Annotated in this window: 126 protein-coding genes, 1 tRNA gene and 1 pseudogene (2 of these 128 cut by a window edge); 23 read left to right on the plus strand and 105 right to left on the minus strand. The window is 69.1% G+C overall.

Translation table 11 applies throughout. The features are described 5' to 3' along the window. The 38 genes from ACBY01_RS01865 to ACBY01_RS02050 form a co-directional block, all read right to left on the minus strand. Positions 1-953: the 5' end (the start) of a prolyl oligopeptidase family serine peptidase gene (locus tag ACBY01_RS01865; RefSeq protein WP_416459068.1), read on the minus strand. 1105 nt of this gene lie to the left of the window's left edge; the window shows 953 of its 2058 coding nt (coding positions 1-953); it begins with the start codon at positions 951-953; the stop codon falls past the left edge of the window. 214 nt (positions 954-1167) lie between these two features. Beyond that, positions 1168-1590, minus strand: coding sequence for a 50S ribosomal protein L17 (gene rplQ / locus ACBY01_RS01870; RefSeq protein ID WP_416459069.1), 423 nt, complete (start codon positions 1588-1590; stop codon positions 1168-1170). A gap of 213 nt (positions 1591-1803) precedes the next feature. Then, the gene (locus tag ACBY01_RS01875) at positions 1804-2868 is read right to left on the minus strand and encodes a DNA-directed RNA polymerase subunit alpha (protein ID WP_416459070.1); all 1065 of its coding nucleotides are present in this window, start codon (positions 2866-2868) and stop codon (positions 1804-1806) included. Between the two features lie 98 nt (positions 2869-2966). Continuing rightward, positions 2967-3356, minus strand: coding sequence for a 30S ribosomal protein S11 (gene rpsK / locus ACBY01_RS01880; RefSeq protein WP_125961390.1), 390 nt, complete (start codon positions 3354-3356; stop codon positions 2967-2969). Positions 3357-3449: 93 nt separating this feature from the next. After that, entirely contained in the window at positions 3450-3818 is a 369-nt protein-coding gene (gene rpsM, locus ACBY01_RS01885; RefSeq protein WP_125961391.1) for a 30S ribosomal protein S13, read from the minus strand. A 403-nt stretch (positions 3819-4221) separates the two neighbouring features. Further along, the gene (locus ACBY01_RS01890; protein ID WP_416459071.1) at positions 4222-4869 is read right to left on the minus strand and encodes an adenylate kinase; all 648 of its coding nucleotides are present in this window, start codon (positions 4867-4869) and stop codon (positions 4222-4224) included. 36 nt (positions 4870-4905) lie between these two features. Continuing rightward, positions 4906-6273, minus strand: a complete 1368-nt coding sequence (gene secY, locus ACBY01_RS01895; RefSeq protein ID WP_416459072.1) for a preprotein translocase subunit SecY — start codon at positions 6271-6273, stop codon at positions 4906-4908. Between the two features lie 210 nt (positions 6274-6483). Beyond that, entirely contained in the window at positions 6484-7011 is a 528-nt protein-coding gene (gene rplO, locus ACBY01_RS01900) for a 50S ribosomal protein L15 (protein WP_416459073.1), read from the minus strand. Positions 7012-7107: 96 nt separating this feature from the next. Next, complete coding sequence (gene rpmD, locus ACBY01_RS01905) at positions 7108-7284, minus strand: 50S ribosomal protein L30 (protein WP_132883264.1); 177 nt, start codon at positions 7282-7284, stop codon at positions 7108-7110. A gap of 4 nt (positions 7285-7288) precedes the next feature. Beyond that, on the minus strand, positions 7289-8008 hold the full coding sequence (gene rpsE, locus ACBY01_RS01910; protein ID WP_416459074.1) for a 30S ribosomal protein S5: 720 nt from the start codon (positions 8006-8008) through the stop codon (positions 7289-7291). Between the two features lies 1 nt (position 8009). Continuing rightward, a complete protein-coding gene (rplR, locus tag ACBY01_RS01915) occupies positions 8010-8369 on the minus strand; it encodes a 50S ribosomal protein L18 (protein ID WP_416459075.1) in 360 nt (119 codons plus the stop codon). Continuing rightward, entirely contained in the window at positions 8369-8902 is a 534-nt protein-coding gene (gene rplF / locus ACBY01_RS01920) for a 50S ribosomal protein L6 (RefSeq protein ID WP_416459076.1), read from the minus strand. Before rplF ends, rplR begins: the two co-directional genes overlap by 1 nt. Continuing rightward, positions 8902-9297: a 30S ribosomal protein S8 gene (gene rpsH, locus ACBY01_RS01925; protein ID WP_416459077.1), complete on the minus strand. Its 396-nt coding sequence runs from the start codon at positions 9295-9297 to the stop codon at positions 8902-8904. The genes rplF and rpsH overlap by 1 nt, the downstream gene beginning before the upstream one ends. Before the next feature lie 11 nt (positions 9298-9308). Then, positions 9309-9614, minus strand: a complete 306-nt coding sequence (rpsN, locus tag ACBY01_RS01930) for a 30S ribosomal protein S14 (RefSeq protein ID WP_416459078.1) — start codon at positions 9612-9614, stop codon at positions 9309-9311. Between the two features lie 94 nt (positions 9615-9708). After that, the gene (gene rplE / locus ACBY01_RS01935) at positions 9709-10293 is read right to left on the minus strand and encodes a 50S ribosomal protein L5 (protein WP_125961401.1); all 585 of its coding nucleotides are present in this window, start codon (positions 10291-10293) and stop codon (positions 9709-9711) included. Continuing rightward, on the minus strand, positions 10286-10600 hold the full coding sequence (rplX, locus tag ACBY01_RS01940) for a 50S ribosomal protein L24 (RefSeq protein ID WP_416459079.1): 315 nt from the start codon (positions 10598-10600) through the stop codon (positions 10286-10288). The genes rplE and rplX overlap by 8 nt, the downstream gene beginning before the upstream one ends. Then, positions 10600-10968: a 50S ribosomal protein L14 gene (gene rplN, locus ACBY01_RS01945; RefSeq protein ID WP_110152893.1), complete on the minus strand. Its 369-nt coding sequence runs from the start codon at positions 10966-10968 to the stop codon at positions 10600-10602. Before rplN ends, rplX begins: the two co-directional genes overlap by 1 nt. Before the next feature lie 291 nt (positions 10969-11259). Beyond that, entirely contained in the window at positions 11260-11532 is a 273-nt protein-coding gene (gene rpsQ, locus ACBY01_RS01950) for a 30S ribosomal protein S17 (RefSeq protein WP_416459080.1), read from the minus strand. A 12-nt stretch (positions 11533-11544) separates the two neighbouring features. Next, positions 11545-11748, minus strand: coding sequence for a 50S ribosomal protein L29 (gene rpmC, locus ACBY01_RS01955; RefSeq protein ID WP_416459081.1), 204 nt, complete (start codon positions 11746-11748; stop codon positions 11545-11547). 2 nt (positions 11749-11750) lie between these two features. After that, positions 11751-12182 carry a 50S ribosomal protein L16 gene (rplP, locus tag ACBY01_RS01960; protein ID WP_125961406.1) on the minus strand — a complete coding sequence of 144 codons (432 nt, stop codon included), beginning with the start codon at positions 12180-12182 and terminating at the stop codon, positions 11751-11753. Positions 12183-12193: 11 nt separating this feature from the next. After that, positions 12194-12901 (minus strand): 30S ribosomal protein S3, encoded by a 708-nt coding sequence (gene rpsC / locus ACBY01_RS01965; RefSeq protein WP_416459082.1) that lies wholly within the window; start codon positions 12899-12901, stop codon positions 12194-12196. Continuing rightward, entirely contained in the window at positions 12901-13278 is a 378-nt protein-coding gene (rplV, locus tag ACBY01_RS01970; RefSeq protein ID WP_416459083.1) for a 50S ribosomal protein L22, read from the minus strand. The genes rpsC and rplV overlap by 1 nt, the downstream gene beginning before the upstream one ends. Then, on the minus strand, positions 13278-13556 hold the full coding sequence (gene rpsS / locus ACBY01_RS01975; protein WP_125961409.1) for a 30S ribosomal protein S19: 279 nt from the start codon (positions 13554-13556) through the stop codon (positions 13278-13280). Before rpsS ends, rplV begins: the two co-directional genes overlap by 1 nt. A gap of 4 nt (positions 13557-13560) precedes the next feature. Then, a complete protein-coding gene (rplB, locus tag ACBY01_RS01980) occupies positions 13561-14397 on the minus strand; it encodes a 50S ribosomal protein L2 (RefSeq protein ID WP_416459084.1) in 837 nt (278 codons plus the stop codon). Further along, positions 14397-14717 carry a 50S ribosomal protein L23 gene (locus ACBY01_RS01985; protein ID WP_416459085.1) on the minus strand — a complete coding sequence of 107 codons (321 nt, stop codon included), beginning with the start codon at positions 14715-14717 and terminating at the stop codon, positions 14397-14399. Before ACBY01_RS01985 ends, rplB begins: the two co-directional genes overlap by 1 nt. Beyond that, the gene (gene rplD, locus ACBY01_RS01990) at positions 14710-15336 is read right to left on the minus strand and encodes a 50S ribosomal protein L4 (RefSeq protein WP_416459086.1); all 627 of its coding nucleotides are present in this window, start codon (positions 15334-15336) and stop codon (positions 14710-14712) included. Before rplD ends, ACBY01_RS01985 begins: the two co-directional genes overlap by 8 nt. A gap of 2 nt (positions 15337-15338) precedes the next feature. Next, entirely contained in the window at positions 15339-16088 is a 750-nt protein-coding gene (gene rplC / locus ACBY01_RS01995) for a 50S ribosomal protein L3 (RefSeq protein ID WP_416459087.1), read from the minus strand. Between the two features lie 306 nt (positions 16089-16394). Beyond that, positions 16395-16703: a 30S ribosomal protein S10 gene (gene rpsJ, locus ACBY01_RS02000; protein ID WP_033921125.1), complete on the minus strand. Its 309-nt coding sequence runs from the start codon at positions 16701-16703 to the stop codon at positions 16395-16397. A 232-nt stretch (positions 16704-16935) separates the two neighbouring features. Further along, positions 16936-18132, minus strand: a complete 1197-nt coding sequence (gene tuf / locus ACBY01_RS02005) for an elongation factor Tu (protein ID WP_416459088.1) — start codon at positions 18130-18132, stop codon at positions 16936-16938. A 76-nt stretch (positions 18133-18208) separates the two neighbouring features. Beyond that, complete coding sequence (gene fusA / locus ACBY01_RS02010) at positions 18209-20302, minus strand: elongation factor G (RefSeq protein WP_416459089.1); 2094 nt, start codon at positions 20300-20302, stop codon at positions 18209-18211. Between the two features lie 95 nt (positions 20303-20397). Continuing rightward, a complete protein-coding gene (gene rpsG, locus ACBY01_RS02015) occupies positions 20398-20868 on the minus strand; it encodes a 30S ribosomal protein S7 (protein WP_416459090.1) in 471 nt (156 codons plus the stop codon). A gap of 50 nt (positions 20869-20918) precedes the next feature. Continuing rightward, complete coding sequence (rpsL, locus tag ACBY01_RS02020; protein ID WP_086129340.1) at positions 20919-21290, minus strand: 30S ribosomal protein S12; 372 nt, start codon at positions 21288-21290, stop codon at positions 20919-20921. A gap of 413 nt (positions 21291-21703) precedes the next feature. Next, positions 21704-22306, minus strand: a complete 603-nt coding sequence (locus ACBY01_RS02025; protein ID WP_416459091.1) for a DUF4142 domain-containing protein — start codon at positions 22304-22306, stop codon at positions 21704-21706. Between the two features lie 88 nt (positions 22307-22394). Beyond that, positions 22395-22673 carry a hypothetical protein gene (locus tag ACBY01_RS02030; protein ID WP_416459092.1) on the minus strand — a complete coding sequence of 93 codons (279 nt, stop codon included), beginning with the start codon at positions 22671-22673 and terminating at the stop codon, positions 22395-22397. 115 nt (positions 22674-22788) lie between these two features. Then, positions 22789-24189 (minus strand): dihydrolipoyl dehydrogenase, encoded by a 1401-nt coding sequence (lpdA, locus tag ACBY01_RS02035; RefSeq protein ID WP_416459093.1) that lies wholly within the window; start codon positions 24187-24189, stop codon positions 22789-22791. Between the two features lie 33 nt (positions 24190-24222). After that, positions 24223-24612 (minus strand): acyl-CoA thioesterase, encoded by a 390-nt coding sequence (locus ACBY01_RS02040; protein WP_416459094.1) that lies wholly within the window; start codon positions 24610-24612, stop codon positions 24223-24225. Beyond that, positions 24605-24823, minus strand: coding sequence for a hypothetical protein (locus ACBY01_RS02045; RefSeq protein WP_416459095.1), 219 nt, complete (start codon positions 24821-24823; stop codon positions 24605-24607). The genes ACBY01_RS02040 and ACBY01_RS02045 overlap by 8 nt, the downstream gene beginning before the upstream one ends. A 31-nt stretch (positions 24824-24854) precedes the next feature. Next, positions 24855-26174: a pyruvate dehydrogenase complex dihydrolipoamide acetyltransferase gene (locus ACBY01_RS02050; RefSeq protein ID WP_416459096.1), complete on the minus strand. Its 1320-nt coding sequence runs from the start codon at positions 26172-26174 to the stop codon at positions 24855-24857. Positions 26175-26299: 125 nt separating this feature from the next. On the opposite strand from ACBY01_RS02050, the gene ACBY01_RS02055 reads away from it, so the two are divergent. Continuing rightward, entirely contained in the window at positions 26300-26755 is a 456-nt protein-coding gene (locus tag ACBY01_RS02055; RefSeq protein ID WP_416459097.1) for a universal stress protein, read from the plus strand. Between the two features lie 45 nt (positions 26756-26800). On the opposite strand, the gene ACBY01_RS02060 is transcribed toward ACBY01_RS02055, so the two are convergent. Then, entirely contained in the window at positions 26801-27793 is a 993-nt protein-coding gene (locus ACBY01_RS02060) for a ferritin-like domain-containing protein (protein WP_416459098.1), read from the minus strand. A gap of 29 nt (positions 27794-27822) precedes the next feature. Next, the gene (locus tag ACBY01_RS02065; protein WP_416459099.1) at positions 27823-28782 is read right to left on the minus strand and encodes a ferritin-like domain-containing protein; all 960 of its coding nucleotides are present in this window, start codon (positions 28780-28782) and stop codon (positions 27823-27825) included. A 306-nt stretch (positions 28783-29088) separates the two neighbouring features. Between ACBY01_RS02065 and ACBY01_RS02070 the strand changes: the two genes are divergently transcribed. From ACBY01_RS02070 to ACBY01_RS02080, 3 genes are read left to right on the plus strand one after another with little or no spacing between them, the layout of a single operon-like run. Then, complete coding sequence (locus ACBY01_RS02070) at positions 29089-30381, plus strand: M28 family metallopeptidase (protein WP_416459100.1); 1293 nt, start codon at positions 29089-29091, stop codon at positions 30379-30381. Positions 30382-30441: 60 nt separating this feature from the next. After that, positions 30442-31293, plus strand: a complete 852-nt coding sequence (locus ACBY01_RS02075) for a PAS domain-containing protein (RefSeq protein ID WP_416459101.1) — start codon at positions 30442-30444, stop codon at positions 31291-31293. A gap of 18 nt (positions 31294-31311) precedes the next feature. After that, positions 31312-32097: a GGDEF domain-containing protein gene (locus ACBY01_RS02080; protein WP_416459102.1), complete on the plus strand. Its 786-nt coding sequence runs from the start codon at positions 31312-31314 to the stop codon at positions 32095-32097. A gap of 127 nt (positions 32098-32224) precedes the next feature. Here the strand turns inward: ACBY01_RS02080 and ACBY01_RS02085 are convergent, their stop codons facing one another. The 8 genes from ACBY01_RS02085 to ACBY01_RS02120 all read right to left on the minus strand — a co-directional run bounded on the left by ACBY01_RS02085 (position 32225) and on the right by ACBY01_RS02120 (position 37301). Next, positions 32225-32584 carry a hypothetical protein gene (locus ACBY01_RS02085; RefSeq protein ID WP_416459103.1) on the minus strand — a complete coding sequence of 120 codons (360 nt, stop codon included), beginning with the start codon at positions 32582-32584 and terminating at the stop codon, positions 32225-32227. Between the two features lie 83 nt (positions 32585-32667). Continuing rightward, on the minus strand, positions 32668-33126 hold the full coding sequence (locus tag ACBY01_RS02090) for a hypothetical protein (RefSeq protein WP_416459104.1): 459 nt from the start codon (positions 33124-33126) through the stop codon (positions 32668-32670). An 18-nt stretch (positions 33127-33144) separates the two neighbouring features. Beyond that, positions 33145-33498 carry a hypothetical protein gene (locus ACBY01_RS02095; RefSeq protein ID WP_416459105.1) on the minus strand — a complete coding sequence of 118 codons (354 nt, stop codon included), beginning with the start codon at positions 33496-33498 and terminating at the stop codon, positions 33145-33147. A gap of 25 nt (positions 33499-33523) precedes the next feature. Next, on the minus strand, positions 33524-34093 hold the full coding sequence (locus tag ACBY01_RS02100) for a sigma factor-like helix-turn-helix DNA-binding protein (protein WP_416459106.1): 570 nt from the start codon (positions 34091-34093) through the stop codon (positions 33524-33526). 36 nt (positions 34094-34129) lie between these two features. After that, a complete protein-coding gene (locus ACBY01_RS02105; RefSeq protein WP_416459107.1) occupies positions 34130-34378 on the minus strand; it encodes a hypothetical protein in 249 nt (82 codons plus the stop codon). Positions 34379-34738: 360 nt separating this feature from the next. Continuing rightward, positions 34739-34815 (minus strand) — tRNA-Met (locus ACBY01_RS02110). Positions 34816-34869: 54 nt separating this feature from the next. Next, a complete protein-coding gene (locus ACBY01_RS02115; protein ID WP_416459108.1) occupies positions 34870-35406 on the minus strand; it encodes a 2'-5' RNA ligase family protein in 537 nt (178 codons plus the stop codon). After that, the gene (locus ACBY01_RS02120; RefSeq protein ID WP_416459206.1) at positions 35403-37301 is read right to left on the minus strand and encodes a potassium transporter Kup; all 1899 of its coding nucleotides are present in this window, start codon (positions 37299-37301) and stop codon (positions 35403-35405) included. Before ACBY01_RS02120 ends, ACBY01_RS02115 begins: the two co-directional genes overlap by 4 nt. A 198-nt stretch (positions 37302-37499) precedes the next feature. On the opposite strand from ACBY01_RS02120, the gene ald reads away from it, so the two are divergent. Together ald and ACBY01_RS02130 are read left to right on the plus strand one after the other, a co-directional pair. Further along, positions 37500-38612 (plus strand): alanine dehydrogenase, encoded by a 1113-nt coding sequence (ald, locus tag ACBY01_RS02125; RefSeq protein ID WP_416459109.1) that lies wholly within the window; start codon positions 37500-37502, stop codon positions 38610-38612. A gap of 34 nt (positions 38613-38646) precedes the next feature. Beyond that, complete coding sequence (locus ACBY01_RS02130) at positions 38647-38868, plus strand: DUF3072 domain-containing protein (protein WP_416459110.1); 222 nt, start codon at positions 38647-38649, stop codon at positions 38866-38868. A gap of 142 nt (positions 38869-39010) precedes the next feature. Here ACBY01_RS02130 and ACBY01_RS02135 read toward each other — a convergent pair whose 3' ends face one another. The 4 genes from ACBY01_RS02135 to petA are packed head-to-tail and all read right to left on the minus strand — an operon-like array spanning position 39011 to position 42337. Then, entirely contained in the window at positions 39011-39559 is a 549-nt protein-coding gene (locus ACBY01_RS02135; protein ID WP_416459111.1) for an adenine phosphoribosyltransferase, read from the minus strand. Next, entirely contained in the window at positions 39556-40422 is an 867-nt protein-coding gene (locus tag ACBY01_RS02140; RefSeq protein WP_416459112.1) for a cytochrome c1, read from the minus strand. The genes ACBY01_RS02135 and ACBY01_RS02140 overlap by 4 nt, the downstream gene beginning before the upstream one ends. A gap of 15 nt (positions 40423-40437) precedes the next feature. Then, entirely contained in the window at positions 40438-41742 is a 1305-nt protein-coding gene (locus ACBY01_RS02145) for a cytochrome b (protein WP_416459113.1), read from the minus strand. A gap of 13 nt (positions 41743-41755) precedes the next feature. Next, a complete protein-coding gene (gene petA / locus ACBY01_RS02150) occupies positions 41756-42337 on the minus strand; it encodes a ubiquinol-cytochrome c reductase iron-sulfur subunit (RefSeq protein ID WP_416459114.1) in 582 nt (193 codons plus the stop codon). A gap of 224 nt (positions 42338-42561) precedes the next feature. Here petA and ACBY01_RS02155 point away from each other — a divergent pair, with 224 nt between their 5' ends. From ACBY01_RS02155 to ACBY01_RS02165, 3 genes are read left to right on the plus strand one after another with little or no spacing between them, the layout of a single operon-like run. Further along, positions 42562-43014: a tRNA (cytidine(34)-2'-O)-methyltransferase gene (locus ACBY01_RS02155; protein WP_416459115.1), complete on the plus strand. Its 453-nt coding sequence runs from the start codon at positions 42562-42564 to the stop codon at positions 43012-43014. A gap of 41 nt (positions 43015-43055) precedes the next feature. Further along, on the plus strand, positions 43056-43898 hold the full coding sequence (gene hemF / locus ACBY01_RS02160; RefSeq protein WP_416459116.1) for an oxygen-dependent coproporphyrinogen oxidase: 843 nt from the start codon (positions 43056-43058) through the stop codon (positions 43896-43898). 4 nt (positions 43899-43902) lie between these two features. Next, a complete protein-coding gene (locus ACBY01_RS02165) occupies positions 43903-44493 on the plus strand; it encodes a GNAT family N-acetyltransferase (RefSeq protein WP_416459117.1) in 591 nt (196 codons plus the stop codon). Here ACBY01_RS02165 and ACBY01_RS02170 read toward each other — a convergent pair. Both ACBY01_RS02170 and ACBY01_RS02175 read right to left on the minus strand, forming a co-directional pair. After that, positions 44469-45197, minus strand: coding sequence for a hypothetical protein (locus ACBY01_RS02170; protein ID WP_416459118.1), 729 nt, complete (start codon positions 45195-45197; stop codon positions 44469-44471). The genes ACBY01_RS02165 and ACBY01_RS02170 overlap by 25 nt on opposite strands. Further along, complete coding sequence (locus ACBY01_RS02175; RefSeq protein ID WP_416459119.1) at positions 45194-46054, minus strand: hypothetical protein; 861 nt, start codon at positions 46052-46054, stop codon at positions 45194-45196. Before ACBY01_RS02175 ends, ACBY01_RS02170 begins: the two co-directional genes overlap by 4 nt. A 37-nt stretch (positions 46055-46091) precedes the next feature. On the opposite strand from ACBY01_RS02175, the gene lipB reads away from it, so the two are divergent. The 3 genes from lipB (at position 46092) to ACBY01_RS02190 (ending at position 48079) form a co-directional block, all read left to right on the plus strand. After that, the gene (gene lipB, locus ACBY01_RS02180; RefSeq protein WP_416459120.1) at positions 46092-46805 is read left to right on the plus strand and encodes a lipoyl(octanoyl) transferase LipB; all 714 of its coding nucleotides are present in this window, start codon (positions 46092-46094) and stop codon (positions 46803-46805) included. Positions 46806-46871: 66 nt separating this feature from the next. Then, entirely contained in the window at positions 46872-47141 is a 270-nt protein-coding gene (locus ACBY01_RS02185; RefSeq protein ID WP_416459121.1) for a hypothetical protein, read from the plus strand. Positions 47142-47401: 260 nt separating this feature from the next. After that, positions 47402-48079, plus strand: a complete 678-nt coding sequence (locus ACBY01_RS02190; protein WP_416459122.1) for a hypothetical protein — start codon at positions 47402-47404, stop codon at positions 48077-48079. Between the two features lie 55 nt (positions 48080-48134). On the opposite strand, the gene queE is transcribed toward ACBY01_RS02190, so the two are convergent. From queE to ACBY01_RS02225, 7 genes are all read right to left on the minus strand, one after another. After that, entirely contained in the window at positions 48135-48767 is a 633-nt protein-coding gene (gene queE / locus ACBY01_RS02195) for a 7-carboxy-7-deazaguanine synthase (protein ID WP_416459123.1), read from the minus strand. A gap of 10 nt (positions 48768-48777) precedes the next feature. Further along, complete coding sequence (gene queC, locus ACBY01_RS02200; RefSeq protein ID WP_416459124.1) at positions 48778-49461, minus strand: 7-cyano-7-deazaguanine synthase QueC; 684 nt, start codon at positions 49459-49461, stop codon at positions 48778-48780. Positions 49462-49648: 187 nt separating this feature from the next. After that, positions 49649-50077 carry a DUF3617 domain-containing protein gene (locus ACBY01_RS02205; RefSeq protein WP_416459125.1) on the minus strand — a complete coding sequence of 143 codons (429 nt, stop codon included), beginning with the start codon at positions 50075-50077 and terminating at the stop codon, positions 49649-49651. A 77-nt stretch (positions 50078-50154) separates the two neighbouring features. After that, positions 50155-51066, minus strand: a complete 912-nt coding sequence (locus ACBY01_RS02210; protein WP_416459126.1) for an Hsp33 family molecular chaperone HslO — start codon at positions 51064-51066, stop codon at positions 50155-50157. A gap of 173 nt (positions 51067-51239) precedes the next feature. After that, entirely contained in the window at positions 51240-52166 is a 927-nt protein-coding gene (gene argF / locus ACBY01_RS02215) for an ornithine carbamoyltransferase (RefSeq protein ID WP_416459127.1), read from the minus strand. A 99-nt stretch (positions 52167-52265) separates the two neighbouring features. Next, on the minus strand, positions 52266-53456 hold the full coding sequence (locus ACBY01_RS02220; RefSeq protein ID WP_416459128.1) for an aspartate aminotransferase family protein: 1191 nt from the start codon (positions 53454-53456) through the stop codon (positions 52266-52268). Between the two features lie 126 nt (positions 53457-53582). Then, entirely contained in the window at positions 53583-54425 is an 843-nt protein-coding gene (locus ACBY01_RS02225; RefSeq protein WP_416459129.1) for an ABC transporter permease, read from the minus strand. Between the two features lie 70 nt (positions 54426-54495). Between ACBY01_RS02225 and ACBY01_RS02230 the strand changes: the two genes are divergently transcribed. Both ACBY01_RS02230 and ACBY01_RS02235 read left to right on the plus strand, forming a co-directional pair. Next, the gene (locus ACBY01_RS02230) at positions 54496-55212 is read left to right on the plus strand and encodes a GcrA family cell cycle regulator (protein ID WP_416459130.1); all 717 of its coding nucleotides are present in this window, start codon (positions 54496-54498) and stop codon (positions 55210-55212) included. Between the two features lie 92 nt (positions 55213-55304). Beyond that, complete coding sequence (locus ACBY01_RS02235) at positions 55305-56300, plus strand: alpha/beta fold hydrolase (RefSeq protein WP_416459131.1); 996 nt, start codon at positions 55305-55307, stop codon at positions 56298-56300. A gap of 62 nt (positions 56301-56362) precedes the next feature. On the opposite strand, the gene ACBY01_RS02240 is transcribed toward ACBY01_RS02235, so the two are convergent. Together ACBY01_RS02240 and ACBY01_RS02245 are read right to left on the minus strand one after the other, a co-directional pair. Beyond that, positions 56363-57190 (minus strand): outer membrane protein, encoded by an 828-nt coding sequence (locus ACBY01_RS02240; protein WP_416459132.1) that lies wholly within the window; start codon positions 57188-57190, stop codon positions 56363-56365. A gap of 134 nt (positions 57191-57324) precedes the next feature. Further along, complete coding sequence (locus ACBY01_RS02245) at positions 57325-57705, minus strand: hypothetical protein (protein WP_416459133.1); 381 nt, start codon at positions 57703-57705, stop codon at positions 57325-57327. A 74-nt stretch (positions 57706-57779) separates the two neighbouring features. Between ACBY01_RS02245 and parE the strand changes: the two genes are divergently transcribed. Both parE and ACBY01_RS02255 read left to right on the plus strand, forming a co-directional pair. Then, positions 57780-59762: a DNA topoisomerase IV subunit B gene (gene parE, locus ACBY01_RS02250; RefSeq protein WP_416459134.1), complete on the plus strand. Its 1983-nt coding sequence runs from the start codon at positions 57780-57782 to the stop codon at positions 59760-59762. Between the two features lie 183 nt (positions 59763-59945). Next, positions 59946-61193: a serine hydrolase gene (locus ACBY01_RS02255; RefSeq protein WP_416459135.1), complete on the plus strand. Its 1248-nt coding sequence runs from the start codon at positions 59946-59948 to the stop codon at positions 61191-61193. 4 nt (positions 61194-61197) lie between these two features. On the opposite strand, the gene tatC is transcribed toward ACBY01_RS02255, so the two are convergent. From tatC to epsC, 31 genes and pseudogenes are all read right to left on the minus strand, one after another. Further along, on the minus strand, positions 61198-61974 hold the full coding sequence (tatC, locus tag ACBY01_RS02260) for a twin-arginine translocase subunit TatC (RefSeq protein WP_416459136.1): 777 nt from the start codon (positions 61972-61974) through the stop codon (positions 61198-61200). Next, positions 61971-62396: a Sec-independent protein translocase protein TatB gene (gene tatB, locus ACBY01_RS02265; RefSeq protein ID WP_416459137.1), complete on the minus strand. Its 426-nt coding sequence runs from the start codon at positions 62394-62396 to the stop codon at positions 61971-61973. Before tatB ends, tatC begins: the two co-directional genes overlap by 4 nt. A 214-nt stretch (positions 62397-62610) precedes the next feature. Next, a pseudogene (locus ACBY01_RS02270) lies at positions 62611-62791 on the minus strand (twin-arginine translocase TatA/TatE family subunit); the annotation flags it as partial. A gap of 28 nt (positions 62792-62819) precedes the next feature. After that, positions 62820-63398: an SMC-Scp complex subunit ScpB gene (scpB, locus tag ACBY01_RS02275; RefSeq protein WP_416459138.1), complete on the minus strand. Its 579-nt coding sequence runs from the start codon at positions 63396-63398 to the stop codon at positions 62820-62822. Further along, on the minus strand, positions 63395-64132 hold the full coding sequence (locus ACBY01_RS02280; protein ID WP_416459139.1) for a segregation and condensation protein A: 738 nt from the start codon (positions 64130-64132) through the stop codon (positions 63395-63397). Before ACBY01_RS02280 ends, scpB begins: the two co-directional genes overlap by 4 nt. Positions 64133-64224: 92 nt before the next feature. Next, entirely contained in the window at positions 64225-65232 is a 1008-nt protein-coding gene (gene nagZ / locus ACBY01_RS02285) for a beta-N-acetylhexosaminidase (protein ID WP_416459140.1), read from the minus strand. A gap of 49 nt (positions 65233-65281) precedes the next feature. Further along, positions 65282-66025 carry an SPOR domain-containing protein gene (locus tag ACBY01_RS02290; RefSeq protein ID WP_416459141.1) on the minus strand — a complete coding sequence of 248 codons (744 nt, stop codon included), beginning with the start codon at positions 66023-66025 and terminating at the stop codon, positions 65282-65284. Continuing rightward, the gene (gene argS / locus ACBY01_RS02295) at positions 66025-67749 is read right to left on the minus strand and encodes an arginine--tRNA ligase (RefSeq protein WP_416459142.1); all 1725 of its coding nucleotides are present in this window, start codon (positions 67747-67749) and stop codon (positions 66025-66027) included. The genes ACBY01_RS02290 and argS overlap by 1 nt, the downstream gene beginning before the upstream one ends. Positions 67750-67960: 211 nt before the next feature. Beyond that, entirely contained in the window at positions 67961-69130 is a 1170-nt protein-coding gene (locus tag ACBY01_RS02300) for a deoxyguanosinetriphosphate triphosphohydrolase (protein ID WP_416459143.1), read from the minus strand. Then, positions 69127-71046: an SPOR domain-containing protein gene (locus ACBY01_RS02305; RefSeq protein ID WP_416459144.1), complete on the minus strand. Its 1920-nt coding sequence runs from the start codon at positions 71044-71046 to the stop codon at positions 69127-69129. The genes ACBY01_RS02300 and ACBY01_RS02305 overlap by 4 nt, the downstream gene beginning before the upstream one ends. A 135-nt stretch (positions 71047-71181) precedes the next feature. Beyond that, positions 71182-72666, minus strand: a complete 1485-nt coding sequence (gene ftsZ / locus ACBY01_RS02310) for a cell division protein FtsZ (protein ID WP_416459145.1) — start codon at positions 72664-72666, stop codon at positions 71182-71184. Positions 72667-72778: 112 nt separating this feature from the next. After that, a complete protein-coding gene (gene ftsA / locus ACBY01_RS02315; protein ID WP_416459146.1) occupies positions 72779-74038 on the minus strand; it encodes a cell division protein FtsA in 1260 nt (419 codons plus the stop codon). 12 nt (positions 74039-74050) lie between these two features. Next, positions 74051-75010, minus strand: a complete 960-nt coding sequence (locus ACBY01_RS02320; protein ID WP_416459147.1) for a cell division protein FtsQ/DivIB — start codon at positions 75008-75010, stop codon at positions 74051-74053. Then, positions 75007-75948, minus strand: a complete 942-nt coding sequence (locus ACBY01_RS02325) for a D-alanine--D-alanine ligase (protein ID WP_416459148.1) — start codon at positions 75946-75948, stop codon at positions 75007-75009. Before ACBY01_RS02325 ends, ACBY01_RS02320 begins: the two co-directional genes overlap by 4 nt. Positions 75949-75979: 31 nt before the next feature. Continuing rightward, the gene (murB, locus tag ACBY01_RS02330) at positions 75980-76903 is read right to left on the minus strand and encodes a UDP-N-acetylmuramate dehydrogenase (RefSeq protein WP_416459149.1); all 924 of its coding nucleotides are present in this window, start codon (positions 76901-76903) and stop codon (positions 75980-75982) included. Next, positions 76900-77097 (minus strand): hypothetical protein, encoded by a 198-nt coding sequence (locus ACBY01_RS02335; protein WP_416459150.1) that lies wholly within the window; start codon positions 77095-77097, stop codon positions 76900-76902. The genes murB and ACBY01_RS02335 overlap by 4 nt, the downstream gene beginning before the upstream one ends. Next, positions 77094-78521, minus strand: a complete 1428-nt coding sequence (gene murC, locus ACBY01_RS02340; RefSeq protein ID WP_416459151.1) for a UDP-N-acetylmuramate--L-alanine ligase — start codon at positions 78519-78521, stop codon at positions 77094-77096. The genes ACBY01_RS02335 and murC overlap by 4 nt, the downstream gene beginning before the upstream one ends. Then, on the minus strand, positions 78518-79672 hold the full coding sequence (murG, locus tag ACBY01_RS02345; protein WP_416459152.1) for an undecaprenyldiphospho-muramoylpentapeptide beta-N-acetylglucosaminyltransferase: 1155 nt from the start codon (positions 79670-79672) through the stop codon (positions 78518-78520). Before murG ends, murC begins: the two co-directional genes overlap by 4 nt. After that, entirely contained in the window at positions 79672-80889 is a 1218-nt protein-coding gene (locus ACBY01_RS02350) for an FtsW/RodA/SpoVE family cell cycle protein (protein WP_416459153.1), read from the minus strand. The genes murG and ACBY01_RS02350 overlap by 1 nt, the downstream gene beginning before the upstream one ends. After that, positions 80886-82175 carry a UDP-N-acetylmuramoyl-L-alanine--D-glutamate ligase gene (murD, locus tag ACBY01_RS02355; protein WP_416459154.1) on the minus strand — a complete coding sequence of 430 codons (1290 nt, stop codon included), beginning with the start codon at positions 82173-82175 and terminating at the stop codon, positions 80886-80888. The genes ACBY01_RS02350 and murD overlap by 4 nt, the downstream gene beginning before the upstream one ends. Further along, positions 82172-83242, minus strand: coding sequence for a phospho-N-acetylmuramoyl-pentapeptide-transferase (mraY, locus tag ACBY01_RS02360; RefSeq protein ID WP_416459155.1), 1071 nt, complete (start codon positions 83240-83242; stop codon positions 82172-82174). The genes murD and mraY overlap by 4 nt, the downstream gene beginning before the upstream one ends. Continuing rightward, positions 83242-84612, minus strand: a complete 1371-nt coding sequence (locus ACBY01_RS02365; RefSeq protein WP_416459156.1) for a UDP-N-acetylmuramoyl-tripeptide--D-alanyl-D-alanine ligase — start codon at positions 84610-84612, stop codon at positions 83242-83244. Before ACBY01_RS02365 ends, mraY begins: the two co-directional genes overlap by 1 nt. Continuing rightward, positions 84609-86030 carry a UDP-N-acetylmuramoyl-L-alanyl-D-glutamate--2,6-diaminopimelate ligase gene (locus tag ACBY01_RS02370; RefSeq protein WP_416459157.1) on the minus strand — a complete coding sequence of 474 codons (1422 nt, stop codon included), beginning with the start codon at positions 86028-86030 and terminating at the stop codon, positions 84609-84611. The genes ACBY01_RS02365 and ACBY01_RS02370 overlap by 4 nt, the downstream gene beginning before the upstream one ends. Beyond that, on the minus strand, positions 86027-87742 hold the full coding sequence (locus tag ACBY01_RS02375) for a peptidoglycan D,D-transpeptidase FtsI family protein (RefSeq protein ID WP_416459158.1): 1716 nt from the start codon (positions 87740-87742) through the stop codon (positions 86027-86029). The genes ACBY01_RS02370 and ACBY01_RS02375 overlap by 4 nt, the downstream gene beginning before the upstream one ends. After that, on the minus strand, positions 87739-88467 hold the full coding sequence (locus ACBY01_RS02380; RefSeq protein WP_416459159.1) for a hypothetical protein: 729 nt from the start codon (positions 88465-88467) through the stop codon (positions 87739-87741). Before ACBY01_RS02380 ends, ACBY01_RS02375 begins: the two co-directional genes overlap by 4 nt. Continuing rightward, positions 88467-89414 (minus strand): 16S rRNA (cytosine(1402)-N(4))-methyltransferase RsmH, encoded by a 948-nt coding sequence (rsmH, locus tag ACBY01_RS02385; protein ID WP_416459160.1) that lies wholly within the window; start codon positions 89412-89414, stop codon positions 88467-88469. The genes ACBY01_RS02380 and rsmH overlap by 1 nt, the downstream gene beginning before the upstream one ends. Next, the gene (locus ACBY01_RS02390) at positions 89411-89893 is read right to left on the minus strand and encodes a division/cell wall cluster transcriptional repressor MraZ (protein WP_416459161.1); all 483 of its coding nucleotides are present in this window, start codon (positions 89891-89893) and stop codon (positions 89411-89413) included. The genes rsmH and ACBY01_RS02390 overlap by 4 nt, the downstream gene beginning before the upstream one ends. 413 nt (positions 89894-90306) lie before the next feature. Continuing rightward, entirely contained in the window at positions 90307-90624 is a 318-nt protein-coding gene (locus ACBY01_RS02395; RefSeq protein WP_416459162.1) for a hypothetical protein, read from the minus strand. Between the two features lie 47 nt (positions 90625-90671). Then, a complete protein-coding gene (locus ACBY01_RS02400) occupies positions 90672-91673 on the minus strand; it encodes a cysteine synthase A (RefSeq protein ID WP_416459163.1) in 1002 nt (333 codons plus the stop codon). A gap of 76 nt (positions 91674-91749) precedes the next feature. Further along, positions 91750-92094 (minus strand): DUF2794 domain-containing protein, encoded by a 345-nt coding sequence (locus ACBY01_RS02405; protein ID WP_416459164.1) that lies wholly within the window; start codon positions 92092-92094, stop codon positions 91750-91752. Further along, entirely contained in the window at positions 92094-92774 is a 681-nt protein-coding gene (gene epsC / locus ACBY01_RS02410; RefSeq protein ID WP_416459165.1) for a serine O-acetyltransferase EpsC, read from the minus strand. Before epsC ends, ACBY01_RS02405 begins: the two co-directional genes overlap by 1 nt. A 150-nt stretch (positions 92775-92924) precedes the next feature. Between epsC and ACBY01_RS02415 the strand changes: the two genes are divergently transcribed. Together ACBY01_RS02415 and ACBY01_RS02420 are read left to right on the plus strand one after the other, a co-directional pair. Next, positions 92925-93824, plus strand: coding sequence for a hydrogen peroxide-inducible genes activator (locus ACBY01_RS02415; RefSeq protein ID WP_416459166.1), 900 nt, complete (start codon positions 92925-92927; stop codon positions 93822-93824). 109 nt (positions 93825-93933) lie between these two features. Then, positions 93934-94698 carry a fasciclin domain-containing protein gene (locus tag ACBY01_RS02420; RefSeq protein ID WP_416459167.1) on the plus strand — a complete coding sequence of 255 codons (765 nt, stop codon included), beginning with the start codon at positions 93934-93936 and terminating at the stop codon, positions 94696-94698. A gap of 184 nt (positions 94699-94882) precedes the next feature. On the opposite strand, the gene ACBY01_RS02425 is transcribed toward ACBY01_RS02420, so the two are convergent. From ACBY01_RS02425 to pgsA, 3 genes are read right to left on the minus strand one after another with little or no spacing between them, the layout of a single operon-like run. Next, positions 94883-95320, minus strand: a complete 438-nt coding sequence (locus ACBY01_RS02425) for a molybdenum cofactor biosynthesis protein MoaE (RefSeq protein ID WP_416459168.1) — start codon at positions 95318-95320, stop codon at positions 94883-94885. Next, entirely contained in the window at positions 95317-95574 is a 258-nt protein-coding gene (gene moaD, locus ACBY01_RS02430) for a molybdopterin converting factor subunit 1 (protein WP_416459169.1), read from the minus strand. The genes ACBY01_RS02425 and moaD overlap by 4 nt, the downstream gene beginning before the upstream one ends. Next, positions 95574-96140, minus strand: a complete 567-nt coding sequence (pgsA, locus tag ACBY01_RS02435) for a CDP-diacylglycerol--glycerol-3-phosphate 3-phosphatidyltransferase (protein WP_416459170.1) — start codon at positions 96138-96140, stop codon at positions 95574-95576. The genes moaD and pgsA overlap by 1 nt, the downstream gene beginning before the upstream one ends. Before the next feature lie 128 nt (positions 96141-96268). Here pgsA and ACBY01_RS02440 point away from each other — a divergent pair, with 128 nt between their 5' ends. Further along, complete coding sequence (locus ACBY01_RS02440) at positions 96269-97558, plus strand: MFS transporter (protein ID WP_416459171.1); 1290 nt, start codon at positions 96269-96271, stop codon at positions 97556-97558. 28 nt (positions 97559-97586) lie between these two features. Here ACBY01_RS02440 and ACBY01_RS02445 read toward each other — a convergent pair whose 3' ends face one another. The 8 genes from ACBY01_RS02445 to ACBY01_RS02480 all read right to left on the minus strand — a co-directional run bounded on the left by ACBY01_RS02445 (position 97587) and on the right by ACBY01_RS02480 (position 105518). After that, positions 97587-97760: a hypothetical protein gene (locus ACBY01_RS02445; protein ID WP_416459172.1), complete on the minus strand. Its 174-nt coding sequence runs from the start codon at positions 97758-97760 to the stop codon at positions 97587-97589. Positions 97761-97881: 121 nt separating this feature from the next. Next, positions 97882-98895, minus strand: a complete 1014-nt coding sequence (locus ACBY01_RS02450; protein ID WP_416459173.1) for a UDP-glucuronic acid decarboxylase family protein — start codon at positions 98893-98895, stop codon at positions 97882-97884. Between the two features lie 34 nt (positions 98896-98929). After that, positions 98930-100015 carry a CgeB family protein gene (locus ACBY01_RS02455; protein ID WP_416459174.1) on the minus strand — a complete coding sequence of 362 codons (1086 nt, stop codon included), beginning with the start codon at positions 100013-100015 and terminating at the stop codon, positions 98930-98932. After that, positions 100012-101100 (minus strand): CgeB family protein, encoded by a 1089-nt coding sequence (locus ACBY01_RS02460; RefSeq protein WP_416459175.1) that lies wholly within the window; start codon positions 101098-101100, stop codon positions 100012-100014. Before ACBY01_RS02460 ends, ACBY01_RS02455 begins: the two co-directional genes overlap by 4 nt. Continuing rightward, positions 101097-102209, minus strand: a complete 1113-nt coding sequence (locus ACBY01_RS02465) for a CgeB family protein (RefSeq protein ID WP_416459176.1) — start codon at positions 102207-102209, stop codon at positions 101097-101099. Before ACBY01_RS02465 ends, ACBY01_RS02460 begins: the two co-directional genes overlap by 4 nt. After that, positions 102206-103309 carry a glycosyltransferase family 4 protein gene (locus ACBY01_RS02470; RefSeq protein WP_416459177.1) on the minus strand — a complete coding sequence of 368 codons (1104 nt, stop codon included), beginning with the start codon at positions 103307-103309 and terminating at the stop codon, positions 102206-102208. Before ACBY01_RS02470 ends, ACBY01_RS02465 begins: the two co-directional genes overlap by 4 nt. Next, complete coding sequence (locus ACBY01_RS02475) at positions 103309-104409, minus strand: SDR family NAD(P)-dependent oxidoreductase (protein ID WP_416459178.1); 1101 nt, start codon at positions 104407-104409, stop codon at positions 103309-103311. The genes ACBY01_RS02470 and ACBY01_RS02475 overlap by 1 nt, the downstream gene beginning before the upstream one ends. After that, positions 104406-105518 (minus strand): NAD-dependent epimerase/dehydratase family protein, encoded by a 1113-nt coding sequence (locus ACBY01_RS02480; RefSeq protein WP_416459179.1) that lies wholly within the window; start codon positions 105516-105518, stop codon positions 104406-104408. The genes ACBY01_RS02475 and ACBY01_RS02480 overlap by 4 nt, the downstream gene beginning before the upstream one ends. 226 nt (positions 105519-105744) lie before the next feature. Between ACBY01_RS02480 and ACBY01_RS02485 the strand changes: the two genes are divergently transcribed. The 4 genes in view from ACBY01_RS02485 to ACBY01_RS02500 are tightly spaced (each overlapping or abutting the next) and all read left to right on the plus strand, a layout consistent with a single transcriptional unit that may run on beyond the window. After that, positions 105745-106332, plus strand: coding sequence for a histidine phosphatase family protein (locus ACBY01_RS02485; protein WP_416459180.1), 588 nt, complete (start codon positions 105745-105747; stop codon positions 106330-106332). Then, the gene (locus tag ACBY01_RS02490; RefSeq protein WP_416459181.1) at positions 106329-107135 is read left to right on the plus strand and encodes a TIGR04290 family methyltransferase; all 807 of its coding nucleotides are present in this window, start codon (positions 106329-106331) and stop codon (positions 107133-107135) included. Before ACBY01_RS02485 ends, ACBY01_RS02490 begins: the two co-directional genes overlap by 4 nt. Continuing rightward, positions 107132-108067, plus strand: coding sequence for a glycosyl hydrolase (locus tag ACBY01_RS02495; RefSeq protein ID WP_416459182.1), 936 nt, complete (start codon positions 107132-107134; stop codon positions 108065-108067). Before ACBY01_RS02490 ends, ACBY01_RS02495 begins: the two co-directional genes overlap by 4 nt. Next, positions 108064-108209: the 5' portion of an inositol-3-phosphate synthase gene (locus tag ACBY01_RS02500; protein WP_416459183.1), read on the plus strand. 964 nt of this gene lie beyond the right edge of the window; the window shows 146 of its 1110 coding nt (coding positions 1-146); its start codon is at positions 108064-108066; its stop codon lies off the right edge, out of view. Before ACBY01_RS02495 ends, ACBY01_RS02500 begins: the two co-directional genes overlap by 4 nt.

Consider the following 108209-nt stretch of genomic DNA (forward strand, 5'->3'; position numbering starts at 1 on the left):
ATCTCGCGCAGCCGCCCGGTCGAGGCGGCGGCGTCGATCGCGACGATGCGGCCGCGCGGCGCGTCCTTGTTGGTCGTGAAGTAGAAGGTGCTGCCGGTGTTCCCCGCCAGCTCCCAGCTGTGCTCGAGCCCGCGCACCAGCGTCCGCGGCCGCATCGCGCTGTCGGTCAGGTCGACCAGCGTGATCTCGTAGCGGTTATCGGTCCCTTCGGAGGTGGTGATCACCAGCCACTTGCCGTCGTCGGTCACCTGCCCGACATGGCCCTGCTTGGGCTTGTCGGGGGTCGCATAGACCTTGATGTCGGCCGACTGCGGCGTGCCCAGCTTGTGGAAATAGAGCGCGTGGTTGAGGTTGAGCGCCTGGAAGGCCGCCCCCTGCTCGGGTTCGGGGAAACGCGAGTAGAAGAAGCCCGAGCCGTTGCGGGCCCAGGCGATGGCGGTGAACTTCGCCCACTTCACCTCGTCCTCGAGCGGCTTGCCGGACGCGACGTCGAGCACGCGCAGCGTGCGCCAGTCGGTGCCGCCGTCCTGGATGCCGTAGGCGACGTAGCGCCCATTCTCGGACGGCACCCACTCCGACAGCGCCGTGGCGCCGTCGGCAGCCCAGCCGTTGGGGTCGATCAGCACCCGGCCGGCGCCGTCGAGCGTGTCGCGGACATAGAGCACCGACTGGTTCTGCACGCCGCTGTTGCGGGTGTAGAAATAGCGGCCGCCCTTCTTCACCGGCAGGCCGAAGCGCTCATAGTCGATCAGCGTGCGCAGCCGCTCCTTGAAGATGCCGCGTCCAGGCAACGTCGCCAGATAGGCGTCGGTGACGCGGTTCTCGGCCGCCACCCATTCGGCGACCTCGCGGTCGGTGCGGACGTCGTTCTCCAGCCAGCGGTACGGATCTTCGATCTTCTCGCCGAACAGCGTGTCGACCTGATCGACGCGGCGAGTTTCGGGGTAGGACATCGTAACCTCGGCTTTATGGGACTTCGACTGCGACATGCCGGGCATGCCCGCGCGGAAGCCGGGGTCGGACTTTCCGCAGCCGGCAAGCGCCAGCGAAACCAATACCATCGCGGTCGCGCAAACGCGTCGTGCCACCAGAGTGTCTCCGGAAAAAAGAAAAGGGCCGGTGCCAAACTGGCCCGGCCCTTCTTATCTTGCAACCGCTTAGAGGCGATTAGGCGGCTTCGTCGAAGTCCTCGTCGCTCGCCACCGGACCCGAGTCCTGGCCCTTGGCCGAGACGTCGCGGTCGACGAACTCGATGATCGCCATCGGCGAGGCGTCCGACGCGCGGATGCCGGCCTTGATGATGCGGGTGTAGCCGCCGTTGCGGTCGGCGTAGCGCGACGCCAGCACGTCGAACAGCTTCACCAGCTGCGCATCGTCCAGAAGACGGGCGTGGGCGAGACGACGGTTCGAGAGACCGCCCTTCTTCGCCAGCGTCACCAGCTTCTCGACGTAGGGACGCAGTTCCTTCGCCTTGGCGACGGTGGTGGTGATCTGCTCGTGCTTGATGAGCGCGGCCGACATGTTGCGGAACAGGGCCAGACGATGGGCCGAGGTACGCTGCAGCTTACGGCCGCCGACGCGATGACGCATGGGTATTTCCTTCGTTCGTTAAGGGGCCGTGTCACGGTACCCCAGACCAGGCGAGGACGGGGAGCTCGCCACGATTCCGTCATGCCAGCGAAGGCTGGCATCTCTGAGCTTGGCCCATCGCGGCGGATCCGCGACGTCGGTCGGGCCGGTTCGCACCGGCCCGCCGACCGCGCTGTCGGCGTCTCCGGATCAGCGAGGCTGACCCGGTGCGCCTCAGCCCATGATTTCCTGCTCGAGCTTCTTGGCCATTTCCTCGATGTTCTCGGGCGGCCAGCCCGGGATCTCCATGCCGAGGCGCAGGCCCATCGACGAGAGCACTTCCTTGATCTCGTTGAGCGACTTGCGGCCGAAGTTCGGGGTGCGCAGCATCTCTGCCTCGGTCTTCTGAACCAGATCGCCGATGTAGATGATGTTGTCGTTCTTCAGGCAGTTCGCCGAACGCACCGACAGCTCCAGCTCGTCCACCTTCTTGAGGAGGAAGCGGTTGATCTGCGCGGTGTCGCCCGCCGCCTCGGCGACCTGCGCCGGGGCCGCCGCGCCGGTCGGCGCAACGCGGGTGACCGACGAGTCGTCGAAGTGGACGAACAGCGACAGCTGGTCCTGCAGGATGCGGCCCGCATAGGCGATCGCGTCCTCCGGGGTCACCGTGCCGTCGGTCTCGACGGTCAGCGTCAGCTTGTCGTAATCGAGCTCCTGCCCGACGCGGGTGTTCTCGACCTTGTACGACACCTGCCGCACCGGCGAGTAGAGCGCGTCGACCGGGATCAGGCCGATCGGCGCGTCCGCCGGACGGTTGCCGGCCGCCGGAACATAGCCCTTCCCGCTCTCGGCGGTCAGTTCCATGTTGAGCGTCGCGCCCTCGTCCAGGTGGCACAGCACCAGTTCGGGGTTCATCACCTCGATGTCGCCCGACACCGCGATGTCGCCGGCCTTCACCTCGGCGGGACCGGTCATCGACAGCTGCAGGCGCTTGGCGCCCTCGCCCTGCATCTTCAGCGCGATCTGCTTCACGTTGAGGACGATGTCGGTCACGTCCTCGCGCACGCCGGCGAGGCTCGAGAACTCGTGCAGCACGTTCTCGATCTTGACGGAGGTGACCGCGGCGCCCTGCAGCGAGGACAGCAGCACCCGGCGCAGCGCGTTGCCGAGCGTCAGGCCGAAGCCACGCTCCAGCGGCTCGGCAACGAAGGTCGCCTTGCGCTTGGAATCGCCACCAGCCTTCTTCTCGAGGCCGCTGGGCTTCTTGAGTTCCTGCCAGTTCTTAGCGTTGACAGACACGGGCTTCCCCTAGTTGTGGGCGCAGGCGAGGGCTGCCCGCGCCGAATGGCGATCCGGCCGCGCAGCCTTCGATGGGCAGAGCGGCCGGAGAGGATCGATCAGACGCGGCGGCGCTTCGAGGGGCGGACGCCGTTGTGCGGGATCGAGGTCACGTCGCGGATCGACGTGATCTGGAAGCCAACCGCCTGCAGCGCGCGCAGCGCCGACTCGCGGCCCGAACCCGGGCCCTTCACTTCGACCTCGAGCGTACGGACGCCGTGGTCCGCCGCCTTGCGGCCGGCGTCCTCGGCAGCGACCTGCGCCGCATACGGGGTCGACTTGCGCGAGCCCTTGAAGCCCATCATGCCGGCCGAGGACCAGCTGATCGCGTTGCCCTGCGCGTCGGTGATGGTGATCATGGTGTTGTTGAAGCTGGCGTTCACGTGAGCGACGCCTGCGGTAATGTTCTTGCGTTCGCGCCGACGAAGGCGCTGTGCTGCCTGAGCCATGAGGTAATCCTGACCTTAAGTACGTGGTCCGGAAGCGGCGAGGCGAGTAGCCTCGAACCGGCCTCCGGCGGAGTAATTCGTCCCCCGGACGAATTACTTCTTCTTGCCGGCGATCGGCTTGGCCTTGCCCTTGCGGGTGCGCGCGTTGGTGTGCGTGCGCTGGCCGCGGACCGGCAGACCCTTGCGATGACGCAGACCACGGTAGCAGGCGAGGTCCATCAGGCGCTTGATGTTCATCGCGGTCTCGCGACGAAGATCACCCTCGACGGTGTGGCTCGCGTCGATCGTCTCGCGGATCTGCAGGACTTCCTGATCGCTCAGGTCCTGGACGCGACGCTCGGCAGCGATGCCCAGCGCGTCGGTGATCTGCTTGGCCTTGGCCGGGCCGATGCCGTGGATGTACTGCAGCGCGATGATGACGCGCTTGTTGGTCGGGATGTTAACACCCGCGATACGTGCCATGAAACTACTTCTCCCAGCTCCACGAGGCACCGCATGGCTAGACGCGCGCCTCATCTCGTAGCGTTGACCCGATACGCACGATTGCGGCGGACACGCGTGCGCGCCGCCGGGACCGGTGTATCGGGGTAAAGCGCAGGTAAGCGCGGACTCGGAAGCTGTCAACCGCCCGGCGGAACCTATTTCGCGGCGGAGCGTGCGGCGGGTCCGGAGCGGCGCCGGAAGACGCGCGGCGACAGAGTCGCGATAGGTCGGAGAGCCGCGCCCTCCAGCCCTCTTCGTCATGCTGACGGAAGTCAGCATCCATTCGCGCACCGCTGGAGCCGCTAGCGGAGCGGCAATGGATCCTGACTTTCGTCAGGATGACGAGCGGGGGAGCAGGCGAAGGCCCGCTCCCCAAGAGCCGTCACCGGTCGAGGATCGCCACGATCTGCGCGGCGACTTCGCCCATCTCGGCCATGCCGTCGACGCGCTCGACCAAACCGCGGGCTTCGTAGCCCGGCAGGATCGGTGCGGTCTTGGCGCGATACTCGGCCATGCGCGTGCGCACGGTCTCTTCGTTGTCGTCGGGGCGGCGCTTGAACTCGGTCGAGCCGCACGCGTCGCAGGTGCCCGCGACCTTGGGCTGCTTGAAACGGTCGTGATAGCCCGCACCGCACACCGCGCAGGTGAAGCGGCCGACGATGCGCTCGACCAGCGCATCCTCGTCCACCACCAGCTCGATGACATAGGCGAGGCGACGGCCGCGGTGCTCAAGCAGCAGGTCGAGCGCATCGGCCTGGGCGGCCGTGCGCGGATAGCCGTCGAAGATCGCCCCCTGCCCCTCGTCGAGCTGGTCGAGGCGCTCGCCGATCAGCGCCGAGACGATCGCGTCCGAGACGAGCTCGCCCGCTTCCATCACCGCCTTGGCCTTGAGCCCCACCGGGGTCCCGGCCTTCACCGCGGCGCGCAGCATGTCGCCGGTCGACAGCTGCACCATCCCGCGATCGTGCTCCAGACGGCTCGCCTGCGTACCCTTGCCGGCGCCCGGCGGTCCGAGCAGGATGATGTCCACGGTACTTCCCCTCCCGATAACGTCGACGGCGCGCCCTTACTGGCGGACGCGGCCGCCCTTGAGCTTGGCCTTCTTGATCAGGTCGCCATACTGGTGCGCCAGCAGGTGCGATTGGATCTGGGTGACCGTATCCATGGTTACGTTGACCACGATGAGAAGGCTAGTCCCACCAAGGTAGAAGGGAATGGCCAGCGCCGAGACGAGATATTCCGGCAACAGGCACAGCACCGTCAGATAGGCGGCGCCGATGACAGTGATGCGGGTCAGCACGTAATCGAAATACGCCTCGGTGTTCTTGCCCGGACGGATGCCGGGGATGAAGCCGCCGTAGCGCTTGAGGTTGTCCGCCGTCTCTTCCGGATTGAACACCACCGCGGTGTAGAAGAACGAGAAGAAGACGATGCCCGCGCCGTAGAGCAGCATGTACACCGGGCTGCCGTGCTGGAGATACTGGTTGAGGCTGATGACGAAGTCGCCCCACCAGCTCTCGCCCTCGGTCGCCTGGCCGGCGAACTGGGTGATCGTCACCGGCATCAGCAGCAGCGAGGACGCGAAGATCGGCGGGATGACGCCGGCGGTGTTGATCTTGAGCGGCAGATGGCTGCGATCGGCCTGCACCCCGCGCGCGGTCTGGCGCTTGGGATACTGGATCAGGATGCGGCGCTGCGCGCGCTCCATGAAGCAGATGAACAGCACCAGGCCGATGACCGCGACGGTGATGCCGACGAGCTTCAGCGGATCGAGCGTGCCCGAACGGCTGCCCTCGAACAGCTGCACCAGCGTGGTCGGCAGGTGGGCGACGATGCCCGCCATGATGATCAGCGAGATGCCGTTGCCGATGCCGCGGCTGGTGATCTGCTCACCCAGCCACATCAGGAACATCGTGCCGCCAATCAGCGAGATCACCGCGGCGATGCGGAAGGTGAGCCCCGGCTCGATCACCGCCTGCGCGCCGGCTTGGGCGCCGAACGCCTCGAGCCCGACGGCGATGAAATAGCCCTGCACCGCGGTCAGCGCGACGGTGCCGTAGCGGGTGTACTGGTTGAGCTTCTTGCGGCCCGACTCGCCTTCCTTCTTGATCGCGGCGAGCTGCGGCGACAGCGAACTGGCGAGCTGCACGACGATCGAGGCGGTGATGTACGGCATGACGCCCAACGCCACGACCGACATGCGCGTCAGCGCGCCGCCCGAGAAGGTGTTGAAGAAGTCGAGCACGCCGCCCTGGGTCTGGTTGGCGAGCAGGCCGAGCTGGGTCGGATCGATCCCCGGCAGCGGCACGTAGCTGAGCATGCGGAAGACGATCAGCGCGCCCAGCGTGAACCACAGGCGCTTCTTGAGCTCGGTCGCCTGGCCGAACTTGGCCAGGTTCAGGTTGGTTGCAAGGCCGTCGGATGCCGCTGCCATGAATGTGTCCCGATGATGCTGGCGGGCGCTGATGCCCCACCCCCGCGGCCCATATAGGGCTTGCTTCGGGGATGTCTAACGGGTCGCGGCGAAACGCCGACCCGCCCGTGCTTCAAACGATCGGACCCGCCCCCTTCCGACCTACCCCGCCGAAGCGGAACACAGAGCGGAAGCAGGCGGGCCCGACGTGTACGACCCTCGCGAACGCCTTTAGGCGCGCGCGGCCTTTTTGGCGGCCAGGGCGGTGCCCTTCTTGGCCTTCGCCTTGTCAGCGGCCGGAACCACCTCGATCACGTTGACGCTGCCGCCGGCCTTCTCGACCGCCTCGCGGGCGGTCTTGGACGCGCCGGCGACGGTGAAGTTCAGCTTCGCAGTCAGTTCGCCCTTGGCGAGCAGACGGACGCCGTCCTTGCCGCCACGGGCAAGGCCGACCGCCTTGAGCGCGGCGTGGTCGATGTCGGTCGCGGTCAGCTTGCCGGCGTCGACCAGCTTCTGGATCGCGCCCAGGTTCACCTCGGCATAGTCCTTGGCGAAGATGTTGTTGAAGCCGCGCTTCGGCAGACGCATGTGGAGCGGCATCTGACCGCCCTCGAAGCCCTTGATCGAGACGCCTTCGCGGCTCTTCTGACCCTTCTGGCCGCGGCCAGCGGTCTTGCCCTTGCCGGAACCGATACCGCGGCCGACGCGCATCTTGCGGTGACGGGCGCCCTGGTTGTCGGTGAGTTCGTTGAGCTTCATGATGTGCACTCGCTTTCGCTTTGGTCGCGCTGATGAAATGAGGAAGGGGGCCGCTTAGCCCCCTTCCCCGCGTTTGTCACTGGTGGAGACGAAGGCTCAGCCTTCGACCGACACCATGTGCTGCACCTTGCGGATCATGCCGCGCACCTCGGGGGTGTCGTTCAGCTCGACCGTCTTGTGCATCTTGTTGAGGCCCAGGCCGACGAGCGTCGCGCGCTGATCCTTGGTGCGCCGGATCGGCGACCCGGTCTGCGTGATCTTCACGGTAGCCATGAGATTACTCCACCACCGCCGCGGCGTCCGCCTCGGCCGTCTGCGATCCGCCACGGCCCAGCAGGTCGGCGACCTTCTTGCCACGGCGCTGCGCGACCGACTTCGGGCTGGTCTGGTCGACCAGCGCCTCAAAGGTCGCACGGATCATGTTGTACGGGTTCGACGTGCCGACCGACTTGGTCACGACGTCGGCCACGCCCAGGCTCTCGAAGATGGCGCGCATCGGGCCACCCGCGATGATGCCGGTACCGGCCGGAGCCGAGCGCACCGTCACGCGACCGGCACCGAAGTGGCCGTTGCCGTCGTGATGCAGCGTGCGGCCGTCCTTGAGCGGCACGCGGACCATCGCCTTCTTCGCCGAAGCGGTCGCCTTGGAGATGGCTTCCGGCACTTCGCGTGCCTTGCCATGTCCGAAGCCGACGCGGCCCTTGCCGTCGCCCACGACGACCAGCGCCGCGAAGCCGAAGCGCTTGCCGCCCTTCACCGTCTTCGAGACGCGGTTGATGTGGACGAGCTTCTCGATCAGCTCCTCGCCGCCGTCGTCGTTGCCGCGACGGTCGTCGCGACGCCCGCGGTTGCCGTCCCGGCCGCCGCGACCCCGGTCGTTGCCGCCACGGCCGCCACGGCCGCCGCGGGGACCGCGGTTCTGCGGCGCGCCGGCGCCCGCGTCCGCGCCCGCCGTCTGCTCGACGGGGGTTTCGGCCTGGTTGTTCTCGTCGGCCATATTAGAACTCCAATCCGCTCTCGCGCGCGGCTTCCGCCAGCGCCTTGACGCGTCCGTGGAAGAGGAACCCGCCACGATCGAACACCACCTGCGTCACGCCGGCGGCCTTGGCGGCCTCCGCGACGCGCTGGCCCACCGCCTTGGCGGCGTCGACGGTCGCGCCGGTCTGGCCGCGAACGTCCTTCTCCAGCGTCGAGGCCGAAGCGACCGTCCGGCCCTCGGCGTCGTCGATGACCTGGGCATAGATGTGCTTGCCCGAACGGTGAACCGAGAGGCGCGGACGCGAACCCGAACGCGCACGGAGCGCGGTGCGGTTGCGGCGGCGGCGCTTCTGGAACAGCGACATACCCTTGGTAGACATCACTTCTTCTTCCCTTCCTTGCGGAAGATGAACTCGCCTTCGTACTTGATGCCCTTGCCCTTGTAGGGCTCCGGCTTGCGCCAGCGGCGAATCTCAGCGGCGAGCTGGCCGACCTTCTGCTTGTCGATGCCCGAGATCTCGACCGTGGTCTGGTCGGGAGTCTTGATCTCGATGCCCTCGGGCACGTCGAAGTCGACGTCGTGGCTGTAGCCGAGCTGAAGCTTGAGCTTCTTGCCCTGCACGGCCGCGCGGTAGCCGACGCCGGTGATCAGCAGCTTCTTGGAGAAGCCCTGCGTCACGCCGGTGACGAGGTTCTGCACCAGGGTGCGCTGCATGCCCCAGAACGCGCGAGCGCGCTTGGTCTCGTTGGCCGGCTGCACCGAGATGCCGTCGTCGACGATCTCGTAGCGGATCTCGTCCGCGAGCGGCAGCGTCAGGGTGCCCTTGGGGCCCTTCACGCTCAGCTCGCGACCGGCGATGTTCGCGGTGACGCCGGCCGGAATCGGGACCGCCTTCTTGCCGATGCGGCTCATCAGAACACCTCCGCCAGCACTTCGCCGCCGACGTTCTGCTCGCGCGCTTCCGCGTCGGACAGAACACCCTTCGGCGTCGAGACGATTGTGATGCCCAGGCCGTTGCGGACCCGCGGCAGCTCCTGGCTGCCCGAGTAGACGCGGCGCCCCGGCTTCGAGACGCGCGCGACGTGCTTGATCGCCGGCTGGCCCTCGAAATACTTCAGCTCGATGCGGATGCCGGCCGCGGGGCCCATCTGCTCTTCGCTGTAGCCACGGATATAGCCCTCGCGCTGAAGCACGTCGAGGACGCGAGCCCGCAGCTTGGACGCCGGCGAAAGGACGCTGTCCTTGCGCGCGCGCTGGCCGTTGCGGATGCGGGTGAGCATATCACCCAGGGGATCGGTCAATGCCATCGTAACGGTCCTTACCAGCTCGACTTGACGACGCCGGGGATCATGCCGCGGTTGGCGAGATCACGCAGCATCACGCGGGCAAGCCGGAACTTGCGGTAATAGGCGCGCGGGCGGCCGGTGATCTCGCAACGGTTGCGGACCCGGGTCGGATTGCCGTTGCGGGGGATCTCGGCCATCTTCAGGCGCGCGATCAGGCGCTCGGTCTCGCCGAGGGACTCGTCGTTGGCCTGCGCCTTCAGCTTCGCATACTTGCCGGCGTACTTCTTCACCAGCTGCTTGCGACGCTCGTTCTTGTTGATCGAACTCAGTTTCGCCATGGACTTAAGCTCTTCCTAGTCGTTGCCCCGGCGGCGTGCCGGAGCCTTGTTGCGGCACCGCCCCGGACGAGCCGGGGCGACACCTTCAAGAGGGTTAGGCCGCCTTCTGCTGCTCGCCGTCCTGCGCCTGCGGGAACGGGAAGCCGAACAGACGCAGAAGCTCGCGAGCCTCGTCGTCGGTCTTGGCGGTGGTGGTGACGATCACGTCCATGCCGCGCACCTTGTCGACGCGGTCATAGCTGATCTCGGGGAACACGATCTGCTCCTTGATGCCGCAGGCGTAGTTGCCGCGACCGTCGAAGGACTTCGGGTTCAGGCCGCGGAAGTCGCGGACGCGGGGAAGCGCGATCGTGATGAAGCGGTCGAGGAACTCGTACATCCGCTCGCGGCGCAGCGTGACCTTGCAGCCGATCGCCATGCCTTCACGCAGCTTGAACTGCGCGATCGACTTCTTCGCCTTGGTGACGACGGGCTTCTGGCCGGCGATCAGCTCCATTTCGGAAGCCGCCTGCTCGACCTTCTTCTTGTCCTGCGTCGCCTCGCCCACGCCCATGTTGAGCACGATCTTCTCGATCCGGGGCACTTCGAGCGCGTTCTTGTAGCCGAACTTCTCCGTCATCGCCTTGACGATGCGGTCGTCGTAGATCGACTTCATCCGCGGCGTGTACTTGTCAGCCATTGATGACATCTCCCGTCTTCACGGCCACGCGGACCTTCTTGCCGTCGCGCTCCTCGAAGCGGACGCGGGTCGGCTTGCCGTCAACGACGTGCGCGACCTTCGAGATGTGGAGCGGCGCTTCCGAGCGCTCGAGACCACCCTGCGGATTGACCTGGGTCGGCTTCTTGTGACGCACGGCGATGTTCACGCCCGAGACGACGACCTTGCCGTCCTTGGGCATCGCGCGGACGACTTCGCCGGTCTTGCCCTTGTCCTTGCCGGACAGGACGATGACCTGGTCACCCTTCTTGATCTTGGCGGCGGCCATTACAGCACCTCCGGCGCGAGCGAGATGATCTTCATGAAGCCCTTCGAGCGCAGCTCGCGGACCACCGGGCCAAAGATACGGGTGCCGATCGGCTCCTCGTTCTTGTTGACCAGCACCGCGGCGTTGCCGTCGAAGCGGATCACCGAACCGTCGTTGCGACGGATGTCCTTGGCGGTGCGAACGATGACAGCGCGATGCACGTCACCCTTCTTTACGCGGCCGCGCGGCGCGGCCTCCTTGATGGAGACGACGATGACGTCGCCAACCCCTGCCGTGCGGCGCTTAGAGCCGCCCAGCACCTTGATGCACTGCACCCGCTTCGCGCCGCTGTTGTCTGCGACGTCGAGATTGGACTGCATCTGGATCATCGATGCGCTTCCTTCTCAATGGGCCCGATCCCGACCGGCGCCCGCCTTCAAAAACGAACCCCCGGCGCGGACGATCCGCACCAGGGGGAGCGGCCCTGTAGCCGCCCCTGCGACGGAACGCAAGCGCGCCGTCGGCTTGTTCACTCTGCCGCTGCCTCCAGCCCTCCTCCCCTGCCCGTCACCCCAGCGGAGGCTGGGGTCTCCCGGCGGGAGAGGCGCTCCGCTTCCACGAGACCCCAGCCTTCGCTGGGGTGACGCAGGGCGGAGAAGCCGTCCGCAGCGTCCGGAGGCTTACGCCTCCGCCGCGACCTCGGCCGGGGTCGCGTGGGTGTTCACGCGGTCCACGACCTTCCAGGTCTTGAGCTTGGAGATCGGCGCGGTCTCTTCGATGCGCACGGTCTCGCCCTCGCGGTACTCGTTGCCCTCGTCGTGGGCGTGGTACTTCTTCGAACGGCGGATGATCTTGCCGTAGAGCGCGTGCTTGACCTTGCGCTCCACCTTAACCACCACCGTCTTGTCGGTCTTGTCCGAGACGACCGTCCCGGTCAGCACGCGCTTCGGCATGTGTGTCGTCCCTTACTTGGCCTGCGAGCGCGTACGCTCGCTCTGCAGCGTCTTGATCCGCGCGATGTCGCGACGGACTTCCTTGACGCGGCTCGGCTTTTCCATCTGGCTGGTCGCCGCCTGGAAGCGGAGGTTGAACGCCTCGCGCTTCAGGTTGCCCAGCTCGTCGGTCAGCTGATCGTCGCTCTTGGCGCGCAGATCGGTTGCCTTGGTCATCTTCAACCCTCCAGGTGCGAGGTGTCGCCCAGACGGGCAACGACCTTGACCGCGATCGGCAGCTTCATCGCTGCACGCTCGAACGCCTCGGCCGCGAGCGGGCCGGGAACGCCGTCGAGCTCGAACAGGATCCGGCCCGGCTTGACGCGGGCGACCCAGAACTCCGGCGAACCCTTGCCCGAGCCCATGCGGACTTCGGCCGGCTTCGACGAAACCGGAACGTCGGGGAACACGCGGATCCAGAGACGGCCCTGGCGCTTGATGTGACGCGTGATCGCGCGGCGAGCCGCCTCGATCTGGCGAGCGGTGATCCGCTCCGGCTCCATCGCCTTCAGCCCGTACGAGCCGAAGTTGAGCGCCGTGCCACCCTTGGCGTCGCCGTGGATGCGGCCCTTGAAGGCCTTGCGGAACTTGGTGCGCTTTGGTTGCAGCATTTTCCTAGTCCTTAGCGACGGTCATCGCGGGCCGGACGCACGCCGGAGGTCTGAGCCTCCAGCATCAGCCGGTCCTGCGCCATCGGATCGTGGCCGAGGATCTCGCCCTTGAAGATCCAGACCTTGACGCCGCACACGCCATAGGCGGTGTGGGCCTCGGCCTCGGCATAGTCGACGTTCGCGCGCAGCGTGTGCAGCGGAACGCGGCCCTCGCGGTACCATTCGGTACGTGCGATCTCGGCGCCGCCCAGACGGCCGCCGCAGGTGATGCGGATGCCCTCGGCGCCCAGACGCAGCGCCGACTGCACCGCACGCTTCATCGCGCGACGGAAGGCGATGCGGCGCTCGAGCTGGTCGGCGACGCCCTGTGCGACGAGCTTGGCGTCGACCTCGGGCTTGCGGATCTCGACGATGTTCAGCGACACGTCGGACGAGGTCATCGAGCCGAGCTTCTTGCGAAGCTTCTCGATGTCGGCGCCCTTCTTGCCGATGATGACGCCCGGACGGGCCGCGTAGATCGAGATACGGCACAGTTTGGCCGGACGCTCGATCACCACCTTCGAGATCGCGGCCTGCGGCAGCGTCTCGACGATGTACTTGCGGATCTTGAGATCCTCCAGCAGCAGCCGGCCATAGTCATGGCCTTCCGCGAACCAGCGGCTGTCCCAGGTGCGGTTGATCTGCAGGCGCAGACCGATCGGGTTGCTCTTCTGACCCATTACGCTTCCTCCACCTCGGCAACGACGATGCGCACGCGGCTGAACGGCTTCAGGATGCGGGTCGACTTGCCGCGGCCGCGCGTGGCGAACCGCTTCATGGTGATCGACTTGCCGACCGAAGCTTCCTTCACGACGAGCGCGTCGACGTCGAGGTTGTGGTTGTTCTCCGCATTGGCGATCGCCGAGGCGAGGCACTTGCGGACGTCGACCGCCATCGCCTTCTTGGAGAAGGCGAGGATGTTCATCGCTTCACCGGCGGTGCGGTTGCGGATGAGGCCGGCGACCAGGTTCAGCTTCTGAGCCGAACCACGCACCTGCGTGGCGACGGCCAGAGCTTCCTTCTCGCCGACGCGGCGGGGGGCTGCAGGCTTGCTCATCAGCGCTTACCCTTCTTGTCGGCGGCGTGGCCCGGGAAGAAGCGCGTGGGCGCGAACTCGCCGAGCTTCATGCCCACCATTTCCTCGTTGACCGACACCGGCACGAACTTGCGGCCGTTGTACACGTTGAACGTCAGGCCGACGAACTGCGGCAGGATCGTCGAACGACGCGACCAGGTCTTGATCGGACCGGCGCGCGTACCGGCTTCCTGCGCGGCCTCCGCCTTCTTCAGCAGGCTCAGTTCGACGAACGGGCCCTTCCAAACAGAACGAGCCATTCTATCAGCCCTTCTTCTTCGCGTGACGCGACCGGATGATCATCTTGTCGGTCGCCTTGTTGTGGCGCGTGCGCGCCCCCTTCGTCGGCTTGCCCCACGGGGTGACCGGGTGACGGCCGCCCGAGGTCCGGCCTTCACCACCGCCGTGCGGGTGGTCGACCGGGTTCTTGGCGACGCCGCGGGTCAGCGGGCGCTTGCCCAGCCAGCGGGTGCGGCCGGCCTTGCCGAGGTTCTGGTTCTGGTTGTCCGGGTTGGACACCGCACCGACCGTCGCCATGCAATCCGCACGGATGTAGCGCTGCTCGCCCGAGTTCAGGCGAACGATGACCATGCCCTTGTCGCGGCCCACGACCTGCACGTAGGTGCCGGCCGAACGTGCGATCTGACCGCCCTTGCCGGGCTTCATCTCGACGTTGTGGACGATGGTGCCGACGGGCACCTGGCCCAGCTCCATCGCGTTGCCCGGCTTCACGTCGGTCTTCTTGCCGGCGATCACCTTGTCGCCGACGCCGAGGCGCTGCGGCGCGATGATGTAGGCCTGCTGGCCTTCGCCGTAGGTCACCAGGGCGATGAAGGCGGTACGGTTGGGATCATATTCGATCCGCTCCACGGTGCCCTCGACGTCCCACAGGCGACGCTTGAAGTCGATGATGCGGTAGCGCTGCTTGTGGCCGCCCGCGATGCCGCGGCTGGTCACATGGCCCTTGTTGTTGCGGCCGCCGGTCTTGGTCTTGCCCTCGGTGAGCGCCTTGACCGGGCGCCCCTTGAACAGACCCGAGCGGTCGACGAGGATCAGGCCACGACGCGCCGGCGAGGTCGGGTTGTAATGCTTGAGTGCCATTACGCCATAATCCCCTGGGTGACGTCGATCGACTGACCTTCGGCCAGCGTGACGATCGCCTTCTTCATGTCCGTGCGCTTGTAGGGCTCACCCTTCCAGCGCTTGGTCTTGCCCTTGGCGACGATCGTGTTCACGCCGACGACCTTGACGTCGAACAGCGCTTCGACCGCTGCCTTGATCTCGGGCTTGGAGGCGGTCTTCGCCACCTTGAACACGACTGCGTTCTGCTCCGACACCAGGGTCGACTTCTCGGTGATGTGGGGCGCGAGCACCACGTCGTAGTGGCGGATGTCCACCGCCTTGGTCGGCTGCTTAGCCATGGAAGCGCGCCTCCAGCTTCTCGACCGCGGCGCGGGTGAGCACCAGCGTGTCATGCTTCAGGATGTCGTAGACGTTGGCGCCCCCTGCCGGCAGCACGTTCACCGCCTTCAGGTTGCGGGCGGCGAGCGCGAAGCTCGTCTCGACGGCGTCGCCGTCGATCACCAGCGCGGTCTTGCCGAAGCCCAGCTTCGACAGGTTGCCGGTCAGCGCCTTGGTCTTGCCGTCCTCGACCGTGAGGCCGTCGACGACGATCAGCGAACCCGCCTTGGCATGGCTCGACAGCGCCATCTTGAGGCCCAGCGCGCGGATCTTCTTGTTCAGCGACGGATTGAAGTCGCGAACGCGGGCGCCGTGCGCCTTACCACCGCCGATGAACACCGGAGCGCGGCGATCGCCGTGACGGGCGACACCGCCGCCCTTCTGGCGACCGAGCTTCTTGCCCGAACGCGCGACGTCCGCACGCTCGCGGGTGCCGCGAACGGTGCCGCGACGCTTCTCCAGCTGCCACGTCACGACGCGGTGCAGGATGTCGGCGCGCGGATCGAGGCCGAACACCTCGTCCTTCAGCTCGATGTCGCCGCTCTCGGCGGCGTCGAGGGTCTGTACCTTGACCTTCACGTTCAGCCCTCCTGGCCTTCGGTCGCCTCGGGAGCCGCCTCAACGGGCGCCTCGGCCGGGGTTTCGTTGCTGTTGGCGACGGCCTTCAGGCCGGCGGGATAGGGAGCCTCGGCGTGGCGCGAGACCTTCACCGCGTCCTTGACGATCAGCCAGCTGCCCTTGTGGCCCGGGACCGAACCCTTGACGAAGATCAGCCCACGCTCGGCGTCGGTCGAGACGATCTCGAGGTTCTGCTGGGTGCGGTTGCGGTCGCCCATGTGGCCGGCCATCTTCTTGTTCTTGAAGACGCGGCCCGGATCCTGGCGGTTACCGGTCGAACCGTGCGAGCGGTGCGAGACCGACACGCCGTGGGTCGCACGCAGACCACCGAAGTTCCAGCGCTTCATCGCGCCGGCGAAGCCCTTGCCCTGCGTCTTGCCCGACACGTCGACCAGCTGACCGGCGACGAAGTGGTCGGCCGAGATCGTCGCACCGACATCGAGCAGCGCGTCGTCGGCGACGCGGAACTCGCAGAGCTCCAGCTTCGGCTCGACCGACGCCTTGCCGAAATGGCCGCGCTGCGGCTTGGCAACGCTCTTCGCCTTGGCGGTGCCGGCACCGATCTGGACGGCAACATAGCCGTCGCGCTCGGCGGTGCGCTGCGCGACCACCTGAACCTCGTCCAGCGCCAGGACGGTCACGGGCACGTGGCGCCCGTCATCCTGGAACAACCGAGTCATTCCCATTTTCTTTGCGATCACGCCAGTGCGCATGACCCACTCCTCCAACAGAGGCTCGCCATCCCGGCGAGCTTGCCAACGAAAAAGGCCCCGGCCGCTTGCACGTCCCGGAGCCCCAGCCCTCTCGACAACGCCCCCGCCAGGGCCGGTCATCCAGGATCGCCGCGGACGAACCGCCAGCAATCCTCGATAGCGGGGACGCGGACAACGGCGTTCGATCCGAGGATCAGCTGCCGTTCGGTATCCCGTAGGTGCTTTCCCAGCCTCTACCGCGTCCAGGACGCGGGAAGCGAAAGCGCGACGCCTGTGGAATCACCCAAGCGTCGCGGTGCCGGCGCATTACGCCAGCTTGATCTCGACGTCAACGCCGGCGGCCAGGTCGAGCTTCATCAGCGCGTCCACGGTCTGCGGGGTCGGCTGCACGATGTCGAGGAGACGCTTGTAGGTGCGGGTCTCGAACTGCTCGCGCGACTTCTTGTCGATGTGCGGGCCGCGGTTGACGGTGAACTTGTCGATGTGCGTGGGCAGCGGAATCGGGCCACGGATCAGCGCGCCGGTGCGACGGGCAGTGTCGGCGATGTCGCCGGCGGCCTGGTCGAGCACGCGATGGTCGAACGCCTTGAGGCGAATGCGGATGTTGTTGTCCATATCCCTACCGATGCGAATGGAGGACGACCCCGGCCGTCACCCCGGCCTGAACCGAGGGCTCGTGCCGCTGGCGTGACACCGGCGGGTTGAGATCCCGGCGGAGCCGGGATGACGGAGAAAGAGCCGAAACTCAAAAAATTGAAGGGCGCCCTTACAGGTGCCTCTATAAAAAGGCAACCGCCCGACACCCCTTTTTGGGGTGCCGGGCGGCAGCTTGTCGCTGGAAGGCGACTTACTTGTTGATTTCGCTCACGACGCCCGCGCCGACGGTACGACCGCCCTCACGGATGGTGAAGCGCTGGCCGACGTCCATCGCGATCGGCGCGATGAGCTTGACGCCCAGTGCGACTTCGTCGCCCGGCATGACCATCTCGGTGCCTTCCGGCAGCTCGATCGTGCCGGTCACGTCCGTGGTGCGGAAGTAGAACTGCGGGCGATAGTTGGCGAAGAACGGCGTGTGACGGCCACCCTCGTCCTTCGACAGGACGTACACCGACGACTGGAACTCGGTGTGCGGCTTGATCGAACCCGGCTTGGCCAGAACCTGGCCGCGCTCGACTTCGTCACGGCCGACGCCGCGGATCAGCGCGCCGATGTTGTCGCCCGCCTCGCCCTGGTCGAGCAGCTTGCGGAACATCTCGACACCGGTGACGGTGGTCTTGCGGACGTTCTCCTGGATGCCGACGATCTCGACTTCCTCGCCGACCTTGACGACGCCGGTCTCGACGCGGCCGGTGACGACGGTGCCGCGACCCGAGATCGAGAACACGTCTTCGATCGGCATCATGAACGGCTTGTCGAGCGGACGCTCCGGCTGCGGGATCGACTCGTCGACCGCCGCCATGAGGGCCAGGATCGCGTCCTTGCCGAGCTTGTCGTCGGAGCCGTTGAGGGCTGCCGTCGCCGAGCCGCGGATGATCGGAATGTTGTCGCCGTCGAACTCACGCTTGGAGAGCTCTTCGCGGATTTCCATCTCGACGAGCTCGAGGATTTCCTCGTCCTCGACCAGGTCGACCTTGTTGAGGAAGACGACCATCGTCGGCACGCCGACCTGACGCGCGAGCAGGATGTGCTCCTTGGTCTGCGGCATCGGGCCGTCGGTCGCGGCGACCACCAGGATCGCGCCGTCCATCTGGGCGGCACCGGTGATCATGTTCTTCACATAGTCGGCGTGGCCCGGGCAGTCGACGTGCGCGTAGTGACGGCCTTCGGTCTCATACTCGACGTGCGCGGTCGAGATGGTGATGCCGCGCTCACGCTCTTCCGGCGCCTTGTCGATGTTGGCGAAGTCGACGGCGGCGTTGCCCGCGACGTTCTCCGACAGGATCTTGGTGATCGCCGCGGTCAGCGACGTCTTGCCGTGGTCGACGTGGCCGATGGTGCCGATGTTCAGGTGCGGCTTGTTCCGCTCGAATTTCGCTTTTGCCATTTTCCTACCTTCTGAGTCGATTCCGCTGCCGCATCAGGGGCCACGCGAACGCGGCCCCATAGCGGCTGTTTTCGGGTTACGCCAGCTTCGCCTTCACTTCGTCGGCCACGTTCTGCGGCACTTCGTCGTAATGCGAGAACTGCATCGAGTATTGCGCCCGGCCTTGGGTGAACGAGCGGAGCTGGTTCACATAGCCGAACATGTTGGCCAGCGGCACCATCGCCTCGACGACCTGCGCGTTGCCGCGGCTGTCGGTGCCCTGGATCTGGCCACGACGGCTGTTCATGTCGCCGATGACATCGCCCAGATAGTCCTCCGGGGTGGTGACCTCGACCTTCATGACCGGCTCGAGCAGCTTGATGCCGGCCTTCTGAGCGGCCTCACGCATCGCGCCGCGGGCGCAAATTTCGAACGCGAGCGCCGACGAGTCGACGTCGTGGTACTTACCGTCGATCAGGTGCACCTCGAAGTCGATGATCGGGAAGCCGATCAGCGAGCCGGTCTGCGCGGTCTCGCGGAAACCCTTCTCCACCGACGGGATATACTCGCGCGGGATGTTGCCGCCCTTGATCTCGTCGAAGAACTGGTAGCCCGAGCCACGCTCGCCCGGCTTCACCTGGACCTTCACTTCACCGAACTGGCCCGAACCGCCCGACTGCTTCTTGTGGGTGTAGGTCAGCTCGACCGGCTTGGCGAGATACTCGCGATACGCCACCTGCGGCGCACCGACGTTCGCCTCGACCTTGAACTCGCGCTTCATGCGGTCGACCAGGATCTCGAGGTGGAGCTCACCCATCCCCTTGATGATGGTCTGGCCCGACTCATGGTCGGTCGAAACGCGGAACGAGGGATCCTCGGCAGCCAGGCGGTTGAGCGCGAGGCCCATCTTTTCCTGGTCGGCCTTGGTCTTCGGCTCCACCGACAGCTCGATCACGGGCTCGGGGAACTCCATCCGCTCCAGGATGATCGGCTTGGCCGAGTCGCACAGCGTGTCGCCGGTCGTGGTCTCCTTGAGGCCCGCGATCGCAACGATGTCGCCGGCGCGCGCTTCCTCGATGTCCTCACGCGAGTTCGCGTGCATCAGGAGCATACGGCCGATCTTTTCCTTCTTGTCCTTCACCGAGTTCAGGTAGCTGCCCTTGGTCAGCGTGCCCGAATAGACGCGGGTGAAGGTGAGCGAGCCGACGAACGGGTCGTTCATGATCTTGAACGCCAGTGCCGAGAACGGCGCATCGTCTTCCGGCGGACGCGAGTCCTTGGTCTCGCCGTCCAGCTTGACGCCTTCGACGTCCGGAATGTCGAGCGGGCTCGGCAGATAGTCGACCACGGCGTCGAGCAGCGGCTGCACGCCCTTGTTCTTGAACGCCGAACCGCACAGGATCGGAACGAACGCCATCTCGAGCGTACCCTTGCGGATCAGCTTCTTGAGGTCGGCGACCGACGGCTCGTTGCCTTCCAGATACGCTTCCATCAGCGCATCGTCCTGCTCGACGGCCATCTCGATCAGGTCGCTGCGATACTTGGCAGCCTTGTCGGCCAGCTCCGCAGGGATTTCCTGATATTCGAACTTCGCGCCCAGGCTCTCTTCGAGCCACACGATCGCGCGGTTCTCGACCAGGTCGACCAGACCCTTGAACCCGCCCTCTTCGCCGATCGGGAGATACAGCACGGCCGGACGCGCACCGAGACGCTCGATGATCGTGTCGACGCAGTAGTAGAAGTTCGCACCGGTGCGATCGAGCTTGTTGACGAAGCACATGCGCGGCACGCCGTACTTGTCGGCCTGACGCCACACGGTTTCCGACTGCGGCTCCACGCCCGCAACGCCGTCGAAGCACGCAACCGCACCGTCGAGCACGCGCAGCGAACGCTCGACTTCGATGGTGAAGTCGACGTGGCCGGGGGTGTCGATGATGTTGATCAGGTGCTCTTCGCCCTTGCCCTCTTCAGCGCGCCACTTGCAGGTGGTTGCCGCCGAGGTGATCGTGATCCCGCGCTCCTGCTCCTGCTCCATCCAGTCCATCGTCGCGGTGCCTTCGTGCACTTCGCCGATCTTGTAGGACTTGCCGGTGTAATAGAGGATGCGTTCGGTCGTGGTCGTCTTGCCGGCGTCGATGTGCGCCATGATGCCGATGTTGCGATAGCGCTCGAGCGGATGGCTGCGGGCCATGATCGTTCTTCCTTAGCGATGTGGGGAGCCGATTTGGCCGGCTCCCCATCATATAGGTCGGTTGTGTTGCCAGCGGAAGACCGCCGGACCCGCTGTTACCAGCGGTAGTGCGAGAAGGCGCGGTTCGCTTCCGCCATGCGGTGCGTGTCTTCGCGCTTCTTCACCGCGTTGCCGCGGTTGTTGGCGGCGTCCATCAGCTCGCCCGACAGGCGGGCGGCCATGGTGTTCTCGCTGCGGTTGCGGGCCGAGGCGATCAGCCAGCGGATCGCGAGCGCCTGCGCACGCTCCGGACGGACTTCGACCGGGACCTGGTAGGTCGCACCGCCGACGCGGCGGCTGCGGACTTCGATGCCCGGCTTCACGTTGCCCAGCGCGTCGTGGAAGACGCCGATCGGGTCACGCTTGGCGCGCGCCTCGATGGTCTCGAACGCACCATAGACGATGGATTCGGCGACGGACTTCTTACCGTCCAGCATCACCGAGTTCATGAACTTCGAAAGAACCTGATCGCCATAGACGGGATCGGGCAGGATTTCCCGCTTTTCGGGACGACGACGACGAGCCATCTGTATTTCCTTCTAAACTTCAGCCTGGGGTGACCGCAAAGGCGGCCGGCTTACTTCGGACGCTTGGCGCCGTACTTGGAGCGGGACTGACGGCGGTCCTTGACACCCTGGGTGTCGAGCACGCCGCGCAGCACGTGATAGCGCACGCCCGGAAGGTCGCGCACACGGCCGCCGCGGATGAGCACCACCGAGTGCTCCTGCAGGTTGTGGCCTTCGCCGGGGATGTAGCTGATGACTTCGCGCTGGTTGGTCAGGCGGACCTTGGCCACCTTGCGCAGCGCCGAGTTCGGCTTCTTCGGGGTCGTCGTATAGACGCGGGTGCAAACGCCGCGCTTCTGCGGGTTCTGCTCCATCGCAGGGACCTTGGACTTGGTCTTCTGCAGTTCGCGGCCCTTGCGGACCAGCTGGTTGATCGTCGGCATGAAGCCCTTCACCTTTCAAACGGTTACTTTGCCGGAGTCGTGACAGGAATGCGCAAAGGCCACGCGGCGAGACGCCCCGGGGCCTTCGGTCTCCAACAACGTTCAGCTCTGTTCAGCAGGTCGGGGCCGGCGGGCCGGAACCATCCCATTGAACGGGCGCGGCTATACGCGTTCGCCCGGGGACGGTCAATGGCGGGGCCGCGGGCGCAGCGGGGCCGCAGACGCGGTCTGAAGGGCTCCCTCGATCCGGCGAATGCACGGATGTGTGCCGCAAGGGTCGACGTTCGCCTGCCGCGGAGCGCGTAGAGATGCCGGCCTTGGCCCGCATGGTGAGAAGGCGGGGGTTCGAACGCCCCCTGCCCCCTCGCAAAGCGACGGACGCGCGGACCCGGCCGACGCGCCCGCCCCGGTCCTTACATGGCCTGGATCTTCTGGAGATGACCCTGGACCACCTTCGCGGTGTCGCCGGCGAAGGTCTTGAGCGAGGCGGCGTCGCCGCTCGCCGCATAGCCCTGCAGCGCGTCGAGCGCCTGCTGGTGCGCGGCGACCTGCTGGCTCTTGTAGGTCGTGTCGAACGCAGCGCCGTCGGCCGCGCGCAGCGCCTCGAGGTCGGCCTTCTGCGCCGCGGTCAGCTCGGGCGAGGGTGTGACGTTGGCGGTGGCGGCCGCGGTCTTGAGCTTGGCGGTCGACTCGGTGTGGTCGTTGACCATCTGCGAGGCGAACGCCTTGAGCGCCGGCGTGGTCGCCTTGCCCTGCGCGATCTTGGCCGATTCGATCTCGAACGTGTCGCTGGCCGCCATCGTGTTGGCGAAGGACTGCGCCGTCAGCGCGGTCGAATCCATATCGTTGGCCATGCCGTCGTTGCCGATGACGGTCTCATCGTTCAGCAGCGTGTCGTTGGCCATGCCGTCGTCGGTGATCACCGTGTCGGTGTTGTTGGTGGTGGTGCGATCTCCGCAGGCACCCAGCCCCGCAAGCGCGGGCAGCACGGCACCGATCAGCAAAAGTTTCTTCATCTAGTCTCTCCTTCCGGGGAATTGCAACGCAGGCAGCAGACGGCCGTTCCCCGGCAGCGGGGTCTCGACCGTCCGGATCGGAGTCGCGTCAGCGCACCGGTGCCGAGTCGTTGGCGATCGGCAGCGCCTCGTTCGTCATCGGCATGGCGCCGCCGGCGGCGGTGCCGTTCGCGTCGGTCGCGTTGCCCATCATGCCGTCGACCCCGCCCATGTTGGTCGGGTCTTCGCCGTCGTTCGAAAAGGCCATGTTGTCGTAGCTGTCGTTGAGCACGACGTTGTTGTCGTTGGTGACGCGGACGTCTTCGCCGCCGCCGCAGGCCCCGAGCAGGGCGACGAGCGGAAGCGCGAGCAGCAAGGGCTTGGTCATGGACGGTCTCCTGTTCCGAAGGAGAACAACGTACCCCCGCGGGCGCCGTTCCCGCCCCGCTCCGATGCCGCCAAGGAGAACGGGCGGACGGCGCTTTCGCCGCCCGCCCGCCGGATCAGATGTGGAGGGCGCGGCCGTAGGCGGCGAGCACGCTCTCGTGCATCGCCTCCGAGATGGTCGGGTGCGGGAACACCGTCTCCATCAGCTCCGCCTCGGTGGTCTCCAGCGTCTTGCCGACGGTGTAGCCCTGGATCATCTCGGTCACCTCGGCGCCGACCATGTGCGCGCCGAGCAGTTCGCCGGTCTTGGCGTCGAACACCGTCTTGATGAAGCCCTCGGCCTCCCCGAGCGCGATCGCCTTGCCGTTGCCGACGAACGGGAAGCTGCCGACCTTCACCTGGTAACCCGCTTCCTTGGCCTTCGCCTCGGTCAGGCCGACGCTGGCGATCTGCGGGTGACAATAGGTGCAGCCCGGAATGTTCTTCGGGTCCATCGCATGCGGGTGCTTGCCGGCGATCGCCTCGACCGCGATCACGCCCTCGTGGCTGGCCTTGTGCGCGAGCCAGGGCGGCGCGGTGATGTCGCCGATCGCCCACAGGCCGTCGACGTTGGTCTTGCAGGTCGCGTCGGTCTTGAGGAAGCCGCGGTCGTCGATCGCGACGCCCAGTTCCTTCAGGCCGATGTCGGCGGTGTTCGGCACGATACCGATCGCGACGATGACGTGGCTGTAGTCGCCGTCGACCGCCTTGCCGTCCTTGCCAGTGATCGTCGCCTTCACGCCGTTGGCATCGGCCGCGATCTTGTCGACCTTGGCGCCGGTCAGGATCTTCATGCCCTGCTTGGTGAGCGCCTTCTCCAGGAACGCGGAAACATCGGCGTCCTCGACGGGGACGATGCGGTCCATCATCTCGACGACGGTGACGTCGGCGCCCATGTCGTTGTAGAAGCTCGCGAATTCGATGCCGATCGCGCCCGAGCCGATCACCAGCAGCTTCTTGGGCATTTCGGACGGCGTCATCGCGTGGCGGTAGGTCCACACGCGCTTGCCGTCGGCGGGCAGGTTCGGCAGGTCGCGGGCGCGCGCGCCGGTCGCGACGATGATGTTCTTGGCCGAGAGCTCGGTCGTCTTGCCGTCCTGGCCGGTGACGCTGAGCTTGCCTTTGCCGGTCAGCTTGCCGGTGCCCATGTGCACGGCGATCTTGTTCTTCTTCATCAGGTGCGTGACGCCCTGATTGAGCTGCTTGGCGACGCCGCGCGAGCGCTTCACCACCGCATCCAGATCGGCGCTGATCTTGTCGGCAGCCAGGCCATAGTCCTTGGCGTGCTGCATATAGTGGAAGATCTCGGCCGAGCGCAGCAGCGCCTTGGTCGGGATGCAGCCCCAGTTGAGGCAGATGCCGCCCAGGTTCTCGCGCTCGACGATCGCCGTCTTGAGCCCCAGCTGCGCCGCGCGGATCGCCGCGACATAGCCGCCCGGCCCGGAGCCGAGGACGATGAGGTCGTAGGTTTCAGCCATGACTAGATGTTTCCGTCCTGCGATTCTGTGAAGTTACGATTCTTGGGTGTCGACCGGCCGCGGGCGCCGGTTCTCGTCGATCGCGACGAAGACGAAGCGCGCCTGGGTCACCCGGCACTGTTCCTCGACGTGACGGCCGCGGCGCCAGGCCTCGACCTCGATCGTCATCGAGGTGCGGCCGGTCTTCACCAGTTCGGCATAGACCGACACCTCGTCGCCGACCGCGACCGGCGCGTGGAACTGCATGCCGTCGACCGCGATGGTGACGGCGCGCCCGCGCGAATGCCGCGCCGCGACCAGCCCCGCCGCCATGTCCATCTGGCTCATCAGCCAGCCGCCGAAGATGTCGCCGTACGGGTTGGTGTCGGCGGGCATGGTGGTGACGCGCAGCGCCGGCGTGCCTGCCGGAGGAGTCTCAGCCATGTCGCACCTCCCCCGCGCGGCGATGGTCGGCGACGGCGCGCTGCATCTGGCGGACGCCCAGCACGACGACGACGAACACCGCGGCCATCGTCACCAGCCGGATGTCGCCGGTGGCGGGGCGATAGGACCAGGCGGAGAGCATCCCCACCCCGACGACCGCAGCCACGCTCAGCACGATCTGTGCCGCCTCGATCGCCACGCGCGTCTTCATCGCCACGCTCCCACCGCCGACCGGCTCCGCGTCAAGCAAGCAGGCCCATCGGCTGCTCGACCAGCGCCTTGAACAGCTTGAGCATCTCCGCACCGTCCGCGCCGTCGATCGCGCGATGGTCGAAGCTGCCGGTCGCCGTCATCACCGTCGCCACGCCGAGCGCGTCGTCGATGACGTAGGGGCGCTTCTCGCCCGCGCCGACCGCCAGGATCATGCCCTGCGGCGGGTTGATCACCGCCTCGAACTGCTTGATCCCGAACATGCCCATGTTGGAGAGGCTGGCGGTGCCGCCCTGATATTCCTCGGGCTTCAGCTTGTTCTCCTTGGCGCGGCCGGCGAGCTCCTTCATCTCGCTCGAGATCTTGGCCACGCCCTTGGCGGCCGCGTCGCGGATGATCGGGGTGATGAGGCCGGTCGGGGTCGACACCGCCACCGACACGTCGGCGCGGCTGTAGCTGACCAGCTGGTCGCCCAGGAAGGTGACGTTGCACTTCGGGCTCTGCTCGAGCGCGATGCCCAGCGCCTTGATCAGCAGGTCGTTGACCGACAGCTTCACGCCGCGCACGTCGAGCGTCTTGTTGAGGTCGCTGCGCAGCTTGAGCAGCGCGTCGAGCCGAACGTCGACGGTCAGGTAGATGTGCGGGATCGTCTGCTTCGCCTCGGTGAGGCGACGTGCGATCGTCTTGCGGATGTTCGAGAGCTTGGCGACCTCGTGCGGGATCGACTCGTCGTACCACACCGCCTTCGTCTCCGACGTCGGCGCGGCGCCGCCGCTGGGGACGCTCGCTGCGGCAGACGTGGCCGCCGGAGCCTCCGCCTTCGGCGCGGCGCCGGGCTTGGCGCCCTCGACGTCGGTCTTGACGATGCGGCCGTTGGGGCCGGAGCCTGCCACGGCGGAAAGATCGACGCCCTTTTCGGCGGCGATGCGGCGGGCGAGCGGGCTCGCCTTGACGCGGCCGCCGCTGCTCGGGGCAGCCGGCGCTGCTGCGGGGGCCGGCTTAGCCTCGGCCTTGGACGCTTCCTTGGGCGCTTCGGCCTTGGGCGCTTCCGCCTTTTCGGCCGGCGCATCGGCCTTGGCCGCGGGCGCCTCGATCGCGCTCGCATCCTCGCCCTCGGCGGCGAGGATCGCGATCACGGTGCCGACCTTCACATTGTCCGAACCCTCGGTGACGAGGATCTTCGCGATCGTGCCCTCGTCGACGGCTTCGAACTCCATCGTCGCCTTGTCGGTCTCGATCTCCGCCATCAGGTCGCCGGAGCGGACGGTGTCGCCCTCTTTCACCAGCCACTTGGCGAGGGTTCCCTCCTCCATGGTGGGGGAAAGCGCGGGCATCTTGATTTCGATCGACATGGGTACAGCTGGATCCTCTCGGGGCTCTGGCCTTCCTTCGCCGTCACAGCCCCACCGGTCAACCCCGCGGGGTTGCGCGACGGGCGCAGCACGGCCACGCTTGAAACCGAAGGGGAGCGTTTTCGATGCGGACATATCTGGTGGTGATCGACGAAAGCGACGAATCGCAGATCGCGCTGCGCTTCGCCGCACGCCGTGCAGTGAAGACCGGCGGATCGGTCGAGATCCTCGCGCTGACCGAGCCGACGGAGTTCGTGCAATGGGGCGGCGTCATGGCGACGATGGAGGAGGAGACGCGCCAGCGTGCGGAGGGGTTGATCGCCGCCGCGGCGGGCACGCTGATCGAGGAATCGGGGCTGAAGCCCAAGCTGACGCTGCGCGAAGGCGACGGCCCCGCGATCGTGCGCGAGATGATCGCCGCCAATCCGGAGATCGCCGCACTGGTGCTGGGGGCGGCGGCGAGCGGCGCGCCGGGCCCGCTGGTCAGCCATTTCGCGGGAACCGATGCCGGCACGCTGCCGGTACCGGTGATGATCGTGCCCGGCAGCCTCGACCGCGAAGCGATCGACCGGCTGAGCTGAAAAAGCGACGGGCGCCCGCGCGACGCGGCCGCCCGTGCCGTTGCGTCAGTTCGCGCCGCTGGTCACGAACGCGCCGTTGACGCCCACGGGGAAGAACCCGCCGGCACCGGTCGCCGCCGCGTTCAGGTAGACGATGTTGAGGACCTGCGCGGTCGACCGGCTGAACGCGATGCCGTTCGCATCCGCCGGCACGATGTTCGCGGCACCGTCCATCGTGATCCCCTGGTCGAGATCGCTGCTGCCATCGAGCGAATCGCGGGCATCGCTGATCTGGTTGGCGGAGGTGATCAGGCTCGGCGTCTCGATGCCCTTGGCATAGAGCGTCGTGCGGATCAGGCCCGCGTGATAGGCCTCTGCCGCCAGGATTCCTGCCGATGCATCGATATAGGTCGTGCTGGTGATCAGCGGCGCCGCGCCCTTGTAGGCGGACACGCCGACGTCCTCGAAGATATAGGCCGCGAGCAGGAAATTCTCGTCGCTGGCATAGGGATCGAACGTCTCGTTGCCGCCGATCACGCCGGCCGCGCGCGCCGCCGCGGTGAACGGCCCGTTCGCACCGCCGCCGATATCGATCGCCGGCTGCGCCACGGCCGCACTGCCGAGCGCCTTGCGCAGGAACGCGACGTGCGCCTGCTCGTCCGCCGCGATCTCGCGGGCATATTGCGCAACCACCGGATCGGTGAAGGTCACCGCGCGGCCGCCCTGGATCGCCCCCGGCTTGCCCACACCGCTGAGCAGGCTGCCCGGGATGCTCGCCCCGGTCGTGGCAAAGGAATAGAACTGCGCCTCAAGATATTCGAGGTTCAGCGCGAAGTTGAGGATGTTGACGTCCGAAGAGCCGGAGCTCGCACTCGGAGTGGGGGTCGGCGTCGGCGAGGGGGCCGGCGCGAAGTCGTCGTCATTGTCGTCGCACGCGGCGAGCAGCGACAGCCCGCCCGCCATTGCCGTGGCGGTGCCTGCGTAGCGCAGGAACTGACGCCGTTCGGCACGGCGCTGCTCGATCGCCTGGACGACCTGGCGCTTGGATTCGATGTTCATCGTGGATCTCCCTGATCGAACCCGCGGGCTCAGTTCGCCGCGCTGCTGCGGATGGTGCCGTTGACGCCGGCAGGGAAGAACCCGCCCATGGTGGCTGCGGCGTTGTTGAGGTAGACGATGTTGAGCACCTGCCCGGTGCTCCGCCCGAACGCGAGACCGTCCGCATCGAGCGGTGCGATGTTCGACACCGGCCGGTCGCCACTGGTCGGGGAGATCCCCTGGTCGCGATCGTCGGCGCCGTCGAGCGAATCGCGCGCGTTCGAGATCGCATCGGCCGAGCTGCGCAGCATCGGCGTCTCGACGCCCTTGCTGTAGAGCGTCGTGCGCAGGATCGCGGCGTGGTACGCCTCGACCGCCAGGATGCCCGCGGCCGCCTCAAGATACGCCTTGTTGGTGATCAGCGCCGCCGCACCCTTGTACGCAGACACGCCGACGTCCTCGAAGATGAAGGCGCCGAGCAGGAAGTTCTCGTCGTTGGCATAGGGGTCGAAGGTCTCCCCCGTGCCGATCAGCCCCGCTGCGCGTGCGGCATTGGAGAAGGCGCTGGTCGGCGTCGCGCTGACGTCGACCGCCGGCTGCGCCACGGCGGAAGTGCCGAGCTGGTTGCGCAGAAACGCGACGTGTGCGCGCTCGTCCACCGCGATCTCGCGCGCATATTGCGCAACGACCGGGTCCTGGAACGCGACGCGGCGACCGCCGCGAACCTCGCCCTGGGTGCCGGTACCGCCGAGCATCGCCTGCGGAAGCCCCTCGCCGGTCGCGGCGTAGCTGTAGAACTGCGCCTCGAGATATTCGAGGTTCAGCGCGAAGTTGAGAATGTCGGCGTCGGTGACCGCCTGCGCACGCGCCGGCTCGGACCGCGACAAGGCCGCGACGCCCGCAGTGGTCAGTGCCGTCGCGCCCAACGCGCGCGAGAAAAATTCCCGTCGGTCGTTCCGACGCTGCACGCGCGCGTCCAGTGCTTCGAGGATCGTATCGGATTCAGTCATTGGGTCCTCCCTGTCGAGGTTACCTTCGTGCGGCACCGGACAGTATCGCCCCGCCCGCCGGGGAGCGTGCGCGGCGGGACGGCCGACCAAGTTCCCAGCGCATTAACTCTCCTGACGCGCTTCGGTCGCATCTATTTGGAAATATTTGTTTTCAACATAGATCAGCCTCTTGATGTTTCGCCTTTGTACTTTGAATATTGCTGCAGCGCGCAACCGGGCTTCGCCCCGCTACGGGAGTTTGCTGCGTCAGCAAGGGACCGCGGATTTGGCTTGAGCCTGGCGGCAGGGCGCGTCACCATCCCGCACATGCGAACCCGTCTCCTGCTTCCGCTCCTCGCCCTCGCCACCCCCGCCGCGGCGCGCGAGGCACCCCGCCCCGAACGGCTGCGCGCCGACGTCGAGAAGCTGGTGTCGTTCGGCACCCGCCACACCCTCTCCTCTCCCGACGACCCGGCGCGCGGCATCGGTGCGGCGCGCCGCTGGTTCGCGAACGAGATGGACCGCATCGGCCAGGCGTGCGGCGGCTGCATCACCGTCGCCAACGTCGCGCGCGGGTTCACCGGCCCGCGCGCACCGAACGGCGTGCAGATCGTCGACGTGCTCGGCTTTCAGCAGGGGCGCGACCCCAAGCGCGTGGTGATCGTGATGGGCCATATCGACAGCCGCGTGACCGACGTGATGGACGTGACCAGCGACGCGCCTGGCGCCAACGACGATGCTTCGGGTGTCGCGCTGGTGCTGGAGGCGGCACGCATCCTGTCCAAGGAGACGTTCGACGCCACCATCGTCTACGCCGCGCTGTCGGGCGAGGAACAGGGGCTGTGGGGCGGCGAGCTGCTCGCCGACACCGCGCGCGAGCGCGGCTGGACGGTGAGCGCGGTGCTCAACAACGACATCGTCGGCAACACCGTCGGACTCGACGGCCGACGGGTCGCCGACCGGGTGCGCGTCTTCTCCGAAGGCATCCGCAGCTCCGAATCGATCGAGCAGCAGTTCGCCCGCCGCGCCGCCGGTGGCGAGGACGATGGCCCCAGCCGCGCGCTCGCCAAGGCGATCGACGGGCTCGCCGGAACGCTGCCGGGCGGCGTCGACGCGGTGCTCGAACGCCGTCCCGACCGTTTCGGCCGCGGCGGCGACCACGAACCGTTCCTCAAGCTCGGCTATCCCGCGGTGCGCTTCTCGGTCGGCGTCGAGAACTACGATGCGCAACACCAGGACCTGCGCACCGAGAACGGCCGAGTCTATGGCGACACGGTCGACCGCATGGACTTCCCCTATCTGGCCAAGGTGACCGCGCTCAACGTCGCGACGCTCGCCCGGCTCGCGACCGCGCCGGCCGCCCCGGAAGGCGTGACCATCTCGGGCGCGCTCGGCGTCGACACCACCGTGCGCTGGCAGCCGGTACCGGGTGCCGCGGGCTATCGCATTCGCTGGCGCCGCAACGACGCGCAGGACTGGACCGAGCAGGTCGACGCGAAGGGGGACAGCCATGTCCTCAAGGGCGTGATCGTCGACGATCATTTCGTCGGCGTGTCCGCGCTGGCGAAGGACGGTAGCGAGAGCCTGGTCAGCTTCGCGGGGCGCGCACCGCGGGGCTGAGGGCACCGGGGCGCCGCGGCAGGGAACAAAGCGTTAACCGATCGTCGGTATCGACCGGGCATGGACGCGAAACCGCGCGCTATTCAAGGTCTTACCCGAGAGGCTCCGCTCGCTCCGGCGTTCGGGCGGATGCTCGATCTGCTGCCGGGTCTGGTCGCCTATTTCGGCGTGGACCTGCGATACCGCTACGCCAACGCGACCTATTCGCGATGGCGCGGCCTGTCCCCCGCCGACATGCTCGGCCGCCACGTCCGCGAGGTGGTGGGCGAACGCAACTATCCGCGCATCGCCGCGAAGCTCTGCGAGGCGGCGACCGGCGTGCCCGTGGTGTACGAGTACGACATCTTCGACGGGGAGCTCGGCCGGCGCGTACAGGGCAGCTACATGCCCGACATCGCCGAAGACGGCAGCGTGCTGGGCATCCTCGCGCTGGTCACCGACATCAGCCGGCGCGACGACCTCCAGCAGCGGATCGCGCGGAGCGAGGCGATGTTCCACGAGGCGTTCGAGAACGCCCCGATCGGCAATGCGGTGGTCGGCCTCGACGGGCGACTGCTCCGCGTCAACCGCGCCTTCGCGGCGATGCTCGACCGCACGCCGGAGGAGATGGCGCGGCTCACCATCGCCGACATCACCCACCCCGACGACCTCGACGCCGACATGGAGCTGCTCCAGAGCGTGCTCGACCGCCGGCGCGACGGCTATTGCATGGAGAAGCGCTACGTCCGGCGCGACGGCAGCTCCCTGCACGGGAAACTCGTCGCGTCCGTCGTGCGCGATGACTCCGGCGACGCGATCCGCTTCCTGGCACACGTCGAGGACGTCTCGCAGCAGCGCGAAGCCGAACGCCGGCTGATCGAAACGAACGCGCGGCTTTCGCTGGTGACCGAGGCGGTGCGCGGCGGCTCCTGACATCTCGACGTCGCCTCGATGCATTTCGAGACGTCGCGCGCGCTGGCGCAGTTCGTCGCCGGCCCCGAAGCATGCACGATGGGGTTGCTCGACTATTCCGCGCGCATCCACGCGGAGGATCGCGCGGCGGCGGACCTGGCGCCGCTGATCCTGGGGGAAAGCGACCGCTCCTCCGTCCAATATCGGCTCGAGACCAGCACCGGCATCCGCTGGATGCGCTGCGACCGCCGGCTGCTGCGCGATGCGAAGGGCGCCCCCGAACAGATCGTCGGCGTCGCGATCGACTTCACCGACGAGCACGATCGCCGCACCCTCGCCGAAACCCAGGCGAGCACCGATCCGTTGACCGGCCTGCTCAACCGCCGCGGGCTCGACCAGCGGCTGCGCGCGCTGCCGCCCGGCTGTGCGTGCGGCGTGCTGGCGATCGATCTCGACGGGTTCAAGCCGGTCAACGACCAGTTGGGCCACGACGCCGGCGACGCCGTGCTCGTCGAGACGGCAGCCCGGCTGCGCGCGATGACCCGCAGCACCGACCTGGTCGCGCGCCTGGGCGGCGACGAGTTCGCGGTCGTGCTCGTCGGCCTCGACGCCGCCGTGCTGCGCACCCTCGCCGAGCGTGCGACGGCGCGCTTGCAGGAACCGTTCGAAACGGTCGCGGAGCACGGGCTCCCGGTAGGCGCGAGCGTCGGCGCCAGCTGGTCGCCCGAACCGCCCGACGCGATCGGCGGCACCCTCTCCCGCGCCGACGCGGCGCTCTACGAAGCCAAGGCCGCAGGCCGCGGCACCCTGCGCGTGGCGCCGTGACGCGAAACGCCGACCGCGCCGTCGCGCTGGAGCCGCTGACCGACATTCGGTCGCGACGGGCTGCCGCCGTTCTCTAGGGATTTTCCTTTCTCGATGCCCTCCGCGGGTGATCGATCGAGAACGGAATTCAGGCCGTTCCCGCGGGCGCATCCGACAATATGGCCGTCAGCTTCAGCCTGGCGTCCTCGGTAAGGGTGACACGGTCCGGCCAGCTTCCATCTGCAAGGTTCGTCGAGGCGAACACCCCCGTACTCAGCAACGCCTTGATGCACCGCAACGCGGTGGAATGCGGGACCAGCGAGGCGCCGCATACGTCGCCGACCTTCTGCCCCTCCTCGCCGGCCAGGAACAGGTAGAGCATCATGTTCCACGCCGGGTCTGAAAACAGCGCCGGGTTAAAATGCTCCCGCCGCTTCAAGGCCAGCGAATACGCGTCTCGCGCGACAGCACGAGGAGTCTTGGATGACGCCATGATCAGCACGTCCACAATGATTTGGCGGCCGCTGTGCGTGCGAGCCGCAAGAGATGAACAATCCGGTGCCGCGCACCGCGCAGACGCGGTGCAGCACTTCAGGATGCCGCTGCGCCCGGCCTGCTCCAATCCGGATCGCTTCCGGCGCGCCGCAGCCGTTGCTGGTGGCGTACCGTCCCGCTCACCAGCAGGATCAGGATCGGATAGCTCCACACGGCGCTCAGCGTCGCATAGGCGGTTCGCAGCACCTCCAGGTCGAGGAGCTTCACGAAGTGCGAGCAGGTCCCCAGCCCATGCAGCGCGGTCACCCACAGCGGCCAGAAGCGGTCGGCGAAAAGGGCGATGACCAGAAGCGCCACGAGCAGGACGAGATCGACCCCGAACACCCCCCACTCCACGCTGGCGAACCGCGCCGGGAACTGTCGCTGCGCGACGCGCGTGGCGAGCGTGGCGAGGAGCAGCGCCATGCCGGCGAATCGCTCCGGCGCCCCGCCCCGACCGACCGCATAGGCGGTAGCGAGCAGATGAAGCAGGTTGAAGAGGATGACCCGTTCCATCCGCCGCCCCGTCGCGCTTCAGGCCACGACCGCGAGCTTGGCAGGGGCCATCGCACCGGTGAACTCCACCTCGGGGCATTCGGACTGGTCGCCGTAGCCGATGGTGCGCAGGCCGATCGCGTCCCGCGCCTCGACCAGGGCGAGATGCGCCTCCACCAGCCGATGGCGCGCGCGGACCAGATCCCCCGCCGCGTCGCTGACGAGGCGCAGCGCCTCCAGCCCGGTTCCCACCGGCAGCTTCGCCTTCGAGCGCTGGTCGATCATCGTCGTCATGCAGCTCGCGGCGAGCAGCGCGGCCTGATCCGCCGCCGCCTCGGCCTTCAGAAATTCCGCAGCGACCAGATCCGCCGCCCGGCGTCGTTCGTTCAGCATCGATGTTCCTGCCATGCCGCAGCGTTCAGCGGGAGCTTGCGGCGCGGTGATCCTTCAGCAGCTTGGAAAGCGTCTGCCCCATGTTGAGCAGCGCCATCGACGCGAACGCGATCGTGACGACCAGTCCGGCGATGACGCCAAGCCTTCCGAGCTTGCCGAGCGGATTGCGCGTCTGCCCCCGAAAACCGGCGTCGGGCGACACTCCGAACAGCCGGCGGACCAGCCACAGCGGCTCGTCCCGGGGCGTTTCTTGCTGTCGGGTGGGGCCGTCGGGAACGTCGATCGGATCGGATGGGAGCCGTTCGTATGCCGCCTCGTCGCTGGCGGACGGGAGGGCACCGGTTTCGATCGCGTTATCGGCAGCCGGCGGCTGCCCGCCCGCAACCTCCCTGCCCTCGTGTTCGGCGAGGAGACGCGCGGCGGCGAAGCGTGTGGGCACCCCGAGTTGCTGGACGGCGCGTTCGATCCGCTTGTCGACCGCGGAGGGAGAGACGCCCACCAGCGCGGCGATCTCCTTGGAATTGTGCCGTGTGAACACGAGGCGGAGGCACTCTCGCTGGGCCTCGGTTAGCTGCTCGACGGGATTGGACGACATGGGACCTACGCCGCCCACGTCCGGCGGCACGAACCGCTAACGCGCGGCATCGGCTTCGGGCGCGCCGTCGCCGCGATTGTCGGCGGGCGGCGGCGCTGCCTTGGACCAGCGTTCGAGGAAGGCATCGATTTCGGACGGCGTGGGCGCGCGGCACGCGGCGCGGCGAAGCGTATCGATCGCCAGCTGCAGATGGACCGCCGTCGTGTGACTTTCCGCGCGATCGAGCAGCGCAAGCGCCATGTTCATCAGGCTGAGCGCGACCGCTTCATCCCGCCCGGTCAGCATAGCGGCACCAGATCCATCAAGCCGTCGGTGAGGTTTCAAACTGGTCATGCACCATCAAGAGGCAGGCTGGAGCCCGCCACTATCGCGGAAGCCAATGGGTGCCAAGCCCCTCGGCACCGGCGTATTACTGTACGCCACGTTGGACATAATGTCGCGGCGTGCCCACCAGCGAGCGCAGCCGCGCCCCCAGTCTCAAGAGCGACGACGACGTATAAAGCCCCAGATGCACGACCTGATCAAAGGCGCGCATCTTCCCGAACACGGTAGGCGGGTCGGAGATCGAGGGCCGTCGTCGCCTGGCGGCGTGATGCGATCGGCAACGAAAATGGCGATTGGAAGAGGGCAGAAGGTCTGCCGTGTTGGTAGCGGAGGAGGGACTTGAACCCCCGACACGCGGATTATGATTCCGCTGCTCTAACCAGCTGAGCTACTCCGCCCCAATGGGCCTCGCCGTGGCGAGGGCGCGCCTATACGAAGGCGTTTCGCCTCGGTCAAGCGAAGTTGTGACGCGAAATCGCCTCCCACGGACCGCCGCGATACCACCAGCTTGCAAGCCCCGCGATCGCGATCGGACGCGGGCGGAAATCGGGCTCCAGCTCGGCGAGCAGCGCACGCACCCGCGCGGGCTCGACCTTGTTCTGGATGGTGACGTGCGGGCGCCAGCCGGCGCGGTCCTGCGGGGTCAGCAACCCGGCGAAGGCCTCCGCCAGCCGGCCGCGAATCGTCTCGAGCTCGAGCGATTCGATGCGGAGTGCCACCCCGCGGCCGAGGTTCAGCAGCCCAGCGATGCGCGCGCGCGGGGCGGGCACGCCGCGGGTCTCGGCCGCCAGCCGCTGACGCAGCTCGGGCGCGAGGTCGGGCGGCAGGTGGTGGAACAGCGTCAGATGCGCGGCCAGCTGGTTGCGCTCCGGCGGGAAGTGCCGCCGCCGCAGCCCGTCGAGCAGCGCATGGTCCGCCGCGCCGAACAGCGCCGAGACGATGATCGGCGCACCGGCGGGTGCCGGATCGGGACCGGCGCCGCCGCTCAAATCTCGACCTGGCTGCCCAGCTCGACCACGCGGTTGGTGGGCAGGCTGAAGAACTCCATCGCGCTTTCGGCGTTGCGCAGCATCCAGGCGAACAGCTTCTCGCGCCAGATCATCATCCCCGGCCGCGACGACGGCAGCAGCGTCTGGCGCGCGAGGAAGAAGCTGGTCTCCATCATCCGGAACTCGCCGCCCGCGATCTGCACCTGGCGCAGCGCCGCGGGGACGTCGGCGTCCTGCATGAAGCCATAGCGCAGGATCAGCCGGTGGAATCCCTGCCCCAGATCCTCGGCCTTCACGCGCCCTTCCTCGGCCACGAACGGCTCGTCGCTGATCTTCACCGTCAGCAGCACGACGCGCTCGTGCAGCACCTTGTTGTGCTTGAGGTTGTGGAGCAGCGCGTGCGGCACGCCGTCGGGCGTCGAGGTCATGAACACCGCGGTGCCCGGCACCCGGCTGGCGGAGTTCGCCGCCGACTGGATGAAGATCCGGATCGGCATCGCCGCCTCGCGCAGCCGCTCGATCATCAGCTTGCGCCCCTTGGCCCAGGTGGTGAGCAGCACGAAGACGATGATGCCGATCATCAGCGGGAACCAGCCGCCGTCGGGCACCTTGGTGAGGTTGGCCGCGAAATAGGCGCCATCGACCAGGAAGAACACCGCCAGCAGCGGCAGCGCGTAATAGACCGGCCAGCGCCACAGCGCGAACAGCAGCACCGCCAGCAGGCAGGTGTCGATCAGCATCGCCCCCGTCACCGCGATGCCGTACGCGGCGGTGAGGTTGGACGAGGTGCGGAAGGTGAGCACCAGCAGGATCACCATCACCATCAGCGCCCAGTTGATGAGCGGGATGTAGATCTGCCCCGCGGTGGCGGCGCTGGTGTGGTCGATGCGCAGCCGCGGGATGAAGCCCAGCTGGATCGCCTGCTGCGTGACCGAGAAGGCACCCGAGATCACCGCCTGGCTGGCGATGATCGCGGCCATCGTCGCCAGGAACACCATTGGCAGCTGCAGCCCCTCCGGCGCCAGCATGTAGAAGGGGCTCTGCAACGCCGTCGCGCCCTCACGCATCAGCAGCGCACCCTGCCCCATATAGTTGGCCATCAGCGCGGGAAGTACGATCCACAGCCAGGAGAAGGCGATCGGCCGCCGCCCGAAATGGCCCATGTCGGCATAGAGCGCCTCGGCGCCCGTCACCGCGAGCACAACCGAGCCCAGCGCCAGGAAGGCGGGAAGCGGGTCCTGCACGAAGAAATTGATCGCATAGCTCGGCAGCAGCGCGTGGAGGATCGTCGGCGTATGGACGATGCTGACGATGCCCAGGACCGCGATGACGGCGAAGTAGCAGACCATGATCGGGCCGAAGAAGGCGCCAACCCGCGCCGTGCCGCCGCGCTGGATCGAGAACAATCCGACCAGAATCAGAACCGCGATCGGCAGCACCAGCCCGCCGAACGCCGGGGCGGCGATCGCCACTCCCTCGACCGCCGAGAGCACCGACACCGCCGGCGTGATCATGCTGTCGCCGTAGAAGAGCGCCGTCGCGAACACGCCGAGCAGCACGATGCCGCTGGTCCAACGCTTGCCCTGGGTGCGGCCGGAGACGAGCGCGAGCAGCGCCAGGCTGCCGCCCTCCCCCTTATTGTCGGCGCGCATGATGATCGAGACGTACTTCAGCGTCACGACGATCATCATCGACCAGAACATCAGGCTGATGACGCCCATGATGTGCAGGGTGTCGAGCGCCAGCTTGTGATGGCCGTCGAAGGTTTCGCGAAACGCGTAGAGCGGACTGGTGCCGATGTCGCCGAAGACGATGCCGACGGCGCCGAGCATGAGCTTCCACGTCGCCTGCTCGCGGGCATGCGCATGACCGTCCTCGACGCGTTCCGATGGCAGGAGGGCGGCGCCTCCCAGCACGTTTTCAGGCGGATTCACAGATGCGGCAATCGCTGGATCTGGTGGGACATGACCATCGCCTGAACCGCTACTCGTTGCCGTGAAAGCGCCGGCGGGTAGCACGGGCGCTCTGCGCTCGCAATGTTACTCACCGCCGCAAACCGGTCTATAGCAGCAACATACAAGCCGGAGAGAGCCATGCGCGTCGGAGTTCCCAAGGAGATCAAGAACCACGAGTATCGGGTGGGTCTCACCCCGCCTTCGGTAGCGGAACTGACCGCCGCCGGCCACGAAGTCGTCGTCGAGACTTCTGCGGGAGACGGAATCGACTTCACCGACTCGGACTATGTCGACGCCGGGGCGCGAATCGTCGCCGATGCCGCCGCCGTGTTCGCCCAGAGCGACATGATCGTGAAGGTGAAGGAGCCGCAGCCCTCGGAGATCGCGCTGCTCGAGCCGCGCCACACGCTGTTCACCTACCTCCACCTCGCCGCGGACAAGCCGCAGGCGGAAGGGCTGATGCGGTCTGGCGCGACCTGCATCGCCTATGAGACCGTAACGTCGAACAGCGGCTCGCTGCCGCTGCTCAAGCCCATGTCGGAAGTGGCGGGGCGCATGTCGGTGCAGGTCGGCGCGCATTATCTGGAGAAGGAACAGGGCGGCCGCGGCGTGCTGCTGGGCGGCGTGCCCGGCGTGGCGCCGGCGCGAGTCGCGATCCTGGGCGGCGGCGTGGCCGGCGTGAATGCCGCGCAGATGGCGGTGGGCCAGCGTGCCGACGTCACCATCTACGACATCAGCAATGAGCGGTTGGCCGAGCTCGACCTCCACTTCGGCAGCCAGATCAAGACGGCCTATGCCTCGCGCGCGGCGATCGCCTCGGCGGTTGCGCGGGCGCATCTGGTGATCGGCGCGGTGCTGGTGCCGGGCGCCGCCGCCCCCAAGCTGGTGACGCGCGAGATGCTCAAGACGATGAAGCGCGGCAGCGTGCTGGTCGACATCGCGATCGACCAGGGCGGCTGCTTCGAGACGTCGCGCGCCACCACCCACGACGATCCCGTGTTCGTCGAGGAGGATGTGATCCATTACTGCGTCGCCAACATGCCCGGCGCGGTCGCGCGTACTTCTGCCTTCGCACTCAACAACGCGACGCTGCCGTTCGTGATGCGGCTGGCGAAGCTGGGCGCCGAGGCGGCGATGCGCGCCGACCGCCACCTGGCGGCCGGGCTCAACGTCTCCGGTGGCCACATCCGCCACGCCGCGGTGGCCGAAGCGCTGTCGCTGCCGATGGAGGCGTGGACCGGAACGGATTGAGAACAGCGACGTTGTCGCGGGGAAGGAGATCCCCATGACGACCGAGCAGAACCCCAAGAGCGAGCCCTTCTCCAACGCCGAGAAGGACCCGGACGACTGGACCACCGGCGACGAGCCGATGACCGGCGCGCAGGCCTCTTACCTCAAGACGCTGAGCGAAGAGGCCGGCGAGCCGTTCGACGACACGCTCACCAAGGCCGACGCCTCCAAGCGCATCGATTCGCTGCAGGAAAAGACCGGCCGCGGCACGAACTGAGCCGACGATCAAGCCGACGCCGCCATCCACGGGCGGCGGTGTCGCGTTCGAAAGCACCGGCGCCGATGCGCCGGTGCTTTTCTTTTAAGTCAGAAGCGCGTGGCAGGTGCAGCAGCCTGCCGACCAGCAGCGCTGGCGGACGTCAGTGTCCCGCGTAGTCGACGAGCGCATGGACGGCGATGCCGTCGCCGCGCAGCGCATCGGCCCCGCCCAGATCGGGCAGATCGACCACGAACGCCGCCTGGGTGATGGTGGCCCCCGCCTTGCGCAGCAGCCGTACCGCCGCCCGCGCGGTGCCACCGGTGGCGATCAGGTCGTCGACCAGCAGCACGCGCGCACCGGGCGCGCAGGCGTCGGCGTGGATGGTGATGCGGTCGGTGCCATATTCGAGGGCATAGTCCTCGGCAATCGTCGCGCCGGGCAGCTTGCCGTCCTTGCGGACCAGCAGCACCCCCGCCCCGAGCGCAAGGGCCACGGCAGGCGCGAAGACGAAGCCGCGCGCCTCGATCCCCGCGACCAGATCGACCGGCCCCTCGACCGAAGCGACCATCTGCTCGACCGCGAGGCGCAGGCCTTCGGCATCGAGCAGCAGCGTGGTGATGTCGCGGAACTGGATGCCGGGCTTGGGAAAGTCCGGGATGGTCCGGATGCGCCGCCGAATGGCATCGGCGGCGCGCTCCGTCTCGGTCAATGCTTCACGCCCCGCCAGATGTTGCGATAGGCCGCGAAGGTCAGCAGCGTGAAGATCAGCAGGAAGGCGAGAGTCGCCAGGCCCGCCTGGTGCCGCGTCTCCAGGTTGGGCTCCGCGGTCCAGACGAGGAACGCCGAGACGTCCTTGGCCATCTGGTCGATCGTCGCGCGGGTGCCGTCCGAATAGGTCACCTGATCGTTGCTGGTGATCGGCGGCGGCATCGCGATGTTGAGGTTCGCGAAATACGGGTTGTAGTGCAGCCCCTCCGGCGTCTTGGCGCCCGGGAACTCGTGCACCAGCTCGGCCGGCTGGTTCCGATAGCCGGTCAGCAGCGAGTAGATGTACGCCGCCCCGCCCTCGCGCGCCTTGGTCATCAGCGACAGGTCCGGCGGAATCGCGTTGTTGTTCGCGGCGCGCGCGGCGACGTCGTTGGCGAAGGCGAGCGGGAAGCGATCCGACGGGATGTTGGCGCGGGTGGCGACCTCGCCCGTCTCCGGATTGATGCTCGGCTGCTGGATCGCCCACTGGGTGGCGATCGCCTTCACCTCGGCGTCGTTGTAGCCGAGGTCGCCCAGGTTGCGGAACGCGACCAGGCGGAGCGAGTGACAGGCGGCACAGACCTCCTTGTACACCTGGAAGCCACGCTGGAGCTGCTGCCGGTCGAAGTGGCCGAAGGGGCCGTCCGACGCCAGCTTGAGCGGCTTGTGCTCGCGGTGGAACTCATGCTCGGCGGTGGGCGCCGCCGGCTCGGTCACCAGCCCGTAGATGGTGGTGCCGAGCGCGAGCAGCAGGACGCCTGCGAACGCCAACCCGACCAGGATGTTCAGGTTGCGCAGCGCGACCCGGAAAAGGGAAGAAATCATGGAAATGCTGTCCCTTTATTCGGCGGAAACCGGCGAGCCGGTCACTGCGGTTTCGCGCATGCGGGCGCCACTCTTGCCTTCCAGAACCGCCTCGGTGATCGAGTTCGGCAGCGGGCGCGGGCGCTCCATCGCGGAGACGATCGGCACCAGCACCAGGAAGTGCAGGAAGTAGTAGGCCGCCGCGATCTGGCTGGCGATGATGTAGGCGGGCTCCGCCGGCGCGCCGCCGCAGAAGCCGAGCACCAGCACGTCGAGCACCAGCACCCAGAACAGCGTGCGGTACACGGGGCGGAAGTTCGCCGAGCGCACCGGCGAGCGATCGAGCCACGGCAGGAAGAACAGCAGCAGGATCGAGCCGAACATCGCCAGCACGCCCCACAGCTTCGCCGGGATGATGAAGTCGACGGTGAAGGCGCGCAGGATCGCGTAGAACGGCCAGAAATACCATTCGGGGACGATGTGCGCGGGGGTCGAGAGCGGGTTCGCCGGGATGTAGTTGTCCGCATGGCCCAGATAGTTGGGCGCAAAGAACAGCAGGGCGGCGAACACGATCAGGAACACGCCGACGCCGAAGCCGTCCTTGGCGGTGTAATAGGGGTGGAACGGCAGCGTATCCTGCGGTGCCTTCACCTCGACGCCGGTCGGGTTCGACGAGCCCGGAATGTGCAGCGCCCAGATGTGGAGGATGATCGCCCCCAGGATCACGAACGGCAGCAGATAGTGCAGCGAGAAGAAGCGGTTGAGGGCGGCATTGTCCGGCGCATAGCCGCCGAGCAGCCAGATGCGGATCGTCTCGCCGATCCCCGGGATCGCGGAGAAGAAGCCGGTGATGACCTGCGCGCCCCAGAAGCTCATCTGCCCCCAGGGGAGCACATAGCCCATGAACGCAGTCGCCATCATCAGGAGGAAGATGACGACGCCGAGCAGCCACACCATCTCGCGCGGCGCCTTGTACGAGCCGTAGTAGAGCCCGCGGAAGATGTGGATGTAGACCACCGCTAGGAACATCGAGGCGCCGTTGGCGTGCGCGTAGCGCAGGAACCAGCCGGCGTTGACGTCGCGCATGATCGATTCGACCGAGTCGAACGCGACCGCGCCGTTGGCGGCATAGTGCATGGCGAGCACGACGCCTGTCACGATCTGGATCATCAGCGCGGCACCCGCGAGAATGCCGAAGTTCCAGAAATAGTTGAGGTTGCGGGGGACGGGATAGCCGCCGCCGATTGCGTTGTAGACGAAGCGCGGCAGCGGCAGGCGGCTGTCCACCCACTGCATCAGCGGGTGCTTCGGCTCGTAATGCTGGGCCCAGGGGAAGCTCATTGCGCGCCTTTCCTCAACCCACCACGATCGTGGTGTCGGACGTGAACGAATATTCGGGAACCGCGAGGTTGAGGGGCGCTGGCCCCTGCCGGATGCGGCCGGCGGTGTCGTAGGCGGAGCCGTGGCACGGGCAGAAATAGCCGCCGAACGGCCCCTTGTTCTCGCCCTCGCCCGCGCCCAGCGGCACGCAGCCCAGGTGGGTGCACACGCCCAGCGTCACCAGCCAGTTCGCCTTGCCCTCCTTGGTGCGCTCGGCGAGCGTCTGCGGGTCGCGCAGCGTATCCACCGGGACCTTGTCGGCCTCCGCGATCTCCTGCGGGGTGAGGTTGCGCACGAACAGCGGCTGCTTGCGGAACGACGCCTTGATCGCCTGACCCGGCTCGATCGCCGACAGGTCGATCTCGGTGGTCGACTGCGCCAGCACGTCGGCCGACGGGCTCATCTGGTGGATCAGCGGCAGCGCGATCACGCCGGCACCGACGCCCGCGAACGACACCGCCGCGATCGACAGATAATCGCGGCGTCGCGGGTTCTCGATCCCATCCTCGTGCACTCCGGGCGCTCCGCCGGGAGGAACCTCGTCTATCGTCGCCATGCGCTACTGCCCCTGCAACCAAACCATCGGCGCGAACGCGCCCAAACCAACTACAGGCAGCCTTGCCATCTATTCGGCTGCGTCAAGTCGCCACGAACGGGGCGCCTCGGCAACGTGATAGACGTGGGGGTACGACTTTGCCAACAGCCCCCGGGTACCGCCTGCGGGCCGCCCCCTACATCAGGTCGTTGCGCAAGAGTTTGAGGCAGGGCAAACCCGTGCGGGTGCGGATCGCAATGTTTCAGCCCGACATCGCCGGCAACGTCGGCACCGTGCTTCGGCTCGGCGCCTGCCTGGGCGTGGGCGTCGACCTGATCGAGCCGATGGGCTTCCCCTGGAGCGACCGGGCGCTGGCGCGCGCGGGCATGGACTATGCCGCGCAGGCCGCGGTGGTGCGCCACGTCGACTGGGACGCGTTCCGCGCGCAGCTGCCCGGACGGCTGGTGCTGCTCACCACCCGCGGTGCGACGCCGCTCCCAGCCGCGCGATTCGAACCCTACGACACGCTGCTGCTCGGCTCCGAAGGCGCGGGCGTGCCGGAGGCGGTGCACGCCGCCGCCGACCTGGCCGTCGCCATCCCGATGCAGGCCGGCATGCGCTCGCTCAACGTCGCGGTCTCCGGCGCGATCGTGTTGGGCGAGGCGCTGCGCCAGACCGCCGGCTGGCCGGCACCCTGACGCCCTCGACTTCGCGCAATCCCCACCGCTAAGGCTCGCAGATGATTTCGCTCGATTCCGAACAGCTTGCCGCGCGTACCTGGTTCGAGCAGCTGCGCGACCGCATCTGCGCCGAGTTCGAGGCGATCGAGCGCGAGGCGGGATCCGATGCGGCGTTCGACTACAGTGCCTGGGACCGGGTCGACCCGGAGGGCGGCCCCGGCGGCGGCGGCGTCCGCGGCGTGATGAAGGGCCGCGTGTTCGAAAAGGTCGGCGTCAACGTCTCCACGGTCGCCGGCACGCTGGAGGGAGGCTTCGCCCAGTCGATCCACGGCGCGGCGGAAAACCCCGCCTTCTTCGCTACCGGCATCAGCCTGGTCGCGCACATGGCGAATCCGCACGTCCCCGCCGTGCACATGAACACGCGGTTCCTGGTGACGACGCGGCGCTGGTTCGGCGGCGGCGCCGACCTCAACCCGCCGATCCCCTACGAGCACGACACCGCCGACTTCCATGCGACGCTGCAGGCGGCGTGCGAGCGCCACGATCCGACCTACTACCCCCGCTTCAAGCAATGGGCGGACGATTATTTCTTCATCCCCCACCGCAACGTCCACCGCGGTGTCGGCGGCATCTTCTACGACCACCTGGAAGGCGACTTCGACGCGAACTTCGCCTTCACCCGCGACGTGGGCGAGGCATTCCTGGCGATCTATCCGGCCCTGGTGCGACGCCGGATGCGCCACGATTTCGACGAGGCGGATCGCCTGCGCCAGCTCGAATGGCGCGGCCGCTACGCCGAGTTCAACCTGGTCTACGATCGCGGCACGCTGTTCGGGCTGAAGACCGGCGGCAACATCGACGCGATCCTGATGAGCCTGCCACCGATGGCCGCCTGGAGCTGAGCGCATGGGGCTGATCCCGGTCCGCGCGGACGAGGTCGCCACGGTCGTCACCTCGCTGGAGATGCGCACGCGACCGCCGCTGCGCCCGCTGCCCGACGCGCCGCTGCGGCTGGTGCCTTGGCCGATGCCGGATCTCGGCAAGTACCGCGCGCTGTTTCGCCGAGTGGGCGAGCCGTGGCTGTGGTTCTCGCGCCTGGTGATGGACGACGATCGGCTTGCGGCGATCGTCCACGATCCCGGCATTGCGGTCTATGCCGCGGTCGACCGGCAGGGAATCGAGGTCGGCATGCTCGAGCTCGACTACCGGCGGGCGGGCGAGTGCGAGCTGTCCTATTTCGCGCTGGTGCCCGAGCTGGTCGGGCGCGGGTTCGGCCGCTGGCTGATGGCGCAGGCGCTGGCGCTCGCCTGGCGCAAGGACGTCGCGCGGCTGTGGGTGCACACCTGCACGCTCGACCACCCCCGCGCGCTCGGCTTTTATCGCGCGAGCGGCTTCGTCCCGTTCAAGCGGACGGTGGAGACCTTCGCCGATCCGCGCACGTCGGGCATCCTCTCGCCCAACGCGGCGCCGCATTACCCGCGCGTGTCGGCCAGCTGACGATAGGCGGTGACGCGCAGCAGCGCGAAGGCGAGTGCCATGCCGCCGTTGCCGATCCCGGCGATCAGCGCCCCGACCATCATCGCGACCGGATTGCCGATGCCGGCGCCGGTGAAGCCGCTCGCCAGCGCGATCAGCAGTTGCGAGGCGAAGTAGATCGGCACCTGTAGCCCGAGCAGCGCAAAACCGGCGCCGGCGGTGAGCTGGATGCCGCGCGCGATCCCGTCGATCGCCCCGCGCCGCGGCTCGGCGACGAGGGCGGCGGGAATCAGGAAGATACGGCCGAGGACGTAGAGCCCAGGCAGCAGCAGTGCCATCAGCCCCAGCACCACCGCGAACTGGCAGGCGATCTGCGCGAGCAGCAGCGCGGGGAAGCGACGCAGGGCGATTCGCATCGCCCCGGCGACGGTCGGCCGCTCCGAATCGAGGAACAGCGCCAGGATCACGGCCATGCCGAACACGCCGACCAGCGCCTCCAGCAGCAGCCAATGGAGGTTCGCCGCCATGTAGCGCTGCATGCCGTCGACGAGCGTGGCGAGGTCCGCCGGCGCATTGGGGTCGGCCACCTCGGGCGGGACCATCCACACCGTTCCCGCAACCGTGGGGAGGACCAGGAACACGCCGGCGATCGGCAGCAGCAGCGCGCGCTCGCCGCGCCAAAGTGCCCAGGCGCCGCGGAGCACCGCGGCCAGATCAAGCTTCATCGATGCGCCGCCGTTCCGTCCAGTTGTTCGCGCGCCGCCCCATAGAGCGTCGCGGTGAACGCCCACAACAGCACCGTCATCGCACCGCGCACCGTCGCGACCAGCAGCAGCGTCAGCACCGATGCCGCGCCCAGCCCCGCGTCGCCGCCGAAGATCAGCGCGAACACGCTGCCGCCGGCGAACCGCGCCGCCATCGTGAGGACGCCCGACACGACGGCGTAGAGGAGCACCATGCCGAGGATCCTGGCGGCGAGGCCGCGCGTCAGCGCCCAGGAGCGCGAGACGGCATTCAGTCCGCGCCGCTCCATCACCGCCACCGGCACCACCAGGCTGAGCCGGGCGCCGATCCACAGCAGCACTGGCAGCAGCAGCAAGCCGTAGAGAGCGATCCAGGCAGCGGCGACCGGTCTCGGCGCGATCACCTCCCCCGCCAACGCCGCCGCGAAATCGAAACCGTACGCCGCGAGGATCGCGACCCCGGGGATGGACACGAGCAGCAGCACCAGGCTGAGCAGCAGCACGAAGCCGATCACCACCGGCAGCCGCAGCGTCGCCTGCCGTCGTGCGGCACGCGCGCTCGCCGGGCCCGCCGCCATCGCGACCACCACCAGTTCGCCCCATAGCACCAGCACCGCCACGACATAGCCGAGCAGCCGCACCGCGGCTCCGGTCGCACCGCCCTCCTGCCCCCAGCCGGCGGCGACGATCGCGACGATCACCTCCGGCAGCACGATCGTCAGTGCGGCGAGCGGGATCAGCGTGCGGCGCTGCGCGTGGACGAACGCGACGGTGCGATCCCACACCTGCTCCATCCAGACCGAAGCGCCCCCCGGAGTCGCGGTTCCCACTGCTTGCATGACGGCGATGCTCTACCCATGCTACCGGGGCTTGCCAATGCTTACTCCCGATCCTTCCGCCCCGCCGCCGGCCGTCGCCGCCGACCCCGAGTGGCGCATCGAACCCGGCCTCACCGACTATCCCGCCGCGCTCGCCGCGATGGAGGCGCGCGCCGCCGCCGTCGCCGACGGCATGGCGAGCGAACTGGTGTGGCTGGTCGAACACCCGCCGCTCTACACCGCCGGCACCAGCGCCGATCCCGTCGAACTGCTCGACCCGCGCTTCCCGGTCTACCCGGCCGGTCGCGGCGGTCGCTACACCTACCACGGCCCCGGCCAGCGCGTCGGCTATCTGATGCTCAACCTGGCGAAGCGCGGCCGCGACGTGCGCCGCTTCGTTCACGGCGTCGAGCAATGGGTGATCCGCGCGCTCGCCCGGCTCGACGTGGAGGCGTTCGCGGTGCCCGAGCGGATCGGCATCTGGACGCGCGACGGCGGCCAGGAAGCGAAGATCGGCGCGATCGGCGTGCGGGTGCGACGATGGGTCACCTTCCACGGCTTTTCGGTGAACCTGTCGCCCGACCTTTCCCACTTCGGCGGGATCGTGCCGTGCGGGCTTCCCGAATTCCCAGTCACCAGCCTGCAGGCGCTCGGTCGCGACTGCCGGACGGAGACCTTCGACTCCGCGCTGCTGCTCGAATTTCCGGGGCTGCTCGCGTCACTTACCGCATCCGGCGAAAACCCGCTTGAGGGGCGAACGGGAAGCGACTAATGTCCATCCCCGGTTGGGTATTAAACGGCAGCCAAGCCGCCAATCCATATGTTTAGGGAGCTCTACATGCGCGCAGTCATTTCCAAGGTCGTTCTCAGCTCGATGGTCGCCGGTGCGGCGCTGATGGTCGCGGCTTGCGGCGACAAGACCGAGACCACCAACGAGAACACGATCGTCACCGATCTGAACTCGACCGACACCACGCTCGACGGCACGATGACCGACAACATGACCGCGGTCGACGGCGCGATGGGCAACGACGCCATGATGGCGAACGACACCATGATGTCGAACGACACCATGATGACCAACGACACCATGACCAACGCGATGTAATCTGACGTCGCGACGTCTGTGTTGCAAAGGCCGTCCGGGCAACCGGGCGGCCTTTGTTTTTGGGGCGATCCGGGCTCCGGCAGCCCTCCCGCGCGGCATGCCCCGTCCGCCGAGGACGCCGGCGAAGATTCGCTGCAATCCCAAACAGCTGGCCGGCGACGCTGCGACCGGCACGCAAACGAAAAAAGCCTCTTGGCGAGGCGTGCCAAAAACCCGTACCCCCTCCGCATGGCGCCGCATCGGGCGCTCGAGAGGATCCCATGAAGTCAGTGCGAACCCTGATCGCCGGCGCCGCCTTTGCGGTGGCAGCCCACGCGGCCCCCGCCTCCGCGCAGTTCTTCTTCAAGTCCCCCGACCTCGCCGGGCCGGCGGTGACCGGCACCGAGCCCGGCATCGTGGTACAGGCGCTGCCCGGCGCGACCGGCGACGAGCTGCGCGCGGCGCTGGCGTGGAACCTGCGCGCCGGCCTCAACGTCGCCGCCCTCCAGTGCCAGTTCGAACCGACGCTGCTGACGCTCAACAACTACAACGACCTGCTCGACACCCATGCCGACGAGCTCAAGCGCAGCTACGACGTGCTGGCGAAATATTTCGAACGATCGGCCAAGACCAAGAAGGAAGGCCAGACCGCGCTCGACCAGTTCGGCACGCGCGTCTATTCGAGCTTCTCGACGGTGTCGGCGCAGCTCAACTTCTGCCAGGCGGCGGGCGAAATCGGCCAGGAAGCGGTGTTCACGCCCAAGGGGCATTTCGGCGAGCTGGCGCAGGAGCGCATGCGCAAGCTGCGCAACAGCCTGGTCCCGGCCGGCGAGCGGCAGTTCCCGCGCAGCATCTATCAGCGCCCGCTGGCGAGCACCGAGCCGTTCACCCGCCCCAAGTGCTGGCGCAAGGGCGAGTGGCAGCTCAAGCGCTGCGGCGCCTACCCGCTCGGCGCCTGACCGCCGTACAACCAAATGATCCCGGCCTCTCGATGAGGCCGGGCCCCGTAGCGGCTCAGCGCAATCCCAGCAGCTTGTGGGTCTGGAGCGACAGCCGCCACTTCGGCCGGGCGAGCACCAGATCCACCGCCGCCTGCCGATTGGCGTCCGCCTGCGGATCGTCGAGCGGCTGGGCGAGGAAGTTGGCGAAGTCCCAACGCTCGACCTCGTCGAGGTCGATGCCTGCCTGCGGCCAGACCAGCTTCAGTTCGTCGCCGCGCCGCTGCACCACCGTGCTGCCGGCCTTGGGGCTGATGCACACCCAGTCGATGCCCGGATGCGCGGCGAGCGTGCCGTTGCTCTCGATCGCGATGGTGAAGCCTGCGGCATGAATCGCGTCGACCAGCGCGTCGTCGATCTGCAGCATCGGCTCGCCCCCGGTCAGGACGACGAAGCGCTGCGCGCGGTCCGCGCCCCAGAAGCCCTCCACCGCCGCCGCCAGCGCCGCGGCATCGGCGAACTTGCCGCCGCCCTCCCCGTCGGTGCCGACGAAGTCGGTGTCGCAGAAGCGGCACACCGCCGTCGCCCGATCGACCTCACGCCCGCTCCACAGGTTGCAGCCGGCGAAGCGCACGAACACCGCACGGCGGCCGGCGTGCACACCCTCCCCCTGCAGCGTCAGGAACATCTCCTTGACGGCGTAGCTCATCGCGCGGTGCTCAGGCTGCGGTGGCGTAGCGCGTGGGATCGGGCACGCCGGCTTCCTCGAAGCCCTTCGAGCGCAGCCGGCAGCTGTCGCACAACCCGCAATGCAGATCGCCCTGCGGATCGTAGCACGACCAGCTGATCCCCATGTCTAGGCCCAGCCGCGCGCCTTCGCGGACGATGTCGGCCTTTGTCATGTGCTGGAGCGGCGCGTGAATCTGGAAGCGCTCGCCCTCCACCCCGGCCTTGGTCGCCAGCTCGGCGAGGTGCTCGAAGCCGGCGATGAACTCGGGCCGGCAGTCGGGGTAGCCCGAATAGTCAAGCGCGTTGACGCCGATGAACAGGTCGCGCGCGCCCGCCGCCTCCGCCCAGCCAAGCGACAGGCTGAGGAAGATGGTGTTGCGCGCCGGCACATAGGTGACGGGGATGCCCGGCTGCACGCCATCCTTCGGCACGGCGATGTCGGCGGTGAGCGCCGATCCGCCGAACGCCGACAGGTCGAGCGGCAGCGTGACGTGGCGCTCGGCGCCCACCGCCGCGGCGACGCGGGCGGCGGCGGCAAGCTCGATGCGATGGCGCTGGTTGTAGTCCACCGACAGGGCGAGCAGGCGGTATCCGGCCTCGCGCGCGAGTGCCGCGGAAACCATCGAATCGAGGCCGCCCGAGACGAGGGCGACGGCATAGGGCTGTTCGGTCATGATGACGGTCCGCTAGGCGCTGGCGGGCGGCGTCGCAACCTCGGGGCGCCGAGTCCCCCAGGAAACGCTGCGTCGCGCACAAAGAACGGGCCGCTGGAAAGCGGCCCGAGGGAACATGTCGTTAGGGGCAAACATGCGCCGGAGAACCGGCTGACGACGGTTGTAGACCCCTTCCATAAACCCAGCCTTAACGGCTCCGGCCGGGGGTGCAGCCGCCTACGCGGCGGATCTGATACTCGTCCTGGAACGGCATGCCGCTCGCGATCCCCTGCGTCTCGACCGTGATCGAGTGCGGCGTCTCCACCGTCAGCGTCGTGCGGCCGTGGCCCGCGCCGGGGCAGGTATAATGCACCGTCGCGCGGGTCGCCTCGTTCGCCACCACGAAGCGAGAGCATTGCGCGCCGGGGTGCCGCATCTGGAAGAAGCCGGAAGCGTCGCGCAGGCACAGGCTGCGCCCGCCGGTCTTCGCGCCGCGCTCGCGCACCAGCCACTGCCCCGGCTCGATCGCCGTCGTCGCCTTCACCGCCGAGCCCGGCGCCACCGCGACGGCCGAAGCCGAACACAGCGACAGCGCCGCCCCGATCACCAGCGCGCGACCCACGTCCCTGCGCCCCATAGTCCACCCTCCGTTCGCCGCCCCGCCGGGGCGCCCCGGCGCGGATGTGGGGACCGGGGGGCGTGCTTACAACTCGTTCAGGAAACGACCGTCTCGACCGGCACCGGGAACTTGGTCGCGCAAAAGGCGCAGTCGACGGTGATCATGCCGTCCTCGTCCGCCATCTCCCGCCGTTCCTCCACGGGGAAGCGGCCGAGAACCTGCTGGATGTAGGTCGCGTCGCAGCGGCAGCCGCGGCGCAACGCGGTGCTTCCCTGCACCAACACCTGACGCTCTTCGTTGAACAACCGCCAGACCAGCGTCTCGAGCGAGAGGGCCGGATCGGTCAGTTCGTCCGCACCCATCGTGGCGCCGAGCGCCTCGACATGCTGCCACTCCGGATGGTCGAGCCGGGTGTGGAGGCGATCGCGCCCTTCCTCGCCATCCGGCAGGTGCTGGAGGAACAGCCCGCCCGCGACCGGCCGCCCGGCGGCATCCCGGCCGACGCCCAGCCGCACGAGGCTCGGGATCTGCTCGGACTGGAGGAAATAGCTCTGGGCTGCGTCCGCCAGCGACTCGCCGTCCAGCGGCACGATGCCCTGGTAGCGTTCGCCGGTCACTGCCTGGTCGAAGGTGATCGCGAGATAGCCGTTGCCGAACAGCGCGAACAGCGACGGTGCCTCCGGCAACTCGGCCAGCCGCTCGGCATCATAGTCGACATAGCCGCGCAGTTCGCCGGCCTTGAAATCGCACACCATCAGCCGGACGACGCCGTTCTGGGTCTGCGCCTGGAGCGTCAGCTGCCCCTCCTCGCCCTTCAGCGTCGAGCCGAGCAGCGCGGTCAGCGCCAGCGCCTCGGCCAGCAGCGTCTCGATCGCCGGCGGATAGGCGTGCGCCGACAGGATCGAGTCGAGCACCGGCCCGAGCCGCGTGATGCGGCCGCGGGCATCGCGGTCGGGGATGGTGAAGCCGATCGCGCGGTCGAGATCGGTGGCGGTGGGTTCCTGCATGCTGTCTACCGTTCGGGCTGAGCCTGTCCGAGCCCTGCCCTTCCCCTTCCGCCCGCTTGGGAGAAGAAGAGCGGCCCCGTGTGATGGGGCAAACGGCACTCGTGGATGTGGCCTAGAGATAGGAAGCCGCCCGCGTTCGGCAACGTCGGCGGGCGGCGTTCCTCAGCTGGCGCTCAGCCGAGCTGGCCGAAGCACCAGCGCAGCACCGACTTCTGCGCGTGGAGGCGGTTCGCGGCTTCCGGCCAGATCAGCGACTGCGGCCCGTCGATCACCGCCGGCACCACTTCCTCGCCGCGGTGCGCGGGCAGGCAGTGAAGGAAGCGGGCATCGGGCTTGGCGCGCGCCATCAGCGCCTCGGTCACCTGGAACGGGGCCATCGCCGCGAGCTTCGCGTCGGCATGCGCCTGGCCCATCGAGATCCAGGTGTCGGTGACGATCACGTCGGCATCGGCGACCGCCTCGGCCGGATCGCGGCAGACGCGCGCGCGGGCGCCGGCCGCCTCCAGCACCTCAGGTGCCGGGTCGAACCCCTCGGGACAGGCGGCGACGACGTCGAAGTGCAGCAGCGCGCCCGCTTCGATGATCGAATGGAGCACGTTGTTGCCGTCGCCCAGCCACGCCCATTTCGTGCCGGGCAGCGCCATGCCCGCCTCGATTACGGTCAGCAGGTCGGCCATGATCTGGCACGGGTGCGACGCGTCGGTCAGCCCGTTGATGACGGGGACGCTGGCATAGGCCGCCATTTCCTCCAGCTTCGTATGGTCGTCGGTGCGCACCATGATCGCGTCGCAATAGCCCGACAGCACGCGGGCGGTATCGGCGACGGTCTCGCCGCGGCCGAGCTGGGTGGTCGCGCTGTCGAGCACGATCGCGCTGCCGCCGAGCTGGCGCATCGCCATGTCGAACGACACGCGTGTCCGGGTCGAGGATTTCTCGAACACCATCGCCAGCGTGTGGCCGGCGAGCGGGGCGTCGGCGTCGGCCTTGCCCTTGGGAAAGCCGCTGCGCGCCTTCTTGCGGTCGAGCGCGTCGGCGAGCATCGCCGCGACGCCGTCGGCACCGGCGGAGGAAAGATCGAGGAAATGGCGGAGCTGGGTCATGACAATACCCCTTCGCCCCGGCCCCACCGTTCCGATCCCGCACGGGAGGCGCGGAGTCGGGAGGGCGGCGCCAGGGCCGGTCGGTTCAGCGGTTGCGGATCAATTGTCGGCGGCGGGCGCGAAGCTGCGCGCCCCGGCGGAAAGCTTCTCCACCGCCTCGGCGATGTGGCTTTCCTCGATCACCAGCGGCGGCAGCACGCGCACCACGTTGCCCCCGGCCGAAACCGTCAGCAGCTGATGGTTGTCGCGCAGGTGCGCCACGAACTCGCGCGCATCCGCCTTGAGCTTGACGCCCAGCATCAGCCCCTTGCCGCGGATCTCCTCGAACAGGTGATCGTGGTTCGGGATCATCTGTTCGAGCGCCGACCGCAGCCGCTCGCCCATCGCCTTCACGTGCTCGAAGAAACCGGGCTCGAGCATCACGTCGAGCACCGCCTCGCCCGCCGCCATCGCCAGCGGGTTGCCGCCGTAGGTGGAGCCGTGGGTGCCGAACACCATGCCCTTGGCCGCTTCCTCGGTGGCGAGGCAGGCGCCGAGCGGGAAGCCGCCGCCGATGCCCTTCGCCACCGCCATGATGTCGGGGACGATGCCATATTGTTCGTGCGCGAAGAAGGTGCCGGTCCGGCCGTAGCCGCACTGCACCTCGTCGAGCACCAGCAGCAGGCCGTGCTCGTCGCAGGCCTTGCGCAGCCCCTGGAGGAACTCGGGGGTGGCGGCCATCAGCCCGCCCTCGCCCTGCACCGTCTCGACCAGGAAGCCCGCGGTCTCGTCGTCGATCTTGGCGAGCGCACCCTCCAGATCGTTGAACGCGACATAGTCGAAGCCCGGCAGCAGCGGCTCGAACCCGTCGCGCATCTTGGGCTGGTCGGTCGCCGAGATCGCGCCGAGCGTGCGCCCGTGAAACGCGTTCTGGAAGGTGATGAGCTTGTGCCGCTGCGGATTGCCGTTGGCGTGGTGGTAGCGGCGCGCGGTCTTGATCGCGCACTCGACCGCCTCGGCGCCCGAGTTGGTGAAGAACACCGTGTCGGCGAAGCTGTGGTCGACGATCCGCTGTGCCAGCGCCTCGCCCTGCGGGCTGCCGTAGAGGTTGGAGACGTGCATCAGCGTCGCCGCCTGATCGGCGATCGTCTTCACCAGGTGCGGATGGCCGTGGCCGAGCGCGTTGACGGCGATGCCGGCGGCGAAGTCGAGATATTTGGTGCCGTCCTCGCTGTAGAGATAGCAGCCCTCGCCTCGCACCGGGCGCACGCCACACCGTGGGTAAACGGGCATGAGCGCGGTGATGGTCATCGAACTGCCTCCTTCAGGCTGAGGAAAAGCTCCAGAAACGCGAAAGGGCGGCCAAGCCCGGCCGCCCTTTCAACGATGTACGCGCACCGGCCGGAGCCGGTCAACACCATGCGGAGGTTCGCGCGCTCAGCTCTTCGTCTTCCAGCCCGTGGCGAGCAGACGATAGGCGATCAGCGCCAGCACCACGTCCACGGCCAGGATCACCAGGCTGCCGAGCAGCACGGGCGAATCGGCGGTGCCGATGAAGCCGTAGCGGAAACCCGAGATGATGTAGAAGAACGGGTTCGCGTGGCTGATCGCCTGGAACGTCGGGGAGAGACGATCGACCGAATAGAAGGTGCCCGACAGCAGCGTCAGCGGCCCGACGATGAAGTTCTGCACCGCCGCGGCATGATCGAACTTCTCCGCCCAGATCGAGGTCAGCACGCCGATCAGCGCGAGGAACATCGCGCCCAGCAGCCCGAACCACAGGATGGCGCCCAGGTGCCGCGGGGTGACGTGGACGCCCGGCCACAGCGCCATCGCCAGCCACACCGCGCCGCCGACCAGAAAGGCGCGGGTGACGGCGCCGCCGACCAGCGCCGCCAGCAGCTCGCCGGTCGACAGCGGCGGCATCAGATAGTCGACGATCGTACCCTGCATCTTGCCGACCAGCAGCGAGAAGCTGGCATTGGCATAGGCGTTAGTGAGCATGCCCATGACGATCAGGCCCGGGGCCAGGAAATCGGCGAAGGCGACGGTGCCGCCGCCGACCGGCACCGCCCCGCGGGCGCCGAGTGCGGTGGTGAACACCACCAGGTAGAGCAGCGTCTGTACCGCCGGCGCCCAGATCGTCTGGAGCTGCACCTTGAAGAAACGGTGCACCTCCTTGATATAGAGCGCGCGCAAGCCGCCCCAGTTGACGTTCCGGATGACCGGGACGCCCGGGTCGGAAATCCTGTTTTCGGGTGCGAGGGGCTGATCGGCCATAGGGTGCCGCGTAGTCGCTGGCGCTGCGGGCCGCAACCCGCGCCGGACCATGAGTGGGGAACGACGACGAATGAGTTGGACCGAGGAACGCATCGCCACGCTGGCCAAGATGTGGGAGGCCGGACAGACGGCCAGCCAGATCGCGGAAGAGCTGGGCGGTATCAGCCGCAATGCGGTCATCGGCAAGGCGCACCGGCTGGGGCTCCAGTCGCGCCCGTCGCCCGTGCGCGCCAACGATCCCGAAGCCAAGAAGGCTGCGGCGGCCGCGGCCACCGAGGCACCGGCTCCGGCGCCGGCACCGGCCGCTCCTGCCCCGACGCCTGCCGCGGCGCCCAAGCCCGCACCGGCGCGCGCGCCCGAGCCGGCGCGTGCCGCACCGCCCCCGCCTCCGCCGCCGCCCGCCCGCGCTCCGGCTGCCGAGCCGGCCGAGCCCGAAGCGCCTACGCCCCGCCCCGAGCTGCGCTCGGTCGGCCCCGGCGGCTTCCTGCGCCAGAACCCCGGCGAGAACAGTGCGCCGATCGCCCCCGCCCCGCCCCGCCGGCTGGTGCCCGCGCGCCCCAGCGAGGCGATCGCCGGCAAGACCTCGCTGCTCGACCTGAACGACCGCATCTGCAAATGGCCGATCGGCCATCCGGGCGAGCCGGACTTCCACTTCTGCGGCGACAAGGTGAACCCGGGCTTCCCGTACTGCGTCGAGCATTGCGGCCACGCCTATCAGGCGCAGCTGCCGCGCCGCGACCGGCGCCCGCCGCCGCCGCTGCCCTATGGCGGCCCGCGCGTCCGCTAAGCGACTTTCGAGATTGGCATCGCCCCGGAACCCGCTTCCGGAGCGATCGCTTTTGGGGAGGACGCGAAGACGGGAGAATGCGGATGCGATCGATGGGCTGGACACTGGCGCTGGCGATGCTGGCCGCGCCGCTTCCCGCGCTGGCGCAAGCGACGCCGGATTACGGCGCCGACCTCGAACGGTTCGACTATCCCTATCCCCTCAACTGGTTCGCAACGCAGGCGCAGGGCGATGCCGTGCGCATGGCTTATCTCGACGTGGCGCCGACGGCGAAGGCGAACGGCACCACCGTGGTGCTGTTCCACGGCAAGAACTTCTGCGCGGCGACCTGGGGCGAGACGATCCGCGATCTCGCCGTCCGCGGCTATCGCGTGATCGCGCCGGACCAGATCGGCTTCTGCAAATCCTCCAAGCCTGCGGGCTTCCAGTACAGCTTCCACGCGCTGGCGCAGCTGACGGCAGGGCTGCTCGATCAGGCCGGCGTCCAGCGGATCGCGCTGGTCGGCCATTCGACCGGCGGCGTGCTCGCGACCCGCTTCGCCCTGCTCTATCCGGAGCGTGTGTCGCAGCTGGTGCTGGTGAACCCGCTGGGGCTGAACGACACGCTGGCCGAGGGCGTGCCCTACACCCCGCTCGACGCGTTGCGCGCCGAAGAGACGAAGACCGATCGCGAGTCGATCAAACGCTACCAGCAGCGCGTCTATTATCACGGCACCTGGCGACCGGCGTACGACCGCTGGGTGGACATGCTCGCCGGGCAATATGCCGGCGCGGACGGCGCCAAGGTGCGTGAGGCGCAGGCGCGGCTGTCCGACATGATCGAGACGCAGCCAATCGCCGCCGAGCTGCCGCAGGTGAAGCCCCCCGTCACCCTCCTCATCGGGCAGAAGGACAAGACCGCCTTCCGCGCCAACACCGCACCCGAGGCGGTGCGCGACCAGGTTCGCACCGTGCCCGAAGCCGCGGAAACCGCCGTGAAGGCGTTGCCGCGCGGTCGGCTGGTGCGGCTGCCGACGCTTGGCCATTCGCCGATGGTGGAGGATCCGACCGCGTTCCACACCGCACTCGCCGACGCGCTCCAGCGGTAATCGCGGGCATGGAAAAGGGGCCGCAGGCATGTGCCGGCGGCCCCTTTCTCGTCTGCGCCGGCTTAGAAGCGGAAGGCGGCGGTCACGCGCGCGCTGTGCCAGTCGAAGCGGTCGTCGCCGCGGCGCATGTCGGTGCCCGCGCTGTTGACCAGCAGGAACGGGTTGGTCGCGGGTGCCGTACCCGGGCCGACCGCGACCGTCGGGCTCTGATCGTCCACACTGGTGTAGGTGTAGAGCACGCCGATCGAGAAATTGTCGGCGACGCGCTGCTCCAGGCCGCCGCCCACGGTGTAGCCCCAGGCGTTGCGCTTCTGGCGATCGAGCGTGAAGCTGTTCGCCGCATTGCTCGTCTCGAACCCGCGATCGACGCGCGCCAGCGCCGCACCGCCGGTGATGTAGGGCAGCGTGTTGCCGAGGGCATAGCCGGCGCGCAGGCGGCCCGCGGCGTTCCAGTCGATGTCGCGCGTGAAGGCGTAACGCGCGGGCGTCGTGCTGTACGCGCTCGACGAGTCGCGGATGTTCGACTTGCCGAACTCGCCGACCGCGCCGACGACGATGTTGCCGAACTGCATGTCGTAGCCGGCCTGTGCCGAGTAGCCGACGCGGTCGCTGTCCTTGTTGCAGCCCGTCGGCGTCGCCGCGAGCGCGCGGCCACCGCAGAAGCCCGGCGAGAAGGCGTCGGCGCCGGCACCGGTGCGCACCGTGTCGCCGTAGGTGCCGTCCAGGTTGGTATCGAACTGGATCGGGTCGCCGCCGTCGCTCCCCTGCAGGTCCAGGCCGGCGCTTACCCCGACATAGGGGCCGGTCCAGTCGGCCTGCTCCTGCGCGAGCGCCGGGCCGGCGAGGACGAGCGTGGAGGCGCCGAAAAGCACGGCGGAAAGGGTTCGCATCGGATGGGGTCCAGTTCTGGTCACTTCGGTTAGGCTGGGAGAACGCCGGCACCGCGCGTGCTTTCCCCCGGACACACAATGAAACATCGTCCGTCCGTGCGTCCCCGCCCCTCACCGCGTCCGCGGCGGCACGATCAGTCCGGGGTGAACAGCCCCTGCAACCCCACCACGATGGCGAGGATGCCCAGGATCGCGAGCAGCAGCCCGGCACCGCTTCCCGAGGACGCCGGTGCCCGATCGGTCGTGCGCCCGTGCAGTCGGTCCCACAGCAGCGCCACGCCGACCGCGATCGCCACCACCTCGAAGTGGAACACGTGCGGGCCGGAGGTCATGTGGACCAGCAGGTAGTAGCCGCCGGTTACCAGCGCGACGACGCCGACGATCCAGCCGAACGGCCCGAGCTTGGCAGCGCCGGCGCGCAGATCGTCACCCACGCGCGGCAGCCGCGCCAGCAGAGCGATCGCCAGCAGGAAGCCGCCGAGAATGTTCGCGAGGTCTAGAAGCAATGCCATCATGCCACCCCAACGCACGATGCCCCGCAAAGGAACCGCGCTTTGCGCCGGGCTCCCCCGCGTACTATAGCTGTTCCATGGCCGAAGACCTGTTCGCTTCCCCCTCCACCGCCACCCCCGCCGACAGCTACGACGCCTCGTCGATTGAGGTGCTCGAAGGGCTGGAGCCGGTTCGCCGCCGCCCCGGCATGTACATCGGCGGCACCGACGAGCGGGCGCTGCACCACCTCGCCGCCGAGGTGCTCGACAACGCGATGGACGAGGCGGTCGCCGGCCACGCCAACCGCATCGAGGTGACGCTGGACGAAGGCAATCGCCTGACCATCGTCGACAACGGCCGCGGCATCCCCGTCGATCCGCACCCGCGCTTTCCCGACAAATCGGCGCTGGAGGTGATCCTCTCGACGCTGCACTCGGGCGGCAAGTTCACCGGCAAGGCCTATGCGACCTCGGGCGGCCTTCACGGCGTCGGCATCAGCGTGGTGAACGCGCTGTCGTCCGACACGGTGGTCGAGGTCGCGCGCGACCGCCAGCTCTACCGCCAGCGCTTCGCGCGCGGGCAGACGCTCGGTTCGCTGGAGCATGTCGGCGCGACCCCGAACCGGCGCGGCACCTCGGTCGCGTTCACGCCCGACACCGAGATCTTCGGCGACATGCCGTTCAAGCCGGCGCGGCTGCACAAGCTGGTTCGGTCCAAGGCCTATCTGTTCGCCGGCGTCGAGATCCGCTGGCGCTGCGCGCCCGCGCTGATCTCCGACGACACGCCGGCCGAGGCGGTGTTCCAGTTCCCCGGCGGCCTTGCCGACCATCTGCGCGAGCAGGTCGGCGCCCGCGAATGCGCGACGTCCGACTTCTTCGCCGGCGCGCAGGAGTTCCCCGACGCGCAGGGCCGCGTCGAATGGGCGGTGGCCTGGCCGCTGTGGAGCGACGGCAGCTACAGCTGGTACTGCAACACCATTCCGACGCCGGACGGCGGCACCCACGAGCAGGGGCTGCGTCAGGCGCTGGTCCGCGGCCTGCGCGGCTTCGGCGACCTGGTGGGGCAGAAGAAGGCCAAGGACCTGACGCCCGACGACGTGCTCACCGGGTCGGAGGTGATGCTGTCGGTGTTCATCCGCGATCCGCAGTTCCAGAGCCAGACCAAGGACCGGCTGACCTCGCCCGAGGCGACCGCGCTGGTCGAAAAGGCGGTGCGCGACCATTTCGACCATTATCTCTCCGACAACATGGAGCGCGGCCGTGCGCTGCTCGGCTATGTTCTGGAGCGGATGGACGAGCGCCTGCGCCGCAAGCAGGAGCGTGAGGTCAAGCGCAAGACCGCGACCTCGGCCAGGAAGCTCCGCCTGCCGGGCAAGCTTACCGACTGCGCCGCCGACGATCCGGCGGGCACCGAACTGTTCATCGTCGAGGGCGATTCGGCCGGCGGTTCGGCCAAGCAGGCGCGCGACCGCAAGACGCAGGCGATCCTGCCGATCCGCGGCAAGATCCTGAACGTGGCGTCCGCCACCAGCGCCAAGATCCTGGCGAACCAGGAGATCGCCGACCTGATCCAGGCGCTGGGCTGCGGCACGCGCAAGGACTGCGACCCCAGCCATCTGCGCTACGAGCGGATCGTCATCATGACGGACGCTGACGTCGACGGCGCGCATATCGCGACGCTGCTGATGACCTTCTTCTTCCAGGAGATGCCGGACCTGGTGCGCCAGGGGCACCTCTATCTCGCCCAGCCGCCGCTCTATCGCCTCACCGCCGGCGCCAAGAGCCTCTACGCGCGCGACGACGCGCATCGCGCCGAGCTGGAGCGCACCGCGTTCAAGGGCAAGAAGGTCGAGGTTGCGCGCTTCAAGGGGCTGGGAGAGATGAACCCGCAGCAGCTGCGCGAAACGACGATGGATCCCAAGACCCGCTCGATGATCCGCATCACCCTGCCGCAGGAATATGAGGAACGTGCCGGGGTGAAGGACCTGGTCGACCGGCTGATGGGCAACAACCCCGCCCATCGCTTCGCCTTCATCCAGGAGAATGCCGCGCGGCTCGACGAGGAAGTGATCGACGCGTGATAGCTGTGGCGGACCCCAGCGGCGCTTGATAGCCTCCGCCCCGCAACCACGGGGGGTCTGTCGATGCAACGAACGACGTGGGCACGGTTCGGGTGGCGGTCTGCGCCGGCTGCCCTGGCGCTGGTGGCGGCCCCGGCCGCCGCGTCGGGGCAGGATGCACCCCCCGCTCCGGCAGCGGCGCCCGTGACCGCCTCCCAGGAGCTTCGCCAGCGCGCCGACACGCTGGCCGCGGCGGTAGGCGGCGGCGTCGCCTATGCGGAGTATTTCGCGCCCAACTTCCGCGCAGATGTTTCCGAAGCCGCGTTCCGTCAGCTCTGCGCACAGTTGCAGACCGGCTACGGCAAACCAACCGGCATCGAGTCGCTGACGCCGCGCACCGCGCATATCGCCGACTTCCGGCTCGGGTTCGAACGCGGCATCGCCACCGGCCAGATCGTCGTCGACCCGGCCGCGCCGCACCAGGTGACTGGGCTGCTGATCACCCGCACCGAACCGCGCGAGGCGGCCGAAGCGAGCGTCGAGGCGGTCGTCGCCGCGCTGAAGACGCTGCCGGGCACCACCGGCTTTACCCTGACCAAGCTCGACGGAGACGCGCCCAGAACGCTGGCGGCGCACAACGCGACGACACCACTCGCGATCGGGTCGGCGTTCAAGCTGGTGATTCTCGCCGAACTGGTGCGCGCCACCAATGCCGGCGAGCGGCGCTGGGACGATGTCGTGACGCTCGACGGCACCGGTCTGCCCGGCGGCGGCTACACGCAGAAACCTGCGGGCACCCGCGTGAGCTTGCGCGAACTCGCCACGCAGATGATCTCGGTCAGCGACAATTCGGCGACCGACATTCTGCTGCGCCATCTCGGCCGTGAAAAGGTCGAGGCGATGCTGCCGGTGATTGGCTTCCGCGACGCGAAGGGGCGCAACATGCCGTTCCTCGCCACGCTGGAGATGTTCAAGCTCAAGGGAGTGCAGGGCGGCGCGCTCGGGCGGCGGTTCGAGGCCGCGGACGTGGCCGGGCGCCGTGCGCTGCTCGCCGGTCCGGTCGCAAAGGCACCGGTGTCGGCGATCCCGGCCGCGCTGTTCCAGGACCGCAAGCCGATCCGCATCGCCACGATCGAGTGGTTCGCCTCACCCGAAGATCTGGTGCGAACGATGGACTGGCTGCGGCGCCACAGCGAAGGCGCTCAAGGCGCCGAGCTGCGTGCAATCCTGTCAAAGAACCCCGGCATCACAGCGACGGCGGCCGCGCGCTGGGGTTGGATCGGCTACAAGGGCGGATCGGAGCCCGGCGTGCTCAACATGACGCTGCTGCTGCAGGCGAAGACGGGCGGTTGGTATGCACTGGCGGCGAGCTGGAACGATCCGGCCGCCCCGATCGACGAGCCGCGCTTCGCCGCGCTGGTCCAGAAGGCGGCGACACTCGCCGCCCCCTGACGCCTTACGCCTCGGCCTGTTCGTTTTCCTCGGGCGGTTCGTTGCGGGCGCGCTTGCGCTCGGTGAACCAGATGCCGATCAGCGCGATTTCGTAGAGCAGCACTAGCGGGATCGCGAGCAGCAGCTGCGACCCGACGTCGGGCGGAGTCAGTACCGCCGAGATCGCGAACGCCGCCACGATGGCATAGCGTCGCGCGCCGACCAGCTGCACGCGCGTGACGATCCCGGCGAGCTCCAGCAGCATCAGCAACACGGGCAGCAGGAACGCCAGCCCGAACGCGAACAGGAACTGCATCACGAACGACAGATAATTGGCGACCGAGGGCAGCGCCTCCTGCTGCACGCCGCCCAGATTCCCCTGGTAGCCGAGCAGGAAGTGCAGCGCGACCGGGATGGTCACGTAATAGGCGAGTGCCGCCCCCATCAGGAACAGCACCGGAGTCGCGAGCAGGAAGGGCAGCAGCGCCTTCTTCTCCGACCGGTAGAGTCCCGGCGCGACGAACTGCCACAGCTGGTTGGCGATCACCGGGAAGGACAGCATCATCGCCGCGAAAAACGCGACCTTCACCTGGACGAAGAAGCCTTCGAAGATCTCGGTGAAGATGATCCGCTTCTGCCCCGCCGCGAGCAGTGGCTGGACGAGAAACGCAAAGATATCCTCGGCGAAATAGAAGCACGCGCCGAATGCGATCGCCACCGCGATCAGCGAATAGAGGAGCCGCCGACGAAGCTCGATCAGATGGTCGAGCAGTGGCGCCTGGCTGTCGTCGATGTCCCTCACGACGGGGCCTTTCCGTCGACCGCGGGCGCATCCGGACGGTCGTCCTCACCGGCGGGGACGATGCGCGGCTGCTCGACCGTCACCGGCGTCTCCTGCGGCACTGCCCCGTCCGGGACTGCGTCCGGCGACGTACCGCCCTCGCGCGGCTCCGCCGCATTCGCGGAGTCGCTATCCGACGCGGGCAGCGCAGGATGCTCGCGCAGGATGCGGGCGTTTTCCTCGGCCCATTTCTTTTCCATCTCGGCGAGTTCCGCCTCCCGCACCATCGCGTCGAAGCCGGAGCGGAACTGGCGCGCGACACCGCGCGCCTTGCCGACCCACTGCCCGACGAAGCGCATTGCCTTAGGAAGGTCCTTCGGGCCGATCACCAGCAGCGCGACGACGGCCACCAGCATCAGCTCGGTCGGAGCGATATCGAACATTCAAGCGCCCGTTCGGGTCGAGGGGCGCGCCGGGCGCGCCCGCAAAGGTCGGATCAGCGGTCGGCGTCGCGGAGACGGTCGGTCTCACGAAGGCGATCGGCCTCACGAAGGCGATCGGCCTCGCGCAGACGGTCCGCTTCGCGCAGGCGCTCCGCCTCACGCTCGCGCTCGAGCGGCGTCACGTCGCGGTCGTAGGCGCGATCGACGTCGCTGCGCTGCTCCAGACGCGTCGGGCGTGCCGGCGGCACCTCGTCCTCGTCCTCGGCCATGCCTTTCTTGAAGCTCTTCAGACCCTTGGCCACGTCGCCCATCATGTCGGAAAACCGACCCTTGCCGAACAGCAGGAGCACGATGATCCCGACGATCAGCCAATGCCAGATACTAAGACCACCCATGTCGCGTCTCCGTTACGTTGCCGCCCACTTAGTCGCTCTCGTCGCCGCTTTCCAGTTCGCCCGCAAGCGCAACGTCGACCGGGTCGAGCAATCCCGCAGCGCGCAGGTCGTCGATTCCCGGCAGATCGCGGCGGCTGCGCAGCCCGAAATGGGTCAGGAATTCGGGCGTGGTGGCGTAGGTGAGCGGGCGTCCCGGGACCTCGCGGCGCCCCGCCGGCCGCACCCAACCCGCCTCCATCAGCACGTCGAGCGTGCCCTTGGCCACCTGCACGCCGCGAATCGCCTCGATCTCGGCGCGGGTGACCGGCTCGTGATAGGCGACGATCGCCAGCGTCTCGATGCCGGCACGCGACAGCCGGCGCGGCTCCTCCCGGTCGCGGCGCAGGAAGCGGGCGAGATCCGGCGCGGTTTCGAAATGCCAGCGGTCGCCGCGCCGCACCGGGCCGATGCCGCGGCCGGCATAGTCCGCCGCGAGTTGCTCCAGCGCGCGCGGCACCTCCGCCCCCTCGCCGACATAGGCGCGGATCGCGGCGACGCTCATCGGCGCTTCGGCGGCGAACAGCACCGCCTCGACCGCGCGCACCAGTTCGTCGGGCGCGCCGCTCATCGGATCGCCCGGATGCGCAGCGGCGCGAACGGGCCGCTCTGGTCGATCTCGACCCTGCCCTGCCGCGCCAGTTCCAGCGCGGCGAGAAAGCTGGAGGCGAGCGCCGAACGGCGGAAGGCGGCGTCGGCATCCTCGGGCAGGAAGCGCTCCAGTTCGGTCCAGTCGAGCCGGGTCCCGAGCATCGCGGCGACCCGCTCGATCGCGGTCTCCAGCGTCATCACGGCACGATGCTGGACGATGTGCAGCACCGGCCGCGTCCGCGCACTCACCCGGCCATAGGCGGCGACCAGTTCGAAGATCTCCGCCTGCCAGATCGCCCGGCGCAGCACGCGCAGCCCCTCCGGCCTGCCGCGTGCGAATACGTCGCGACCGATACGGTCGCGCGCGAGCAGGCGGGCGCCGGCCTCGCGCATCGCGTTCAGGCGTTCGAGCCGCAGCTGGAGCCGCAACGCCAATTCCTCGGGATCGGGCTGCGCCTCCGGGTCGCGCGGCAGCAGCAGCGCGGATTTCAGGAAGGCGAGCCACGCCGCCATCACCAGATAATCGGCCGCCAGTTCCAGCTTCAGCGCGCGCGCCTGCTCGACATAGGCGAGATACTGCTCGACCAGCTTGAGGATCGAGATCTCGCGCAGGTCGACCTTCTGCGTCCGCGCGAGCGCCAGCAGCAGGTCGAGCGGGCCTTCCCAGCCCTCCACCTCCACCGTCAGCGTGTCGTCGTCGGCACCGGCTTCCATCGCGCCGTTAGACAGGCTTGCGGGGCCGATGGCCAGAGGGCGCGGCGCGCTTCGTCCTGCGGACGCACGTCGCCATGACGCGCCGGGCGACGTCAGGCGAGGGCCAGCAGCGCGTCGCGCTTGGCGAGCAGCGCCGCAACATCGCCGACGTTTGCAGGCCTCAGGACGCTCGCCATCGCGCGGTCGAGGCGTGCAAGGCTCTCCGGCGCGATGGCGTCCAGACGGCCGGCGATCTCGACCATCTCGTCCATGCGCGCCCAGCAGTCGAGCACCAGGTCGCAGCCGGCGGCGATCGCGGCGGCGGCCTTGTCGCCCGCGCTGCCGGACAGCGCCTTCATGTCGATGTCGTCGGTCATCAGCAGCCCGTCGAAGCCGATGCGACCGCGGATCACCCCGGCGATCACGCTAGGCGACAGGGTGGCGGGGCGCTCGGCGTCCCAGGCGCGGTAGACGACGTGCGCGGTCATCGCCATCGGCGCGCCGGCCAGCGTGCGGAACGGCGCGACGTCCTGCTCCAGCGCCGCCGCATCGGCGTCGACCACCGGCAGTTCGAGATGGCTGTCGACCACCGCACGGCCGTGGCCGGGCATGTGCTTGACGATCCCGACCACGCCGGCACGGGCGAGCCCGTCGAGCACGGCGCGGCCGATCGCGGCGACCTGCAGCGGATCGGCACCATAGGTGCGTTCGGCGACCGCGGCGGTGGTGTCGGGCTGGCGCACGTCGAGCAGCGGCAGGCAGTCGACGGTGATGCCGACCTCGGCCAGCGTGTGGCCGATCGCCTCGGCATTGGCGCGCGCGGCCTCGATCGCCGAGGCGGGTGCTACCTCGTAGAGCCGGGCGAAGGCAGCGCCGGCGGGAAAGGCCGGCCATTCCGGCGGCTTCATCCGCGCGACCGCCCCGCCCTCCTGGTCGATCAGGATCGGCAGGTCGTCGCGGCCGGTGAGCGTTCGCAGCGAATCGGTCAGCGCACGCAGCTGCGGCCGGTCGACCACGTTGCGGCCGAATAGGATGAACCCTGCCGGGGCTGCGTCCCGGAAGAAGGCGACTTCGTCGTCGGTGAGGGCGGGGCCGGACAGGCCGAAGATCACGGGCTTCATGCCCGCTGCCTAGCCGCTCGGCCGCCCGACTGGAACACCCGCCGGCGCGTCAGCGTGCGATGAAGCAGGCCTCGCCGGCCAGCTTGAGCTTGCCGCACAGGTCGCCCGCCTGCCCCGCGCTGCCCGCGTCGACGCGCAGCCGGTACACGGTCTTGCCGTTGACCTCCGCCTGCTCGATCGAGGGGCTCAGCGGGCCGAGATAGCCGAAGCGCTTGGTCAGCCGCTGCCAGCTGCTGTTGGCGACGCTCGCCTGCGGAAAGGAGCCGAGCTGCACCACCGAGCCCGACGCGGTGCGCGCCGGCGCCGCGGCGGCCTGCCGCGCGGGCGCGCGCGCCTGGAGCTGCCCGGCCGGAGCCGGGACCTCCGCCACCACCTTGGGCGCGCCGGCCGACGGCGGCGCCGCGGGCGCCTGCGCGGGGGCCGGCTGGCCGACCACCGGCGCCTCGGGCACCTTGGCGAGATCGACCTTGGCGGCACCGGGATCGCGGCCCTCGCTGGTCGCGAACACCGTGTCGCCGGTCCCATCGACCTCCATGCCGCCGGGCTCGTCGGGCTTGACCTTGTACGGCCCCTTCTCGGCCTGGATGATCGACCCGTCGCCACCGCCGCCCGTGCTCGGCCGGAAGTTGAGCGCCGCCCAGACGATGCCGGCGATCAGCGCGATGCCCACCACCACGAGCAGCAGCACGCGGCCGAGCGAGGCCGTCTCCTCCGGAAGCTGGTCGGCGCTTTCCAGCCACGGCAGCCGATCCTCGTCGCGCGTGTGCGTAGCGGTAGCGAAGCCGTCGGCCATCAATGCATCTCCTCGACGGCCTCGACCCCCATCACGCCGAGCCCGTTGCGGATGATCTGCCCGATCGCGTCGGCCAGGAAAAGCCGCGCGCAGGTGAGCGCCGGATCGTCGGGCTGGATCGTGCGGCGCGACGGATCGTCGTTGCCGACGTTCCAGGCCGCGTGGAATTCCGCCGCCAGATCATAGAGATAGAAGGCGATGCGATGCGGTTCGCGGGCGGTGGCTGCGGCCTCCGCGACCCGCGGGAACTGCGCCGCGCGCTTCACCAGCCGCAGCTCGGCCGTATCAAGCCGGGACAGGTCGGCGGCCTCGCACGCGATCCCCGCCTCCTTGGCGCGGCGGTGGAGCGATGCGACGCGGGCGTGGGCGTACTGAACGTAGAACACCGGATTGTCCTTCGACGCCTCGACCACCTTGGCGAAGTCGAAATCCATCTGCGCATCCGCCTTGCGGGTGAGCATGGTGAAGCGGACGACGTCCTTGCCCACCTCGTTCACCACGTCGGCCAGCGTGACGAAATTGCCCGCACGCTTGGACATCTTCACCGGCTCGCCGCCGCGCAGCAGCCGCACCATCTGGACGAGCTTGACGTCGAAGCGCGTCTTGCCCTCGGTCAGCGCCTGGACGGCGGCGACGATGCGCTTGACCGTGCCGGCATGGTCGGCGCCCCAGATGTCGATCAGCTGGTCGGCGCCCTGCGCTTTCTGGAAGTGATAGGCGAGATCGGCGCCGAAATAGGTCCATTGGCCGTTCGACTTCTTGATCGGCCGGTCCTGGTCGTCGCCGAACTGGGTCGAGCGGAACAGCGGCAGCTCGACCGGCTCCCAATCCTCGGGCGTTTCGCCCTTGGGCGCTTCGAGCACGCCGTCGTAGACGAGGCCGCGCTCGCGCAGCCACGCCTCAGCCGCCTCGGGCTTGCCGGCGGCCTGGAGCTCGGCCTCGGACGAGAACAGGTCGTGGTGGATGCCGAGCAGCGCCAGATCGTCCTTGATCATGACGAGCATGGCGGCGACCGCCTCCTTGCGGAACATCGCCAGCCAGTCGCCTTCGGGCGCGTCGACGAAGCGGGCGCCATGCTCGGCCGCCAGCGCCTCGCCGACCGGCTTGAGATAGTCGCCCGGATACAGGCCCTCGGGGATCGCGATCGTCTCGCCGAGCGCCTCGCGGTAGCGCAGGTGCGCCGAGCGGGCGAGCACGTCGACCTGGCCGCCGGCGTCGTTGACGTAATATTCGCGGATCACCTCGTGGCCGACGAACTCGAGCAGGCTGGCGAGCGCGTCGCCGACCACCGCGCCGCGGCAATGGCCCATGTGCATCGGGCCGGTCGGGTTGGCCGAGACATATTCGATGTTGACGCGGGTCCCCGCGCCCATCGTCGAGCGACCATAGTCGCCGCCGGCGTCGACGATCGCGCGCAGCTCGTCGCGCCACGTGTCCTCGGTCAGCGTCAGGTTGATGAATCCCGGCCCCGCCACCGACACCGCGGCGACCGCGTCGAGCTTGTCGAGTTCGACGACCAGCCTTTCGGCGAGCGCACGCGGGTTGCTGCGCGCCGGCTTGGCGAGCACCATCGCCGCGTTGGTCGACAGATCGCCGTGCGCGGGATCGCGCGGCGGCTCCACGGTCACCGCGCGGCGGTCCAGCCCCTCGGGCAGGTCGCCCGCCGCGACCAGCGCGTCGAGGGCGGCATCGAGATGGGCGGCAAAGCGTGCGTAGAGCGTCATGGGCGTTCCGGTGGTGGTAAACAGCCGCGGCTCTAGAGCAGATTTGCGTCCGCTTGAACCATCATCCTGACGAAAGTGGCGTGCGTGGCTATTCCGCGTCGGTGCTCCCGCGCAGGCGGGAGGCCAGGGGTCCGGGCGCGACGGGCGTTTGATCTGCTTGGCCCAGGGTTCCCGCCTGCGCGGGAACACGAAACTGGGCCGCAGTCGCAGCCTAGAATCCCTCGGGCAGCGTCACCTCGCCGACCAGATCGCGATAGCGGGCGATGGCGAAGCGGTCGGTCATGCCGGCGATGAAGTCGGCGATGTGGCGGCTGCGGCCGGGCTCGTCGGCGGGGAGCTCGGTGCCCCAGCCGTCGGGCAGCAGCGCCGGATCGTCGCGATAGGCGGCGAACAGCCCCGTCACCACCGTCCGCGCAGCGTCGGCCGCGGCGAGCTGCGAGGGATGGTGATAGAGGTTGGCGTACATGAAGCGCTTGAGCGTGCGCTCCTGCTCGCGGATCTTGTTCGAGAAACCGACCAGGCAGCGGCCGGCGGCACGCACGTCGGCGACGCTCTCGACGCCGGAGTCGGCGATGCGCCGGCGGGTCTCGGCGATCAGGTCGTTGACCATCGCGCCGATCTGCGCGCGGATCAGCTCGCCGACCAGCCGGTCGGGCGCGACGTCGGGGAATTGCGCGCGCACCTCGTCCCAACGCTCGGCGACGATCGGGACGCCCAGCATCTGGTCGAAGGTCAGCAGCCCGGCGCGCAGGCCGTCGTCGATGTCGTGGTTGTCGTAGGCGATGTCGTCGGCGAGCGCGGCGACCTGCGCCTCCAGCGACGACCATTCGCCCAGCCGCAGCGGAAAGGCGGCGTCCGCCTCCGCCAGCGCCCAACCCGGATGGCGCACCGGCCCGTTGTGCTTGGCGAGCCCCTCCAGCGTGTCCCAGCTGAGGTTCAGCCCGCGCCAGCGCGGATAGGGGCTGTCGAGCAGCGTCAGCGTGCGCAGCGTATGGCCGTTGTGGTCGAACCCGCCGACGCCCTTGAGCGCGTCCTTTAGCGCATCCTCGCCGGCGTGCCCGAACGGTGGGTGGCCGATATCGTGCGCCAGGCACAGCGCCTCGGTGAGGTCCTCGTTGAGCCCCAGCGCACGGGCGATCGCGCGGCCGATCTGCGCCACTTCCAGGCTGTGGGTCAGCCGGACGCGGAAATGGTCGCCGTCGGGCGCCATGAACACCTGCGTCTTGTGGCGCAGCCGGCGGAAGCTGATCGAGTGGATGATGCGGTCGCGATCGCGCTGGAACGCGTCGCGCGGGCCGCGGACGGTGCCGTCGCCCTCGGGGTGCAGGCGCCCGCCGTGCGCCTGCGGATTCGCCGCCCAGGGCGCCGGATCGCGGGTCACTTGGGAAGCTGCTCGATCTTCTGACCGGCCTCGCTGGTCCAGGTGAAGCCCGTTACACCCTGCTTCTTGAGCGTGTTGACGAACGCCTGCGCCTCGTCGTCGGTCTTGAACGGACCCACCAGCAGCCGGTTGGTGAAGCGCAGCGGCGTCGTCCACGCCGACCGCCCCTTGAGCGCCGGCGCCTTGGCGGCGAGCGCGCGATATTCCTTGGGCAGGTCCGCCTTGTTGGCGCCGCCCGCCACTTGAACCCACTCGCGGGCCGGGTTCTGCTTGGCGGGATCGGGCTTGGCCGCTTTCGCCTTCGCCTTGGCCGTCGTCTTGGCGTCGTCGTCCGCAGCCTTGCCCTTGGCTGACTTCGCCTCCTTGGCCGCTGCCTTCGTCGGCTCGGGCTTCGGCTCGGCTTTGGCAGGTACGGGCTTCGCCGGTTCGGGTTTCGGGGCCACCGGCGCGGGTGCGACAGGAGCCGGGGTCGTCGCCGCCGCGGCAATCCCCGGCGCGGGTGCGGCGGTGGGCAGCGGCGCGACCCCCAGTTCGGTCGCGGGGATCGTCAGGTTGCGGATGATCGTCGCGAGCGTGGTGTCGGCAGCCGCCGCCGCGGCATCGCTGTGCGCCGCAACCGGCGGGGTCGGCGCGCTCGCGACCTGGGCGGGAGCATCCGCGGCCGCGCCGCGTGCTTCCTCGGCCGCAGCTGCCGCGGCCGCGCGCTGGGCATCGGCGAGCCGCGCCGCTTCGGCGAGCCGCTGCGCTTCCGCGGTCCGCGCCGCCTGCTCCGCGCGCTGCGCTTCGGCGAGGCGTTCGGCCTCGGCACGCCGCGCCTGTTCGGCCGCCGCCGCGGCCTGTGCGGTCCGCGCAGCCTCCGCAGCGCGAGCGGCGTCGGCGACGCGCTTGGCTTCGGCGGCACGGGCCGCCTCGGCCGCGCGCGCTGCCTCGGCCGCCTGGGCGACGCGATCCGCCTCGGCCTTACGCGCCGCGGCGACTTCGGCCTCGCGCTGCCGCGCCTGGGTCTCGCGGCGAGCCGCGGCGGCGGCGGCACGACGCTCGCGTGCCGAAGGACGGCGGGTCCGCGCGGGCTTGGCGGGTGCGGCGGTCTCCGCCGCGGCGACCGCGACCGGCGCCTCCGCGCGAGGGAGCGGCGTGACCGCGGGGGCAAGCCGTGCGTCGGCGATGCGTGCCGGCGTCGTACCGAGCCGCCCGAAATGGACGGCAAAGGCGCGGTCGGCAGGGGCGAGCGACGGCAGCCGGCGGAAGAAGGGGGCGAGCTGCGCCCCGAAGCCGGGCAGCATCGCCGCCGCGATCTTGTCGGCACCCGCGACGTCGCCCTGCATCGCCAGCACGCACGCGTGCACCCGCCATGCGGCGCGGTCGTTCAGCCGCAGCAGCGGATCGAGCAGCTGGTTGGCGGCACGCGCGTCGCCGGTGATGCCGAGCGACAGCGCAAGGCGGCGCACCACCTCGTCGTCTCGTTCGTTCGCGAGCGCCAACCGATAGTCGCGCTGCGCGTTGGTGGGATAGCCGAGCAGGTCGAGCGCCAGCCCGCGGTCGGCGGCGAAATAGGAGGCCGCCAGCCCGGCACGCTCGGCAGCGGTGAACAGCCGCAGCGCCTCGCCCGGCCGCTCCATCGCCAGCAGCGCCGATCCGCGCCCGGCGAGGACGCGCGGGTCGGCGGGCGAAACCTTTTCGGCGCGCGCGAAGAACTGGACCGCCGCTTCCGGATCGCCCAGCCGCGTGCTCAGCCGCCCCGCCTCGATCAAGGCGGCGAGGTCGCTGGGGTTGGTCGCCAGGATGCGCATCTGCGCGGAAAGCCGGTCGGCGTTCGGCGTGGGCTGCTGGACGATCGCCTGCGAAAACGCGGGCGACGATGCCGCGAGCAGCGTTGCCAGCAACGCGCCGCGACCGATGCTCGAAAGACGATTCATGGGTGCGGCGACCTTAGACGCACGGGCCACGGACGGGAATTGCGGGCCGCCGGCCGGGCGACCAAGCGACGCATCCGGCCGACGAGCCGTGGGCGAGCGGCGGAGCGTCGGCATGCGACGCTCCGCCGTCCGGCATTACTGGTTGTTCTGGCGGTGCAGGAACCGGGGGATGTCGAGCGGCTCCTTACCCGCATCCTCGCCCCGCGCCGGGGCGCGGCCGGCGTTCGCCATCCGCTCGAACAGCGTGCCGCCCGGACGGCTGCGGCCGCCCTGGTCGTCCGATGCCGATTCGTTGCCCGGCGTCAGCCAGCGGCGGCGCGGCTCGTCGCCGGCAGGCTTGGCGGCCGGCGTCGGAGCGGCAGCTGCCGGCACCATCGTCTCGGCGCCCAGAACCAGCTCGTCCGCCTCCTCCGTGCGCGCCGTCGGGGCCGGCGTGGGCGTAGGCGTAGGTGCCGGGGTCGGGGCGGGAGTCGGCTGCGGGGCAGCCTGCTGCGGCGCGGCCGGCTGGGGGGCGGCAGGCTGCGGCGCCGGCTCGGGCTGCGGCTGGGCGGCCTGCGGCTCGCTTGCCTGCGTACCGCCGGTACGACGGGCGCCGCCGAAGGAGAAGGACGCACGGCTCTGGTCGGCCGTGGGAACCGCGGCCTCGCTGGGCGCAACGGCCTCTATGCCGGTCGCGACCACCGACACGCGGATCTTGCCTTCGAGCTCGGAGTTGAACGCCGAGCCCCAGATGATGTTGGCATCGTCGTCGACCAGCTCGCGGATGTGGTTCGCGGCCTCGTCGACCTCGAGCAGGCGCATGTCGTCGCCGCCGGTGATCGAGACGATCACGCCCTTGGCGCCGTTCAGCGAGACGCCGTCGAGCAGCGGGTTGGCGATCGCCTTCTGCGCCGCCTCGATCGCGCGGCTGTCGCCGTCGGCCTCGCCGGTGCCCATCATCGCCTTGCCCATCTCCTGCATCACCGAGCGGACGTCGGCGAAGTCGAGGTTGATGAGGCCGGGCATGACCATCAGGTCGGTGATGCCGCGCACGCCCTGCTGCAGCACTTCGTCCGCCATTTCGAACGCCTGCTTGAAGGTCGTGTTGGCGTTGGCGATCAGGAACAGGTTCTGGTTCGGGATGACGATCAGCGTGTCGACGTACTTCTGAAGCTCCTCGATCCCAGCGTCGGCCGAGCGCGAGCGCTTCTTGCCTTCGAACGAGAAAGGCTTGGTGACCACGCCGACGGTCAGGATGCCCATCTCGCGCGCCGCCTTGGCGATCACCGGGGCTGCACCGGTGCCGGTGCCGCCGCCCATGCCGGCCGCGATGAAGCACATGTGTGCGCCCTGCAGCGCTTCCTGGACCTGCTCGATCGTCTCTTCGGCGGCGGCGCGGCCGATCTCCGGCCGGCTGCCCGCGCCCAGCCCCTGCGTGATCTTCACGCCCAGCTGGATGCGGTGCGGCGCGTCCGACTGCTTCAACGCCTGCGCGTCGGTGTTGGCGACCAGGAACTCCACGCCCTGGACGTCGGCGCGGATCATGTTCGCGATGGCGTTGCCGCCGGCGCCGCCGACGCCGATCACCGAGATGCGCGGCGTCAGATCGTCGAGGTCCGGCGGAAGAAATTCGATGCTCATTCCTGATCTCCCGAAGCGGGCCGGCCGCTGGCCAGCAACCGCCTAACTGGTTTCTTCTGCACCAACGGCTTGGGGGACTCTAGCCCCGTTCGCCACCATCCGTAGCAAATCTTCAATAGTTGGTCCGAAAGGCCGCCATCAGCCGCTGGAACAGCGCCATCGGGCTCGGCCGGGTGACCAGCTGGTGGGTCGGCTGGATCGCGCGCAGGTCGACGGGGTCGGACGCCGCGAACATCGCAAGGCCGGCCAGCGTCGCGAAGCCGGGGCCGGCGTGCGCCTCCGGCAGCGCGGTCAGCCCGCGGGCGCGGCCGATGCGGACGGTGCGACCCAGCGCCTGCTGCGCGTAGTCGGCGATCCCCTTCAGCTCCGCGCCGCCGCCGGTCAGCACCACCTGGCGCCCGACCGGATCGTCGAAGTTGAGCTTGCGCAGCTCCTTCTGGATCTCGGCCATCAGCCGGTCGAGCCGCTGGCGGATGACCGCGATCAGCTGCGCGCGGGTGATGCGCGTACCCTCGGCATCCTCGTCGGGGCGCACCGGCGCCACGTCGATCATGTCGTGGTTGTCGCGCGGGCTCATGTTGGCCGAGCCGTAGAAGCACTTCAGCCGCTCGGCCTGGCTGCGTCCGGTGCCGAAGGCGGAGGCGACGTCGTCGGTGATGTCGGCCGCGCCCATCGCGATCGAGGCGAGGCCGGTGAGCACGCCGTTGGCGAACACCGATACGTTGGTGACGCCGGCGCCGATCTCGACGAGCGCGACGCCCAGCTCGCGCTCTTCCTCGGACAGACACGCGAGCCCCGTCGCGACCGGCGCGGCGATGATCGACTTCACCTCCAGATGCGCCGAGCGGACGCACAAGTCGAGGTTGCGGACCGGCGAGCCCTCAGTGGCGACGACGTGGATCTCGACCCCCAGCCGGTCGGCGTGCAGCCCCATCGGGTCGCGCACTCCGCCCAGCCCGTCGAGCGAATAGCGCATCGGCTGCGCATGCATCACCATCAGCGCGCCGGGGTCGATGGCGTTGCGCCCGGCCTTGAGCAGCGCGTCGACGTCCGACTGTTCGACCCGGTGGCCGCCTAGGTCGACCTCCAGCTTGACGATGTCCGACAGCAGCCCGCCCGCCGAGAAGCTGACCCACACGTCCTCGATATTGAGCCCGGCGATGCGTTCGGCCTGCTCGACCGCCTCGCGCACCGCGGTTTCGGTCGCCTTCATGTCGGCGATATAGCCGCGCTTGACGCCGCGGCTCTCGCGCTGGCCGGTGCCGAGCACGACGAGTTCGCCGCCGTCGCCCTTCTGCGCGATCAACGCCGAGATCTTCGACGATCCGATGTCGAGTGCGGTGATCAGTCCTTCCGGTGCCGTCTTTGCCATCGCCCTGCCCCCTTATCCGACGCCGTTACCGGTGCCGCTATCCCCCGAGTCCTTCGCGGGCGCGGCAGCGCCGTCGCCGGCCTTGCTGTCGTCCGTCGCCGGCGCCGCGGCATTGGGTGCCATGCGCACCACCAGCTTGGTCGGATCGCGCAGGTCGAAGCGCGCATAGCCCTTGCCGAGCAGCCCCATCGTCCCGTCCATCTGCGCGAAGCGGACCAGCGCGCGCGCCGCGGCCTCCTCGCCCTCCGGCAGCACCAGCTGCTCGCCCGACTGGAACAGCAGGTCCCAGCGGCGATTGCCGACCCAAGTCGCCGCCTTGACCATCGGCTTGAGCGCGGGCGCGGCGGCGATCAGCCGCTGATAGGCCGGCTCCTGCGCGTTGGCGCCTTCGCCGATCACCAGCGGCAGCCGCGGGATCGCATGTGCGGGCACCTCGTCGAGCAGCACGCCCTTGTGATCGATCAGCATCAGTTGGCCGTTGTTCTGCCACACCGCCGCGGGATCGCGCTCGACCACATCGATCACCAGCGTGTCGGGCAGCCGCCGCGATACGCGCGCGTCGGCGATCCAGCCATATTCGAGCAGCCGGTCGCGCGTGCCGTTGAGGTCGACCAGCGGCATCGCGCGCGAGCGCTGGTCGAGCGCCACCGCATAGACCGAATTGGCGTCCATGCGCTTGAGACCCGTCACCTCGATCTGGGCGACGCGAAAGCCCAGGCTGCCGATCCCCTCCGCCATCGCGGTGCCGACCAAGCCGAAGACGCCGAGCCACCCCGCCGCGGCGATCGCCGCCGCACCGACGCCCAGCGTGATGCTCCACGCCGCCGCCTTCTTCACCGTCGCTTCGCCGCCGGGCACGCGCGCGACGGCATGATCGAGGATCGAGGCGCGCCGCTGCCGCTTGGGCTGCGGGCGCCGCTTGGGCTTCACCGTCCGCGCGGGCGCGGGACGCCGGGAACTGGCGCGGCTCATTGCTTCGCTCCGTGGGAGAGGGCCTCGTCGACGATCCACTGCACGAGTTGCGGGTAGGACATGCCGACGGCGCGCGCCTGCTCGGGCACCAGGCTGAGCGGGGTCATGCCGGGCTGGGTGTTGACCTCGAGCAGGAACAGCCCCTCGACGCCCTGGCTGTCGTCCCAGCGGAAGTCGGCGCGCGAGGCGCCGCGGCAGCCGAGGCGCTGGTGCGCCGCGACCGCGATCGCCTTGCACGCGTCGGCAACGTCCTCGGGGATCTCGGCCGGGCAGACATGCTCAGTCAGCCCCTCGGTGTATTTGGCGTCGAAGTCGTAGAAGCCGGACTTGGGCCGCAGCTCGGTCACGGCGAGCGCGCGGTCGCCGAGCACCGCGGTGGTGAGTTCGCGCCCGCGGATGAACGGCTCGGCGAGCAGTTCCTCGAACAGCTGCCACGGGCCGGTCGCGTCGCGTGCGATTGGGTTGCCATAGTTTCCCTCGTGGGTGACGATCGCGACGCCGACCGAGGAGCCCTCGTTGACCGGCTTGAGCACATAGGGACGCGGCAGCGGATCGCGCTCGAACAGTTCCTCGGTGCGGACGATGCGGCCGCCGGGCATCGGGATCCCGTGCGGAACCAGCGCCTGCTTGGTGAGCTGCTTATCGATCGCGATCACCGAGGTAGCGAGCCCAGAGTGGGTATAGGGCAGCCCCATCAGGTCGAGCATGCCCTGCACCGTGCCGTCCTCGCCCGGCGCGCCGTGCAGCGCGTTGAACACCACGTCCGGCTTCGCCTCGGCAAGCCGCAGCGCGACGTCGCGGTCCATGTCGATCCGGGTGACGCGGTGGCCGAGCGATTCGAGCGCGTCGGCGATGCCCGTGCCCGACATCAGCGACACCGGGCGCTCGGACGACCAGCCGCCCATCAGCACGGCAATGTGGAGGGTACGCTCGGTCACAGGATCACTCCACGGCTCGTGGCCAACATCTTCATTGCTTCGCCCGCCCGACACGCTGGATTTCCCATTCGAGCTCGACGCCGGAGTGCGCCTTCACCCGCGCGCGCACGTCCTCGCCCAGCGCCTCGATCTCGGCGCTGCTCGCCTGCCCCAAGTTGAGCAGGAAGTTGCAGTGCTTCTCGCTGACCTGCGCATCGCCGCGGCGCAGGCCCCGGCAGCCGGCGGCGTCGATCAGCGCCCACGCCTTGTGGCCGTCCGGATTCTTGAAGGTGGAGCCACCGGTGCGGCTGCGCAGCGGCTGCGACGCCTCGCGCTCGGCGGCGATGCGGTCCATCTCCGCGCCGATCGTGGCCGGATCGCCCGGCGTTCCCTCGAACAGCGCCTCGACCACCACCGCGCCCGCCGGCAACTCGGAATGGCGATAGGTGTAGCCCAGCCGTTCGGCGGGCCAGGTCTCGATCGCGCCGGCGCGCGTGACGAGTGTCGCCTCGACCAGGATGTCGCTGGTGTCGCGGCCATAGGCGCCGGCGTTCATCCGCACCGCACCGCCGACCGTGCCGGGGATGCCGCGCAGGAACTCAAGCCCGGCGATGCCGGCATCGCGCGCCGCCGAAGCGACAGTGATCCCCATCGCCCCTGCGCCCGCGCGCACCCGGTTGCCCGGCTCGACGCTCACCCGCGCCATCGCCTTGGGCAGCCGCACCACGACGCCCGGCACGCCGCCGTCGCGCACGATCAGGTTGGAGCCCACCCCGACCGGCAGCACCGGCGTCGCGGGATCGAGCGCGCCGAGCAGGCCGGCCAGCGCCTCGACACTGTCCGGGCGCACCAGCCATTCGGCCGGCCCGCCGGTGCGGAACCAGATGAAGTCGGCGAGCGAGCCCTGCGGCTCGACCTTGCCCGCGACCGGCGGCAGCGCGTCGGCTTCGGGGGAAAGGCGGACGGCATCGGTCACTTGGTCCAGCCCCACAGCCGCGCCCAGGCGAGCCAGGCCTTCCACTGCGCATCGGCCATGCGCCGGCCGGCGTCCTGCAGGTCGGCGGCCTTGCTGCCGGCGTGGAGCATTTCGCGCACCGCGTCGACCTGCGCCTCGTGCGCGCGGACGATGTCGCGCTGTGCCTTGGTGATCGAAGCGATCCACTCGTTCATGCCGTCTGCTCCACCCGAAGAGCCTGCACGATCGCGTCTGCGAGCCCGGCCGCGACCTTCGTGATATCGCCCGCGCCCAGGCAGACGATCAGGTCGCCGTCGCGCGCGTCCGCCGCCAGAGCCTCCGCCAGCGCCTGCGGGTCCGCCACCGACTGCGCCGAACGGTGGCCGCGACGACAGATGCGCTCGACCAGCGCCTCGCCGCTCACCCCCTCCACCGGCGCCTCGCCCGCGGCATAGACCGGCAGCGCATAGACCGCGTCGGCGTCGTTGAACGCCTGCGCGAAGTCGTCGATCAGCGCGCCCAATCGCGAATAGCGGTGCGGCTGCACCACCGCGACCACCCGCCCGGACGACGCCTCGCGCGCCGCCGACAGCACCGCGCGGATCTCCACCGGGTGGTGGGCATAGTCGTCGATCACCGTCATCGCCGGCTCGGCGACGCTGCCGACCTTGGTGAAGCGCCGCTTGACCCCGCCGAAGCCGCCGAAGCCGGCGGCGATGGTGGCGTCGTCGATGCCCATCTCGATCGCGACGGCGATGGCGGCGAGCGCGTTCTGGACGTTGTGGCGCCCGGCCATCGGCAGGACGATGTCGGCGATGGTGCGCTGGCTGCCGTCGCGCTCCCGCACCACGGCGTCGAAACGGTTGCAGCCGTCCTTGGAGACGATGTTGGTGCCGCGGACGTCGGCCTGCGCAGCGAAGCCATAGGTCACGATGCGCCGGTCGCGCACGCGCGGGATGATCGCCTGCACCTCCGGATGATCGAGGCACAGGATCGCCGCGCCATAGAAGGGCACGTTCTCGACGAACTCGACGTAGGCATCCTTGGCGCGATCGAACGAGCCGTAGTGATCGAGGTGCTCGGGATCGATGTTGGTGACGACCGCGATCGTGCCGTCCAGACGCAGGAAGCTGCCGTCGCTCTCGTCGGCCTCCACCACCATCCAGTCGCTGGCGCCCAGCCGCGCGTTGGAGCCATAGGCGTTGATGATGCCGCCGTTGATGACGGTCGGGTCCACTCCGCCTGCGTCGAGCAGCGCGGCGATCAGCGAGGTCGTCGTGGTCTTGCCGTGGGTGCCCGCGACCGCGACCGTCGACTTCAGCCGCATCAGCTCGGCCAGCATTTCGGCCCGGCGGACGACGGGCACGCGCCGGGCGAGTGCTGCCTCGACCTCGGGATTGCCGCGCCGGATCGCGGTGGAGGTAACCACCACGGCCGCGTCGCCCAGATTGGCGGCGGCATGGCCGATCGCCACCGGGATGCCGCGGTCGCGCAAGCCCTGGATGACATAGCCCTCGGCCACATCGGAGCCCTGCACGCGATAGCCCAGGTTCTTCATCACCTCGGCGATGCCGGACATGCCGATGCCGCCGATGCCGACGAAGTGGATCGTGCCGATGTCGGTCGCGACGCCCTTCATGCCAGTGCCTCCCGGGCAGGCGCAGGCTTGGCCGAGCGGGTGCGCGGGCGCGCCGGCGTGGCGTCGATGCTCTCGACCAGGTCGGCGAGGTCGCGCACCGCATAGGGGCGGCCGCAGCTGCGCGCGCGGCCGGCGGCATTCTCCAGCGCCTGCGGCTCGAGGCCGAGCTTCTGGATCTGCTTGGCAAGCTCGGTCGGCGTGAACGCCGTCTGCGGGATCGTCCGCGCGCCGCCCGCCTGGGTGATCTCGCGCGCGTTGACCGTCTGGTGATCGTCGGTGGCGCTGGGCAGCGGTACCAGGATCGCGGGGCGACCCGCGGCGGTGAGCTCCGCGATGGTCGAGGCACCGGCCCGCGCGATCACGACATGGCTCCACGCCAGCCGCTCGGGCAGGTCGGGCAGATAGGTCGCGATCTCGGCCGGGATGCCATGTTCGGCATATTGCGCGCGCACGCGGTCGATGTCCTCCAGCCGCGCCTGATGGGTGACCTGCAACCGGCGGCGGAAGTGGACCGGCAGCAGCGCGAGGCCGTCGGGCACCACCTGGCTGAGGATGCTCGCCCCTTGGCTGCCGCCGGTGACGAGAACGCGGAACAGCCCGTCCTCCTCCGGCGTCGGGAACGGCCGATCCCGCAGCGCCAGCACGGATTCTCGCACCGGATTTCCGACGAGGTGGGTCTTCGCGGCATGGGCGGGCTTCAGCCGCTGCACGTCCTCGTAGGAGGTGGCGATCGCACCGACGCGGCCCGCGACCAGCCGGTTGACGCGACCCAGCACGGCGTTCTGCTCGTGGATCACCGTCGGCAGCTTGCGCGCGAACGCGGCGAGCAGCGCGGGCAGCGCGGGATAGCCGCCGAAGCCGATCACGGCCGAAGGCTGGAAGGTGTCGTACAGCGCCATCGCCATCGTCCGGCCGGCGAGCATCTGCCGCCCCGCGCGCAGCCAGCCGACCGGCCCGCCCGACAGGCGACCGGCGGGAAGCACATGCGTCTGGATGCCGTCGAACAGTCCGGGGAAGCGCACGCCGCGCTCGTCGCTGACGAGCGCGACGCGGTGCCCGCGCTCGGTCAGCTCGGCTGCCAGCGCCGCAGCCGGCACCATGTGGCCGCCCGTGCCGCCCGCCGCCAGCACATAATGTTTCGATCCGCGCATCAACCGTTCCACCGCGTTCCGTAGGGAGAGCGCGTCAGATACGGGTTCCTTCGCGTGAAAGCGAGCAGCAGTCCCATGCCGATCGACAGCGCGATCATCGACGAGCCGCCATAGCTGATGAACGGCAGCGTCATGCCCTTGGACGGCGCGATGCCGGTGTTGACCGCCATGTTGATCAGCGCCTGCAGCCCGAACTGCACGGCGAGGCCCGCGGCGGCGAGCAGGCGGAACGCGTCCTCCTCGTCGAGGAGCTTCACGAACACGCGCACCACCAGCGCCAGGAAGAGCAGCGCGATCGCCGCGCACGCGATCAGCCCGAACTCCTCGCCGACCACGGCATAGATGTAGTCGGTGTGCGCCTCGGGCAGCTTGAACTTGATGCGACCGCCGCCCGGCCCCGTGCCGGTGATGCCGCCGGCGGTGAGCACGGCATGCGCCATGTCGGTCTGGTAGCTGTCGGTGTGGACGGCGTTGGGATCGGGGAACAGGAAGCTGTCGATGCGGATGCGCGCGGTGTCGTAGAAGACATAGGCCGCGACCACCCCGCCCGCGCCGATCGCGCCGAGCAGCGCCATGATCCGCGGCGAGATGCCCGCGATCATCAGCAGCGTCAGCCACACCGATCCGAAGATGATCGTCTGGCCGAAGTCGGGCTGGAGCATCAGCACGCCGCCGACCAGCCCGGTCAGCGCGCCGGTGATCGGCACCACCGGCAGCTGCGGGTCCTTGGCGCGGAACGACAGGATCCACGCCGTGGTGACGATGAACATGGGCTTCAGGAACTCGGACGGCTGGAACTGGCTGATTCCCAGCCCGATCCAGCGCCGCGCGCCGTTGACCTCCACCCCGACCAGCGGCGTCGCCATCAGCAGCAGCAGGAACAGCGCCGCCCCGCCCAGCGCCAGCCGCCGCGCGGCGGTGACCGGGAGCATGGAGACGCCGATCAGGACCGGGAAAGACAGCACCACCCACAGGGCCTGGCGCCAGAAATAGGCCATCGCCGGGATCTTCACCGCGCCGCTCGAATAGCGCACCGCCGACGCCGGGCTGGCAGCGGCGACGGCGACCAGGCCCAGCGCGATCAGCAGCATCGCGATCAGCAGCAGCACCCGGTCGATGTCGCGGAACCACATGCCGACCGGCGAGCGGTTGCCGCGGCCGACGTGGCGCTGGACGCGCTCCCGGATCGGATCGGCGGAACGTGCCATATCGGTCATCGCAGGTCCTCCACCGCCCGCGCGAATGCGCGGCCGCGCTCGGCATAGTCGGCGAACTGGTCGAACGAGGCGCAAGCCGGCGACAGCAGCACCACCTCGCCCGGCTGCGCACGCGCGGCCGCCGCCCGCACCGCGGCGTCGATCGTGCCCGCCTCCTCGACGGGCAAATCGGGCGCGAGCAGCTCGGCGAAGCGCGGCCCCGCCTCTCCGATGGTGTAGGCGCGCACGACGTTGGCGAAGCCGGGGCGGCAAGCGTCCAGGTCGTCGCCCTTCGGCTTGCCGCCGACGATCCAGTGGATGCGCGGGAAGGCGGCGAGCGCGGGCGCGACGGACTCCGGATTGGTCGCCTTGCTGTCGTCGACGAAGGCGACGCCGTTCACTTCGGCCACGCGCTGCATGCGGTGCGGGAGCCCGGCGAAGCTTGCGAGGCCTGCGTCGATGGCGGCGTTGTCGATGCCTAGCGCCTCGCACGCGGCGATCGCCGCAAGAGCGTTCTGCGCGTTGTGCGGGCCCTGCAGCGACGGCCAGCGCGACTGGTCCATGCACACGCCGGGCGCGATCTTCGTGAGGTCGGCGCTGCGGCCTGCCTGCGCGACCTGTCGCGCGATCAGGGCGGAGGGCGTGTCGCCGATGCCGATCACCGCCGCATGGCCGGCCGACTGCATCGCGAACAGCCGCGCCTTGGACGCGGCATAGGCGTCGAACCCATCGTACCGGTCGAGATGATCGGGTGTGAGGTTGAGCAGCACCGCCACGTCGCAGTCGAGCATGGTGGTCAGGTCGATTTGGTAGCTCGACAGCTCGAGCACATAGACGCCACCGACAGACAGCGGCTGCTGCTCCAGGATCGGCAGGCCGATGTTGCCGCCCATCAGGCTCGGCACGCCCGCCGTCTGCAGGATGTGGTGGATCAGCGCGGTGGTGGTCGACTTGCCGTTGGTGCCGGTGATGCCGACGACGCGGTGCGGCGGCAGGTCGCCGCGGGCCTGGGCGAACAACTCGATATCGCCCAGGATCGGCACGCCGGCGGCGCGGGCCCTGTCGGCGATCGGATGGCTGTTGAGCGGGACGCCCGGCGACACGACGACCCCGTCGAAGCCGGCGAGGTCGATCGCCAGCGGATCGGCGATCGTCGCGCCCGACGCGCTCTCGCGCCGTGCCGCATCGCTATCCCAAGCGGTGACCGCCGCGCCGCCCGCGACCAGCGCGTTCACCGTGGCGATGCCGGAGCGTGCAAGCCCCAGCACCGCATAGCGCCTGCCGGACCAGCCGCCCGCGACGATCATCGCAGCTTCAACGTCGACAGGCCAGCAAGCGCCAGCACCAGCGCCACGATCCAGAAGCGGATGACCACCGTCGCCTCCGCCCAGCCGAGCTGTTCGAAATGATGGTGGATCGGCGCCATCTTGAACACGCGCTTGCCGGTGCGCTTGTAGAAGAACACCTGGATGATGACGCTCATCGCCTCGACCACGAACAGTCCGCCGATGATGCCGAGCACGATCTCGTGGTGCGCGGTGACCGCGATCGCGCCCAGCGCGCCGCCCAGCGCCAGGCTGCCGGTGTCGCCCATGAACACCGCGGCCGGGGGCGCGTTGAACCACAGGAAGGCGAGGCCCGCCCCCGCGATCGCGCCGCACAGGATGGTGAGGTCGCCCGCCCCCGCAACGTAGGGGATCCCGAGGTAGGTCGCGAATTTGGCGTTGCCGACCAGATAGACGATCACCATGAACGCGACCGAGGCGATGATCACCGGCATGGTCGCGAGACCGTCGAGACCGTCGGTCAGGTTCACCGCATTGCCGAAGGCGACGATCGTGAACGCAGCGAACACGATGTAGAACGGCCCCAGATCGACCGCGACGTTGGAGAAGAACGGCAGGTAGAGCTGGGTCCCGGTTTCGCGGATGATCAGCCAGCTGGCGATCCCCGCGATCCCGAACTCCAGCAGCAGGCGGACGCGCCCGGGTACGCCCGCGGTGCTCGCCTTGCGGACCTTATCATAGTCGTCGAGGAAGCCGATCGCGGCGAAGCCCAGCGTGACGAACAGGCATGCCCAGACGAACGGGTTGCGCAGGTCCATCCACAAGAGGACCGACAGCGTCATCGAGGTGAGGATCATCAGCCCGCCCATCGTCGGCGTGCCGCGCTTGGCGAGGTGGGTCTGCGGCCCGTCGGTGCGGATCGGCTGCCCCTTGCCCTGGCGGACGCGCAGCCAGCCGATGAACTTCGGCCCGATCAGCAGCCCGAGGAACAGCGCGGTCGCGACCGCGCCGCCGCTGCGGAAGCTCAGATAGCGGATGAGGTTGAGGACGCCGGGAAAGCCCAGTGCCTCGGCGATCAGGTACAGCATCAGCCTCTTTCCGCCAGCGCCGCCACCACGGCCGCCAGCCCCACCCCGTTCGAACCCTTGACGAGAACCGCGTCGCCCGGCGCGAGCAGCGCCCGGAGGCGTTCGCGCGCGGCGGCGGCGTCGGGCACATGGACGAATTCCACCGTTCCCTCAAGCGCTTCGGCGAGCGGCGCCATGCCGGGACCCACCAATATGGCGTGCGAAACACCCGCTTCGCCGATGGGGCCGGCAAGCTCGGCATGGAAGCGGTCGCTCGCCGCGCCGAGCTCGCGCATTTCGCCGAGCACGGCGAGCTTCCGGCCCGGCTCTTCGGCGAGCACCTGGAGCGTCGCGCGCATCGAGGCGGGGTTGGCGTTGTAGCTCTCGTCGATCAGCAGCGCGCTGCCCGGCCCGACCGCGATCTCGGTGCGCGCGCCGCGCCCCGGCAGCCCCGGCAGGTCGGCGAGCGCGAGACCCGCCTGCGCCAGGTCGCCGCCCGCGGCATCGACCGCCGCCAGCACCGCCATCGCGTTGGCGACCCAGTGCACCCCCGGCGGCGCGAGGGTGAAGCTCAGTTCCCGATCGCCAATCTGCGCGATGACAAACGTCCCGCCCGTGCCGATCGCGACATGCTCGACCGCGCGGACGTCGGCCCCCTCGCCCAACCCGAAAGTGACGATGCGGCCGGCATGCGGTCGCGCCGCCGCGATCAGCCGGTCGCGGTGCGGGCTGTCGAACGGCACGATCGCGGTGCCGCCCGGCTCCAGCCCCTGGAAGATCTCGCCCTTGGCGTCGGCGATCGCGGCTTCGGAAGGGAAAAACGCGGTGTGTGCCGGCGCGATGGTGGTGACCAGCGCGATGTGCGGACGGACCAGCCGGGTCAACGCGGCGAGTTCGCCCGCGTGGTTCATCCCCATCTCGAACACGCCGAAGCGGGTCGCGGCGGACATCCGCGCCAGGCTGAGCGGCACGCCGGTGTGGTTGTTGTAGCTCTTGACCGAACGGTGGGTGGCGCCGGGGTTCGCGCGATCGAGCGCGGCGAACAGCGCCTCCTTGGTGCCGGTCTTCCCCACCGAACCGGTGACGCCGATCACCGTCGCCGAGGTGCGGCTGCGCGCGGCGCGGGCCAGCGCTTCGAGGCCAGCCGTCGTATCGCCGACCTGCACGTTGGGGTGCGGCGTGTCGGCGGACACCAGCGCGCCCGCCGCGCCCCGCGCGAACGCACCGTCGAGGAAGCGGTGGCCATCGGTAGCCTCGCCGCTCAGCGCGACGAACAGGTCGCCCGGCGCCACTTCGCGCGAGTCGAAGGTAACGCCGCTCGCGGCGAAGTCGGCCGAGGCGGTGCCGCCGGTGGCAGCCGCGATCTCGGCCGAGGTCCACAAGGGTGTCATGCCGTCCCCGCGCACTCCCGCGCGACCGCGACGTCATCGAACGGCAGCACCAGCTCGCCGACGATCTGTCCCTGCTCATGGCCCTTGCCGGCGACGAGGACGATGTCCTCGGGCCCCGCCTCGGCGATGGCGGCGGCGATCGCGTCGCGGCGGCCGCCGATCTCGCGGGCATTGGGCGCACCTTCGAGCACCTGCGCGCGGATCGTGGCGGGATCCTCGCTGCGCGGGTTGTCGTCGGTGACGATCACCAGATCGGCACCGGCTGCCGCGGCGGCACCCATCGGCTTGCGCTTGCCGGTGTCGCGATCGCCGCCGGCGCCGAACACGACGATCAGGCGGCCCGCCGCGTGCGGCTTCAGCGCGGCGATCGCCGCCTCCAGCGCGTCGGGGGTGTGCGCGTAATCGACATAGACCGGTGCGCCGGTGCGGGTGATGACCGCCCGCTCCAGCCGGCCGCGCACCGGCTGCAGCCGCGACAGGCCCGCGAGCGTCGCCTTCAGCTCGCCGCCGGTCGCGAGCACCAAACCCGCAGCGGTGAGCGCGTTGGCGGCCTGATAGGCGCCGATCAGCGGCAGGTTGACCTTGTGCGTCGCGCCCTCCGCCTCGATCGTCAGCGTCTGGCCCAACAGCGTCGGCTCGCGTCCCGCCAGCCGCAGCGTGTCGCCATGCTCGCCCACCGTCAGCAGCCGGTTGCCGCGCATGCGGGCGAGGTCGATCACCCGGTCGGCGTGCGGATCGTCGACCCACACCACCGCGGCGCCGTCGGGATCGAGCACCTCGGCGAACAGCCGCAGCTTGGCGGTGAAATAGGTCGCCATGTCGCCGTGGTAGTCGAGGTGATCGCGACTCAGGTTGGTGAACGCCGCCGCACGCACCGGCAGCCCCTCGGTGCGGTACTGCGACAGGCCGTGGCTCGACGCCTCGAACGCGACATGGGTGACGCCCTCGCGCGCCAGCCCGGCGACGTTGGAGAGGAAGGTGACGATGTCGGGCGTGGTGAGCCCGGTCGAGACGCGATCGTCGGCGGTGGTGACGCCGAGCGTGCCGATCGAGGCGGCGTGGTGCCCCTGCATCCGCCACAGCTGGCGGGTGAGCTCGACCGTCGAGGTCTTGCCGTTGGTACCGGTGACGGCGACCGCGGTGTTCGGGAACGGCGCGAAGAAGCGCGCCGCCAGCCGGGCGAAGCGCTCGCGCGGATCGCGATCGGCGATGTGGACCGCGCCCTCGACCACGGCTTCCGGCCGGGCGACGACGGCGATCGCGCCGGCAGCGACGGCGGCGGGGATGAAGTCCTCGCCGTTGACCCGCGCACCCTCGAACGCGCCGAAGATCGTGCCGGGCGCGACCTTGCGATGGTCGATCGCGAAGCCGGTGACGGGTGCGCCGCCGTCTTCGCCGAGAAGCGTTCCTAAGTTCATTCCGGTCCCGCCGTCTTGGTTTCGCCGGGCGCGTGCCACAGCAGCCCGCGCAGTTCGGCCGTGTCGATATCGGCGTGCGCGTCCGGGATTACCCCCAGCAGCGGCCCGGTACGGCTGATGACGCGCGACGCGACCGGCGCCGCGGTCCAGGCCGCGGTGGTGAAGCCGAAGGTCTCGGCGGTTCCCTTGGGCGAATCGAGCATCGCGATCACCACATAGCGCGGATGGTCCATCGGGAAGGCCGCCGCGAAGGTCGAGACGTTGACCTTCTTCGAATAGCCGCCGCCGCTGGTGCGCTCGGCGGTGCCGGTCTTGGCACCGACGCGGAACCCCGGCGCCTCACCCTTGCGGCCCGTCCCCTCCAGAACCACCAGCCGCAGCAGCTGGCGCATGCGATAGCTGGTCGCCTCGCTGAACACGCGCCGGCCCTTGGGCACCGTGCCGGGCTTGCGCTTCACCAGCGTCGCCGGGCGCCAGATGCCGCCGTTGACCATCGTCGCATAAGCCGTGGCGAGGTGCAGCGGCGTCACCGCGATGCCGTGCCCGTAGGCGGAGGTCATCGTCGTGGTACGCGCCCAGAAGCTCGGCCAGATCGGCCGCGCCTTTTCCACCTCGATGCTCGGCGGTGTGTCGAAGCCGAGCTGGCGGAACAGCGCCTTCATCCGCTCCTCGCCCATCTCGTCGGCGATGCGCGCGGTGGCGATGTTGGACGAGTGGACCAGCGTCTCGGGGATGTTGAGCCAGCGCCGCTCGGCATGGTCGTCGTGGATGCGGAAGCGGCCGACCTGCAGCGGCTGAGTGGCGTCGTAGCGCTTCGCCATGGAGCTCGCGACGCCGGTCTGGATCGCGGCGGCGACGGTCAGCGGCTTGAAGGTCGAGCCGAGCTCGTAGACGCCCTGCGTCACCGTGTTGAGCTCGGTGCCGCCGCCGGTCACCTTGTTCGGGTTGAAGGTCGGCAGCGAGGTCATCGCGATCACTTCGCCGGAATCGACGTCGAGGATCACGCCGCCGGCGCCCACCGCCTGGAAGCGCGCCATCGCCTGGCTGAGCTCGCTCTCCAGCGCCGCCTGCACGCGCACGTCGAGCGACAGCGCCACCGGCTTGCCGCGCTCGGCCGGATCGGTCAGCCGCGTATCGAGATAGCGCTCCATGCCGCGCATCCCGCGACCGTCCATGTCGAGATAGCCGAGCGCATGCGCGGCGAGCGTCGACTGCGGATAGAGCCGCTCGGGCTCGCGCGCGAAGACGATGCCCGGCTCGCCCAGCGCATTCACCTGCCCGATCAGCTCGGGAAGCGCGCGGCGCTTGAGGTAGCGGAAGGTCGAGTCGCTCTCCAGCACGCGCCGGTAATAGCCTGCGTCATGCTCCGGCAGCACGGCGGCGAGCTGCTGCGCCAGTTGCGCCTTGTCGCCGATCACCTTGGCCGGCCGCACCGCGATCGACCAGGCGTCGATGGTCCGCGCCAGCGGCGCGCCGTTGCGGTCGACGAGGTCGGCGCGCAGCGGCACCAGCGCCGCCGCGGCGTCGCGCGCCGACGCCGGGGAGGTCGAGATCGCCAGTGCGCCCAGCCGCAGCAGCACCATCGCCACGCCCGCCGCGAACAGCAGCAGCACGATCATCAGCCGGACATGCGCGATCGCGACCAGCGAATGCCGGCCGCCGTCGCCCTTGCTCTGGCGGTGCGTGATCGGAGGCGCGACGACGACGATCACCGCTTCTTCACTGCCTCCGCTCGGGCACCGCGGGCGAGGTCGCGCAACGTGCGGTCGCTCAGCAGCGTCTGGTCGAGCATCGCCACCGCCTGCGCCTTGCGCTCGGCGGGACGGGCGGGTGCGGCGGCGGTGCGGACCGGCGCGGCCGCGGGCTTGCGCGGTGCGGTCGCGGCGCTCGCCGTCGCGACCGGCGCGGCGGTGGGCTTGCGCGGTGCGGCGACAGCCTTGGCGGTCGCGGTCGGGGCAGCGGCCGGCTTCTTCGGGGCCGGCGCGGCACTGGCGGTCTCCACCGGGGCCGCGACGACCGTACCCGCCGCGGCGGCGGCCTTGGCGGCAGCCGCTTCCGCGGCGGCGTTGGCCATCGCCGTGGCGGTCAGCACCACCGGCGCGCTCGGCACGACATAGGAGGCGAACTGCACGTCGTTGCCCGGCGTGCGGCCCGGCAGCTGCGCCAGCATCGCCTCGCCACCGACGAACTGCTCCGCGCGCGGCGCGGCGAGCGACAGCACGTCGCCGTTCCAGCGCTCCAGCTGCGCCAGGTTGGCGCGGGTGTCGAACTCGGTCTCCAGCGTGCGGATATCGGCGCGCGCCTTGACGATCGCACGCTCGACTGAATCGACGCGGGCGCGCTCGGCGGCGACCTGCGAGGTGACGAGATAGAAGGCCGGGGCGACGACCGCCACGCACAGGCACCAGCCGAGTGTCTTGAACCCGAACGCTGCCATCACTTCACTCCTGCCTCTGTCCATGCCGCGGCGTCGGTCCGCCGGGCGCTGCGCAATGTCGCCGATCGTGCGCGCGGGTTGCGCGCGAGTTCTCCCTCGCCCGGCTTCACGGCCTTGGCGGGGGTGTCGAAGCTGGGGGCACGACCCGCCGCCTGCGCCGGCAGGTGTCGCGAGCCCGCCGGGGTGCCACCGCAGCGCTCCCGCAGGAAGCGCTTGACGATCCGGTCCTCCAGGCTGTGGAAGGTCACCACCGCCAGCCGCCCGCCGGGCTTGAGCACCCGCTCCGCCGCCGCCAGCCCCTGCTCCAGCTCGTCGAGCTCGGCGTTGAGGTGGATGCGCAGCGCCTGGAAGGTGCGAGTCGCCGGGTCCTTCTTCTCGTGCGGCTTGTGCCCCAGCGCACGGCGCACGATCGCAGCGAGTTCGCCGGTGCGCTCGATCGGGCGTGCCTCGACGATCGCCCGCGCGACCCGGCGCGAGCGCGGCTCCTCGCCATAATGGTAGAGCACGTCGGCGATCTCCGCCTCGTCGGCGGTATTGACGAACTCGGCCGCGGTCTGGCCCGACCGGCTCATCCGCATGTCGAGCGGTCCGTCGGCCTGGAAGGAGAAGCCGCGCTCGGCCTGGTCGAGCTGCATCGACGACACGCCGATGTCCATCGTCACGCCGTCGACCGGCACCACGCCGAGTTCGTCCAGCGCCGCCGCCATCGACGAGAAGGGCGCCTCGACCAAAGTCAGCCGGTCGCCCGCCTCGGCGCGCGTCGGTGCCGCGCCGGCGACCGCATCGGGATCGCGGTCGAACGCGATCACGCGGGCTCCCCTGGCGAGGATGGCACGCGTGTAGCCGCCCGCGCCAAAGGTCGCGTCGACATGCACCTCGCCCGGCGCGATCGCCAGCGCGTCGACGACTTCGTCGAGCAGCACGGGGATGTGGGGCGCCTCGCTCACCGCAGCCCCTTCTCTTCCATGCAGAACTCGACGAGTTCGCGCGTTTCCTCGGCAATGCTCGCGTCGGCGAGCAGCACGTCCGGGTTCCAGATGTTGAAGGTGTTGCCGCGACCGTGGAAGAACGCCCACTTCTCGATCTTGGCGCGGCGACGGAAGAAGGCGGGCAGCACGAAGCGGCCGGCGCTGTCGAACGGCGCCGATTCGAGGTTGCCGAACGCATTGCCTGCCACGTTGTAGTCCACCGCCTCCCCATTGTCTTCGAGCGCCAGCTCGCGCGGGTCGAGCCGCGCGTGCAGGATTCGGGGCCAGTTGACGTCGAACCCGACCAGGCAGCCGTGCGTCGAATCCCGCGCGATCAGCAGGTCCCGCGCCTCGGCGTTGCGCTCCAGCGCGGCGCGCAGCTTGGCGGGAACAGCGACTCGCCCTTTGGCGTCCACTGCCTGCAGCCCGTAGCTCAGATAGAGTTCTCGGTCTGACACGCTGCCCCAGTTCGGTCGCGCAGCGCCCCTTTTCCGCTGTTCCTGTCGATGCTGGCGCCGGCCAGGTCATGCGCTTCGGCTTCGCGGCGGAGGGTGCTGCCCCCTCATCAGCGCCTTGCGTATCAAATCCATCCCTGGGTCACAATGGGCGAAGCTGGGTGAGAGTGGGATTTGCATCCACTTTCTTTCCCCCAACTTCCGATTTAGCCGAGAACGCGGGCCAGGAACGCACGCCCGCCGTCCACGCGGGACACGAAAGTTGGGAGAGAATGGGAATTGGCGCCCTGGGAGCGCAACGCGCAGCCTAGGGCGGCGAGGCGGACAAGAGACTCGCGCGCTCGCCACGGGAGCGACCGGCCGGTGCTTCCGGGAAACGCGTCAGGGTCGCCGGGGACGAACGCCCCGGCGCCTGCTCAGGGCTGCAGGGGCGGCGCGGGCTCCATCGGCGCGAGTTGCGCCGGCGGGGCGATGCTGTTGGTCGCGGCGGGGGCGATGCCGAGTTCGGCGAGCGGCTCGCGGCCGGCATCGGCGACGCTCGCCAGATTGTCGGCGCCGGTCATGTTGGCGACGGTGTCGACGTTGGGAACGCCGACCGCCACCACCGGCGCATCGTTGCGGGCGGAACTGACCAGCGCGCTCGCCAGCAGGATCAGGACCAGCACGACCGCGAGCCCGGTCATCCCGACCCGGACGCGCTGCATCGCGCTCAGCTGTTCGTTGGCAGTGGGCATCGTTGCGGAGGGACTACGCGAATCGTCCGGCACTGTCGACCTTGGCCTCAGGCAGCTGCCGCGGCGCGCGCATCGGACTGCGGCACCAGCCCCTTTTGCGCCAGCCATTCGGGATTGTAGAGCGTCGAGAGATAGCGGAACCCGGTATCGCACAGGATCGTCGCGACGCGGCTGCCGGCGCCCAGTTCGCGCGCGAGCCGCACGGCCCCGGCGACGTTGATCCCCGACGAGAGCCCGACGCAAAGCCCCTCCTCGTCGAGCAGCCGGCGAACCCATTCGTACCCTTCGGCATCGGAGATGCGGTACTGGGTGTCGATCGGCGCGCCTTCCAGATTGGCGGTGATCCGCCCCTGCCCGATCCCCTCGGCGACCGAGCTTCCTTCCGCCTTCAGCTCGCCGCAGGCATAATATTCGTAGAGCGCGGCGCCGTGGGGGTCGCTGAGCGCGATGGTGATCTTCGGATCGAATTCCTTGAGCGCGAGTCCCACGCCGGCAAGCGTGCCGCCCGTGCCCGCCGCGCAAGTGAAGCCGTCGACGCGGTGCTCCATCTGCTCCCAGATCTCGGGCGCAGTCCCGGTGATGTGGGCGCGGCGGTTGGCGATGTTGTCGAACTGGTTCGCCCAGATCGCGTTCGGCGTCTCCTCGGCGATACGGCGCGAGGTGTGCACGAAATGGCCGGGGTTCGAATAGGGCGCGGCGGGCACCAGCACCAGCTCGGCGCCCAGCGCGCGCAGCGTGTCCATCTTCTCCCGGCTCTGCGTCTCCGGCATGACGATGATCGTCCGATAGCCCTTGGCATTGGCGACCAGCGCCAGGCCGATGCCGGTGTTGCCCGCAGTCCCCTCGACGATCGTGCCGCCGGGCGCGATCTGCCCGCGTGCCTCGGCATCCTCGATGATGGACAGCGCGGCGCGGTCCTTCACCGACGCGCCCGGATTGGCGAACTCGCACTTGCCGTAGATCTCGGCGCCCGCGGCCTCGCTCGGACCCTTGAGGAGGACGAGCGGGGTGTTGCCGATCAGCGCGAGCGAATGGGGAGCGGTGTGCATACCGGCAACATGGGTGACGGGAGGCCCCGGCACAAGCGAGCGATCGAGGCGGCGCCGCCTCGCAGACGCCGCCCGCCTATTCCTCGACCAGCTTCATCAGCCGGCGCTCGACCGGCGCCAGCACCGGTCCGAGCTCGTGCCCGCGCTTGAGCACTGCGCCCACTTCGTTGACCAGCGCCCACATGCCCTGGCGGTTGCGGAGCGCCGGACGCTTCTCGATGCGGAACTCGGGGCGCTCGGCGGTGCGGCGGAAGGCGGAGAAGACGGCGGCGTCGCGGCCGAGATCGATCGCATAGTCGCGCCAATGCCCGGCGGCGACCATCCGCCCGTAGAGGTCGAGGATGCGCGTCAGCTCGATCCGCTCGAAGCCGATCTGGTTCGGGCGTCCCGCCGCGGCCGGGAAAGGGGTCACGACTCCCATCAGGCGCGGTCGCGACGCTCTTCTTCTTCGGCGACCGCCGCGTCGAAGCGGCGGCGCAGCGCCTCCAGCTCGCAGCGCAGCAGCTCGATCTTCTGCGTCTGCGGGTCGAGCATCTCGCGACACGGCGTGCCGTAGGGGACGAAGTCGCGCTGATAGGCGGTCGAATCGACCAGCGTCGGTCGGGCGGGGATGCCGACCATCACCGCGCCCTCCGGCACGTCGCGGGTCACCACGGCATTCGCCCCCACGCGCGCCCGTGCGCCGACATGGATCGGCCCCAGCACCTGCGCGCCCGATCCGATGATGACGCCGTCGGCGATGGTGGGATGGCGCTTGCCGGCGATGCCGTTGTCCGGGCTGGTCCCGCCCAGCGTGACGTTCTGGTAGATGGTGACGTCGTCGCCGATCTCCGCGGTCTCGCCGATGACGGTGAAGCCATGATCGATGAAGAAGTTGCGGCCGATGCGCGCACCGGGATGGATGTCGATCACCGTCAGGAAGCGGCCGAGATGGTTGACCGCGCGCGCGAGGAAAAACAGCCGAGCGCGGTACAGCCGGTGCGCGACGCGGTGGAAGCCGAGCGCCCACACGCCGGGGTACAGCAGGATCTCCGCACGCGAGCGCGGCGCGGGATCGCGGGCCTTGATCGAATCGAGATACGCGCCGAGCCGGCCGAACATGCTGATCCCCTTTCGGCGGACATTTAGGACGGGACCTGCGGGATTTCCAGCAATCCGCGGGATCAACGCACGCCGGCCGAGATCGGGCGCAGCGCGGCCGGCGTCGGCGCTCGGCTGGATCGGCTCGGACGCAGGCGGTACAGCATCGCCATGAGCACCTATCTGCCGACGCTGAAGCAGCTCCAATATCTCGTCGCCTTACGCGACGCCGGCCATTTCGGTCGCGCCGCCGAGGCTTCGTTCGTCACTCAGTCGACGCTGTCGGCGGGCATCCGCGAGCTGGAGACGCTGATCGGCATCACGCTGGTGGAGCGCACGCGCCGCGTCGTGCGCTTCACGCCGCTGGGCGAAGCGATCGTCGACAAGGCGCGCACCGTGATCCGCGAGGCGGAGGAGCTCGCCGACATGGCGCGTGCCGCCGGCCGGCCGCTGTCGGGCGAGATGCGGATGAGCGTCATCCCGACGATCGCCCCGTTCCTGCTGCCGCGGATTCTGCCGCGGCTGCGCGAACACTATCCCGACCTCAAGCTCTTCCTGCGCGAGGAGGCGAGCGCCGCGGCGTGCGAGGCGCTGCATCACGGCCGCTCCGACTGCGTGCTGCTCGCGCTCCCCTACGCGTGCGGCGACGTCGAGGTCGCGCCGTTGTTCGACGATCCGCTCTATCTGGCGGTGCCCAAGGGGGAGGCGCAGCCGGGTGCCGGCCCGATGGTCGCCGACGACATCGACGCCGCGCGCCTGCTGCTGCTCGAGGACGGCCACTGCCTGAAGGAGCACGCGTTGCGCGCCTGCCCACACCCGGAACTGCGCGGGCGGGCGACGATGCTCGGCACCTCGCTCCACACCATCGTCCAGATGGTCGACAACGGCCTCGGCCACACCATGCTGCCGGAGATGGCGGTGGATGCCGGCATCCTCGACCACACCCAGGTCGTCGCCCGGCCGATCGACGCTCCCAAGGCCTCGCGCGAGATCGCGCTGGTGTGGCGCCGCGCCTCGCCACGCGAACGCGACTTCCGGCTGCTCGCGGAGATGCTCTCCGCCCCGGATTGATCACCGCTCGTCCCGCCGGGGGTGGACAAGGCGTGCATCAAAACGGCCGAACGTGCGTTGGTTGTTCATGGCGCTTCGGGCGCACCCCATCCCCCGCAAGGAGAAACTGATGTTCCGTCTTCCGTTCGTATCCGCTCTGGCCATCGTTGCCGCGACCGCGGCTCCGGCGCTGGCGCAGACCACGACCGCGACGCCCGCGCCGCAGACGGCCCCCCAGACCCCTCCGGCGCCTCCGGGCACCACCCCGGTGACGCCCGTGACGCCGGGCACGACCCCGGCGACCCCGGGCACCACCCAGACGTCCCCCGGCCAGACCGCCCCGACCCAGACAGCGCCCGGCACCACGCCGACCGCGCCTGGTACGACCGCCACCACGCCCGCCAAGCCGAACCCGGCCGTCGGCGGTGCGCAGATGGCCGCGACCAAGCCGATCGCCGAGAACCTGGCCGCAGCACCGAACCTCTCCAAGCTGGTCGGCGCGCTCAAGGCTGCCGGTCTCGAGGCGACGCTCGCGGGTTCGGGCCCCTTCACCGTGTTCGCGCCCAACGACGCCGCCTTCGGCCGCCTCGCGCCGGGCACGATGGACACGTTGCTCAAGCCCGAGAACAAGGCGACGCTTGAGAAGATCCTCAACTACCACGTCGTGTCGGGCAAGCTCGACGCGCTGACGCTCAAGCAGCAGATCGAAAGCGCGGGCGGCACGCTGACGCTCACCACGGTCGCCGGCCAGCCGCTCACCGCGGCGCTGGAGAACGGGGCGCTGACGCTGACCGACGCCAACGGCACCAAGGCCTATGTGACGACCTACGACGTCAACCAGTCAAACGGCGTGTTCCACGTCGTCAACGGCGTGCTGGTTCCCAAGCTGGGGTAACGGCTCGCGGAGGAGGGGCACCCCTCCTCCGCCTTTTCGGCTCGATCCGGAAGCGATGTTCAAGCGCTGCGGCAATGGATCCTGACGCCCGTCAGGATGACGGGAGGTTGGCGGGGTTCGTCCTGCTGACGAACGTCAGCATCCAGACGCGCTACCTTCGCGGCTCCAGCGTTGCCGGCCAGCCTCAGCGCCAGCGATCGGCAGCACCGGCATCGCCGTGGCGCGCCTCGACCCAGCGGTCGCCGTCGCCCCGCCGCTCGCGCTTCCAGAAGGGCGCATCGGTCTTGAGCCGGTCGATCAGGAAGCTGCACGCCTCCAACGCCGCGTGGCGATGCGGTGCCGCGGTCGCGACCAACACGATCCGCTCGCCCGGCGCCATCGGCCCGACGCGGTGGACCACCGTCACCGCGTTCAGCTGCCAGCGGGTCGCCGCGTCCTGCGCCAGGTCGTGCAGCACCGCTTCGGTCATGCCGGGATAGTGTTCGAGCGACAGCTGGCTGACCCCGTCGTCCTCGCGCACGAAGCCGGAGAAGCTCGCCACCGCGCCCACCCCTACCCCTTCGACGGTGGCGAGGGTCGCGCCCAGGTCGATCGGCGCGGTCTGGACGAGCGCGCGGATCATCCGCCCGTCACCGGCGGAAAGATCGCCACTTCCCGCGCTCCTGCCACCGACGCGTCGAGCCCGACGAAGCGCTGGTCGACCGCGGCGCGCAGCCGCTCGCGATCGGCGAAGGCGCGGGCGTGCCCGTCGCTGCGCGCGGCGAGCCAGTCGATCAGGTCGCCTACAGAGGTGACGGTGGCCGGCGGCTCGACCGTCTCCTCGCCGGTGCCGATCGCCTCGCGCACCCAGGCGAAGTAGAGCATGGCGAGCGCCATCAGCTGTCCATGTGCCGCAGGCCGACGCGCAGATAGTCCCACCCGGTAATTAGCGTCAGCACCGCCGCGCCCCACAGGCAGGCGAGCCCGACGACCTGCACCCACGTCATGTCGGGAAGCGCACCCGCCAGGATCAGCGCGCCGAACGCGACGAGTTGCAGCGTCGTCTTCCACTTGGCGAGACGCGATACCGGCAGCGACACCTGAAGTCCGGCGAGGAACTCGCGCAGGCCCGACACCGCAATCTCGCGCAGCAGGATCACCAGCGCGGCGATCAGATGAATGCCCGCGATCGGCGCGGCGTCGTGGCGGGTGCCGACCAGCATCAGGATCACCGCGGCGACCATGATCTTGTCCGCGATCGGATCGAGGAACACGCCCAGCTTCGACACCGTGCCGTTTGCGCGGGCCAGATAGCCGTCGAAATAGTCGGTCACGCCCATCAGGCAGTAGAGCGCGAAGGCGATTCCATAGCCGGCCGCCCATTGCGGCCACCACAGGAACGCCACCAGCAGCGGCACGGCGAAGATACGCGACAGCGTGAGGATGTTGGGGAGCGTCAGCACGCGGCGGGGTCTAGCATCCGCCGCCAAGCCGCGAGAAGCGTTAATCGCGCATTGAAGCCTTTCCCCTCGCTGGGCTATGCCTGCCGCAAAGCCTGCGCGACGCAACGACATAGGGTACTGACGACACGATGCTGAATGCGCTCGGGCTGCTCAGGAAGCGCCGCTTCCTCCCCTTGTTCGTCACGCAATTTCTGGGGGCCTTCAACGACAACCTGTTCAAGCAGGCCGTCGTGCTGTTCGCCACCTACCAGATCTTCGCCGACTCCCAGGCCGAACAGAATTTCAACGCGCTGGCGACGGCCCTCGGCATCCTGCCCTTCTTCGTGCTCTCCGCGCTGTCGGGCCAGCTCGCCGACACCAGCGACAAGGCGCGCATCATCCGCATCGTGAAGACGGCCGAGATCGGCATCATGATCCTCGGCGCGGTCGGCGTGTTCCTGGCGCAGAACGGCTGGATCAACCTGGGCCTCGCGCTGATGCTCGGCGCGATCCTGCTGCTGGGCACCCACTCGACCTTCTTCGGGCCGATCAAATACGCGATCCTGCCGCAGCATCTGAAGGAGGACGAGGTGCTGGGCGGCACCGGGTTGGTGGAGGCCGGCACCTATCTGTCGATCCTGCTGGGCACGGTGATCGCCGGCTGGATCTCCGTCGAATCCTCGTCGCTGCTGGTGATCGGCATCGCGCTGATCGGCTGGGTCACCGGCCGGATGGTGCCGAGCGCGCCGCGGCTGGGTGCCGAACTGAAGCTCAACTACAATCCCTTCACCTCGTCGTGGCGGCTGGTGGCCGCGACGATGCACATCCGCCGGCTGTTCCTCGCCATCCTGGCGATCAGCTTCTTCTGGACGATCGCGTCGGTGATGATCGTGATCTTCCCGCCGCTGGTGAAGAACGTCCTCACCGCCAACGAGCGGGTCGCCAGCCTCACCATCGCGATCTTCTCGGTCGGGGTGGCGATCGGGTCGGTGGTGATCAACGCTTTGCTGCGCGGCAAGGTCTCGGCGAAATATGCGCCAGCCTCGGTGGTGGCGATGGGCGTGGCGGTAGTCGCGCTGTCGCTCGAGTCGCGCGGCTGGGCACAGGCGCCTGCGGGCAGCCTCTACGGCTTCTACGATTTCCTGACGCTGCCGCGGGCGGTCGGGTTGCTGGTGACCATGCTCGCGATCGCGATCACCGGCGGCATGTTCGTCGTGCCGCTCTACGCCTTCCTGACCACCACCGTGACCAAGGATCAGACGGCGCGCACGGTCGCTGCCAACAACATCGTCAATGCGGGCGCCATGACGATCGGGGCGATCGTGGTGAGCGCGGTCAGCGCCGCCGGCGTGACGCCGGAGGACATGCTGCTGGTGGTCGCCGGCATGTGCGTCGTCTCGGCGTGGCTCGCCTGGAAGCTGCACTGCGCCTGCGACTGAGCCGGACTTCGCCGACTTCGGCGGCTGCCTACAGCAGGAAGGTGTAGAAGCAGACGAAGAAGGCGGTGAAGCTCATCGCGAAGAGCTTCAGATCCTCGTTCACCGCAGCCGGCGGCTCACGGCGGGCCAGCGCCAGCGACCGGCGGAACGGATGCGACGTGCCATATACTGCCGCGGGCGAGCGTGCGCTTCGTTGATCCATGCCGGAAGGTTAACGAAGCGTTTACGAATTGCACCGCGGGACGACAGCGGGCCTGTCCTGAAATGGAACGACCCGCCCGGTTGCTGCCGGACGGGTCGTTGTTCTCGCAGTCGAACTAAGGTCAGGCGCGGGCGCGAACCGGCTCGGCCATCGGCGTGGCGGGCACGCCCAGTTCCTCGGCGAACCAGGCGCTAGTGCGGGCGAGCCCGTCCTCCAACGGCACCGTCGGCTGCCACCCGAGCACCGCCGCGGCGCGGCTGATGTCCGGGCGCCGGCGGCGCGGATCGTCCTGCGGCAGCGGCGTGTAGGTCACCCGCCCTTCCGCGCCGGTCGCCACCAGCACCTTCTCAAGCAGCTCGTTGACGGTGAACTCGTCCGGGTTGCCCAGGTTCACCGGCTCCATCGGATCGATGTCGCTTTCCATCAGCCGCATCAGCGCGTCGACCATGTCCGACACGTAGCAGAAGCTGCGGGTCTGGCTGCCGTCGCCGTACACGGTGATGTCGCGGCCCGACAGCGCCTGGCAGATCAGGTTCGACACCACGCGGCCGTCGTCCGGATGCATCTGCGGCCCGTAGGTGTTGAAGATGCGGGCGACGCGGACGTCGGCGCGGCTCATGCGGGCATAGTCGAAGGTCAGCGCCTCGGCCGCGCGCTTGCCCTCGTCGTAGCAGGCGCGCGGGCCGGTGCAACTCACCCAGCCGCGATAGCCCTCCGCCTGCGGGTGCACTTCCGGATCGCCGTATACCTCGCTGGTGGAGGTCAGCAGAAAGCGGGCGCCGTTCTTCTCGGCCAGGCGCAGCAGGTGGTTGGTGCCGACAACGTTGGTGAGCATCGTGTGCTCGGGATCGGCCTGATACTGCGGCGGCGAGGCGGCGCAGGCGAGATTGTAGATGCGGGTGATCCGGTCCGCCCGGTCGAGCACCGCTTCGGGCAGCGGATTGACGATGTCCGCCTCCACGAACGTGAAGTTCGGCAGCGCCTCCAGCAGCCGCAGGTTGGACGGGCGTGCGGTCTGGAGATTGTCGAGGCACAGCACCTCATAGCCCTGCTCCACCAGCGACCGGCACAGGTGCGAGCCGATGAACCCCGCGCCGCCGGCGACCAGCGCCACTCCCTTATCGTCTTGCGCCATGTTCCGCTCCTTCTCGTCCCTTATCTTCTTTGTTCTACGCGGCGCCGGCGATCTCGGTTCGCGGCGCCTGCCGGGCAGCGGCCTCGGCAAGGTGCCCCTCCAGCTCGGCGGCGCGATGCGCGGCGGTGTGGGCGGCGAGCACGCGGGTGCGTGCCGCCTCGCCCATCGCCGCGGCGTCCGCGCCCTCGATCGCGGCGATCACCGCCTCGCCGTCGTCTGCCAGCAGGATCTCGCGGCCGGGTGCGAACAGGTCGTCGATTCCGTCCCAGCGATCCGACACGATCGGGGTTCCGCAGGCGCCCGCCTCGAACAGCCGCACCGACGGCGACCAGCCGGCCGCGATCATGTCCGCACGCGTCACGTTGAGCGTGAAGCGCGAGGCGGAGTAGAAATCGGCATGCTCCGACGGCGGCAGATGGTCGATGCGCTCGACGTTCGCCGGCCAGTCGATGGTATCGGGATATTGCGGCCCCGCCACCACGAAGCGGCGGTGCGGCAGCGCGCGCGCCGGCTCGATCAGCAGCCGCTCCAGCGTCGGCTGGCGATCGTCGCTGTAGGTGCCGAGGTACGAAAGGTCCCAGCGCTTCTCCGTGCCGGTCGGCGCGTAGAGCGCGGGGTCGACCGAGCAGTAGAAAGCGCGCGCGGCCGGCGAGCCATAGGCGCGCTCGAGCCGCTCCAGCGTCGGTCCGCCGGTGAACGACAGGTAGAGGTCGTAGCCGGGGATGACCTCTGGCGAGAGATATTCGAAGTCGCCGCGCTCCAGCTTGGCAAGCGTTACCGGCGTGTCGATGTCGTAGAAGGCGGTGACGCCATCCGCGACCTGTTGGACATAGCGCGCGACCGCCACGCCCTCCGGCACATAGGAGCCGACGATCACCGCATCGGCGCCCGCGATCTCCTCGCGCCAGGCGTCGAGCCCGTCGAGGTCGGCGTAGAACTCCAGCCGGCAGTAATCCGGGTCCACATGGTCGCGGTGCGCCGCATACCAGGGCACGTCCCGCTCCAGGAACAGGATGTCGTGGCCCCGCGCGGCATAGGCCTTCAGCAGCGCGCGGAAGGTGGTGGCGTGGCCGTTGCCCCAGGCGGACGACAGCGAAAGGCCAAGGACGACGAGCTTCATGCGACTTCCCGCTGCCGCTCGGCATGCGCCCGGAACATCTCGTCCACCTGCGCGCCGCGCAGCGTGTAGGTGTGCTCGGCGAGCACGCGCTTGAGCGCCGCCTGGCCGATCGCCTGCGCCCGCTCCGGCGTGAGCGCAGCGAGATGGTCCGCCACGTCCTGCCCGTCGCGCGCGACCAGCACTTCCTCGTCCGGAATCAGGAACTGCTCGATGCCTTCCCAGGCGTCGGTGATGAGGCAGGCGGCAGCGCCCGCCGCCTCGAACACGCGGGTCGCGGGCGAGAAGCCGACGTTCGCCATGCTGTCGCGCGCCACGTTCAGCACCGCGCGCGGCGTGCAGTTGAAGGCGTTGTGCTCGGCCGTGTAGACATGCCCGCGATGGCGGACGTTACCGGGCATGTCCTTCGTTTCCCAGCCGTTGCCGCCGATCAGGAACTGCTGTTCGGGCAGGCGCGCCGCGGCCTTCAGGAAGAACTCCTCCACGCGCGCTTCACGGTCCGGCAGGCGATTGCCGAGAAAGGCGAGGTCGCAGGCGAAGCGCGGATCGGGTTCGACGGGGAAGTGCGTAGTCGGGTCGAGCGCGTTGTAGATCGGCACGCAGTCGGCGGCGCCGAAGCCCTTGTAGGCGTTCACGACCGGCGGGCCGCCGCCATAGGTGAACACCGCGTCGAGGTCTGGCAGCGCGCGGCGGACCGGGTGGTCCGCGTCGCCGCGCATCTCGTCCAGCGTGGCGGCGGCGTCGACGTCCCAGAAGATCTTGAGCGCACCCGGCTGCGCGTGTTCGACGATGCCCTCCAGCAGCTCGCGGTCGAACACGCCGACGCCGTTCGCCTTGACCACGATGTCGGCGTCCGCCGCCTCGGCCAGCACGCCGCGCATCGCCTCTTCCGTGGCCGGATAGACGACCGAACGCGCCCAGTCGGGTGCGTCGATGTCGCGATGCTTCTGGCGGTCGAACGCGTCGGGCTCGTAGAAGCTGATCTGGTAGCCACGCTGCGCCAGGTCGCGCAGGATGCCGCGGTAATAGGTGGCGGCGCCGTTCCAATAGGACGACACCAGGCTGGATCCGTAAAAGGCGATCTTCACGCCACGTTCCTCTCACTCTTGGGGGCGCCGAGGCTCGCGACGACGGCGAGCAGTTCGTCGACGCGGTGGGCGCAGGTATGGCGGGCGCGGATCGTCTCCAACCCGGCGGCGGCGAGGCTCGCCCGCAGCTCCGGATCGTCGCGCAACGCCGTCAGGTGGCGGGTCATCTCGGCACCGTCGCGGGCGACGAGATAGTCGCTGCCGGGGCGGAACAGCCCCTCGGCATCGTCCCACGGCGCCGACACCAGCGGCAGTCCGCAGGCCAGCGCCTCGAACACGCGGATGGTGGGGATGCCGGGCAGGATCGTCGCGTAATAGCGCCGCGGCACGTGCACGGTGGCGAGGTGGCGCGCGAAGATCTCCGGCGCCTTGGCATTGGGTGCCCAGCCGCGATAGCGCGCGCCGTGCGAGGCGAGCATCGCCTTCGCCTCGTCCGGGTAGCGCACGCCATAGATGTCGAGCGGCAGGCCCGCGGCGTTGGCGGGGCGGAAGAGGAAATCCTCCAGCTCCTGCGTGCGCTCGCCATCGCCCCAGTTGCCGATCCACACCAGTCCCTCGCGCGTGCCCTCGTGCACGGGCGGGTGGAAGTGGCGCGTGTCGGCAGCCTCGTGCCAGGTCCACACCCGCCCTTCCCAGCCCCAGCGGCGGTAGACCTCCGACAGCGTCTCCCCGAACGCGAGCACGCCGTCGTAGCCCGACAGATCGAAGGCGCGGATCGCGTCGGGATCGCTGACGGCGCGGTGGTGGGTGTCGTGGAACAACAGCGTGAAACGGCCGCCGCGCGTGCGCAGGTCGCCGATGGCGGCGACGAGCGCGGGATCGTTCCATTCGTGGACGATCACCAGCTCGGCATCGCCGACTAGCTCGGCCGGATCGGTGCCGGGCGCGAAGCTCTCCGACGACAACTCCGGATAGGCGGTGCGATACGGCTCAAGCCCCGCCTCGCCGCCGTCGGCGAGCAGGTTGGCGAGGCTCCAGTTGCCCTCCGGCTCCAGCGTGCGGACATCGTGGCCGCGCGCGATCAGCTCGCGCAGCACGCCGCGCAGGAAATGCGCGTTGCCGTGATTCCAGCACGACAGCAGCGAATGGGTGAAATAGGCGATCTTCATGCCGCGGCACTCCGCGTGAGGGTCGCGGCGGGGTCGAGCAACTCGCGGTAGAGTGCGGCCATGTCGCGCGCGACCGCCGCCGGCGTATAGCGCGCCGCACGTACCTGCGCAGCCTCGCCCAGCGCGATGCGGCGGGCCGGATCGGCGCGCAGCGTCTCGATCGCGGCGACGAAGCCGTCCTGGTCGTGCGGCGCCACGAAGGTTGCCGCGCCCTCCCACAGCTCGCGGAAGGTCGGCAGGTCGGCGAGCACCAGCGGGCAGCCGGCAGCCGCCGCCTCCAGCACCGCCAGCCCGAACGGCTCGAACCGTGCGGCCGAGACGAAGATCGGGCGCTGCGCCAGCCAGCCGGCGAGTTCGGTCTCGTTCAGCACGCCGAGCGGGTGCAGATGATTGGCCGCGATCTGCTCGCCGTGCGGACCGACCAGCGGCCCCGCCGCGTGGAAGGGCACCGGCAGCCGCGCGGCCACGCGATCGAGCAGCCGCGTCTGCTTGACCTGGTCCCACAGCCGGCCGGCGGTGAAGACGCTATCGACGGGTTCGCCCTCGCCCACGCACAGCGGACGGCGCCCATTGTGTACCGCCAGCGGCGGCTCGGCGAGGCCATAGCTGCGCTGGATCACCGCCGCGAACGCTGCGGTGGGCGCCACCACGCGATCGGCCGCGCGGAAGCCCTGCTCGGTCAGGGTGCGCTGCCAGCGGAACTCCGGCGGCAGCGGAGTGCCCCGCGCCGCATCCCACCAGGTGGCGAGGCAGCCGTGCGCCACCGCAACCAGCGGCACGCCGAACGCGCCGCTCGCCGCCAGCGTCGGCATGTTGCAGTGGACGAGGTCGAAGCCCTGCTCGCGCACCAGCGCGGCCAACGCTTCGCCAGCCTCGCGCACCGGCACGGGGCCGTCGCACAGCCAGTCGAGCGGCAGGCCGGTGTCGAGGATCGGAATGCCCGCAGCCTCCACCGGCGCGCGCTGGGCCGCACTCGGCTCGGGCCCGAGCACCGCCACCGTCGGCGCGAAGCCGAGCGGGGCGAGCGCACAGGCGAGATCGGTCGCGTACTGCCAGACACCGCCGACCGCATCGGCGGTGATCAGGATCCGCGCCGCCATCAAGCGGCCCCCGCCGACGCTTCCGCTACCGGCACGCCGATCGGCGCATTGATCCCGCGCGCCTCGGCCAGCCAGCGTGCGAGCCGCGCGACGCCGTCTTGCCAATCGACCCGCTTGCTTAAGCCCAGCGCCGCCTGTGCCTTGCGCGTGTCGGCGACGAAATAGCGCTGGTCGCCCGCGCGCCATTCGGAAAAGCCGACCTCGACCTCGCGGCCCAGCACCTCGCCCATATAGGCGAGCAGCTGACGCAGGCTGACGGCGTTGTCCGGGCCGCCGCCCAGATTGAACGCCTGCCCCGCGATCGCATCGATGTTGCGCCACGCGGCGACATAGGCGTCGACCGCGTCCGACACGTCGAGGATGTCGCGCACCTGATAGCCATCGCCGTAGAGCGTGATCGGCTTGCCCTCGAGCGCGCGGATCAGGAAGTGGGCGACCCACCCCTGGTCCTCGGTGCCCATCTGGCGCTGGCCGTAGATGCAGCTCATCCGCAGCACCGCCGTCTTCAGGCCGAAGCTGCGGGCGTAGTCGAGCACATATTGGTCGGCCGCGCCCTTGGAACAGCCATAGGGAGTGTGGAAGTCGAGCGGCCGCGCCTCGCCGATTCCGTGCGCGCGCACTTGCCGGTCGACCGGACGATAGGCGTCGCCCTCCAGCGCGAACTCGAGGTCGGCGAGGTCCCCATAGACCTTGTTGGTCGACGCGAAGATCACCGGCGTCTCGGGCGAGCGCGTACGGATCGCGTCGAGCAGGTGGAGCGTGCCGGCGATGTTGATCGCGAAATCGTCGCGCGGATCGACCATGCTGGTCGTCACCGCCACCTGTGCCGCCAGGTGGAACACCGCCTTGGCGCCCGCCGCGGCATCGGCCAGGCGAGCCTCGTCGCGGATGTCCGCGTGCAGGAAGTCGATGCGGTCGCCGTGGCGCTGCTGCAGCCAGGCGAGGTTGGTGTCGACACCGGCCCGCGACAGCGCGTCATAGACGAGCACGCGGTGGCCCTCGCCGGCCAGCCGGTCGGCGAGATTGGATCCGATGAAGCCGGCGCCGCCGGTGACCAGGATCGGCCGCGGGTCCGCCACGGCGTTCCCCGCGTCCGTCATGCCACCAGGCCCCGTTTCTCCAGCTCGGAGCGCATCTGCTCGACGCGGTCCTGCGCCGTCTGCTGCGCGACCCATTCGGCGAGCTCGGCGAGGCCCTGCTGGAAGTCCTGCTTGGCGCGGAAGTCGAGCTTTTCGGCGGCCATGCTGGTATCGCAGAAACAGTGGCGGATGTCGCCGATGCGCGCCTTGCCGACCACTTCGGCGGTCAGGTCGTTCTTGCCCATCGCCTTGGCGAGTTCCTCGGCCACTTCCTTGACGGAGCGGTCGTGGCCCGAGCCGATGTTGAACGTGCCGCCCACCGCCTGCGGCAGCACCAGCGCGTCGGCAAAGGCGCGCGCCACGTCGCTGACATGGACGAAGTCGCGGCGCTGTTCGCCGTCCTCGAAGATCAGCGGCGACTGGCCGTTCAGGAAGCGCGAAGCGAAGATCGCGAGCACGCCGGTGTACGGGTTCGACAGCGCCTGTCCCGGACCATAGACGTTGAACAGCCGCAGGCACACGCCCTCGATGCCATAGGGCGCGGCCATGATGTGGGTCGTGCGTTCCTGCACATATTTGTTGAGCGCGTAGATCGACGCGAGGTTCGGGCGCTTCCACTCGGGCGTCGCGACGGGGCTGAGCGGACGGCCCTGCGCGTCGACCGGCTCCCAGTTCTTCTGCCCGTCCTTCAGCGCCTTGCGCTCGGCATTCTCGACCAGCTCGCCGTCGGCGTCGCGATAGAGGCCCTCGCCATAGATGCTCATCGAGGAGGCGGTGACGACGCGGCGGACGGGCTTGTCGATCAGCGCCTCGAACAGCACGGCGGTGCCGACGTCGTTGGTCGAGGTATAGCGCTCGACCTCGTACATCGACTGGCCGACGCCGACCTCGGCCGCGAGGTGGATGACGCTGTCGACGCCGTCGAGCGCCTTCAGCACCGCATCCTTGTCGCGCACGTCGGCGCGGATCAGCTCGGCTTCCTTGTTGAGCATCTGCGAGCCGTCGGTCGCGCCGTGGACCTGCTCGATCAGGCTGTCGAGCACGCGCACCTCGTTGCCGCGCGCCAGCAGTTCGTCGGCGACGAAGCGTCCGATGAATCCCGCCCCCCCGGTGATGAGAACCCGTTCCATTCTTCCTCCCGCTGCCGCTCCGGCTGCGTCCCCAAGCCGGTCTGCGTTGACTTCGCCGCTGCGACCCTGTTCAATGGTCGGCGATCAGGATGGGAAGCGCTTCCTCTTCATCTTTGTTCCCGTAAACCATTCCGATTGGGAAACATTTTTCCGGCCGGTCGGGAACCAAAGGGCGTCACGATGCGCTTGCAGCATCTATGTTGATCCGACCTCGCCCGGATGCGCGTTGAGCGCGACCGTCCTTCTTGCGCGTCACGGAAGCCACGATGAGGTCGGCGCCGTCCTAAGCGGACGCTCGGATATCGCGCTGAACGCTGTCGGCCATGCCGAAGCCGAACGGCTGGCCGCGCGCCTCGCCGAGGTGCCGCTCACCGCGATCCACAGCAGCCCCCGTGCCCGTACGCGCGAAACTGCGGAGATCGTGGCCGCGCACCACAACTTGCAGGTGACGCTGGTCGAGGCCCTGGACGAGGTGGATTTCGGGGCCTGGGCCGGGCGCAGCTTCGCCAGCCTCCACGGCGATGCCGAATGGGATCGCTGGAACGCCGAACGCGCCACCGCCACGACACCGGGCGGCGAGACGATGGCGGCGGCCACCGCACGCGCCGTCGCCCATGTCGCCGCACTCGACGGCGACGGCGGAACGGTGCTGTGCGTCAGCCATTGCGACGTGATCCGCGGGATCGCCTCGCACTATCTGGGGCTCGGGCTCGACCGGCTGCTGGCATTCGACTGCGCGCCGGGATCGCTCACCACGCTGGCGCTGGCGGGCGGCCAGGGCCGGATCGTCACGCTCAACGAGGTGCCGCAATGACCAAGATGCCGACCGACCGGCTCCGCGAGGAAGTGGCGCGGCTCGCGCCCTGGTTCCACAACATCGATCTGGGCAACGGCATCCAGACCGCCCCCGATCACTTCCTGGGCGACTATCCCAACTTCAAGTTTCAGCGCTTCGGCCCTGCCCTGCCGCAGGACATGACCGGCAAGACCGTGCTCGACATCGGCTGCAACGCCGGCTTCTACTCGGTCGAGATGAAGCGGCGCGGCGCAGAGCGCGTGCTCGGCATCGACAGCGACGAACGCTATCTGGCGCAGGCGCGGCTGGCGACCGAGGCGCTGGGCTTCACCGGCGTCGAGTTCGCCAAGCTGTCGGTCTACGACGTGGCGCAGCTGGGTGAGACGTTCGACCTCGTGATCTTCATGGGGGTGCTCTACCACCTGCGGCATCCGCTGCTGGCGCTGGACCTGATCCGCGAGCATGTCTCCGGCGACCAGATGCTGTTCCAGACGCTGCAGCGCGGGTCCGACGACGTGTGCGACGTGCCGGAGGATCACCCCTTCTACGTGCCCGGCACCTATGACGCGCCGGCCTATTTCGACGATCCGGGCTATCCCAAGATGCACTTCATCGAGCGCGAATACGCGCACGACTGGACCAACTGGTGGGCGCCCAACCATGCCGCGTCGGAGGCGATGCTCCGCGCAGCAGGCTTCACGGTCGAGGCGCGCCCGGAACGCGACGTCTATCTGTGCCGCGTGGCCCCCGTTCCCTATGCGGAATTCGGGCCGGCGGCAGTCTATCCGGCGAACGGGCCGGTACGGGGGGGAAGCAAGTGATCGAAGCCGCGATGCTCTGGAACGAGCCCAACAACAAGTCGCACTGGGACCCGGAGCTGGATCCCGAATGGGCGATCTTCGCCGACACGGTGATCCGCGCCGGCAACGCCATCCATGCGATCAACCCGGCGATCACGCGGGTGCTGGGCGGCATGTCGCCGATCGACCCGCATTGGGTGAAGCGGATGGAAGGGCATGGTGCGCTCGACGCGGTCGATGCGGTGGCGGTGCACGGCTTCCCGCTCGACTGGAACCTGTGGCCGATCCACGCCTGGCCTGACAAGATCGCCGAGATCGAGGCGGTGACCGACAAGCCCATCTGGGTGACCGAGGTCGGCGTCGGCTCGTTCGGCGCCGAGGAAGTTCAGGTATTCGGCGTCAACAAGACGGCCGAGCTGCTGATCGGCCGCGTGCCGCGCATCTTCTGGTATTCGCTCTACGACCTGCCCCAGAGCTGGGGCGCCACCACCCGCCACCGCGAGGCCGAGGGCTCGAGCTACTATCGCCATTTCTACATGGGCCTGATCCGCGAGGACGGCACCCCCAAGCCCGCGCTCGACGACTATGCCAAGGTCGCGTCCGAGATGGGGCTGATGCAGTGGTTTCACTTCGAGGACCCGCGGCTGGACGACGCCGTCGCCTGGATGAAGCGGCTGGGCACGAAGAAGCTGCGCACCGGGCTCAGCTGGGCCGACAGCTTCCGCCCCAACGCGACCGACTGGTTCGACCGGCAGATGGAGGCGCTCGCCGACTTCGACGTGACCGTCACCTTCTGCTTCACCCCCGAGCACCTGGGGCCGGGTGCGCACCACACCAGCCCGCCGCACGAGCCGCAGCAGTTCGCCGACTTCTGTGCGTGGATGATCGACCGCTATGCGCCCGCGGGGGCGACGACGCCCCTCGCCCAGCCGGCGCTGGAGGTGGGCGCATGAGCGGCCGTCCCATCCGCGTCGCGCTGATCGGCGTCGGCAACTGCGCGAGCTCGTTCGTGCAGGGGCTGAGCTATTATCGCCACGGCGCCAACGACCTCACCGGCCTGCTCCACCAGGAGATCGGCGGCTATCAGCCGGGCGA

It is taken from the genome of Sphingomonas mangrovi, assembly GCF_047975845.1.
Lineage (GTDB): Bacteria > Pseudomonadota > Alphaproteobacteria > Sphingomonadales > Sphingomonadaceae > Sphingomonas.

Coding starts and splice junctions, on each gene's coding strand:
- rplQ (WP_416459069.1), bottom strand. CDS start 1,590: ATGCGTCATCGCGTCGGCGGCCGTAAGCTGCAGCGTACCTCGGCCCAT.
- rpsK (WP_125961390.1), bottom strand. CDS start 3,356: ATGGCTCAGGCAGCACAGCGCCTTCGTCGGCGCGAACGCAAGAACATT.
- rpsM (WP_125961391.1), bottom strand. CDS start 3,818: ATGGCACGTATCGCGGGTGTTAACATCCCGACCAACAAGCGCGTCATC.
- secY (WP_416459072.1), bottom strand. CDS start 6,273: ATGGCAGCGGCATCCGACGGCCTTGCAACCAACCTGAACCTGGCCAAG.
- rplO (WP_416459073.1), bottom strand. CDS start 7,011: ATGAAGCTCAACGAACTCACCGACAACCAGGGCGCCCGTCACCGCAAG.
- rpmD (WP_132883264.1), bottom strand. CDS start 7,284: ATGGCTACCGTGAAGATCACGCAGACCGGGTCGCCGATCCGGCGCACC.
- rpsE (WP_416459074.1), bottom strand. CDS start 8,008: ATGGCCGACGAGAACAACCAGGCCGAAACCCCCGTCGAGCAGACGGCG.
- rplR (WP_416459075.1), bottom strand. CDS start 8,369: ATGTCTACCAAGGGTATGTCGCTGTTCCAGAAGCGCCGCCGCCGCAAC.
- rplF (WP_416459076.1), bottom strand. CDS start 8,902: ATGAGCCGCATCGGCAAGAAGGCGGTCCCGATTCCGGCCGGCGTCACC.
- rpsH (WP_416459077.1), bottom strand. CDS start 9,297: ATGGCATTGACCGATCCCCTGGGTGATATGCTCACCCGCATCCGCAAC.
- rpsN (WP_416459078.1), bottom strand. CDS start 9,614: ATGGCGAAACTGAGTTCGATCAACAAGAACGAGCGTCGCAAGCAGCTG.
- rplE (WP_125961401.1), bottom strand. CDS start 10,293: ATGGCTGACAAGTACACGCCGCGGATGAAGTCGATCTACGACGACCGC.
- rplX (WP_416459079.1), bottom strand. CDS start 10,600: ATGGCCGCCGCCAAGATCAAGAAGGGTGACCAGGTCATCGTCCTGTCC.
- rplN (WP_110152893.1), bottom strand. CDS start 10,968: ATGATCCAGATGCAGTCCAATCTCGACGTCGCAGACAACAGCGGCGCG.
- rpsQ (WP_416459080.1), bottom strand. CDS start 11,532: ATGCCGAAGCGCGTGCTGACCGGGACGGTCGTCTCGGACAAGACCGAC.
- rpmC (WP_416459081.1), bottom strand. CDS start 11,748: ATGACCAAGGCAACCGATCTGCGCGCCAAGAGCGACGATCAGCTGACC.
- rplP (WP_125961406.1), bottom strand. CDS start 12,182: ATGCTGCAACCAAAGCGCACCAAGTTCCGCAAGGCCTTCAAGGGCCGC.
- rpsC (WP_416459082.1), bottom strand. CDS start 12,901: ATGGGTCAGAAGAGCAACCCGATCGGTCTGCGCCTGCAGATCAACCGC.
- rplV (WP_416459083.1), bottom strand. CDS start 13,278: ATGAGCAAGCCTGCAGCCCCCCGCCGCGTCGGCGAGAAGGAAGCTCTG.
- rpsS (WP_125961409.1), bottom strand. CDS start 13,556: ATGGCTCGTTCTGTTTGGAAGGGCCCGTTCGTCGAACTGAGCCTGCTG.
- rplB (WP_416459084.1), bottom strand. CDS start 14,397: ATGGCACTCAAGCATTACAACCCGACCTCGCCGGCGCGTCGTGGCCTG.
- ACBY01_RS01985 (WP_416459085.1), bottom strand. CDS start 14,717: ATGGCTAAGCAGCCGACCAAGGCGGTGGACATCCGCCACTACGACGTG.
- rplC (WP_416459087.1), bottom strand. CDS start 16,088: ATGCGCACTGGCGTGATCGCAAAGAAAATGGGAATGACTCGGTTGTTC.
- rpsJ (WP_033921125.1), bottom strand. CDS start 16,703: ATGGACAACAACATCCGCATTCGCCTCAAGGCGTTCGACCATCGCGTG.
- tuf (WP_416459088.1), bottom strand. CDS start 18,132: ATGGCAAAAGCGAAATTCGAGCGGAACAAGCCGCACCTGAACATCGGC.
- fusA (WP_416459089.1), bottom strand. CDS start 20,302: ATGGCCCGCAGCCATCCGCTCGAGCGCTATCGCAACATCGGCATCATG.
- rpsG (WP_416459090.1), bottom strand. CDS start 20,868: ATGGCTCGTCGTCGTCGTCCCGAAAAGCGGGAAATCCTGCCCGATCCC.
- rpsL (WP_086129340.1), bottom strand. CDS start 21,290: ATGCCGACGATCAACCAGCTGGTCCGCAAGGGCCGCGAACTGCAGAAG.
- ACBY01_RS02025 (WP_416459091.1), bottom strand. CDS start 22,306: ATGAAGAAACTTTTGCTGATCGGTGCCGTGCTGCCCGCGCTTGCGGGG.
- ACBY01_RS02030 (WP_416459092.1), bottom strand. CDS start 22,673: ATGACCAAGCCCTTGCTGCTCGCGCTTCCGCTCGTCGCCCTGCTCGGG.
- lpdA (WP_416459093.1), bottom strand. CDS start 24,189: ATGGCTGAAACCTACGACCTCATCGTCCTCGGCTCCGGGCCGGGCGGC.
- ACBY01_RS02040 (WP_416459094.1), bottom strand. CDS start 24,612: ATGGCTGAGACTCCTCCGGCAGGCACGCCGGCGCTGCGCGTCACCACC.
- ACBY01_RS02045 (WP_416459095.1), bottom strand. CDS start 24,823: ATGAAGACGCGCGTGGCGATCGAGGCGGCACAGATCGTGCTGAGCGTG.
- ACBY01_RS02050 (WP_416459096.1), bottom strand. CDS start 26,174: ATGTCGATCGAAATCAAGATGCCCGCGCTTTCCCCCACCATGGAGGAG.
- ACBY01_RS02055 (WP_416459097.1), top strand. CDS start 26,300: ATGCGGACATATCTGGTGGTGATCGACGAAAGCGACGAATCGCAGATC.
- ACBY01_RS02060 (WP_416459098.1), bottom strand. CDS start 27,793: ATGAACATCGAATCCAAGCGCCAGGTCGTCCAGGCGATCGAGCAGCGC.
- ACBY01_RS02065 (WP_416459099.1), bottom strand. CDS start 28,782: ATGACTGAATCCGATACGATCCTCGAAGCACTGGACGCGCGCGTGCAG.
- ACBY01_RS02070 (WP_416459100.1), top strand. CDS start 29,089: ATGCGAACCCGTCTCCTGCTTCCGCTCCTCGCCCTCGCCACCCCCGCC.
- ACBY01_RS02075 (WP_416459101.1), top strand. CDS start 30,442: ATGGACGCGAAACCGCGCGCTATTCAAGGTCTTACCCGAGAGGCTCCG.
- ACBY01_RS02080 (WP_416459102.1), top strand. CDS start 31,312: ATGCATTTCGAGACGTCGCGCGCGCTGGCGCAGTTCGTCGCCGGCCCC.
- ACBY01_RS02090 (WP_416459104.1), bottom strand. CDS start 33,126: ATGGAACGGGTCATCCTCTTCAACCTGCTTCATCTGCTCGCTACCGCC.
- ACBY01_RS02095 (WP_416459105.1), bottom strand. CDS start 33,498: ATGCTGAACGAACGACGCCGGGCGGCGGATCTGGTCGCTGCGGAATTT.
- ACBY01_RS02100 (WP_416459106.1), bottom strand. CDS start 34,093: ATGTCGTCCAATCCCGTCGAGCAGCTAACCGAGGCCCAGCGAGAGTGC.
- ACBY01_RS02105 (WP_416459107.1), bottom strand. CDS start 34,378: ATGCTGACCGGGCGGGATGAAGCGGTCGCGCTCAGCCTGATGAACATG.
- ald (WP_416459109.1), top strand. CDS start 37,500: ATGCGCGTCGGAGTTCCCAAGGAGATCAAGAACCACGAGTATCGGGTG.
- ACBY01_RS02130 (WP_416459110.1), top strand. CDS start 38,647: ATGACGACCGAGCAGAACCCCAAGAGCGAGCCCTTCTCCAACGCCGAG.
- ACBY01_RS02140 (WP_416459112.1), bottom strand. CDS start 40,422: ATGATTTCTTCCCTTTTCCGGGTCGCGCTGCGCAACCTGAACATCCTG.
- ACBY01_RS02145 (WP_416459113.1), bottom strand. CDS start 41,742: ATGAGCTTCCCCTGGGCCCAGCATTACGAGCCGAAGCACCCGCTGATG.
- petA (WP_416459114.1), bottom strand. CDS start 42,337: ATGGCGACGATAGACGAGGTTCCTCCCGGCGGAGCGCCCGGAGTGCAC.
- hemF (WP_416459116.1), top strand. CDS start 43,056: ATGATTTCGCTCGATTCCGAACAGCTTGCCGCGCGTACCTGGTTCGAG.
- ACBY01_RS02165 (WP_416459117.1), top strand. CDS start 43,903: ATGGGGCTGATCCCGGTCCGCGCGGACGAGGTCGCCACGGTCGTCACC.
- ACBY01_RS02170 (WP_416459118.1), bottom strand. CDS start 45,197: ATGAAGCTTGATCTGGCCGCGGTGCTCCGCGGCGCCTGGGCACTTTGG.
- ACBY01_RS02175 (WP_416459119.1), bottom strand. CDS start 46,054: ATGCAAGCAGTGGGAACCGCGACTCCGGGGGGCGCTTCGGTCTGGATG.
- lipB (WP_416459120.1), top strand. CDS start 46,092: ATGCTTACTCCCGATCCTTCCGCCCCGCCGCCGGCCGTCGCCGCCGAC.
- ACBY01_RS02185 (WP_416459121.1), top strand. CDS start 46,872: ATGCGCGCAGTCATTTCCAAGGTCGTTCTCAGCTCGATGGTCGCCGGT.
- ACBY01_RS02190 (WP_416459122.1), top strand. CDS start 47,402: ATGAAGTCAGTGCGAACCCTGATCGCCGGCGCCGCCTTTGCGGTGGCA.
- queE (WP_416459123.1), bottom strand. CDS start 48,767: ATGAGCTACGCCGTCAAGGAGATGTTCCTGACGCTGCAGGGGGAGGGT.
- queC (WP_416459124.1), bottom strand. CDS start 49,461: ATGACCGAACAGCCCTATGCCGTCGCCCTCGTCTCGGGCGGCCTCGAT.
- ACBY01_RS02205 (WP_416459125.1), bottom strand. CDS start 50,077: ATGGGGCGCAGGGACGTGGGTCGCGCGCTGGTGATCGGGGCGGCGCTG.
- ACBY01_RS02210 (WP_416459126.1), bottom strand. CDS start 51,066: ATGCAGGAACCCACCGCCACCGATCTCGACCGCGCGATCGGCTTCACC.
- argF (WP_416459127.1), bottom strand. CDS start 52,166: ATGACCCAGCTCCGCCATTTCCTCGATCTTTCCTCCGCCGGTGCCGAC.
- ACBY01_RS02220 (WP_416459128.1), bottom strand. CDS start 53,456: ATGACCATCACCGCGCTCATGCCCGTTTACCCACGGTGTGGCGTGCGC.
- ACBY01_RS02225 (WP_416459129.1), bottom strand. CDS start 54,425: ATGGCCGATCAGCCCCTCGCACCCGAAAACAGGATTTCCGACCCGGGC.
- ACBY01_RS02230 (WP_416459130.1), top strand. CDS start 54,496: ATGAGTTGGACCGAGGAACGCATCGCCACGCTGGCCAAGATGTGGGAG.
- ACBY01_RS02235 (WP_416459131.1), top strand. CDS start 55,305: ATGGGCTGGACACTGGCGCTGGCGATGCTGGCCGCGCCGCTTCCCGCG.
- ACBY01_RS02240 (WP_416459132.1), bottom strand. CDS start 57,190: ATGCGAACCCTTTCCGCCGTGCTTTTCGGCGCCTCCACGCTCGTCCTC.
- ACBY01_RS02245 (WP_416459133.1), bottom strand. CDS start 57,705: ATGATGGCATTGCTTCTAGACCTCGCGAACATTCTCGGCGGCTTCCTG.
- parE (WP_416459134.1), top strand. CDS start 57,780: ATGGCCGAAGACCTGTTCGCTTCCCCCTCCACCGCCACCCCCGCCGAC.
- tatB (WP_416459137.1), bottom strand. CDS start 62,396: ATGTTCGATATCGCTCCGACCGAGCTGATGCTGGTGGCCGTCGTCGCG.
- scpB (WP_416459138.1), bottom strand. CDS start 63,398: ATGAGCGGCGCGCCCGACGAACTGGTGCGCGCGGTCGAGGCGGTGCTG.
- ACBY01_RS02280 (WP_416459139.1), bottom strand. CDS start 64,132: ATGGAAGCCGGTGCCGACGACGACACGCTGACGGTGGAGGTGGAGGGC.
- nagZ (WP_416459140.1), bottom strand. CDS start 65,232: ATGAAGCCCGTGATCTTCGGCCTGTCCGGCCCCGCCCTCACCGACGAC.
- ACBY01_RS02290 (WP_416459141.1), bottom strand. CDS start 66,025: ATGGCCGACGGCTTCGCTACCGCTACGCACACGCGCGACGAGGATCGG.
- argS (WP_416459142.1), bottom strand. CDS start 67,749: ATGACGCTCTACGCACGCTTTGCCGCCCATCTCGATGCCGCCCTCGAC.
- ACBY01_RS02305 (WP_416459144.1), bottom strand. CDS start 71,046: ATGAATCGTCTTTCGAGCATCGGTCGCGGCGCGTTGCTGGCAACGCTG.
- ftsZ (WP_416459145.1), bottom strand. CDS start 72,666: ATGAGCATCGAATTTCTTCCGCCGGACCTCGACGATCTGACGCCGCGC.
- ftsA (WP_416459146.1), bottom strand. CDS start 74,038: ATGGCAAAGACGGCACCGGAAGGACTGATCACCGCACTCGACATCGGA.
- ACBY01_RS02320 (WP_416459147.1), bottom strand. CDS start 75,010: ATGAGCCGCGCCAGTTCCCGGCGTCCCGCGCCCGCGCGGACGGTGAAG.
- ACBY01_RS02335 (WP_416459150.1), bottom strand. CDS start 77,097: ATGAACGAGTGGATCGCTTCGATCACCAAGGCACAGCGCGACATCGTC.
- murC (WP_416459151.1), bottom strand. CDS start 78,521: ATGAAGGGCGTCGCGACCGACATCGGCACGATCCACTTCGTCGGCATC.
- murG (WP_416459152.1), bottom strand. CDS start 79,672: ATGCGCGGATCGAAACATTATGTGCTGGCGGCGGGCGGCACGGGCGGC.
- ACBY01_RS02350 (WP_416459153.1), bottom strand. CDS start 80,889: ATGACCGATATGGCACGTTCCGCCGATCCGATCCGGGAGCGCGTCCAG.
- murD (WP_416459154.1), bottom strand. CDS start 82,175: ATGATCGTCGCGGGCGGCTGGTCCGGCAGGCGCTATGCGGTGCTGGGG.
- mraY (WP_416459155.1), bottom strand. CDS start 83,242: ATGCTGTACCTGATCGCCGAGGCACTGGGCTTTCCCGGCGTCCTCAAC.
- ACBY01_RS02365 (WP_416459156.1), bottom strand. CDS start 84,612: ATGACACCCTTGTGGACCTCGGCCGAGATCGCGGCTGCCACCGGCGGC.
- ACBY01_RS02370 (WP_416459157.1), bottom strand. CDS start 86,030: ATGAACTTAGGAACGCTTCTCGGCGAAGACGGCGGCGCACCCGTCACC.
- ACBY01_RS02380 (WP_416459159.1), bottom strand. CDS start 88,467: ATGGCAGCGTTCGGGTTCAAGACACTCGGCTGGTGCCTGTGCGTGGCG.
- ACBY01_RS02395 (WP_416459162.1), bottom strand. CDS start 90,624: ATGCCCACTGCCAACGAACAGCTGAGCGCGATGCAGCGCGTCCGGGTC.
- ACBY01_RS02400 (WP_416459163.1), bottom strand. CDS start 91,673: ATGCACACCGCTCCCCATTCGCTCGCGCTGATCGGCAACACCCCGCTC.
- ACBY01_RS02405 (WP_416459164.1), bottom strand. CDS start 92,094: ATGGGAGTCGTGACCCCTTTCCCGGCCGCGGCGGGACGCCCGAACCAG.
- epsC (WP_416459165.1), bottom strand. CDS start 92,774: ATGTTCGGCCGGCTCGGCGCGTATCTCGATTCGATCAAGGCCCGCGAT.
- ACBY01_RS02415 (WP_416459166.1), top strand. CDS start 92,925: ATGAGCACCTATCTGCCGACGCTGAAGCAGCTCCAATATCTCGTCGCC.
- ACBY01_RS02420 (WP_416459167.1), top strand. CDS start 93,934: ATGTTCCGTCTTCCGTTCGTATCCGCTCTGGCCATCGTTGCCGCGACC.
- ACBY01_RS02425 (WP_416459168.1), bottom strand. CDS start 95,320: ATGATCCGCGCGCTCGTCCAGACCGCGCCGATCGACCTGGGCGCGACC.
- moaD (WP_416459169.1), bottom strand. CDS start 95,574: ATGGCGCTCGCCATGCTCTACTTCGCCTGGGTGCGCGAGGCGATCGGC.
- ACBY01_RS02440 (WP_416459171.1), top strand. CDS start 96,269: ATGCTGAATGCGCTCGGGCTGCTCAGGAAGCGCCGCTTCCTCCCCTTG.
- ACBY01_RS02445 (WP_416459172.1), bottom strand. CDS start 97,760: ATGGATCAACGAAGCGCACGCTCGCCCGCGGCAGTATATGGCACGTCG.
- ACBY01_RS02450 (WP_416459173.1), bottom strand. CDS start 98,895: ATGGCGCAAGACGATAAGGGAGTGGCGCTGGTCGCCGGCGGCGCGGGG.
- ACBY01_RS02455 (WP_416459174.1), bottom strand. CDS start 100,015: ATGAAGCTCGTCGTCCTTGGCCTTTCGCTGTCGTCCGCCTGGGGCAAC.
- ACBY01_RS02465 (WP_416459176.1), bottom strand. CDS start 102,209: ATGAAGATCGCCTATTTCACCCATTCGCTGCTGTCGTGCTGGAATCAC.
- ACBY01_RS02470 (WP_416459177.1), bottom strand. CDS start 103,309: ATGGCGGCGCGGATCCTGATCACCGCCGATGCGGTCGGCGGTGTCTGG.
- ACBY01_RS02475 (WP_416459178.1), bottom strand. CDS start 104,409: ATGACGGACGCGGGGAACGCCGTGGCGGACCCGCGGCCGATCCTGGTC.
- ACBY01_RS02480 (WP_416459179.1), bottom strand. CDS start 105,518: ATGGAACGGGTTCTCATCACCGGGGGGGCGGGATTCATCGGACGCTTC.
- ACBY01_RS02490 (WP_416459181.1), top strand. CDS start 106,329: ATGACCAAGATGCCGACCGACCGGCTCCGCGAGGAAGTGGCGCGGCTC.